This is a genomic window from Sporosarcina sp. 179-K 3D1 HS, from assembly GCF_047228905.1.
GTDB lineage: Bacteria > Bacillota > Bacilli > Bacillales_A > Planococcaceae > Sporosarcina.
This window is the reverse complement of the sequence record NZ_JBFEGI010000014.1, coordinates 1-104,447: the sequence shown is the minus strand read 5'-3', so window position 1 is coordinate 104,447 and position 104,447 is coordinate 1. Positions and strand designations below refer to the sequence as shown.

At 43.7% G+C, this 104,447-nt stretch carries 92 protein-coding genes, 2 tRNA genes, 2 pseudogenes and 3 riboswitches; of the genes and pseudogenes, 30 read left to right on the top strand and 66 right to left on the bottom strand.

Features of this window, described 5'->3' with window-relative positions:
* Window positions 1–273: 273 nt before the first annotated feature.
* The 8 genes from AB1K83_RS15940 to AB1K83_RS15905 form a co-directional block, all read right to left on the bottom strand.
* Window positions 274–1,608, bottom strand: coding sequence for an NCS2 family permease (locus AB1K83_RS15940; protein WP_413059210.1), 1,335 nt, complete (start codon window positions 1,606–1,608; stop codon window positions 274–276).
* A gap of 162 nt (window positions 1,609–1,770) precedes the next feature.
* Entirely contained in the window at window positions 1,771–3,324 is a 1,554-nt protein-coding gene (gene guaA, locus AB1K83_RS15935) for a glutamine-hydrolyzing GMP synthase (RefSeq protein ID WP_413059209.1), read from the bottom strand.
* Window positions 3,325–3,452: 128 nt separating this feature from the next.
* Window positions 3,453–3,553: riboswitch (purine riboswitch) on the bottom strand.
* Between the two features lie 33 nt (window positions 3,554–3,586).
* The gene (locus AB1K83_RS15930; RefSeq protein ID WP_413059208.1) at window positions 3,587–5,794 is read right to left on the bottom strand and encodes a DUF4129 domain-containing transglutaminase family protein; all 2,208 of its coding nucleotides are present in this window, start codon (window positions 5,792–5,794) and stop codon (window positions 3,587–3,589) included.
* Entirely contained in the window at window positions 5,791–6,990 is a 1,200-nt protein-coding gene (locus AB1K83_RS15925) for a DUF58 domain-containing protein (protein ID WP_413059207.1), read from the bottom strand. Before AB1K83_RS15925 ends, AB1K83_RS15930 begins: the two co-directional genes overlap by 4 nt.
* On the bottom strand, window positions 6,987–7,940 hold the full coding sequence (locus tag AB1K83_RS15920; protein WP_413059206.1) for an AAA family ATPase: 954 nt from the start codon (window positions 7,938–7,940) through the stop codon (window positions 6,987–6,989). Before AB1K83_RS15920 ends, AB1K83_RS15925 begins: the two co-directional genes overlap by 4 nt.
* A 193-nt stretch (window positions 7,941–8,133) precedes the next feature.
* Window positions 8,134–8,961: an ammonia-dependent NAD(+) synthetase gene (gene nadE / locus AB1K83_RS15915; protein WP_413059205.1), complete on the bottom strand. Its 828-nt coding sequence runs from the start codon at window positions 8,959–8,961 to the stop codon at window positions 8,134–8,136.
* Between the two features lie 13 nt (window positions 8,962–8,974).
* Window positions 8,975–10,447, bottom strand: coding sequence for a nicotinate phosphoribosyltransferase (locus AB1K83_RS15910; protein ID WP_413059204.1), 1,473 nt, complete (start codon window positions 10,445–10,447; stop codon window positions 8,975–8,977).
* 202 nt (window positions 10,448–10,649) lie between these two features.
* Window positions 10,650–11,504 carry an aldo/keto reductase gene (locus AB1K83_RS15905; protein WP_413059203.1) on the bottom strand — a complete coding sequence of 285 codons (855 nt, stop codon included), beginning with the start codon at window positions 11,502–11,504 and terminating at the stop codon, window positions 10,650–10,652.
* Between the two features lie 153 nt (window positions 11,505–11,657).
* A riboswitch (SAM riboswitch) is annotated at window positions 11,658–11,761 on the top strand.
* A gap of 80 nt (window positions 11,762–11,841) precedes the next feature.
* Here AB1K83_RS15905 and AB1K83_RS15900 point away from each other — a divergent pair.
* The 4 genes from AB1K83_RS15900 (at window position 11,842) to AB1K83_RS15885 (ending at window position 16,550) form a co-directional block, all read left to right on the top strand.
* Entirely contained in the window at window positions 11,842–12,963 is a 1,122-nt protein-coding gene (locus tag AB1K83_RS15900) for a methionine biosynthesis PLP-dependent protein (RefSeq protein WP_413059213.1), read from the top strand.
* On the top strand, window positions 12,960–14,141 hold the full coding sequence (gene metC, locus AB1K83_RS15895) for a cystathionine beta-lyase (RefSeq protein WP_413059202.1): 1,182 nt from the start codon (window positions 12,960–12,962) through the stop codon (window positions 14,139–14,141). Before AB1K83_RS15900 ends, metC begins: the two co-directional genes overlap by 4 nt.
* 705 nt (window positions 14,142–14,846) lie before the next feature.
* Window positions 14,847–15,944, top strand: a complete 1,098-nt coding sequence (gene serC, locus AB1K83_RS15890; RefSeq protein WP_413059201.1) for a 3-phosphoserine/phosphohydroxythreonine transaminase — start codon at window positions 14,847–14,849, stop codon at window positions 15,942–15,944.
* A 342-nt stretch (window positions 15,945–16,286) separates the two neighbouring features.
* Window positions 16,287–16,550 carry a hypothetical protein gene (locus AB1K83_RS15885; protein ID WP_413059200.1) on the top strand — a complete coding sequence of 88 codons (264 nt, stop codon included), beginning with the start codon at window positions 16,287–16,289 and terminating at the stop codon, window positions 16,548–16,550.
* Window positions 16,551–16,610: 60 nt separating this feature from the next.
* Here the strand turns inward: AB1K83_RS15885 and AB1K83_RS15880 are convergent, their stop codons facing one another.
* The 8 genes from AB1K83_RS15880 to AB1K83_RS15845 are packed head-to-tail and all read right to left on the bottom strand — an operon-like array spanning window position 16,611 to window position 23,796.
* Entirely contained in the window at window positions 16,611–17,249 is a 639-nt protein-coding gene (locus AB1K83_RS15880) for a hypothetical protein (RefSeq protein WP_413059199.1), read from the bottom strand.
* Between the two features lie 33 nt (window positions 17,250–17,282).
* Complete coding sequence (locus AB1K83_RS15875) at window positions 17,283–20,924, bottom strand: multicopper oxidase domain-containing protein (protein ID WP_413059198.1); 3,642 nt, start codon at window positions 20,922–20,924, stop codon at window positions 17,283–17,285.
* A gap of 17 nt (window positions 20,925–20,941) precedes the next feature.
* The gene (locus AB1K83_RS15870; protein WP_413059197.1) at window positions 20,942–21,232 is read right to left on the bottom strand and encodes a hypothetical protein; all 291 of its coding nucleotides are present in this window, start codon (window positions 21,230–21,232) and stop codon (window positions 20,942–20,944) included.
* A gap of 17 nt (window positions 21,233–21,249) precedes the next feature.
* Window positions 21,250–21,540: a hypothetical protein gene (locus tag AB1K83_RS15865; protein WP_413059196.1), complete on the bottom strand. Its 291-nt coding sequence runs from the start codon at window positions 21,538–21,540 to the stop codon at window positions 21,250–21,252.
* On the bottom strand, window positions 21,541–22,299 hold the full coding sequence (locus AB1K83_RS15860) for a hypothetical protein (protein ID WP_413059195.1): 759 nt from the start codon (window positions 22,297–22,299) through the stop codon (window positions 21,541–21,543). It abuts the gene before it with no gap.
* 19 nt (window positions 22,300–22,318) lie between these two features.
* Entirely contained in the window at window positions 22,319–22,900 is a 582-nt protein-coding gene (locus AB1K83_RS15855) for an SCO family protein (protein ID WP_413059194.1), read from the bottom strand.
* A 14-nt stretch (window positions 22,901–22,914) separates the two neighbouring features.
* Window positions 22,915–23,373, bottom strand: a complete 459-nt coding sequence (locus AB1K83_RS15850; protein WP_413059193.1) for a hypothetical protein — start codon at window positions 23,371–23,373, stop codon at window positions 22,915–22,917.
* A 6-nt stretch (window positions 23,374–23,379) separates the two neighbouring features.
* Window positions 23,380–23,796: a hypothetical protein gene (locus tag AB1K83_RS15845; protein WP_413059192.1), complete on the bottom strand. Its 417-nt coding sequence runs from the start codon at window positions 23,794–23,796 to the stop codon at window positions 23,380–23,382.
* Between the two features lie 207 nt (window positions 23,797–24,003).
* Between AB1K83_RS15845 and AB1K83_RS15840 the strand changes: the two genes are divergently transcribed.
* Both AB1K83_RS15840 and AB1K83_RS15835 read left to right on the top strand, forming a co-directional pair.
* A complete protein-coding gene (locus tag AB1K83_RS15840; protein WP_413059191.1) occupies window positions 24,004–25,803 on the top strand; it encodes a PKD domain-containing protein in 1,800 nt (599 codons plus the stop codon).
* Between the two features lie 40 nt (window positions 25,804–25,843).
* Window positions 25,844–26,605 (top strand): collagen-like protein, encoded by a 762-nt coding sequence (locus AB1K83_RS15835; protein WP_413059190.1) that lies wholly within the window; start codon window positions 25,844–25,846, stop codon window positions 26,603–26,605.
* Between the two features lie 61 nt (window positions 26,606–26,666).
* Here the strand turns inward: AB1K83_RS15835 and AB1K83_RS15830 are convergent, their stop codons facing one another.
* The 7 genes from AB1K83_RS15830 to AB1K83_RS15800 form a co-directional block, all read right to left on the bottom strand.
* Window positions 26,667–27,386: a LutC/YkgG family protein gene (locus AB1K83_RS15830; protein ID WP_413059189.1), complete on the bottom strand. Its 720-nt coding sequence runs from the start codon at window positions 27,384–27,386 to the stop codon at window positions 26,667–26,669.
* Entirely contained in the window at window positions 27,386–28,813 is a 1,428-nt protein-coding gene (locus AB1K83_RS15825) for a LutB/LldF family L-lactate oxidation iron-sulfur protein (protein ID WP_413059188.1), read from the bottom strand. Before AB1K83_RS15825 ends, AB1K83_RS15830 begins: the two co-directional genes overlap by 1 nt.
* Window positions 28,814–28,832: 19 nt before the next feature.
* The gene (locus AB1K83_RS15820) at window positions 28,833–29,549 is read right to left on the bottom strand and encodes a (Fe-S)-binding protein (protein WP_413059187.1); all 717 of its coding nucleotides are present in this window, start codon (window positions 29,547–29,549) and stop codon (window positions 28,833–28,835) included.
* A gap of 375 nt (window positions 29,550–29,924) precedes the next feature.
* Complete coding sequence (locus AB1K83_RS15815) at window positions 29,925–30,116, bottom strand: hypothetical protein (protein ID WP_413059186.1); 192 nt, start codon at window positions 30,114–30,116, stop codon at window positions 29,925–29,927.
* 694 nt (window positions 30,117–30,810) lie between these two features.
* Window positions 30,811–31,875, bottom strand: a complete 1,065-nt coding sequence (locus AB1K83_RS15810) for a hypothetical protein (protein ID WP_413059185.1) — start codon at window positions 31,873–31,875, stop codon at window positions 30,811–30,813.
* Window positions 31,872–32,615 carry an RNA polymerase sigma-I factor gene (gene sigI, locus AB1K83_RS15805; RefSeq protein ID WP_413059184.1) on the bottom strand — a complete coding sequence of 248 codons (744 nt, stop codon included), beginning with the start codon at window positions 32,613–32,615 and terminating at the stop codon, window positions 31,872–31,874. Before sigI ends, AB1K83_RS15810 begins: the two co-directional genes overlap by 4 nt.
* Window positions 32,616–32,709: 94 nt before the next feature.
* Complete coding sequence (locus AB1K83_RS15800; protein WP_413059183.1) at window positions 32,710–33,426, bottom strand: hypothetical protein; 717 nt, start codon at window positions 33,424–33,426, stop codon at window positions 32,710–32,712.
* Window positions 33,427–33,878: 452 nt separating this feature from the next.
* On the opposite strand from AB1K83_RS15800, the gene AB1K83_RS15795 reads away from it, so the two are divergent.
* Entirely contained in the window at window positions 33,879–34,988 is a 1,110-nt protein-coding gene (locus tag AB1K83_RS15795) for a nitric oxide synthase oxygenase (protein WP_413059182.1), read from the top strand.
* A 93-nt stretch (window positions 34,989–35,081) separates the two neighbouring features.
* Here the strand turns inward: AB1K83_RS15795 and AB1K83_RS15790 are convergent, their stop codons facing one another.
* The 4 genes from AB1K83_RS15790 to AB1K83_RS15775 form a co-directional block, all read right to left on the bottom strand.
* A complete protein-coding gene (locus AB1K83_RS15790) occupies window positions 35,082–35,237 on the bottom strand; it encodes a hypothetical protein (protein ID WP_413059181.1) in 156 nt (51 codons plus the stop codon).
* A 91-nt stretch (window positions 35,238–35,328) separates the two neighbouring features.
* A complete protein-coding gene (locus AB1K83_RS15785) occupies window positions 35,329–36,885 on the bottom strand; it encodes an ABC-F family ATP-binding cassette domain-containing protein (protein WP_413059180.1) in 1,557 nt (518 codons plus the stop codon).
* A gap of 193 nt (window positions 36,886–37,078) precedes the next feature.
* Window positions 37,079–39,286, bottom strand: coding sequence for an S-layer homology domain-containing protein (locus AB1K83_RS15780; protein WP_413059179.1), 2,208 nt, complete (start codon window positions 39,284–39,286; stop codon window positions 37,079–37,081).
* A 214-nt stretch (window positions 39,287–39,500) separates the two neighbouring features.
* Window positions 39,501–40,016, bottom strand: a complete 516-nt coding sequence (locus tag AB1K83_RS15775; RefSeq protein ID WP_413059178.1) for a hypothetical protein — start codon at window positions 40,014–40,016, stop codon at window positions 39,501–39,503.
* A 250-nt stretch (window positions 40,017–40,266) separates the two neighbouring features.
* On the opposite strand from AB1K83_RS15775, the gene AB1K83_RS15770 reads away from it, so the two are divergent.
* The gene (locus tag AB1K83_RS15770; RefSeq protein WP_413059177.1) at window positions 40,267–40,854 is read left to right on the top strand and encodes a hypothetical protein; all 588 of its coding nucleotides are present in this window, start codon (window positions 40,267–40,269) and stop codon (window positions 40,852–40,854) included.
* A gap of 260 nt (window positions 40,855–41,114) precedes the next feature.
* Entirely contained in the window at window positions 41,115–41,528 is a 414-nt protein-coding gene (locus AB1K83_RS15765; protein ID WP_413059176.1) for a DUF4395 domain-containing protein, read from the top strand.
* 28 nt (window positions 41,529–41,556) lie between these two features.
* Here AB1K83_RS15765 and AB1K83_RS15760 read toward each other — a convergent pair whose 3' ends face one another.
* From AB1K83_RS15760 to AB1K83_RS15750, 3 genes are all read right to left on the bottom strand, one after another.
* Window positions 41,557–42,762 carry an MFS transporter gene (locus tag AB1K83_RS15760; protein WP_413059175.1) on the bottom strand — a complete coding sequence of 402 codons (1,206 nt, stop codon included), beginning with the start codon at window positions 42,760–42,762 and terminating at the stop codon, window positions 41,557–41,559.
* 4 nt (window positions 42,763–42,766) lie between these two features.
* Complete coding sequence (locus AB1K83_RS15755; RefSeq protein WP_413059174.1) at window positions 42,767–43,195, bottom strand: MarR family winged helix-turn-helix transcriptional regulator; 429 nt, start codon at window positions 43,193–43,195, stop codon at window positions 42,767–42,769.
* A 149-nt stretch (window positions 43,196–43,344) separates the two neighbouring features.
* Entirely contained in the window at window positions 43,345–45,066 is a 1,722-nt protein-coding gene (locus AB1K83_RS15750) for a sulfate adenylyltransferase (protein WP_413059173.1), read from the bottom strand.
* A gap of 671 nt (window positions 45,067–45,737) precedes the next feature.
* Between AB1K83_RS15750 and AB1K83_RS15745 the strand changes: the two genes are divergently transcribed.
* Complete coding sequence (locus AB1K83_RS15745) at window positions 45,738–47,495, top strand: hypothetical protein (protein ID WP_413059172.1); 1,758 nt, start codon at window positions 45,738–45,740, stop codon at window positions 47,493–47,495.
* A 126-nt stretch (window positions 47,496–47,621) separates the two neighbouring features.
* Here the strand turns inward: AB1K83_RS15745 and AB1K83_RS15740 are convergent, their stop codons facing one another.
* Window positions 47,622–48,611: a DMT family transporter gene (locus tag AB1K83_RS15740; RefSeq protein ID WP_413059171.1), complete on the bottom strand. Its 990-nt coding sequence runs from the start codon at window positions 48,609–48,611 to the stop codon at window positions 47,622–47,624.
* Window positions 48,612–48,748: 137 nt separating this feature from the next.
* On the opposite strand from AB1K83_RS15740, the gene AB1K83_RS15735 reads away from it, so the two are divergent.
* From AB1K83_RS15735 to AB1K83_RS15725, 3 genes are all read left to right on the top strand, one after another.
* A complete protein-coding gene (locus AB1K83_RS15735) occupies window positions 48,749–49,591 on the top strand; it encodes a TrmB family transcriptional regulator (protein ID WP_413059170.1) in 843 nt (280 codons plus the stop codon).
* Window positions 49,592–50,060: 469 nt separating this feature from the next.
* The gene (locus AB1K83_RS15730; RefSeq protein WP_413059169.1) at window positions 50,061–50,183 is read left to right on the top strand and encodes a hypothetical protein; all 123 of its coding nucleotides are present in this window, start codon (window positions 50,061–50,063) and stop codon (window positions 50,181–50,183) included.
* Between the two features lie 136 nt (window positions 50,184–50,319).
* On the top strand, window positions 50,320–51,558 hold the full coding sequence (locus AB1K83_RS15725; RefSeq protein ID WP_413059168.1) for a dicarboxylate/amino acid:cation symporter: 1,239 nt from the start codon (window positions 50,320–50,322) through the stop codon (window positions 51,556–51,558).
* A 2-nt stretch (window positions 51,559–51,560) separates the two neighbouring features.
* Here AB1K83_RS15725 and AB1K83_RS15720 read toward each other — a convergent pair whose 3' ends face one another.
* Entirely contained in the window at window positions 51,561–52,862 is a 1,302-nt protein-coding gene (locus tag AB1K83_RS15720; RefSeq protein ID WP_413059167.1) for a purine/pyrimidine permease, read from the bottom strand.
* A gap of 226 nt (window positions 52,863–53,088) precedes the next feature.
* Between AB1K83_RS15720 and AB1K83_RS15715 the strand changes: the two genes are divergently transcribed.
* Window positions 53,089–53,808, top strand: a complete 720-nt coding sequence (locus AB1K83_RS15715) for a DUF2306 domain-containing protein (RefSeq protein WP_413059166.1) — start codon at window positions 53,089–53,091, stop codon at window positions 53,806–53,808.
* Between the two features lie 50 nt (window positions 53,809–53,858).
* Here the strand turns inward: AB1K83_RS15715 and AB1K83_RS15710 are convergent, their stop codons facing one another.
* Window positions 53,859–54,155: a YciI family protein gene (locus AB1K83_RS15710; RefSeq protein ID WP_413059165.1), complete on the bottom strand. Its 297-nt coding sequence runs from the start codon at window positions 54,153–54,155 to the stop codon at window positions 53,859–53,861.
* A 249-nt stretch (window positions 54,156–54,404) separates the two neighbouring features.
* Here AB1K83_RS15710 and AB1K83_RS15705 point away from each other — a divergent pair, with 249 nt between their 5' ends.
* The gene (locus tag AB1K83_RS15705; RefSeq protein ID WP_413059164.1) at window positions 54,405–54,590 is read left to right on the top strand and encodes a hypothetical protein; all 186 of its coding nucleotides are present in this window, start codon (window positions 54,405–54,407) and stop codon (window positions 54,588–54,590) included.
* Between the two features lie 126 nt (window positions 54,591–54,716).
* Here the strand turns inward: AB1K83_RS15705 and AB1K83_RS15700 are convergent, their stop codons facing one another.
* From AB1K83_RS15700 to ahpC, 5 genes are all read right to left on the bottom strand, one after another.
* Window positions 54,717–54,869, bottom strand: a complete 153-nt coding sequence (locus tag AB1K83_RS15700; protein ID WP_413059163.1) for a YjcZ family sporulation protein — start codon at window positions 54,867–54,869, stop codon at window positions 54,717–54,719.
* 157 nt (window positions 54,870–55,026) lie between these two features.
* Window positions 55,027–55,785, bottom strand: coding sequence for an AAA family ATPase (locus AB1K83_RS15695; RefSeq protein ID WP_413059162.1), 759 nt, complete (start codon window positions 55,783–55,785; stop codon window positions 55,027–55,029).
* 16 nt (window positions 55,786–55,801) lie between these two features.
* Window positions 55,802–56,248: an SRPBCC family protein gene (locus AB1K83_RS15690; RefSeq protein ID WP_413059161.1), complete on the bottom strand. Its 447-nt coding sequence runs from the start codon at window positions 56,246–56,248 to the stop codon at window positions 55,802–55,804.
* A gap of 139 nt (window positions 56,249–56,387) precedes the next feature.
* Window positions 56,388–57,917, bottom strand: a complete 1,530-nt coding sequence (ahpF, locus tag AB1K83_RS15685; protein ID WP_413059160.1) for an alkyl hydroperoxide reductase subunit F — start codon at window positions 57,915–57,917, stop codon at window positions 56,388–56,390.
* Between the two features lie 299 nt (window positions 57,918–58,216).
* Entirely contained in the window at window positions 58,217–58,786 is a 570-nt protein-coding gene (gene ahpC / locus AB1K83_RS15680; protein ID WP_413059159.1) for an alkyl hydroperoxide reductase subunit C, read from the bottom strand.
* 427 nt (window positions 58,787–59,213) lie between these two features.
* On the opposite strand from ahpC, the gene AB1K83_RS15675 reads away from it, so the two are divergent.
* Window positions 59,214–59,447 (top strand): AraC family transcriptional regulator, encoded by a 234-nt coding sequence (locus AB1K83_RS15675; protein WP_413059158.1) that lies wholly within the window; start codon window positions 59,214–59,216, stop codon window positions 59,445–59,447.
* Between the two features lie 50 nt (window positions 59,448–59,497).
* Window positions 59,498–59,983, top strand: a complete 486-nt coding sequence (locus AB1K83_RS15670) for a GyrI-like domain-containing protein (RefSeq protein WP_413059157.1) — start codon at window positions 59,498–59,500, stop codon at window positions 59,981–59,983.
* Here AB1K83_RS15670 and pduL read toward each other — a convergent pair.
* From pduL to AB1K83_RS15645, 5 genes are all read right to left on the bottom strand, one after another.
* A complete protein-coding gene (gene pduL, locus AB1K83_RS15665) occupies window positions 59,967–60,674 on the bottom strand; it encodes a phosphate propanoyltransferase (protein WP_413059156.1) in 708 nt (235 codons plus the stop codon). The genes AB1K83_RS15670 and pduL overlap by 17 nt on opposite strands.
* 39 nt (window positions 60,675–60,713) lie before the next feature.
* Entirely contained in the window at window positions 60,714–61,568 is an 855-nt protein-coding gene (gene eutC / locus AB1K83_RS15660; RefSeq protein ID WP_413059155.1) for an ethanolamine ammonia-lyase subunit EutC, read from the bottom strand.
* Between the two features lie 16 nt (window positions 61,569–61,584).
* Window positions 61,585–62,946 carry an ethanolamine ammonia-lyase subunit EutB gene (locus AB1K83_RS15655; protein WP_413059212.1) on the bottom strand — a complete coding sequence of 454 codons (1,362 nt, stop codon included), beginning with the start codon at window positions 62,944–62,946 and terminating at the stop codon, window positions 61,585–61,587.
* Window positions 62,947–63,146: 200 nt separating this feature from the next.
* Complete coding sequence (locus AB1K83_RS15650; protein ID WP_413059154.1) at window positions 63,147–63,812, bottom strand: ferredoxin reductase; 666 nt, start codon at window positions 63,810–63,812, stop codon at window positions 63,147–63,149.
* 30 nt (window positions 63,813–63,842) lie between these two features.
* Entirely contained in the window at window positions 63,843–65,081 is a 1,239-nt protein-coding gene (locus AB1K83_RS15645) for a mechanosensitive ion channel family protein (RefSeq protein ID WP_413059153.1), read from the bottom strand.
* 223 nt (window positions 65,082–65,304) lie between these two features.
* A riboswitch (purine riboswitch) is annotated at window positions 65,305–65,406 on the top strand.
* A gap of 310 nt (window positions 65,407–65,716) precedes the next feature.
* Between AB1K83_RS15645 and AB1K83_RS15640 the strand changes: the two genes are divergently transcribed.
* Together AB1K83_RS15640 and AB1K83_RS15635 are read left to right on the top strand one after the other, a co-directional pair.
* Complete coding sequence (locus AB1K83_RS15640; RefSeq protein ID WP_413059152.1) at window positions 65,717–66,649, top strand: nucleoside hydrolase; 933 nt, start codon at window positions 65,717–65,719, stop codon at window positions 66,647–66,649.
* A 158-nt stretch (window positions 66,650–66,807) separates the two neighbouring features.
* Complete coding sequence (locus AB1K83_RS15635) at window positions 66,808–68,022, top strand: NupC/NupG family nucleoside CNT transporter (protein ID WP_413059151.1); 1,215 nt, start codon at window positions 66,808–66,810, stop codon at window positions 68,020–68,022.
* A gap of 128 nt (window positions 68,023–68,150) precedes the next feature.
* On the opposite strand, the gene AB1K83_RS15630 is transcribed toward AB1K83_RS15635, so the two are convergent.
* Complete coding sequence (locus AB1K83_RS15630; protein ID WP_413059150.1) at window positions 68,151–68,918, bottom strand: class I SAM-dependent methyltransferase; 768 nt, start codon at window positions 68,916–68,918, stop codon at window positions 68,151–68,153.
* Between the two features lie 232 nt (window positions 68,919–69,150).
* Here AB1K83_RS15630 and AB1K83_RS15625 point away from each other — a divergent pair.
* Window positions 69,151–69,222, top strand: a tRNA-Asn gene (locus AB1K83_RS15625).
* 55 nt (window positions 69,223–69,277) lie between these two features.
* A complete protein-coding gene (locus tag AB1K83_RS15620; RefSeq protein WP_413059149.1) occupies window positions 69,278–70,951 on the top strand; it encodes a ribonuclease J in 1,674 nt (557 codons plus the stop codon).
* Between the two features lie 124 nt (window positions 70,952–71,075).
* On the opposite strand, the pseudogene AB1K83_RS15615 reads toward AB1K83_RS15620, so the two are convergent.
* Window positions 71,076–71,243, bottom strand: a pseudogene (locus tag AB1K83_RS15615) (methyltransferase domain-containing protein); the annotation flags it as partial.
* A 325-nt stretch (window positions 71,244–71,568) separates the two neighbouring features.
* Here AB1K83_RS15615 and AB1K83_RS15610 point away from each other — a divergent pair.
* Window positions 71,569–72,414 carry a carbonic anhydrase gene (locus AB1K83_RS15610; protein ID WP_413059211.1) on the top strand — a complete coding sequence of 282 codons (846 nt, stop codon included), beginning with the start codon at window positions 71,569–71,571 and terminating at the stop codon, window positions 72,412–72,414.
* Window positions 72,415–72,734: 320 nt separating this feature from the next.
* Here AB1K83_RS15610 and AB1K83_RS15605 read toward each other — a convergent pair whose 3' ends face one another.
* From AB1K83_RS15605 to AB1K83_RS15560, 10 genes are all read right to left on the bottom strand, one after another.
* Window positions 72,735–74,063, bottom strand: a complete 1,329-nt coding sequence (locus AB1K83_RS15605) for a (Fe-S)-binding protein (RefSeq protein WP_413059148.1) — start codon at window positions 74,061–74,063, stop codon at window positions 72,735–72,737.
* A gap of 1 nt (window position 74,064) precedes the next feature.
* Complete coding sequence (locus AB1K83_RS15600; protein ID WP_413059147.1) at window positions 74,065–75,480, bottom strand: FAD-binding oxidoreductase; 1,416 nt, start codon at window positions 75,478–75,480, stop codon at window positions 74,065–74,067.
* 91 nt (window positions 75,481–75,571) lie between these two features.
* Window positions 75,572–76,537 (bottom strand): biotin-dependent carboxyltransferase family protein, encoded by a 966-nt coding sequence (locus tag AB1K83_RS15595; protein WP_413059146.1) that lies wholly within the window; start codon window positions 76,535–76,537, stop codon window positions 75,572–75,574.
* Window positions 76,525–77,256, bottom strand: a complete 732-nt coding sequence (gene pxpB / locus AB1K83_RS15590) for a 5-oxoprolinase subunit PxpB (RefSeq protein ID WP_413059145.1) — start codon at window positions 77,254–77,256, stop codon at window positions 76,525–76,527. Before pxpB ends, AB1K83_RS15595 begins: the two co-directional genes overlap by 13 nt.
* 352 nt (window positions 77,257–77,608) lie before the next feature.
* Complete coding sequence (locus AB1K83_RS15585; RefSeq protein WP_413059144.1) at window positions 77,609–79,030, bottom strand: NAD-dependent succinate-semialdehyde dehydrogenase; 1,422 nt, start codon at window positions 79,028–79,030, stop codon at window positions 77,609–77,611.
* 44 nt (window positions 79,031–79,074) lie between these two features.
* Window positions 79,075–80,046 carry an ornithine cyclodeaminase family protein gene (locus tag AB1K83_RS15580; RefSeq protein ID WP_413059143.1) on the bottom strand — a complete coding sequence of 324 codons (972 nt, stop codon included), beginning with the start codon at window positions 80,044–80,046 and terminating at the stop codon, window positions 79,075–79,077.
* Window positions 80,047–80,067: 21 nt separating this feature from the next.
* Window positions 80,068–81,339, bottom strand: a complete 1,272-nt coding sequence (locus AB1K83_RS15575) for a TRAP transporter large permease (protein WP_413059142.1) — start codon at window positions 81,337–81,339, stop codon at window positions 80,068–80,070.
* A 16-nt stretch (window positions 81,340–81,355) separates the two neighbouring features.
* The gene (locus AB1K83_RS15570) at window positions 81,356–81,853 is read right to left on the bottom strand and encodes a TRAP transporter small permease (RefSeq protein WP_413059141.1); all 498 of its coding nucleotides are present in this window, start codon (window positions 81,851–81,853) and stop codon (window positions 81,356–81,358) included.
* Between the two features lie 105 nt (window positions 81,854–81,958).
* Window positions 81,959–83,056 carry a TRAP transporter substrate-binding protein gene (locus AB1K83_RS15565; RefSeq protein ID WP_413059140.1) on the bottom strand — a complete coding sequence of 366 codons (1,098 nt, stop codon included), beginning with the start codon at window positions 83,054–83,056 and terminating at the stop codon, window positions 81,959–81,961.
* A 257-nt stretch (window positions 83,057–83,313) separates the two neighbouring features.
* Window positions 83,314–84,498, bottom strand: coding sequence for a sugar diacid recognition domain-containing protein (locus tag AB1K83_RS15560; RefSeq protein ID WP_413059139.1), 1,185 nt, complete (start codon window positions 84,496–84,498; stop codon window positions 83,314–83,316).
* Between the two features lie 448 nt (window positions 84,499–84,946).
* Here AB1K83_RS15560 and AB1K83_RS15555 point away from each other — a divergent pair, with 448 nt between their 5' ends.
* From AB1K83_RS15555 to AB1K83_RS15535, 5 genes are all read left to right on the top strand, one after another.
* Complete coding sequence (locus AB1K83_RS15555) at window positions 84,947–86,113, top strand: NAD(P)/FAD-dependent oxidoreductase (RefSeq protein ID WP_413059138.1); 1,167 nt, start codon at window positions 84,947–84,949, stop codon at window positions 86,111–86,113.
* A gap of 20 nt (window positions 86,114–86,133) precedes the next feature.
* Window positions 86,134–87,771: a thiamine pyrophosphate-dependent enzyme gene (locus AB1K83_RS15550; protein ID WP_413059137.1), complete on the top strand. Its 1,638-nt coding sequence runs from the start codon at window positions 86,134–86,136 to the stop codon at window positions 87,769–87,771.
* Window positions 87,772–87,788: 17 nt separating this feature from the next.
* The gene (locus tag AB1K83_RS15545) at window positions 87,789–89,096 is read left to right on the top strand and encodes an aspartate aminotransferase family protein (RefSeq protein WP_413059136.1); all 1,308 of its coding nucleotides are present in this window, start codon (window positions 87,789–87,791) and stop codon (window positions 89,094–89,096) included.
* Window positions 89,097–89,120: 24 nt separating this feature from the next.
* Window positions 89,121–89,906, top strand: coding sequence for an SDR family NAD(P)-dependent oxidoreductase (locus AB1K83_RS15540; RefSeq protein WP_413059135.1), 786 nt, complete (start codon window positions 89,121–89,123; stop codon window positions 89,904–89,906).
* Between the two features lie 68 nt (window positions 89,907–89,974).
* The gene (locus tag AB1K83_RS15535) at window positions 89,975–90,745 is read left to right on the top strand and encodes a LamB/YcsF family protein (protein WP_413059134.1); all 771 of its coding nucleotides are present in this window, start codon (window positions 89,975–89,977) and stop codon (window positions 90,743–90,745) included.
* A gap of 1,067 nt (window positions 90,746–91,812) precedes the next feature.
* On the opposite strand, the gene AB1K83_RS15530 is transcribed toward AB1K83_RS15535, so the two are convergent.
* Entirely contained in the window at window positions 91,813–93,249 is a 1,437-nt protein-coding gene (locus AB1K83_RS15530; RefSeq protein ID WP_413059133.1) for a PLP-dependent aminotransferase family protein, read from the bottom strand.
* Window positions 93,250–93,484: 235 nt separating this feature from the next.
* Here AB1K83_RS15530 and AB1K83_RS15525 point away from each other — a divergent pair.
* Window positions 93,485–93,655 (top strand): annotated as a pseudogene (locus AB1K83_RS15525) (site-specific integrase); the annotation flags it as partial.
* Window positions 93,656–93,747: 92 nt separating this feature from the next.
* Here AB1K83_RS15525 and groL read toward each other — a convergent pair.
* Window positions 93,748–95,376 carry a chaperonin GroEL gene (gene groL / locus AB1K83_RS15520; RefSeq protein ID WP_413059132.1) on the bottom strand — a complete coding sequence of 543 codons (1,629 nt, stop codon included), beginning with the start codon at window positions 95,374–95,376 and terminating at the stop codon, window positions 93,748–93,750.
* A 61-nt stretch (window positions 95,377–95,437) separates the two neighbouring features.
* Window positions 95,438–95,722, bottom strand: coding sequence for a co-chaperone GroES (gene groES, locus AB1K83_RS15515; RefSeq protein WP_413059131.1), 285 nt, complete (start codon window positions 95,720–95,722; stop codon window positions 95,438–95,440).
* Between the two features lie 174 nt (window positions 95,723–95,896).
* Between groES and AB1K83_RS15510 the strand changes: the two genes are divergently transcribed.
* Window positions 95,897–96,631: a CPBP family intramembrane glutamic endopeptidase gene (locus tag AB1K83_RS15510; protein ID WP_413059130.1), complete on the top strand. Its 735-nt coding sequence runs from the start codon at window positions 95,897–95,899 to the stop codon at window positions 96,629–96,631.
* 401 nt (window positions 96,632–97,032) lie between these two features.
* Here AB1K83_RS15510 and tatC read toward each other — a convergent pair whose 3' ends face one another.
* From tatC to AB1K83_RS15495, 3 genes are all read right to left on the bottom strand, one after another.
* Window positions 97,033–97,857 carry a twin-arginine translocase subunit TatC gene (tatC, locus tag AB1K83_RS15505; protein WP_413059129.1) on the bottom strand — a complete coding sequence of 275 codons (825 nt, stop codon included), beginning with the start codon at window positions 97,855–97,857 and terminating at the stop codon, window positions 97,033–97,035.
* Window positions 97,858–97,874: 17 nt separating this feature from the next.
* Window positions 97,875–98,060 (bottom strand): twin-arginine translocase TatA/TatE family subunit, encoded by a 186-nt coding sequence (gene tatA, locus AB1K83_RS15500; protein WP_413059128.1) that lies wholly within the window; start codon window positions 98,058–98,060, stop codon window positions 97,875–97,877.
* A 67-nt stretch (window positions 98,061–98,127) separates the two neighbouring features.
* Entirely contained in the window at window positions 98,128–98,778 is a 651-nt protein-coding gene (locus AB1K83_RS15495; RefSeq protein ID WP_413059127.1) for a redox-sensing transcriptional repressor Rex, read from the bottom strand.
* Window positions 98,779–98,901: 123 nt separating this feature from the next.
* Between AB1K83_RS15495 and AB1K83_RS15490 the strand changes: the two genes are divergently transcribed.
* Entirely contained in the window at window positions 98,902–100,836 is a 1,935-nt protein-coding gene (locus AB1K83_RS15490; protein ID WP_413059126.1) for an ABC-F family ATP-binding cassette domain-containing protein, read from the top strand.
* A 503-nt stretch (window positions 100,837–101,339) separates the two neighbouring features.
* On the opposite strand, the gene tsaD is transcribed toward AB1K83_RS15490, so the two are convergent.
* The 5 genes from tsaD to AB1K83_RS15465 all read right to left on the bottom strand — a co-directional run bounded on the left by tsaD (window position 101,340) and on the right by AB1K83_RS15465 (window position 104,446).
* The gene (gene tsaD, locus AB1K83_RS15485) at window positions 101,340–102,356 is read right to left on the bottom strand and encodes a tRNA (adenosine(37)-N6)-threonylcarbamoyltransferase complex transferase subunit TsaD (RefSeq protein ID WP_413059125.1); all 1,017 of its coding nucleotides are present in this window, start codon (window positions 102,354–102,356) and stop codon (window positions 101,340–101,342) included.
* Window positions 102,353–102,817, bottom strand: a complete 465-nt coding sequence (gene rimI, locus AB1K83_RS15480) for a ribosomal protein S18-alanine N-acetyltransferase (protein ID WP_413059124.1) — start codon at window positions 102,815–102,817, stop codon at window positions 102,353–102,355. The genes tsaD and rimI overlap by 4 nt, the downstream gene beginning before the upstream one ends.
* The gene (tsaB, locus tag AB1K83_RS15475; RefSeq protein WP_413059123.1) at window positions 102,804–103,508 is read right to left on the bottom strand and encodes a tRNA (adenosine(37)-N6)-threonylcarbamoyltransferase complex dimerization subunit type 1 TsaB; all 705 of its coding nucleotides are present in this window, start codon (window positions 103,506–103,508) and stop codon (window positions 102,804–102,806) included. The genes rimI and tsaB overlap by 14 nt, the downstream gene beginning before the upstream one ends.
* Window positions 103,505–103,957 (bottom strand): tRNA (adenosine(37)-N6)-threonylcarbamoyltransferase complex ATPase subunit type 1 TsaE, encoded by a 453-nt coding sequence (gene tsaE / locus AB1K83_RS15470; RefSeq protein ID WP_413059122.1) that lies wholly within the window; start codon window positions 103,955–103,957, stop codon window positions 103,505–103,507. The genes tsaB and tsaE overlap by 4 nt, the downstream gene beginning before the upstream one ends.
* A gap of 421 nt (window positions 103,958–104,378) precedes the next feature.
* Window positions 104,379–104,446 (bottom strand) — tRNA-Asp (locus tag AB1K83_RS15465).
* Window position 104,447: the final 1 nt, after the last annotated feature.

Genomic DNA, 104,447 nt, shown 5'->3' with positions numbered 1-104,447 from the left:
TGGCCAAGTATATTTGCGTCATAAGGAAGAGCTTGAAAACATTGCAAGGGAATTTACACAAGATTAAGGACTTGACTTAGACAAATCGGTTATAAGCGGTTGTTTTGAAATATGAGCGGTTTTCCGCAGTTATAGGCGCTCGTGACGAATTATGAGCACCAACCTAAAGTTTATGAGCGGTTCTTCAAAAATATAAGCGCCAATCCATTTTTATGAGCGCATTGTCCCCAATAAGAAAAGGACTGCCTATACAGGACAGCCCCTTCTCTTTAATTACTTGATGAAGATGAAGTATAAAATGAAGATGACAAACAATCCATACATGATCGGATGGACTTCTTTCTTTCTGCCACTTAAGAGCATTGTCAGCGGATAAAAGATGAAGCCAATTGCGATTCCAGTTGCGATACTGTATGTCAACGGCATAGTAATAATAGTCAAAAATGCCGGAACCGCAATTTCGAAACTTTTCCATTCTATATTCCCTAGTGTCGAAACCATCAGCACACCTACGATGATCAAGGCCGGTGCCGTCACATGTGAGGTGATGACCATGAGAACAGGCGAGAAAAAGAGAGCTAGAAGGAATAACCCACCTGTTACAATGGAAGCAAAACCTGTTTTTGCGCCAGCGGCAACACCCGCAGAAGATTCAATATACGATGTTGTTGTCGATGTTCCGAAAGTCGCTCCCGTCACCGTTGCAAGGGAATCTGCCAAAAGAGCTTTTCCGGCTCGGGGCAACTTATCGTCTTTCATTAGACCAGCTTGGTTGGCGACAGCTACGAGAGTACCTGCCGTATCAAAAAAGTCGACAAATAAAAACGTAATGACGATAACCAAAAATTGCGCGGTCAACAGTGAGCCCGGGTCATTAAAGATCGTTTGGAAGGCCGCCCCGAAAGTAGGTGCCACGCTTGGCACTTTGTCCACAATCTTTTCAGGGACATCGATAAGATTCACAAGCATCCCTACGATTGTAGTGGCAATCATTCCGTAAAAAATGGCTCCCTTAATTTTCCGCACCATCATGATGACGGTAATCACTAGTCCGAAAATCGCTAGCAGCGTTGGACCGTTTGACAAGTCTCCTAACGTCACAAGTGTGTTTGGCTCGGCTACGATGATGCCTGCATTTTGGAATCCAAGGAATGTAATGAACAAACCGATCCCCGCTCCAACGGCAAATTTCAATTGGGCAGGAATTGCATTGATGATTAATTCACGTAAACCGGAAAGTGACAGAATAATAAAGATAATCCCAGAGAATAAAACGCCTGTTAATGCAGTTTGCCAAGGAATGCCGTATTGCAAAACTACAGTAAAAGCAAAAAACGCATTCAAACCCATGCCCGGCGCCAGTCCGATCGGATATTTCGCGATGATCCCCATAAACAAGCTTCCGACCGCCGCAGCCAAAGCGGTTGCGACGAAAACTGCACCCTTGTCCATACGCATGGAATCCGGCAGGTCTGGGATGACATCCAATGATAACATCAGCGGGTTGACCACCAGTATGTAAGCCATTGCTAAGAACGTTGTCAGTCCACCAATAATTTCGCGACGATACGTCGTGCCCAGCTTGTCAAATTCAAAATACTTTTTCACTATTAATCTTCCTTTGAATTGTATTAGTTGATTGCTCAACGATTTGCCGTGTTCCTGTATGAACATGAAAAGAAGCATACGACACACTTGTCGTATGCTTCTCCCATTACCATTTTAAATAGAAGGTAAACCTCCTATTGGAAAATGAACGACTGACTTTTCTTATTCCCACTCGATTGTTGCAGGTGGCTTCGATGTAATATCATATAGAACCCGGTTGATATGCGGGACTTCGCGTGTAATCCGGGAACTGATTTTCTCCAATACATCCCACGAAATTTTCGCCCAATCAGATGTCATGCCGTCCACGGAATGAACTGCACGGATGCCGATCGCATAATCATATGTTCTTTTTTCATCTCGGACCCCAACACTTCTTATGTCAGGCAAGACGGTGAAGTATTGCCAAATGGAACGGTCCAGTCCCGCTTTTTTGATTTCATCTCGAAGGATCCAGTCGGATTCGCGGACGATTTCCAATTTTTCTTTGGTGATTTCGCCAAGTACTCGAATGCCGAGACCTGGCCCAGGGAATGGTTGGCGGTGAACAATCTCATCTGGAAGACCAAGCGCCGCACCCAATTTCCGGACTTCATCCTTGAAGAGGGCTGTCAATGGTTCGATCAACTCAAACTCCATGTCTTCGGGCAAACCGCCGACATTATGATGCGATTTGATCGTTTGCGTCGTTGCCGTCCCGCTTTCGATAATATCCGCATAGATGGTCCCTTGTGCAAGGAAGTCGATACCGTCCAGCTTAGCCGCTTCGTCATCAAAGACGTAGATAAATTCATTTCCGATCGTTTTCCGTTTTGTTTCCGGGTCGGAGATGCCTTTCAACTTGTTGAGGAAACGCTCACTGGCATCAATTTTGATAAAGTTCATATGGAATTGGTTGCTGAATGTATCGACAACACTTTCCGCTTCACCTTTACGAAGAAGACCATGATCCACGAACATGCAAGTCAATTGATCTCCGATCGCCCGGTGGATCAAAGCTGCGACTACCGAGGAGTCCACACCGCCGCTTAGGGCGCAAAGCACTTTTTTATCGCCGACCGTCGCACGGATTTTCTCCACTTCGATTTCGATGAAGCTCTCCATCGTCCAGTCGCCTTTCGCTTCGCAAATTGCAAAAACAAAATGGCGCAGAAGCTCTTTTCCATGTTCGGACTGGCTGACTTCCGGATGATATTGCACACCGTACACCTTGTTCGTATCGTTACCAATCGCTAAGATCTCTTCGTCAACACCGCTTGCAGTCGCCGTGAATTCTGCCGGCACAGCTCTCAATCTATCTTGGTTGTTTAGCCAAACTTCTTGCTGTACAGCTTGTCCGCTGAATAGCTTGGAGTTCGCATCGACTGTCATAGATTCTTTCCGATCTTCCGCTTTGTCGTTCGGAACGGATTCTCCACCAAAATGCTTCGCGATCAAGTGCATTCCGTAGTTAATTCCAAGAACAGGAATGCCCGCCGAGAAAATCTCCGGATCGATTGTTAAGGCTTCTGCATCTTCCACCGACGTAGGTCCACCGGATAAAATGATTCCAACGGCGTTCATTTTCTCGATGTCCTCCGCCGTCACCGTATGTGCATGAAGTTCACTGTATACACCGAATTCCCGAATCGTCCGGGTGATCAATTGGTTATAGGAACTTCCCAAATCAAGTATTACGATTTTTTCCTGTTCTACTAATAAAGGAGCTGTTGACATTCGACCGACCTCTTCCTTTTTATTTCCGATATTACCCATAGAGTACCCGATTATCAAAAAAAGACACGTTAGAAAGTCTTTCTTTCCACGCGTCTCATTATCTACAAAAAGGCGAAAAGAGCCCCTGACTGAGCTAATTCCGCCTTCATAGTCAAGTCATTTCCGGTGACTTGGTAGAAACATTCGAACCAATTATCGAACATATATGAGGGCATATCGGGTTTTTATTCTTTTTTCATCTTACTTCTAATAAATTCAAAAATCAACCCACTGTCTTTTTGATTAAATCTTCCCATATTTCCTGCAAATGCAACCAATCGTGCTCCTTGGTATCCCCACCATAAAAGCCTTTTTCAAACGCATTGGTCAAGGTCATCATGGAAGTTCCACCGAAATGGAGATCTACTTCCGTTGCATAGTCGGACAATGTCATTCCAGGGTGCCTCTTCAGGCCAACCCGATCCAGCTGTTTCAACAAGCTTCCGTACTGCTTGAGGAACCCATCCCAATTGCCCGCTTCGGACTTTTGCCAACGCGTCAACAAGACAGGCAACCATCTGGCACGCTGCACATAAATCATCGCACCAACTAGCAGGATTGCGAAGCCGATAAACACGGTCTTCACCGTATTTCCTTGAAACCATTCATCCAGTGCTGCAATGAATCCCCCAAAGCCCCCCTCTTTTTTCAATGTAGGCTTCTTTTCATTTTTGTCTTCCTGGGGACGTTGCTGTTCCTTCTTTTCGGGAGTATCTGCATTTCCGACGTCCAATTCAAGATCGTAGTCGATATCCGCTGTGCTCGTAAAGCCGATTGTCGGTTCGAATGGCATCCAACCGACCCCCGGCATATAGGCTTCCACCCAGGAGTGCGCTTCATTGTTCGTAATGCGATACACTTTCTCTCCATCAGTGTTCCTTGCTTCCTCACCAGGGGCAAATCCTTTCACCCAACGGGCGGGAATGCCAATTGAGCGCAACATGACAACCATGGAGGTAGAGAAATTATCACAATAACCTCGCTTTGTTTCGAATAAAAATTGATCCACATAATCTTGGCCAGTTTTTGGAATGGCGATATCCTGCTGGGCATAGACGAAGCCGTTTCTTGCAAAATATCTCTCGATTGCCTTTGCCTTTTCATAAACACTTTCCGATTCCCCCGTTACCTCCAACGCTAGTTCGCCCACCCTGGATGGCAACTGATCGGGCAATTGTAAATAAGGGTTCAGATTTTCCGTCGCATGAGAGAATCCATCCATGGAAGTTGCGCGAAGGGTTTTCAAACTAAATTGGGGCTCATCAAATTCCAGTTCGTAGGACGGGAGTTGGACCGCAGAGAACGAGCCATTATTTGCCCGACCGATCACCGTTGCATATTTTCCTGTGGCATTTGACTTGATCAGCTGTATACCTCTGTCTGCATTCACTTTCTGTAAACCGTACGGATATAAAAGAAATGGAAACGGTTCGGAAAAAGTAAGTCCCGCCTGTTGCAGAGGTTCGTCTGTGGAGCTACCGGAGCTCAACTCCTCCCCTACACCATAGACTGTCTGTTCATTGGATGGAGAGACTTGTTCCCAACCTTTAGAAGTGTACGTATTTTTAGTTTCAATCTTCCAATATTGTCGCTTCGCTACTTTCGCTTCGAAAATTAACGTGTCATCTTGGACGAATGAACCGCCCAGGCGGGAATCATCCTGATCGTAACCACTCTTCATAACTCCAGCCAGATTGCCTGACTCCTCAACGCCTTGCACGACAGAACGGACATACGGGACGGGATCTGGCCACACCGGCTCACCCTTGGGCAAATAATGCGCCAATGCGCCACTCACAGCAACGACCAACAACAATGGAAGCGAGATCAATAGATACGTGCGAAACTGCAGGGGCTTCCGATGCTTTTGGGCAATCCTTGAAATGGTCAACAGACCGAGCAATAAACATCCCGATACCATGATTCGGAATATCGAATGCTCAGCTGAATACGGACTAAATGTATCGATGAATGAAATAAAGACGACTGTCATGATATAGAACAGCAAAATGCTCTTCTTTACCTCTATCCAATAGCGTATTAAATACGCTGTCATCCATAAGAGAGCAAAGAACAAGACCGTTCGGAACGGGCTCGAGATCCCTTCCCATTGCCCATTAAGAAGGATTGCCAAATTCGCCATACCATCTTCCAATAAAAGGGCAAGCGCTCGCTTTGAGAAAAAGAGTTCATGAAAGAAAATATAATGAACAGCCCACAAAATATAGAACATTTTTAAAGGAATTGACAACCACCATTTAATTTCAAAAAAGGCCAATAAGAAAAACAAGGCGACAAATAGTAGAAAAAGGGGTAAACTCCCGGATTGTGTCAACTCCATCACCGGAAGTAGCCATTCCCAAAGCAGGACAAAAGCAAGTATATAGAGCAAGATCAGCATCCATTTGTCAATCTGTCTTTCATTTCTCATCGGGCCACCTCATTGAATATCTCAGAAAACGGTTTTCGGTATAACGGATACACTTTGATCCCTTTCGATCTGGCTAATTGGAAGGTGCCGCTCTCATTGCCATACGCCCCTGATTCCCAACTCACGATAGCAAAGCAAACGATTGAGCGCGACTGTTGAAATTTAGGAAGCACCGATTGAAATAAAACCTCATCCGGATTACCTGTGATGAAGACAGCACTTTCACTATGCGGAACCAGCGTCATGTCTACGAGCGGATGTACTGCATCAGATGGTTTAATTTTGGCCAATTGGACGAATGCTTGATGGAATTGTTCCTCGGAATGAATCGAATGGAACACGTGAGGAGTTTCCCCGAGAATGACGAATGTCAAGGCTGTTTGCTTTCTTGACATTTCCTGTAACAGGGATGCCGCAAGCTCGACCTGATCTTCAAATGTATCGGATTGCCTGCCGTCCAATACAAGGAAAAGCTGCTGCCCCTTACCTTCGTCGAACTCTTTCGTCATCAAGTTTTGTGTCTTAGCAAATGACTTCCAGTGAATCCATGCCATGCGATCCCCTGCCTGGTACTCGCGGACTCCCGTTACCATCGCCAAATCTCTCGGGATATTTCTTACAGCGTCTGTAGAACCTGTTTCCGAAGAATTGTCATGCGGTTGATATGGAAACTCTGTAACCTTCGGATAGACAAGAATTGTTTCCGGCAAGTCGAGCATTGCCGTTTTTTTGATCCAGCCGAAGAAATCCGACAGTTCGATTTCAATTCCTTGCAGCCTATGCTCTCCTCTTGGCATTCGGTCAATCGTATATGTCCACTCGACCTCTTTCGATATTCCAACCAAAAAAATCTGTTTCATCTGGCTGCCCGCCCAGGCATGGACACCTAAACCTTCTCCGATTTCGGTGGCGATCATATATAGCAACGGAAAACGATGTTTTCGTTTCAGCCGGACGACCACAGTCAAACTACCCCCACGGTGCACGCGGGAAGTTACAATCTTTCGCTCCGCCTTTATGGCTGAAATCGGATAAAAAAAGAGTAGGATGGAATAACTAACAAATGGCAATAGAATATAAAAGATAGTCCAGCTAACCATACCGCCTTGGAACATAGCAAATACGAAAGCAACTGCAAGGAGGAATAAAACGAAGAGTAACCGTCCAACTAGGGCGATCCTTTGACGGGTCTTCATCTTGCAAACCTTGATCGATCGACTGGTACTCGAACCTCGCTCAAAATCCGATTGATAATAGCCATCGTGGATACCCCTTGGAACCGCGCTTCCGGCTTTAGAATGATTCGATGGCCAAATACATAGGGCGCCAAATACTGAACATCATCCGGCGTGACATATGTTCTTCCTCTCCCTAGCGCGTACGCTTGGCAACCTTTCATGAGAGCAAGCGATCCCCGTGGACTCACTCCCAGGAAAACATCAGAATCCTCTCGTGTCGCCGACGCACAATCGACGATATAAGACTTGACGGTATCATCGACTGTCACAGCCTTCGCCGCTTGTTGCAGTCTGCGCAATTCGTCTAGGGTAATGACGGCATCCAAATTCTCGACAGCCACTTCCTCCACCGCACGCCGGAGGACTTCCACCTCTTCCACTCTGGATGGGTACCCCATTTTTATTTTGAATAAAAAGCGGTCCAGTTGTGCTTCGGGTAGCGGATAGGTCCCCTCATACTCAATCGGATTCTGCGTGGCCATGACGAAGAAAGGTTGTGGAATTTGGATCGTTTCCCCATCTACAGTCAAAGAGGATTCTTCCATGCTTTCGAGAAGAGCGGATTGCGTTTTGGGCGAGGTACGGTTGATTTCATCAGCCAAAATGATGTTGCCAAGAATCGGACCGGGTCGGAATTCGAACTGCATTTCTCTCGGATTGTAGATCGAAACACCAAGGACATCGGACGGCAGCAAGTCCGGTGTAAACTGGATCCTCTTAAAATCCGCACCAATCGATTTTGCGATCGCTTTCACCAACATCGTCTTCCCCACGCCCGGCACATCTTCCAACAGGACGTGTCCACCCGCCAGGAGTGCAGTCAAACCAAGTTCAGCGATTTCGCGCTTGCCGATCATAACCTTTTCTATATTATGTAATACCTTTTCTATCATCTCTCCACTTGTCATTCACGTTTCCCCCATTGCTTAAGCGATCTGTTGGCCCCTGCCCCATTCTACTTCGGTGAAAAGCTTGCGGTAAAACACTATTTAAATGAAGCTAAATACTTACATCCATCATACAGGAAGAACGTATCTTCTACAATGAATGAAGATAGCTGCAAAAAGGACAGGGCTTCCCGATATGGGATGCCCTGTCCAGTCATTTCCAGAAGTCATCAAAGATATTAATCGGCATATGCCGTTTATGTTGGGAACGAAGATAATGGTTTTCGATCGCTTGGCGTGGCCCATCCGGAATCTGCTTCCCTTCCAGATAATCGTCGATATTGTCATAGGTGACGCCCAAAGCGACTTCGTCCGGGATGGCCGGCTTTTCATCTTCCAAATCCGCGGTCGGCACTTTGTTATACAAATGCTCCGGGCAATTCAATTCCCGTAGCATTTGTTTCCCTTGCCGCTTGTTCAAACGGAAAATCGGCATGAGGTCCGCCCCGCCGTCTCCGAACTTCGTATAGAAACCGGTGATCGCCTCGGCTGCGTGATCGCTGCCCAGCACGACGGCATTATGCATGGCCGCAATCGCATATTGGACTTTCATCCGTTCGCGCGCCTTTTCATTGCCTTTTGCATAATCGGACAACGTAACCCCTGCCTCTTTTAAGGCACGTTCGCTCGCATCAACCGCTTCTTTGATATTGACTGTGTATATTATTGAAGGATCGATAAAGTCCAACGCATCCTGACAATCGTCTTCGTCAAATTGAGTGCCGTACGGAAGACGGACTGCGATGAATTTGTAATTATCATTCCCATCCTCACGATTCAATTCATCGACTGCCATTTGAGCCAGCTTCCCGACGAGCGTGGAATCCTGCCCTCCCGAGATTCCGAGAACATATCCATGCAGGAATGGATTTTTTCGCATATACGCTTTCATGAAATCGATCGATTTGCGGATTTCCTCTTCCGGGTCAATCACGGGCTTCATTTTCAATTCGGCAATGATTTTCTCCTGCAACGTTGTCAATGTTCTTTCCACCTCATTTATTTTCAATATAGTGCTCCACCATCTCCTGGACCTCTTGAATGTTGCGCATTTTATTGTCCCAACATTTTTGGCTCAAGTCTACCGGGTATTCTTCCGGATTTAATGATCGTTTGTACTCATCCCAAAGCAGCCCTAGGTTTCCGTGGGCATATTCCCGCATTTCAGAAAGCGGCGGATTTTCATAGATGATGTTCCCTTGGTCCACGACTTTGACATGCAGATTCTTTGCCTCGAAATTCGTCACAAATTTTGAAATGAACGTATGGACAGGGTGGAACATTTTGATGCGTTTTTCGGAAGCCGGGTCTTCATCATACATCGTGATGTAATCCCCTTCTGCCATACCGTTTTCCCGGTCGATGATCCGGTAGAGTTTCTTCCGTCCAGGGGTTGTCACTTTTTCGGTTGTCGATGAAATTTTGATCGTGTCCTCCATTTCACCCGCTTCGTTTTCAATGGAGACAATTTTATAGACAGCCCCTAGTGCAGGCTGGTCGTAGGCCGTGATCAATTTTGTACCGATTCCCCAAACATCAACACGGGCTCCCTGCGCTTTCAAGTTCAGAATGGTGTACTCGTCCAAGTCATTGGATACGATAATTTTGGCATCCGGGAATCCTGCTTCATCCAGCATTTTGCGGGCCTCTTTTGAGAGGAACGCAATATCGCCGCTATCTAGCCGGATGCCTTGGAAGTTGATTTGATCCCCGAGTTCCTTCGCCACTTGGATGGCAGTCGGCACACCGATTTTCAGCGTATTGTAGGTATCCACTAAGAACACACAATCTTTATGGCGCTTGGCGTAGGAATGAAATGCTTCATACTCGCTTTTATATGCTTGGACCATGGAATGGGCATGCGTCCCTGCCACCGGAATGTCAAACCGCTTCCCCGCCAGGACATTACTCGTCGCTTCGATGCCGCCAATATATGTAGCACGTGCGCCCCAAATCGCCGCGTCCATCTCATGCGCCCGGCGCGTCCCGAATTCCATGACCACTTCATCTTTCACCACTTGCTTGATACGGCTCGCTTTCGTCGCAATCAACGTCTGGTAGTTGACGATATTCAGTATAGCCGTTTCAATCAGCTGCGCCTGGATTAACGGAGCTTCCACCCGCATGATCGGTTCATTTGCAAAAACGAGCTCGCCCTCTACCATTGAATAGATATCACCCGTAAAACGGAGTTCTTTCAAATACGCCAAGAAATCTTCCTGATATCCAACCTCATTTCGAAGATAGGCAAGGTCACTCTCGGTGAAACGAAGTTCCCGCATATAATCAAGAACACGTTCCAAGCCTGCAAAAAGAGCATAGCCATTCCCGAATGGCAATTTCCTGAAAAACAGTTCAAACACGGCTTTCCGATTATGGATTCCGTCTGCCCAATAGGATTCCGCCATATTGATCTGATAAAGATCTGTATGTAATGTCCAGCTATCGTTTGTATAGTTCGAACTCATCGCAATCTCCTTCTTCCACTTCCAAATGTGTATTAGTATACACCAGTATACTACATGTACCCGGAATCTGGCCGGTTCTAACCTATAGGGGAGCCAATATCCATTGTTCCTGGGCGCGCCACAGGAGTTATGAGAGTTTGCGCGGGATTCTGAGCGCTCCATACAAAAAGTGCCGGGCAGCCGCCCGACACTTTTCATTTTCTTATCGTTTCATGATGACCCCTGTAAAATCGAAATTATCCGGATCCGGGCCGACCCTTTTGTTTTCATTCAGCGACCCGATATTTTCCATCTCTTCTGCAGTCAGTTCGAAATCAAAGACTTTTGTATTGTCGATGATCCGGCTTTGCGTCACTGATTTCGGAATCGTCACGACGCCGTTCTGCAAGTCCCAGCGCAGCATGACTTGCGCTGTTGTTTTGCCGTATTTTTCAGCAATTTCAACCAACACCGGATTCTCCAGTAATTGTCCCCGCATGAGAGGAGACCAGGCCTCCAACTGAATGCCGTTTTCTTTGCAGAATGCCAGGAGTTCGACTTGTGTCAAGCATGGATGATATTCGACCTGGTTGACCATCGGATTAATTTCAGCCTCGGCCATCAGGTCCTCCAGATGGTGTATATTGAAGTTGCAGACGCCGATAGCCCGAGCACGTCCGTCTTTGTATAATTTCTCGAGCGCCTTCCAAGTGTCTTTGTACTTTCCAGGTTCCGGCCAATGAATCAAATACAGATCCACGTACTCAAGATCCAATCGTTTCAAGCTGTCATCGAATGCTTCTAATGTAGCCTCATAGCCCTGATCCGAATTCCATACTTTGGTTGTAACGAAGATTTCTTCACGGGGAACACCCGATTCTTTGATTCCTCGTCCGACACCTTCTTCATTACGGTAAATTGCGGCCGTATCAATGCTACGGTACCCTGCTTCCAATGCCCATTTCACCGCATCGACCACTTCTTGCCCTTCCTTGGATTGATAAACCCCCAAGCCCATCCACGGCATTTTCACACCGTTAGCCAAGGTAGCGCAATCCTGCAAATGTTTCGCCACCATTCCTACCCCTCCTACACTATGTAATACGACCATATTATCATAAGGTACCGGTACACCACAGAGGGATGCTTCCAGCGAAAATACCCTTGCAATAAAAACATCCTCGTGATAGAGTTGGATAAATCAATCTTATCAAACAACTTCATATCTGTATTCTTATCCAGAGAGACGGAGGGATTGGCCCTACGATGTCTCGGCAACCAGCCTATTGAGGTATGGTGCTAATTCCAATAGGCGAACTGCCTTGAAGATAAGGAGATTGACTTCATAAATTCTGAGGGTCCTCTTCTTCGAAAAGGGCGCTCTTTTTTATTCCATTAAGAAAAGGATGAATATGATGACGAAGAGAAGCTTGGCAACAACGTTAGTGCAACTGGGGAACCATAGCGACGTGAAAACAGGGGCGATCAACCCGCCGATTTATTTATCCACCGCCTATAAGCATGATGGCATCGGAAAAACGACCGGATACGATTACACGCGGACGAAAAACCCTACCCGAACGATACTGGAAGAAGGTATTGCCAAACTGGAAAGCGGGGATGCGGGATTCGCCTGTAGTTCCGGGATGGCCGCTATCCAATTGGTCCTTTCTCTCTTCCGCTCGGGCGATGAAATCATCTGTCCCGAAGACATTTACGGGGGGACCTATCGCCTTTTAGACTACTATTCTGATGTGTATTCAATTCATACAACATATACTGACTTTTCCAAGATTGAAGAAGTGGAAAAATGTATTACCGAAAACACTCGTGCATTGTTTATCGAAACACCGACAAACCCACTTATGCAGGAAATCGATCTTGAGACGTATGCACAACTCGCGAAGCAACACGGTCTTCTATTAATTGTAGATAATACTTTCTTGACGCCCTATTTCCAGCGTCCTATCGAATATGGAGCAGATATCGTCCTACATAGCGCCACGAAATATATTGGAGGGCATAATGATGTTCTAGCCGGCCTGGTTGTGGCGAAAGGCGAAGAGTTGTGCGAGCAATTAGGGAAAAATCATAACGCAATCGGGGCGGTACTCTCCCCTTCCGATTCATGGCTCGTCATACGCGGCCTGAAAACCCTCCATTTGCGAATGAAACAGCATGACGCAAATGCGAAGGCGATTGTGAAATATTTGGAGAGCGAACCGAAAGTGAGCGAAGTCCTCTACGCGGGGCAAGGTGGAATGCTATCGTTCCGCTTACAAGAGAGCGCATGGGTTGGCCCATTCTTAGAAAACATTCAGCTCATCACATTTGCGGAGAGTCTGGGTGGCGTGGAAAGCTTCATCACGTATCCCACAACGCAAACCCACGCGGACATCCCGGAAGAAGAGCGGATACGGCGCGGCGTCTGCGACCGGCTACTGCGTTTTTCGGTCGGTGTGGAAGAAGCGGAAGATTTGATTGACGACTTGAAGCAAGTATTCGCGAAATTGGAAAGCGAGGTACCCCAACCATGAGCAATCAACGATTGGAAACGAAATTCATCCATGCTTCAACGAGCGGTGACTTTGAACAGAAAACTGGGGCGGTAAATGTTCCGATTTATTTGTCGTCCACATTCCATCAGGAGAATTTTGATTCATTCGGCCCGTATGATTATAGCCGCTCGGGCAATCCGACGAGGGATGCGCTCGAAAAGACAATCGCCGAGTTGGAGGGCGGTGCAAGAGGGCTCGCATTCGCATCAGGGATGGCAGCCATTTCTTCCGCTTTCATGTTGTTGAAATCCGGGGACCATATCGTCGTGACAGAGGATGTGTATGGCGGAACGTTCCGTTTCATTACTCAAGTATTGACGAAGTTTGGCATTGAGCACACCTTTGTCGACCTGGCGGATTTGGAAGCGACCGCACAAGCGATTCAACCGAATACGAAAGTGATTTATATGGAGACGCCATCGAACCCACGCCTCGGCATTACGGATATCGCCGGAATCGTGGAGATCGCGAAAGCGAATGGCTGCCTAACCTTCTTGGACAATACGTTCATGACACCGCTCTACCAACGGCCAATCGAACTTGGTGTCGATATCGTACTGCATAGCGCAACGAAATTCCTGTCCGGCCATAGTGATATCATAGCCGGACTAGCCGTGACGAAAGATGAAGAACTCGGCAACCAGCTCGCCTTCATCCAAAACTCATTTGGTGCGATCTTGGGAGCACAAGACTCGTTCTCCCTAATCCAAGGCATCAAAACACTTGGCGCACGGTTGGCACAGTCGTCCGCTTCCGCGAAGAAAATCGCCGCCTATTTGAATGAACACCCGCTTGTCGAACACGTTTTTTATCCAGGATTGACCGGCCATCCGGGCCATGCCATCCATGCCTCCCAATCTTCTGACGCGGGTGCGGTCCTGTCGTTTCGATTGCCGAACCGAGAAACGGCCAAAGCCTTTGTTGACCAAGTCCAAATTCCGGTATTTGCTGTCAGTCTCGGCGGGGTGGAATCGATCCTATCCTATCCGGCACAGATGTCCCACGCAGCGATGCCAAAAGAGGAGCGGGAAAAACGGGGAATCACCGACGGCCTGCTGCGTTTTTCCGTAGGTTTGGAGCATGTCGATGATTTGATTGCAGATTTTGACCAAGCGCTCCAGGCTGCTGCCAAAGTGAAGCAAGAAGTGTCCATCTGAATACCAATAAGGGTTTGTCATGACGATTGTAATTACAGCCATGGGCCTCCCCATGGTTGTTTTCTTATTTGTTCGGAGTGTGTCCAATTGATTATGAGCGCGCAGCTGGGATTATGGGCGGGCCGCGCGAGATATCAGCGCTCCACACGAGTTATGAGCGGGCCGCGCGAGTTATCAGCGCTTCATGTGAGTTATGAGCGTCACGCGCGAGTTATGAGCTCCGCGCGGGAGTTATCAGCGATTCGCACGACTTATGGGCGCCACGCAGGAGATATCAGCCCTCCACACGAGTTATGAGCGCCCACGCGGAAGTTATCAGCGCTCCACACGAATTATGGGCGCCCCGCGCGAGTTATCAGCGCTTCACACGAGTTATGAGCGCCACGCGGAAGTTATAAGCGCTTCACACGAGTTATGAGCGCCGTGCGCGAGTTATCAGCGATTCGCACGACTTATGGGCGCCACGCGCGAGTTATCAGCGCTTCACACGAGTTATGAGCGCCGCGCGCGAGTTATCAGCGATTCGCACGAGTTATGAGCGCCACGCGCGAGTTATCAGCGCCGCGCGCGATTCATGAGCACTCCGCGCAATGTCCTGATCAAAATTTATAAAATGTGATTAGATATTTTCAACCATTTCTTATTACAAAGGTGTATAATTCCTTATATACATCATCCCAGTTACCACCAGAAGGAGTGTTTAATTTGAGTCAAACTAATCAACGTGCTTACAATTTTAATGCGGGTCCATCTGCGCTGCCGTTGGCGGTACTAGAAAAAGCGCAACAGGAGCTTGTCAATTTCCGCGGCACAGGTATGTCCGTTATGGAATTGAGCCACCGCAGTCCAGCGTTTGAAGAAGTACATAATGCCGCCATCAATCGCTTGAAAGCTCTATTCGCTATTCCGGATAATTACGAAGTCCTCTTTCTGCAAGGCGGAGCGAGTCTTCAATTTTCCATGATTCCGATGAACTTTTTGCCAGAAGGCCAACAAGCGGGCTACGTCATGACTGGTTCTTGGTCCGAAAAAGCCTACCAGGAAGCGGAATTGCTTGGCAAGCCGTACGAAATCGCGAGCACGAAAGACAATAAATATCGCAATATCCCAGCGTTGGATGAACTGCAATTCAACTCCACGGACGCCTATGTCCACGTCACTTCCAACAACACGATTTACGGAACACAATGGAGCGAATTCCCGGACACGGGCGATGTTCCGTTAATCGCCGATATGTCGAGCGATATTATGTCAAGACCTGTTGACGTCAGCAAATTCGGTATGATTTATGCGGGCGCGCAAAAAAATCTAGGACCATCTGGCGTAACAGTCGTCATTATCCATAAAGACCTTCTGGAAAAGGCGAAAAGCGAACTTCCAACTATGTTGAAATACAGCACACACTCCAAGAACAATTCACTTTATAACACGCCTCCGACATTCGGCATTTATATGCTCGGTGAAGTGTTGAACTGGATTGAAGAAAAGGGCGGGCTGGAAGCCGTCGCTAAGCACAATGAAGAAAAAGCAAAACTGATTTACGATGCAATCGATGACAGCAATGGCTTTTACAACGGACATGCCACTCCGGACAGCCGTTCCCTTATGAACATCACGTTCACATTGGCGAATGAAGAGCTAGAGAAAAAATTCTTGGCAGAAGCGAAAGAAGCTGGATTTGTCGGCTTAAACGGTCACCGTTCAATCGGCGGATGCCGTGCTTCCACATACAATGCAGTACCAATCGAAGCGTGCCAAGCGCTCCGTGACTTCATGCTTGATTTTCAACAAAAAAATAGTTAATCCGCTTTACCAGACCTCTAGTCATAACCCTATGACTAGAGGTCTTTTTTCATTTTCCATCGGCTCCTCACCTATAGGTTGACCAACCAAGAATCCACCAAATTTCAACATATAGTAAGGATGAAGCCGAAGGGAGGTTATAAAATGGGATCACATCATTGTTGCTGTTCGCATAGACGACATGAGGATCATGATTGCATGAGCAGGCGTTCATCATGCCACTCCGATTGTGGCGGGCACTCTCACCACCATTGTGGCTGTTGTCGGTGCAGTGGATGCCGCCACTTCAGTATCCGATTGGCTGGATTGCAAAACGGGTTTCATTTCAGGCTCCAACGTTTGTTGTGGAGTGAAGCGCAGTTCAAGCTGGAGGATGGCACCGAAGTAAAAGGGACGATCGTTTCGGTCGGGTCAAATTTTGTCGAAGTTCTCATGGATGACGCCAGTTCCCGGGAAAATGAGACAACCCTTGATTTGGATCACGAAGTAAATGAAGTGGAAACCGAAAAGAGGGAACATCCAATCGGACGGACTTGGATTTTTTCAATCGATAAAATTTCGCACATGGAGGTTTCCGGTGAGAAGCCGCACTATCCTGGTCATTAACGGTCCAATAAGAAAGAAGTCAGCTAACATGTAAAACAAGCTGACTTCTTTCATTTATTGTTACATATACATAAGACACACCCGACTCAATGGAATTTCCACTTCTTTCTCTCCCACGGATAGACAGATCGTCCCCCTGTTTACCTGCTTCAAAATCCCGTGGAATGTTGAATCTTCCGTCAAGACTTGAAGTGTCCGTGCTTCCAGCGTCAGTAAGAAGACTTCCAGTCGCATTCTAAAAAACAAATGGATCAATTCCGGCGTGGACGCTACCAGCTCCCCGAAACGAAAAGTCAGCGCCTTCTGACAATCCTTGGAGGCATCCTTCAGTCGGGGATCGGGAAAAGTTTCGGCAAATCGACCGGCAGGCAGAATTTTTTCAATTTGCGAGTATGGCACAATGAAAGCCCCCTCCTCCACTTGAAGTACCACAAAATCGAAACCCGCGAGTGTGACCTTTCCCCGAACTGGCTTCCCGGATCGAGTCATAACTTCAACTGATAGACCCATTAATCCATCAAACACTTTTTGATAGGTTTCATTAGCCGATCGACCATCCGACAGAGCCAAATCCAGCAATAAGTCATTGGCATCCTGGATTGCCTCGAGTAGTTCAGGAGGCAGGTTATCCGTTGGAGAGGGGAGTTGAGGGTTCGAGAGGGAGTCCGGACATTTCTTCCCATTATCTTCATTCTTCATTTTGCATACCTCCTTTCCAGGTGAAAACTCTCCCTATTGCTCCAACGGTGGCAGTTTCGCAATTAACTTATCGTGAACTCGCATAATGCCCCACATGCCTTGTTCGATATCCCAGCGAATATTCCCAGATCGGTACATATAGTCTCCCGGGAAATTCCCATAAGCCCCTGCGCCTCCAAGCAATTCCAAGTTCTTCACTGCTCCTGCAACATGAAATCCGACAAAGGATTCTGTTCGGGATTTAATGTCTATCGTATCAAACCGCCAACGATGTCCATGCAGATGGAAAGTATGCGCTCTTCTTCTTTCAGTCGGTGTCACTAAGCGGATGGTCACAGGATCTCCCGCATAAGACTCAAAAACAGGAGTTACTGGATCTCCAAAGACTTTTGAACTAAACAACTCATGCAGCCTCGGATGTTTCCGATACCGATTGATAAGCCGTTCGCTCCGATAATTAATTCCCCGGGAACCTTGATCGTACGTGTCCAGTAAATCTTCATCAATTTCCGGTGGTGGTACTAAAATTCCATCAACCGGATCGAAGATGACATGCCCTTGCCTATCGTACAACCTTAGTCCATCGTGCATGATGATGACAAACTCACGAATATCAGGTAAGAGTGGATTCCGCAACACGACGTTCGCTCCCGATTTCACAGGTTTCAATGTATACGGATCGACATACTTCGTTCCTCTCGGCTCCGCGATGAATGCGCCAAATGCCCCCTGTGATTTATGGTTGCGGATATCCGCCATATCCCATAGCCCGCACACGCCTACTTGGGAATCCACCACCCAACGATACGTCCGTTTCTCCCCCGGTCCCACCGTTTGGTCGCCATTGAATCCGACCGTTTCCCCTGCTGACGTTTTGACGTCGTATTGGATTAATTGAGGATGCAAGGATATGCGTAAAGAAGGTGGATAAAATGCTTGTTCTTTCACAATGGGATACGGGTAGATCCCATTGTGAAACGGAAACTTATCCATTTCCAGCTCGCTCGTCAACGTCACTTCTACGGTATCCCCTACATTGGCCCGGATAATCAATGGTTCCGGCTGTTTGGTTCCATTTAAAATGGCCTCCTGGTCTTCTCGCAAGGCGAATATGATGCTGTGCGGGTCATGATCGCCGAAATCGTTATAAATTATCGGAGTTTGGAAAGAGACGACGTCAAAATAGCGGACCGGCCCCTCCACGGGAAGGACAGTTGGATCTTCCGCTTGCGGTGGTTTTTCACCCGTATACTCCGGTAGCGGTTTGGACCGCTTTAACGGCTCTGGTCGGTCCGTTAAGGAAATCAAATCTGGCACTTTCTCATCATACGCCCTGATCAACCCCCATAGCCCGTTCCATAAATCTTCCTCCGTTTCAAACGCCCATAAATAGTCGCCCGCCCTTTCGATATACGTTTCCATCGTAAAGGATTCCGAGATTCCGATATGCTGCTGTTCTTTTAAAGAGGAGTTCAGACTGCCCCGCTCTTTATGCCACCTCAGTCCATGCACATTGAAGCTATGGGATTCCTCTTGCGAGCCTTGCAAGAGCCGGATGCGGATCGAATCCCCTTCATACGCCCTCAAAATTGGCGTGATGGGATCCCCATTTTGATAGGAGCTGAACGTATAAGCCGGATCGCAATCTTTCCCTAACCGGAATTGCAACGGTTCGTTCTTATAATTCACTCCGAATAAACCCGGATCGTCATCGGAACTTGGATATTTTGGTGGCTGCAGCGGCTTTCCGTTTTTATCAAACAACAAAGTGAAATCCTGTACAAATAATGCAAAATCCCGATAGTCCGGGATCAATGGATTCTTGGCGGTAATTTGTGTTCCATGCACCACGGACTCCCCTGTTCGTGAGTCGAGGAATTCCGTGAAGCGTGGATGAACTACGCCAGAGCCGAATACACCATGCTGTTCATGAGCGTTCGGAAATAGGTGATCATGGAAAAACCACGCTTTTAATTCGACCTCCGCATAATAGGAATACTGGATGGTTTCGCCCGGCAATACGGAGGAGTCATAGTTCCAGCCTACATTTGCCCCATCGTTCACTAACACATCGAATTTGACGAAATGGATATGAAAACCGGTTTCATATGTTCGGGTGACAAGTTGAAAGGCGTCCCCGTCCAAAATATGCGGCAGGCGATTCGTATAATTGATTTGAAAAGTCGTATGGGCAGGTGTGTGAATGACGAGCGGCTCCGGTTCTTTTCTTCCCGCACAAATATCCTCCAAATCTTCATCCAACACATATATTCTTCCCTTAGGATCATGCCATCCTTGCTTATTGTACGTAATGGGCAGCTCGATCAACGAGATATTAAATTCCCGAACCGGAGCACCTTCAGGACAAGGGTCCGTAAAGACCGCTCCCGGCCTCGGATTGTCGATGGCCGCATGCCGTTCCAACTCCGTCAACCCGCGTCCCCCTACGATGCCAAGCGGCGGACGGGGCGCTTTATAGCCCACCTTTCCGGGAATGAAATTCGGAAACCCTGGTCTTTCGGCTGTCGGCTCGGGCGGTGCTTCCCGGTCGGGCAATGGGTGCAACGGCTTGATCGGAACGCCATTCGGATAACGTTGACTTCCATCTTGCAGGGTATTAAAAACACGATTCAGCCCCCACATGCCTGCTGCAAAATGCGGGTACAAGTGACAATGAATAATCGAATCACCGAAAGAACCTTGTAAGCTACCTAATCCGTAAACCGGCTCCACGGTATAATGGGATTGAGGACTGATCGATTGGGCATCAATAATTTCAGATTCCAGATCATTCGGATCACTTAACCATTGGTGGACGTGGTAATGAAAAACATGCGTTTCCTTTACCCCCCCGTGAACTACCCGGACTTTCGCAGGATCCCCGACATAGCCACGTAAAATAGGAGTCGAAGGATCTCCATAGACCCATGAATCGTGGTGGACTTCTTCCCCTTCACAATTGGGACAGACGACCCCTTCGGCAATCAACTGCTGCCGTCGATTAATTGGCTCGAAACGATAATTGGCGCCGTGGAACGAACTTTCCTCTTGGTTCGTCAAATGATTGATCGGCCGATTTCCCGTCAAATCATCCACTTCCATTTCATCATGGAACACCCACGCATACTCACGGAAAGATGGCAGAATTGGATGGTGGATATCGGCATACACCCCGCTGTTCATCGGCTTCCCTGTCTCCGGATCTGTCCACCACGAGAACCGGCGTTGAACAAATAGTGCTCCGAATAATCCATTTCCATTCGAGCCGTTCTCGCTGCTGGAAGGGTGGCCCAGATCCGAGAAGAAATAAATGCCTTCCTTAACAACGTGGACCCGGTACAGATAGGACTCGCTAGGTGGAACTGTACTGTCTTCATTCAGCCCGACGTTGGCGCCGTCCGCGGTTCGGACATCGTACTCCGCTTGCTGGAAATGAAGCCCTACGTGAAACGGCAGTTTATTCTCCAGCAAGATTTCCACTGTGTCCCCTTCATTCGCCCGAATAATGAGGGGCTGTACGAGATCTACCGGCATGAACGGATTTTCCTTAACCAACTGCTTCACTTTCTCTTCATTTTCTTTCAAAACATACATCATTCCGTTTGGATTATGGTCGCCGAACGCGTTCAAAACCATCCGAATCGGAATAGCTACTACATGATAATGTCTGAGCATTTACAACTCCCTCTTTTCTAGCTGTCTTTCAGATGAGGGATTTTGGCACCAATCCCTGTTTCAATATAAAAGACTTCAATGGAATGAATATGCAGCATCCATTCCTTTTTCTCCAATGCAGGAACGGAAGTCGTCTCCACATCCAAAACCACCATGTCTTCAACAATTGACTTGATTTTCCCAATGAACATAAAAGGAAAGGCTTCGGTTAATATAAAAACTCTGCGCCCGATATTCTTTCGAAAATAATGGACGATCGCTTCTTCTTTTATATCATTGGATGATTTGGATCCCTGTTTCCGCGCCAATTGCGGCCCCTCCTCGCTTATGTTAGTGGGAATGTCGTATCACTCGGCACTTCAGTCGAAAACGAAACAATCTGTTCCAAAGGAATACTTAATGGAAAAGGACATCGATAAAACGGTGCATTCACCATTTTGATGATAACGGGTGATAAAGTCAGATGACCCCGATGCACCTCCGAAACCGTCCCAGCAAAAACAGGCCGGAATACTTGACCCAGTAAATTCAATTGTGTCGCTTTCGTGATGACGAGCAGCTCTTCCCCCTTTAACTTTTCTAACTTCCCATGCAGGTTTTCATCTTTTTGTTCCATTCACCATGCCCTCCATCGTTTTATTGTTCGACTAAATGCAGTTGTGACTTGTTTCCCAAACCGTTTCCACTGAGAAAATAACCCGATGGTTGTCATATATCGTATTTCGCCTATTGGGATGCGGTGTTCCTTACGGAAGCGCTTTAGAACGCATTCCGTTTTGGAAGCGCCTTTTAATTTACCGAAGAACGAGGATTCCGCCGTGTCGACTTCCACCCAGATACCCTTCCAAGTCGAAAGATTGGTATGGAGAGTTTCCTCGAAAAATTGCCGGATCAAGGAATCCTTTGCAGCTACGGTCGCCCCAAAACGCAACACTAGCTTTTGCTGAAGTTGATTGTCATAGATATGGTGTTGATGCGGGGTTGAATAGGTAGGGAAACCAAAGGGGATGGTGGCGGAGTCGATGGCTTCGTACGGAATCCAAATCCGCTTTTTCAAGTCCGTCAACATGACAAAATTACGTCCGACTGTGGCGACCTTCCCCTCGGTCGTGATTTGTGCTTGCAGCTTGCCAGCTGAAATAATGACAACTTGCTGATGCCGTTTCATTTTAAAAAATTGTTTTAATAGAAGAGTTTTTCGTCGGGATTCGTCCCGACTGATTACGTGAAATAGATTTTTCTGCTGGATATATTCTGTGAGAATTCGGGTTTCCTCTGCTGAAACCGCGCTCGTCGGCGATGAATACGGTGGAAAACTAGGTGTTTTCACTTCCGGTTGACGGTCTGCTGCCAACTCGCTGAACTCTTCAGACATGCCGCTGGGCCCCCTTCCTTCATTTAATGAACTGCTCCAAATGATCGGCGATTTCCTCGATATTCACTCGTCTCGTACCAACCGCCATGTCATGATGCGATCGAATACGGTCCTGCGGATCAACGATATACATGGAAGTGGAATGGGTGACAAACCCGTCTGCACTTTTGGCATAGGTGAAGTGAAAGTATTGTGCAAATTGCTTTGTCTCCTCTTCCGTACCTCTCAAAAACAACCAATTTGGGCTTGATATCCCCATGTTGTCCACGTATTGACGTATTCTATCTCCCGTATCATATTCAGGATCCAGCGTGACAGCTAGGATGATGTACTCATCGTCAGCAATTCCTTTTTCTTGCATCACCACCTGGAGTTCTTGTAATTCAAAAAAGGTCATCGGACAAACATCCGGGCAACTAGTAAAGAAAAAGGTCACCAGCTTCGGCTTGTCTTGATGCGACACCTCTTTGCCATTCACCTCAGTGAATGGCCATTCTGTCACAGTTCCCATTTGCGGGAGCTCAAGCGATCGGGGCCAAAACAAGTAGAATGCGACCACTCCTAGAGTAAGAACAACGATACTCCCTACGATTCTCAGCAACTTCATCCCTTCCTTCATTTTGTTAGCGAATAACGTATGAAATGGTGAACAAGTGTATGAAGCGCGGCACAAAAAATGATGAGTCTCACCAAATTGGAGTTGATGAGCGCTTCCGTTTCTATCGGGATGTTGCAAAGCGCCGGATTTTGAAGTACCGCCCCGAACATCATGCCCATGATCCCCCCAAGAATGCCGTTATACATGCCGTTCAAAGAAGCAGGAGCTTTCATGAACGAACCGAACTGCCAGCCGACCCAAACTCCCGCAAAGAGAGGCAAAAAATACGTAACGAGATGAACCGGGAGGAGTAAATTCAAATAAAGAGCGAGGATGAATGAAGAGATCGTGGACATCGCCATGCACATTGCCTTCGTGTATCGATCTTCGAAAAGGAAATGTTTCTTACGAAATACGCCGTAAATATAAACCATCTCACCGACATTCCACATAAGTAAAACCAAGATGAGCAGCAAATCCCCTCACGACCTTTTAATGGAACTCAATATCACAACCAAACTGATCGCGAATAAAATGTGGAGACTCCAAACGAATATGCCTGGCATCTCGATAACGGTACCGATCATCGGTGCCATTAATCCCACGATAGCCCCATTGGTCAAACCCGTCACAAATGTCTGGTAATCAAACAGAAGGCCGAATATGGCCCCTGTACCCATTCCGATCAGAGAAGAAAGCATCGTAATATACGTAAAATGGAAAGGAAATTGAAGAATGAGCAAAACACCTGACAACATTGCCATCATTCCGCCCATGACCATGCTCATGTTCATCCCCAATTGAAAACCGATCCGCTTTTTGATGTTCCGCACATAAAGATAAAAGCCGAAAACCAAACAACTATCCAGATAGATGAAAAGCCAGATGGGTATATCCAAGGATTCACCTCTACCTACGCTATGGCAGATAGTTTCCAAATGAAACTAGTCCTAAGGAATTCACTAACCCACCCGCTGGATTCAGATAAAAGAGGACAAACCGATTCAATTGTCCTCCCTCCGCGCAAGACTTGTTCATATATTATATTCAGGGGTATTACCGTATTGTTTACCCCTAGTCATCATCATTTTATGAGGAGGGATGTTATGAGAGTTGGCCCCATCAATCCGTTCGATGGATTTCCAATTTGGTATAAGGATGAAAATGGCTTACGCCTTCAATTGAATGTCGACCCGACGGATCCATTCTCCGGCATTACATCTGCTGATTTACCCGACCCTACACAACCTGTTTCGTTTCCCGACAACTATCCGGAAGAAGCTTTTTATCTACAAGCAGAAGCGGAAATGACAACAGGTACGGGTGAAAGGGCGAGGCTCGTGTTGGCGCTAGAGGCTGCATTTGTGAATGATGTGCCTAGAATCAATGAACAAATAGTGTTTGGAAGAGTTCGCGTGCGCGTCTCCGGTTTACAAGCAAATGCACAATACACCGTCACTCATCCATACGGCATTGAAACATTTATTGTGGAACCGGATCCTCGTAACCCCACTGTCGGAGAGATCAATTTCACGGAAGACATGGGAGGAATGAACGGAGGAGACTTTGACTTTGTGTTAAATAGCCGTGTCCAACCTTTTTTACAATGGGATCCGGCTGTAGCGCCAGCCGCTCCTGTAGGATACATCGGTGATCCGGCTGTGCTTCACCCCATTACCGGAAGTCAATTCATTGACCAGTTCGGGCAAGCACAAAACTATTTCCGTATTGAAGGTCCCGGCATCGGAATCGGCTCGCCAGATCGTTCCACCACGCCGGGGTTAGATCCCGATCACTGTATTGAGACGAGAAACTTTAGTGTCATAGGTAAAATCTCCACAATTTCCGGAGTCGATGTCCCAAGGGCTACGTACACCCAAACTGCTGATGATCTAGGTGTAATCGATGTTTTTGCTACATCCGACGACATTGATCAATCGATACAAGTGACGGGCACAGGAATTGACCCTACCGTATTACCAGGAAGCATTGGGCAGTATTTTGCCAGAGTCCAATTTTCCGGAAGCCGTCCACCTAGTTCAATTACTGTTACCAATTTGAGTGATGAGCCGGACAGCCATAAAGAAGTAGTCCCCAGTGACTTCATTACAGCTTCTGCCAACTATGATGTTGACTCGCAGACCCTTACGATTGAAGCTGTTTCCAGTGATGCAATCGGTTTGCCCATTCTATCCGCAGAAGACTTTGGACTTGGTGAGCTCGTCATTTCATCGACCGGAATTCTTTCTATGAACCTTCCATTCGCCCCCGCCACTGTGACAATTCGCTCTACCGCTGGTGGAAGTCGAACTATCCCGGTAACCGTAAATGGTACTCCATCTCCACCAGCGCCAATAGGAGCAAACGCCGGTGATGACGCGACTGTACTTTTCGGCGCAACGGTGACACTGAACGGTTCCGGATCGACCGGAACGATAATTTCATTTAATTGGACGCAACTGGCAGGTACGCCTGTCACATTACTAGACGAAAATACGTTAACCCCTTCCTTCACAGCGCCTAACACTACAGAAACTCTTGTCTTTCAATTAACCGTCACGGGGGAAGAAAGTACTTCTACCGATCAAGTAAGCATTCATGTGATCGAGTCCGCCCCAGCACCTACAGGTACGATAACAGTCACACGGGCAGAATTTCGGACACGGGATGCAGAATGGAGAATTAGCGGGATCTCGGATGTGTTGGGCAGTGGTGCTGTCATTTCAATCTTCATCGGTAATGAGGCAGCAGGTGTCCTTTTAGCTCAAGTGCCGGTCGATACACTTGGTGAATGGGAATATCGCGTCGAGGGATCTGACAGACAACCCGATGAAACAAGGGCAATCTCCATTCAATCCAGCTCGGGCGACACACTTTTATCTGCACCGATTACAATCCGCAGATGAATGCCCAATCAGAAACACAACTGGGAAAGGAGGAAATATAATGGAGCGGTGTCCAAAATGCAATGAAGATATATTCTGCCATTGCAGTACTGAAAAAAGAGGAAGGAGAGGCCCGCGTGGCTATCAAGGACCACAAGGGGAACGAGGATGTCCCGGCCCGAAAGGGGAACAAGGTCCACCCGGGCCAAAAGGAGACCGGGGAGAACGGGGACCTCGAGGATATCCGGGACTGGAAGGAGAGCCGGGCCAGAAAGGGGATCGGGGTGAAATAGGGGAACGAGGGGAAAGGGGGCCTCGCGGACCTCAAGGTGAGCAAGGACCCATGGGGCCACAAGGAGAACGCGGCGAACGGGGACCCCGGGGACATCAAGGTGAAGAAGGACCAGTCGGACCGCAAGGGGAACGAGGACCTGCCGGTACGTTTGATACGACATATGGATATGCCTATACAACAACAAGAAGCTCGGAATCAGGTACTGTCCATTTCCGGATTGCAGGACCGTTGCAAGACATCAAAGTCGTTCGCGATGGATTACAAGTCTTGAAGGACGGCATTTTCCAAATTAGCTATTCCGTTGTTCTGGAATCGAAAATTATAAGCTGCATCCCCTCAAAATTTCAGGTGCAAATTAATGATCACGTCCATATCCATTCATCCGTAACGGAATCTTTACATTCAACGACATTGACAACCACTCAGCTAGTATCCTTGCAAGAAGGAGATATCGTCAAACTGATCGCAGAATTACAGGAACATTGCAGCTATAAAATGGCCAGTTTACAACTAATGCGAATTGGATAGCGGATAGCGGACAGAGGTAAAAACATCCTGCCAGGTTCAAACTGACAGGATGTTTTTTACTTCATAAATCTTCTATTACAATATACGTTGCATTCACCGGGCCATGGACGCCGACGACGAGAATCATCTCGATATCGGCGGAATTGCTCGGACCGGTGATAAAATTAATGCACGATGCCATTTGGTCACCGTTCTTCGTTCGTTCCCGGATTATACGGGCCGCTTGGGTCATCCGTGGCACGAGTGTGCTTTTGGGAATGAGGATGACGGACTTCATTGGTAAAAAGCTGACGGTACGCCCCTTATTCGGCTCGCTGAATAAAACTGCGGTACCTGATTCAGCCAACGTTATATCACTGATTGTAATGCCGACATTGGCCTGCTCCGCGAACGGGATATTCGCTTCACCTTGTTCGGGGTTCCACACATGTAGGTCGATGTTTTCAGCAGGCCACGTTTTATTGAATAACGGATTTAAGCCGAACTTCTCGAATCTCTCGTCTTTCCACGTAACGACAGGACCGCCGCCATAATCCGTAACGACTTGATGAAGCCTCCCGGGCAACTCTGCCAATGCGGTCGTCACCAAATCGGTATGGATGACGAGACATTGGGTTTTCAACACTTCCAGCAATTCATCTTTCGTTGCGTCTTGTAAAATAGCGTCCTGTGGGCGGTAGCTCCATTGAGGGAGCTCCACATGGGTCACCACCGAATCCCGTCCAAGGCGGTTGGCCAGCTTGCCGAGGAATTTGTCCCGATTCTGGATTGTTCCGGTCATTATTCGTCATCTCCTTTCGGGCGGTTTTTGAACCAGTCGCGGAACCGCTCTTTATTCGGAGCTGGGAACTCCCGGATTTCCGTCCATGCTTTCAAAGGACCAACCCCTTTGGATATTTTATCTCCCGCTGTGAAAGGGTTCATTGCCGTAGGCGCAAATTTGGAACCCATTTTATAGAGCGCAGGAGAAGCCGCTCCTAAACCGAATGCCTTCATTGCGAGTTTTTCCGAGATCGGCGCCCTTCCTTCCTTCTCAACAATGACTTGCCGATGTTGGTGCAGCAAGTCGTGGAGCGGGATTTTCACCGGGCAGACTTCCGTGCACGCCCCGCATAATGTAGAAGCGTACGGCAATTCTTTATAATCGTCATAGCCGCCAAGTAGCGGAGATAGTACAGCGCCAATCGGACCTGAGTAGATAGATCCGTACGAATGGCCGCCGACATGCCGGTAAACCGGACAAATATTGGCACATGCCCCACAACGGATACATTGGAGAATCGACTGGAATTCGCTTCCTAATATATCCGATCGGCCGTTGTCGACAATGACCAGGTGAAATTCTTCCGGACCATCTACGTCGCCTTCGCCTTTCGGACCAGTCAGCACGGTCACATAACTCGGCAACTTTTGTCCGACCGCACTTCTGGATAATAAACCGACGAGCACTTCCAACTCTTCAAACGTCGGGACAAGCCGCTCCATCCCCATGACCGTAATTTGCGTTTTTGGCAAAGCTGTCGATAAGTCCGCATTCCCTTCATTCGTCACCAAACAAATGGAACCCGTTTCGGCGACCGCGAAATTACAGCCCGTAATACCGATATCCGCTGTCAAATAATCTTCCCGCAACATTTTACGAGCATGCAGCGTCAGTTCTTCTACTTTCTCTGTTCCTTGATAGTCCAATTTTTCAGTAAAAACATCGCGTACTTGTTCTTTATTTTTATGAATGGCCGGGGCCACAATATGGGATGGGGAGTCATGGTCATCGACTTGCAAAATATACTCGCCCAAATCGGTTTCGATGACTTCGCATCCTGCCCTCTCCAAGTTCGCATTCAAATCGATCTCTTCCGTCACCATCGATTTCGATTTGACGATTTTTTTAGCCTGCTTCTTTTGGGCAACTTCTACAATATATCGATTGGCTTCCTCAGCCGTTTCCGCAAAAAAGACATGGCCGCCTCGTTTCGCCACATTCTCGCTCAACTCGTGCAAATAATAATCGAGATTCTCCAACACATGCTGGCGGATTTCCTCACCCAAGGAACGCCAGTCTTCCCAATTCCCGAGCTCCTCTGCCGCGGCAAGCCGCCTATTTTCCAGACGATCTTGCGCTGCGGCAACCGCTCCTCGCATGAAATCATCCTGAATTCCCGAATCAACTCTCTCTTTAAAGCCGTCCGTTCCAATTTTCATTGGCATTATCAACACACCTCCTGTTTCATCGGCTATTCAACACTTCAGCAATATGCAGGACTTTCAATGGAGCGCCGACCCGTTCCATCCGTCCGCCGATATTCATCAAGCAACCCGCATCAGCCCCGATTAAATAATCCGCTTCTGTCTCTTCGGCATGTTGCACTTTTTCATCTACCATCTGCTCCGAAATCTGTGCCATCTTCACCGAAAACGTTCCGCCGAAGCCGCAGCATTGATGCTTGTTCGGCAGTTCAGTAAATTCCAACCCTTTGACATGTTGCAATAATTTGATCGGTGCTTCTCTCACTCCAAGCAACCTCGTCATATGACAGGACGTATGGTACGTCGCCTTCCCATTTAAACGGGCTCCAACATCTTCCGTTTTTAGGACATCGACAATAAATTCCGTCAATTCATACGTTTTGTCTGCCAACTTTTTCGCCTTCGGTTCCCATACCGGGTCCCCTTTGAAAATATGTTGATACTCATGAAACATATAGGCACAGGATCCAGAAGGACAGACAATCACTTCCGCATCTCGGAACGTATCAATCATTTTCTTCATCGCTTCTTTGGAATCTTTCACATAACCTGAATTATACGCAGGTTGTCCGCAGCACACTTGCGACTCCGGAAACTCAACCATACAGCCAAGGCGTTCCAACAACTCCACAGTCGCCTTGCCCACATTCGTCTGAAACATATCTACTAAACATGTGGCAAAAAGGGTCACCTTCATTTGAGACATCTCCCTTCTACTTGATAACGCTTCGGCATTATCACGACCTCCCGAATTCCGAGTGTCTTAGTTTAATAGTAACACCGCGAATAGCAGTGCTCAATAGGAGATGGGGGTAGGGAATGTTGAGAGGTGGGAATGATACGTTTGAATTTGGACGGTACCGTTGTAAAGTTGGAGATAAGCGTTTAGAGGTTTATTGTGGCCGTTGGGAAGTGGAACGGAAACGTTTCGAGGGCGGAAGAAAACGTTGTGAAGCGAGAAGGGGGTCAGGGAATTGTTATAAAAAAAACTTCCCACAAGTGAAAACCACTCATGAGAAGCCTTGATTGCCTTTTATTCCACGGTGATATTTAAAAGTGCCGCTCGATTTAATTATTTAGCCGCATTGCGGAATGTGCGCTTTTTGGCTTGTCGGCCTTTCGAGAAAAGGGACAAGATGATTCTTAATATAGATTGTCTTGACGCTTGGTTCTTGAATGATTGTTGGCGCTCTGCCTGATAACCCCGAATTTCTGCTATCATATCCTGTTGGTGCTGTTTCACCACTTCTATATCTTGTAACATTGGTTTCTCCTTTTCGGGAATCCAATGGGCGTTTAGAGGAAAAGCTCGCTCCTTCGCCTCTTTCGCTTCACCGGAAACTCTTTTTGTAATGGGTGAATCCGTTGAACTTCTGGTTGATGAACAATCGGTGTGGTCATTTGAATTCCTCCTAACGGTTATTTGATGGGCTCCATCACGGGAGTCATCCCGTGGCTTTGGGATACAATGTTCTGACGGGGAGACCGCCTCCCCTTCGCGCTATCCATCTTCTTTCGATTCTTTTTTTAAGATTTTTCGTTGCTGTCTCGTCACCATTCTCAGCACTCCTTTTCCTTTTGTTATTTATGCCACACGCAAACGCGTGTAAACACCCGATTCTTCCACTTAATGAAGACACAAAAAGCACACGCTCTTCATGATAAGCGTGTGCTTAATAAAAAAGAACGGCAAACATGCCATTCCCGGTAGATTCTTTTATTACATGTTGCTGGATTGGCACGGAACAATATAAAGTTTTGATGTAACTGTCATTGTGAACATCATTTTCCGTACCTCCACTCTAAATTTGAATTTTCTTCCTTTCAAACATACCATTATTAATTTCCAATAGTCAATACCTTTCTCAAAATTTTAAATTACATGGCAATTGGAGTTGGCAAGTAGGATATTATGCGAAATGGAAAAGACCGAAGGAGTGACTCTCCTTCGGTCTCTGTCAGTTGCCGTTGTTTCCCTGACTCTTGCTTGTTTCCGGTTTATCTGCTTTTTCTTTTGGATGGTTGGAAAAGCTTTTGCTATCCTGATCCTTGTCGGACGCCGGGTTTTGCCTCTTCCCGTTCTCGCTTTTTTTCTCTGATCCGGGAGTTTCAGGTTTTTCTTTCGGTGCCGGGGTTTGCTTTTCTTTTTTTCCCTGCCCTGAATTTCCAGGATGTTTTGGTGCCGTTACAGCTTTTTCTGATTTATTTTCTATCCGTTCATTGGGCTTCTGTTGTGTTTCTTTGCCGTGGTGTTTTCCGTTTATCGGAATAGTTGAGCCCGTTTTCGATTTAGGTGACTCTGTTTGCTGTTGACTTGGCACCGATTCTGATTTCTGAGGAGGCCCCATTTCTGAGGATGGTTTCTTTTCCTTCCGAGAAGGAGCTTGTTCGTTTTTGTTGAACTTTTGGATGGACATTCCTTTTTGATTGGCAAGCTCTCTTTCTTCCACAGTGCTTTCCCCAACTTTCCACTTCAAGTCTTTGTGGGTCGTCTGCATGTCGTGGAGAGCACTTCCAATCACTTTTTTCGCTTGATGTCCACTTTCCTGATTTACGATAATGGTAGTGGCAATAATTTGTTTTTCACCGAGGCTCGACGTACTCTTCGCAACCTGATCCAACACGTCACGGATAGGGACGGATTTCTTTCCCCACTCATCCGTAGCATCCGATGTATCATCCAAATATCGCAAGGATATGACCTCGCCCTCTTCATTCACACCGAGCTCCATTGCATTGTCGGTTTCCAATTGGACATACGCCATCACTTCATCATCAGGGGAAATCAAAGAGGCTACGATGAACAAGAAGAACAAAGCAGCGACGAGAGCGGCCCCAACGAATCGCAACTTTCCTTTCCTCAAGGGAGAAGTCGCTGTAGAAATTAGGTGAAACTCGGATTCCTCACCAATCTTTGGCGTAGTTCCAATGGGGATGCCTCGTAAAAAGTCACCTTGATTCGTCAGGAACACGGTATATTTACTTTTCTTTTCGCAAACAATGCCTCTGTGTATGCGCCTCATAGGAGTTCCCCTTTGATATATTCTTTTATGTAAACGAATTGGCTTTGGAGCAATAGCGTTACAGCGATAATATATTTTCTATGTCGCTCGATCGTTTTCCTGGATACTTCAACGATCTCTTCCAATTCTTTAATGGGCAGCTTTTTATTTTCGGTTACATATTGATAGAAATCAGGAGTTTCCGCAATGATTTGGGCAATCTGAAATGCTACCTTCCTGGATTTTGCATGCTTCGGGGCACAGTTTGTCAATTCATCGAATGACAAGTCATATTCCGTCAGCAACTTCGCGTATTCCAGCAGTTCTTCACGCCGCTCCCTATCTTGTTGCTCTTTGGAAAATGAGTCAATAGAAGTTTGTTCGAAAACGTATTGTTGTTGATTGGAATCTTCCTCTTTCAATAACTGGACCGATTCGTTCCGGGCCGCCTCTTTTCGAATATGGTCGACCAGGCGCCTCTGCATTATCAAATGTGAAAATGTTGTTAACGACGCATCACGATTCGGATCAAACGCTACGACGGCTTCATGGAACCCGCTCATCGCAATACTGAACTCGTCATCATGCTCGTCAATGAACCGTTTGCACACGAAAGAAGCGGTTTTCTTCATGAACGGAGTAAATGCGATGAGAAGGTCGTCCATCACCTTCCCATCGCCACTTTTTGCCTTCAATACAAGCTCATTCAATGCTGTATCGGACTTCTTATTGAATATTCCTCGTATGATAGACAAAAGCATAGGTATCCTCCGTTCCCACCAGATCCGACTGCTTATGATTGTAATGGGAGCAATGGGTAATGAAAAGCTTAGTGTCTCAGTTTGACACTATCTATTACTGTTTGTTCTCTTTTTTCTCTTGTTTCTGTTTTTCTTTTTCAGCTTTGCGTTCCGCTTTCAACGCTTCGCGCTCCGCTTTTTGAGCTGCTTTCAATTCTTCTTTTTCTTCTTTATGTTTTGCATTCAATTCCGCTTGTGGGGATTTAGCTGGTTTTGCTTTTACTGGTTTTTCTTCCTTCACCGGCTCTTTCACAACTGGCTGTTCAGGAGTTTCCTTTTTAGGTTGTTCTTTTTCTTCCGATTCAGGTTGCTCTGGAGTTTCTGTCACCGGCTGCTTGCTTTCCCATTTCGCGATGGAACGCTCCATATTTCGTTTAATGGATTCTTTGGCTGTTGGGTTTTGTACATTTTCATATGCTTTGGCAAGGGCAGCCAGATTGCCGGCTGTATAGCCTTCAGGAATTTCCGGCAGATCACTTTCGTTTTCTGTGACCTCATCCTCTTTGCTAACTTCATCTTTATCCGTGCCTTCCTCACCATTTGTATCTTCTTCATCGGTTACAATTTCTTCATCCAATACAACTTCTTCTTTATCGGATGTTCCTACTGTAACGGGTGGCATTTCTATTACAACTGCCTCTGGATCAGCGTTAAGTTGATCTAGATCAATTGGTTCTTCCGCTTTTTCAGTCGCTAACGCATAGCCTGTCCCTGTTACAGTAAGTCCTGCGATCAAAATCGCTGCACCTGTTTTTCTCCACTTCTTTTGCATGATTCCATCACCTCATTGTTATTCTGGTCCTATGTGGACAACCAGTTATTCGTGAGGTCTTTTCATTTTGAGGGGGTCGGTGAGAAAAATTCTATATTATTTCTTCAAGGATAGCAGAGTTCAAGTTGCTGGGGCGTGGGAACTTCGTGTATTAGAGGGGGATTCTAGAAGAATTGGGATACCAAAAAAACACCGGAGGAGGTTTCCCTCTCCGGCGTATTTTTAATTTATTAGCCTGTTTTTTTCACTTCATTTGCAGCTTCTTTTTTGATTTCCTCTACTCGTTGTTCCGCTTTTCGAGCGGCATCATTCGCCATACCCGCCGCATTCCATGGTTCTCATTCAGACCTTCTACCAAGGACAGGCATTCATAAAAGTTCAACAAATCGGCTAATTTACTTAATTTATTCACGAGATAACAATGTTACACTCAACCTATGGAGGGGTCATTTATGGTGCTATCTATTAAAAATAACGTCTTACTACAGGAAGCCATCCAATTTATACATACTTGTTACGAAGAAATTGGCTTATCCAAAGAAATACAACTGAAACGAGTTGAAGAAATATCAGAGGAAATTCTGATAACCGGGTCTTATACCCACAAACGTTTTGAAATAGAGCATGGGGCCAAAATGGCTTGGCGCAACAGCAACCGCTGCATTGGTCGTCTCCTATGGGATACGTTGCACGTGTTTGACGAACGGGATGTGGAAACGGCTGAAGATGCTTTTGAAAAACTGGTGAATCATATACAGTTTGCAACAAACGATGGTGATATTCGCTCGACCATAACGGTTTTCGCTCCAAGAAAAGAGGGAATTGATCCGATTCGGATTTGGAACCATCAATTAATCCGGTATGCCGGATATGAAGATGGGAATTCGATAATTGGCGATTCGACATCCATCCAACTGACAAAAATGTGTGAGCAACTTGGATGGCAAGGTGAAAAAACACCATACGATATTCTTCCTTTAGTGATTCAAGAGCATGGAAAGACACCTAAACTATTTGAACTACCAAAAGAAATCGTCAAAGAAGTACCGATTATTCATCCAGAACTAGAGGAGGTGGGTCATCTCGATGTGAAATGGTATGCGGTTCCTATCATTTCAAATATGCGCCTGGACATCGGTGGCATTGAGTATCCTATGGCTCCATTTAATGGATGGTATATGGGGACCGAAATCGGGGCGAGAAACTTAGCGGATCCGGATCGTTACAACCTACTGCCAAAAATTGCGGAGCTAATGGGATTGGATACGAGGTCCAATCGTTCGCTGTGGAGAGATAAGGTGTTGGTTGAATTAAATATTGCTGTTCTGCATTCCTATCAAGAAGCGGGGGTTACGCTTGTCGACCACCATACCGCCGCGAAACAATTTAAGAGTTTTGAAAAAAGAGAACGAGAATGCGGTAGGGCTGTAACAGGGAATTGGACATGGCTCATTCCGCCACTTTCCCCTGCCACTACTCATATATTTCATAAACCTTATAACAATGATATCCTCACGCCTAATTATTTTTATCAAAAGGATCCTGATGAAATTAATATCTGAATAGGTGCCAATTGTGTAAGCTGTAGTGCAAAAAGCCATACAAACTAAAACCGGAGACCCCCCAATTCACTGGGGTTCCTCCGGTTTTTTCATTTATTGACCTTGTTGTTTTTTCACTTCATTTGCAGCTTCTCTTTTGATTTCCTCTACTCGCTGTTCAGCTTTTCGAGCGGCATCATTCGCCATGCCCGCCGCATCTTGAGGATTTTTATTGAATCCATCTTTGTCGCCTGCATAACTTTTGCTCATGGTTCAGCACTCCTCCTGTTCCTTTACTCGTATTATTCCCATTTATTTCGAATCAAAACAGGAACAAGTTGACTGAAGAAGGAGTGCTTGGTTAAAAGACCTTGGTCGTCCACGTTTCTCCGTTCCACACATCTGAGACAAGCCCTTCATAAAAATTAGGCTCATGGGAAATGAGCAGGACGCTTCCTTTGTATTCTGTTAACGCTCTTTTTAATTCATTTTTCGCATCTTGGTCCAAATGGTTCGTCGGTTCGTCAAGGACAAGCAAATTCGTTTCCCGATTGATCAACTTACAGAGGCGCACTTTTGCCCGCTCGCCGCCACTTAACACTTTTACCTTGCTTTCGATATGTTTAGTCGTCAAGCCGCAGCGAGCCAATGCAGCACGCACTTCGTATTGCGTGAAATGAGGGAACTCTTCCCAAATCTCTTCGAGGCAAGTGCGGTTATTTTCCGTCTTGCTCTCCTGCTCGAAATACCCGATTTCCAAATGCTCCCCAAGTTCGACGGAGCCGGCGAGTGATGGGATTTCGCCTAGAATGCTTCGCAACAACGTCGTCTTTCCAATACCGTTCGCACCTGACAACGCAATCTTCTGGCCCCGTTCCATCGTCAGATTCAATTCTTTCGATAATGGTTCGTTATATCCGATCACTAAACCATCCGTTTGGAACAGGAATCGTCCCGGCGTCCGAGCCAGTTTGAAATCGAAATGCGGCTTCGGCTTTTCCGCATCTAATTCAATGACATCCATTTTATCGAGCTTCTTTTGCCGGGACATCGCCATCCGGCTCGTGGCCGCATTCGCTTTATTGCGGGCGACGAAATCTTTCAAATGGGCAATTTCCTTCTGCTGTTTCTTATAAGCGGCCTCCAACTGCTGCTTCTTCATCTCATAGACTCTCAGGAACTCGTCATAATCACCAGGGTAACGCGTGATTTGCTGATTTTCCATATGATAAATCAATTGGACGACACTATTCAGGAACGGGATGTCGTGGGAAATTAAGATGAACGCATTGTCGTAGTTCTGTAAATAGTTCCGCAGCCACTCGATATGCTCCACATCCAAATAGTTCGTCGGCTCATCGAGAAGGAGGATATCCGGTTTCTCCAGCAATAACTTACCGAGCAACACTTTCGTCCGCTGCCCTCCACTCAAATCATGGACGTCCCGGTCGAGGCCGAATTCATCCAGCCCGAGTCCGTTGGCCACTTCATCCACTTTGGAGTCGATAATATAAAAATCTCGGTTTGTCAATTCATCCTGCATCTGGCCAGTCTCTTCCAAGAGGGCCTCTAGTTCATCCGCCTCGACTTCCGCCATTTTGGCGAATAGCGTATTCATTTCTGCCTCTAGATCGTATAAATATTGAAAGGCAGTCCGCAAGACGTCCCGGATGCTCATCCCTTGTTTCAACACGACATGCTGATCTAGGTAGCCGACCCGCACCCGTTTCGCCCAAGTGACCGTTCCCGCATCCGGCTCCAACTTGCGGATGATGATGTTCATGAACGTGGATTTTCCTTCTCCATTCGCCCCAATCAATCCAATCCGTTCCCCTTGCAATAAACGAAAAGACACATCCTCGAAAATCGCACGATCCCCGAAGCCATGGCTTAAATTTTTAACAGTTAATAATCCCATATGTTGTACACCTTTTCCTTCACTCAGATTGCTCCTATTATATCCGGATTATCTGCCCAAGGACAGATAAAAAACCAAGGAGATCCAAATAGGGGCCTGGCACGAAAACAAACGTGAAAGTTTAAACTTTCACGTTTGTTTGAACATACACGATTATTTGGGTGACTGGCACTATTAATTGTTTATGTTACTGTCACCAAGCATACCTTTTTTCAGACATTTCATGGGCAAGTCGAATGACGGTAACCGCCAATTCGGCATAGGATACCTCCTGATCCGGCTTAAAGTATCCCTTTTCAGCCCGGAGCAAGCCCAAGGAGTGTGCCAATGCGACATAGCCTTCGTATCCTGCGCCAACCTGGTCGGCATCCGCAATGTCGAGTTTGTAGATGTTACTATGTTTTGCTGCTTGTTCAAGTCCTAACACGCGAATATACCAGACTGCCAGTTCTTCCCGTGTGACAGGCTTATCCACGTCAAAACGCTTCTGGTCTGATTGGATGAGGCCCATTCTTACAGCGTGTTCAACCACTTGATACATTGGATGTTCGGGTGTGATATTTTCAAACGTTTGATTTTGATTTTCCGGACTCCCGTATCTGTCCGCGTAGAAATACGTCAGGGAATTGACAATTACCTTTAAGGCTTCGCCTTTAGTAGCGGAAGCATCTCCATTAAAATTCTTCTCATCTTTTACTTGTAAAATTTTCGCATTCAGCAAGTAATTCAGTTCCTCTTCCGCCCAAGGGTGTTTAACCACAATTGAATTTGCACTACCCGGCAAGCTATTCCACTTTCCAGTATTGGCATTCAAAGAACTGAACGGTTGGTCTTGGAAGACAGGAGCATACACAAGGTCATAATGCTGTGTCTCTTCTTTTTTCGTATAATTCAATTTGACATCCAGTGCATCTTTAAAGATTGCCAATGCCTCTTTTTCCGAGATGACTTGATCGACGGATGGCCAATTCTCTTCCTCTGTATAATTCACGGACAGGCTGTTTAATGTGCCTTTAGGACCGATGGTTACGCTAATTTGATCTCCCATGACAGCGATCCCATTTACAATACGCGGGAAAGAGAAATAATATACACCCGATCTCTCGTCAAAATTGGCTTCTTCCAAAGGATAAGCATAATTATGCAAATAGGAAGGAGTCCATTCTTTCAAATAATCAATTGCGGAAGTAAGCGCTTCTTCATGGGAGATCGGCTTTCCTTTATCTGGTTCCTCTCCAACCTCCTCCAACATTTGATCCGACATATTATGGTGTTGTGTAATTTCTCCTGTCTGTTTATTGATTTCTAAATTGGATCCATACCCGCCGTTTTTATACATATACATATAGTGGATACTATACACTTCTTGGCCATTATAATTTTTCATGTCTTCGATCGATTGTATAGTTAGCTTTACTTTATCGGATTGACTTGCCAGAATTTGTTCCGCGAGTTTTCGCGCTTCTTCTTTAGTCATTCCCTCTTGTCTTGGAGGTAGCGGCTCGTTCACAATTTTTTTAATTTCTGTTTTCTTAGGAAGCTCTGTCGAATAGCCGTTTGCCGTTTGCCACTTGCCTGATAGGGCATGAATATTCCTTGTTCTTGGTTGGTAGACGAGATCAACATTGCGTTCCCCTGTTTGGTAATCCATATTGATGAAATAATACAAATCAACTGAGAGGTTGTCTTTGATTTTTTGTAACACGTTCTTTTCATTCATAGCTTGTGTCATATCGTCAAACGTAACCGGTCCTTTTCTAATTTGATTCCTATAAAATTCGACGACCTCGCCATTCCCCAGGACGGTTACCATCAATTGTTGATCGGCAATGGCTACTTGATCTTTCGTACGGGCAAAAGTAAACGAGTACCGGATAGGCTCCGTCAGGATTCTGTGAGGATAATAATGATACGCATCTGTTTCGAATCTATACTCTTCTTCTGATGGAATGCTCTTCATGAAATCAATCGCTATTTTCTTTGCCTCGTCTTTAGATACTTTTGCAGGAAATAAAGCGTCCGCTACATTCGGAGGTTGATAAGAAAAATACTCCACCTCTAAAGCTTCTCCAACAAACCCGACACTGCCATGCACTTGCTTGCCGTTGATCGCCTTTGAAAAATGAAGGGAATAACGGACTGTGTCATCATCAGGATACATATGACCCCCGCTCATTTGGAAGTCGCGGTCCGACAAGAAAGTAAACTGATTGGGAAACAGGGCCCGAAACTTTTGAATCAAATCATTCTTGCTAAACTCCAAATCCTTAGCAGCAATTTGAATATGCACTTTTTGAGAGTGCTCGTCCACTGGAGTCGAGGCATTTGCCGTCGATGCCAACATTACAAAAGATAGAGTAGAACACGTGAGCAACGTACTGATTTTCTTTAATTTTTCCAAATCCATCCCCCTAAGTTCGTAGTCTATTAAGTATACTTTATTTTCGGCAAATTGTTAATAATAGTATTTCTCTCCATCATCAACTAGTTGCACTACAAATTGTATGAATTCAGCCGCGAAAACATGTCCACTTTGTTACTCAAAAAAACATTATTGTATAAACAATCATGATTGTTTGAGTGCCTGGCACCTATATTTGCACCTATATTTGCACCTATATTTCCAATAGTACATCCACTGTTTTTAGCACGTGATCGAGAAAGTCCGCAATCTCACCCATATGCTCTTCATTAATTTTAAGTTTGAATTTCACTTCGATGGTGTTTACGTAACTCGACGTTTTCTGTGGATACACGTGGCTCAGTGTTTGCGTAACTTGGATTTCATTTTCCCAAATAGCGTAGAGCGCTTGCTCGATTTCCTCGCACTGGATAGCTACATCATGGACTTGCTTGGTAAAGCCTAAGGACAAAGAGCACCCTATATTTCCCTCGGAGACCTCTAATATTTCCCCAGCTAAGTCTTGCAAGGAAGCCTGTAAGCCAATTTCAGCTACCACCTCTTGTGAATCGACAAGTGTAAATTGAATGGCAAACTCCCGGGTGAGAATGGCAAAGTCCATTCGATCCATCCGGTTTGTGATCGTTATTTTACGTTCAATAGTGTCTAAATCATACACATGATTTTCAAACGCAACTTTTAAATTATCGAATATAGTTGGATCATACATGTCGATTCCTCCGATATAGATAAGGTTAATGTACCTCTACTCAATTACTCACCATAATTTACACCACAATGCCACTTTACCAATTAATTCAATTATTCACCATCCCTATATGCCATTTATACAATCTTCACCCAACGCCGGCTCCTTATAAAGATTAGCCGAAGCGGGGGTGACAAAACTTAGAAGGTTCCATCCTCCTTTCAAAGGGTAATTTAGTAGGTAAGGCTTGAATCCAGGAAGGAGATTTAAAATGTTTGGACTTTCAGATTTATTTGCATTGATTATTTCAGCATTTATCATCCTGCCTGTTGTCATCTTTTTGAGGGAGGCCGGTTATTTGATCATTAGTGGAATTTTTGGGGTGAGGAACCCGCGCCTGACCATCGGATCAGGTCCTCGGCTTCTTAAAATAGGAATGTTCGATCTCCGCAAATATTATCATGTGTATAGTTGGTTTTCCTACGACTCATTGAAGAGAGAAAGTAGGTTTGCTTATATTTCGATTTATGCAGGGCCTATTTTGATCAACCTCACTCTTGCTGTAACCCTTAATGCGCTAATAGCCAATGGGATGCTTCAGGAGTATAAGACGTTTTGGGAGCGTTTAATTTTTTATGCGTTCTATTACGTTCTCTTTGATACGATTCCCATGATCACATTGAATGGCAAGCCGAATAATGGCATGATCATTTATGAAATGCTGCGCTACGGGAAGCGGGTCGATTACAATACCGAGCCAATCATTCCCGCAACAAGTGACGTAGAAGAACAGTATCATGAAGAAATGAAAGAAATTGAAAAGGTGATGGAAGAGAACAGAAAAGAAACGGAGGAGTGACGGAACTTAATAAAAATCCTGGCGCTTTATGTAAGCCGCCAGGCATGAATGCGAGCAAATGAATTCCCTGGCCCTTACGCGAACAAATCCCGTGCCAGTAGATGATAGACATTTAAGCGTTTCTCTCGCTCATCTAAATCAGATCTAGAGTATGCTTATCTACAAAATAAACCTTAATACCTCACATACTTCCCGATTTACTTTTTGCTTGATAATACATATAATGAAATAAAATCTAATTAGAATAGTAGGTTTTAAACATGAAAACAATTCCTAAGCCGCTTGTAATGGTGAATCAGTGGACCATTGTCATTGCCGCTCTGCTTGCATTGCTCACCCAATCCGCTTGGATCCTTCTCATTCCACTCGTCGCGAATCTAACTAGTTTGTTAACCGGATTCCATCCGATCTTAGCTTTCACCAAACGATTTCTGACAAAGCCACTCCCACTATATAAACAAGAAGACTATGATCAGCTGCGATTTAACCAATGGCTGGCGGTTGGTTTCCTATTACTTGCAACTGGAAGTTTTGTACTCGGTTGGCCTATCGGATTCAACGTGGCCACCGTCATGGTTGGCCTGGCTGCATTCATTGCCATCCTTGGCTTTTGTGTCGGTTGCTTTTTCCGGTTCCAATACCAACAGTGGCGCTATCGTCAAAATAAAGCGTAAAAACCAGTTTCTCTTGGAAAACTGGTTTTTATTTTTGTACAGCTTGAGCGGATTGATCCAATTGATAAATCTCCTTATCTCTTCGACCATGAAGCATATGATACACCAAGATGCCTACAACGATAACACCGACGAGGGAACCGTACAATCCACTGTAGCCAAATGCGGGGACCAAGTATCCTAATAGAAAAGGGCCTAATCCCAAGCCTAAATCAAGACAAATAAAATAAGTGGAGTTGGCCAAGCCCATCCGATGAGGCGGCGTGACTTTAATGGCAAGCGCTTGTGAACATGACTGGAAATTCCCGTAGCCCAATCCAATTACCGCTGCAGCGACAAGAAACGCAAAAGTGGAATCGGCTTGACTTAACACCCACATGCCTAGCGCAAATAAAGCGAGTGCCGGGTATGCCACGCTGTTGCCCCCCTTGGCATCCATCAACTTTCCAGTAAACGGGCGGGACAGGGAAATCATAATGGCATAAACCAAAAAGTAAAAACTTCCCGCTTTCACTAAGTTAAGTTCCTGTGCATATGCCGTGACAAATGACAATATCCCCGAGTACGCAAGACCGATGACCAGCATGACAATCGAGATGGGCAAAGCTGCAGGTTCGAAGAAGTTCGCCCAAGCAAAACCTTTCTTTTCTGCTTGTTGCTTATATCTGATTTGAGGCGCCCGAACAGGAAGGGAAATGAGGAGACTAACAGCACCCATCGCTAGTGAAAAGATGAAGATACTCGTATAACCGGCCAAATCAATGAGCAGTAAACCGATCAACGGACCAACGGCGGTCGATAAGACAGCACTTAAACTGAAATAGCCAATACCTTCTCCACTTCTACTGGGCGGAATCACTTGGGCTATCATGGTACCTGTAGCGGTGGTCGCCACCCCAACGCCGACGCCATGTAAAAAGCGGATGGCAATAAGAAAATAGATATTCCCAGGTATGAAGTAAAAAACTGTAATCAACACAAAAAAAGCGATACCGAAAATTAACATCTTCTTGCTTCCCAATTTTACAATCTGACTGCCTCCATACAACCGACCGACCATGGCACCGAGAATGAAAATGCTCGCAACTAGACCTGCGGTGCTGGCACTAGCCCCATATCGTTCCGTTGCGTAGGTCGCCATCGTTACCAATAGAAGATACATCGAAAGCATTAACACAAAATTCACGATCGAGATTATAATAAAATCCTTCGTCCATAACTTCTCTTTCTCCATAATCTCATCCTTTATCTATGGTAATTTTCCTTGAAATTTCTCGTAGCACTCGAGCGACCAGAAGCTGCTCCTCTTCGGAAACGCCTTCCAGCAACTTCTCCTGGTAACGGCTTAACTTCTCCTCTACTTGCCGGCTCACTTCCCTTCCCTGTTCCGTCAAATGGATATTCCTCATCCGCCGATCACTTCCCGAGCGCGCCTCCACCAATTGAAGCTCCTCCAAACGTTGAACCATCTTTGTTGTCGTCGGCTTCTCTACATTCCGCTTCTCTGAAAGCTGGCTTATGGTATGGTCCCCTTCATGATAAAGAACCCTCATTATAAGCCAATGCGGCACAGATAAATGGAACAATGCCAACTGCGCATTTAATTGATTCATATAGGGACGATGCAACATTGCATATTCATAAAATAATTGCTTATGTGGTTTCAAATCAATACACTCCATCACTTATTGTTAGTTCGTGAAACTAAATAATAGTATAATACATATGAAAATTTAGGGCAACCTTGCACTACACTCTCCGTTAAACAACAAAAAACATCCATCAGCAATCCGCTTGATGGATGTTTTTCTTTCAGTTATTCAGTTGGCTCATCACTACCGCGGTAACGGCGATAAGGCAAGACGTTCCACGTCCGGTATTTAATATCATCCGACCGGAGATCTTTTGGAATATCCTCAAGAATCTGTTTGGCGACTTCCAATTCGCGCTTTGCTTCTTCTTTGTCTTGATACATGAATTCGTCGGATGCGGTTGTTGGAGCTTGCCCCACTTTTTCCTCCAAGTCAGAAATGACCATTTGCTGTTGCTTACGCAAGGATTCACGGGCGTCTGAAATCCAATCTGGCTGCAGGTTGCGGTTCGTGTCGCCGACATTACTGTATTCTTCAAAGATATCCTGGTACACCCGATCGGCATTAGCTCGGACGTCCAAGTTGACCATTTCCAAATCCAGATTCGTCAGGTCTTCGATGGTCAACGGCTTCTTCCGCATCGCTCCACCCAATCTCGTTCTCTCCAAGTAGAACGGGAACATGCTCTTGATTGTTTTACCGACCGGTGAGATAGCGCTTTCATTTTCATCCAATCCTTTTGGCTGAATTCCTTGGATGGCAATCCGCGCCGATTCCGGACGGACGATTTCTTTTGGAGGCATGATGCCATGCCGAAGCATTTCCCGGATTCCCGTGCCAGATATATTAATGCGATATCTATCATCATGCGGGCACGATTGAGTCGTTGCCGGCGCATCACAACGGGTGCAATAAAAGACCTCGTGAAATAGCCGTACGTCGATGCCGAGCTCTTCCGGTTTGAAATCATCAAAAATACTGTGGCTAGCATACTTATCATAATAATCGCCTATTCCCGCATGATCTCGGCCAATAAGCGCATGGGTGCAACCATAGTTTTTCATAATCAAGGCATGCAGCACCGTTTCGCGGGGACCTGCGAAAATATAAGTGACACGTAGTGGCGCCAAAATAGATCGGCCTTTTGGGTAATACGTGTCCAGCACACTGCGGTACGACAGCATTCGGAACTCGTGGCGCGTATACTCACGCTTTGCCATCTCCACCAAAGGCTGAAGAAGCAAGCCATCAATTTCTTCCAACGCATTTTTATGGATATATTCATGCCCTCGGTGCAAAGGATTAGCTCCTGTAATAAACCCAGCGGCTGAACGGAATTTCTTTTCTTCATAAAATGTATGCCATGTATCTTTCGGTTCCAAACGAAGCTTTTCAAACGGTCCCCAATCGATTCGGCGCAATAAGCGAATCGGTCCGCCTAAAGCGACATCTCCCATCCGCCGATAAATCGCATCAACGCCGGGGTGGTTCCGATCGGTCGTCCCAAATAGGTTGGAAGCACGAAATTCTTTATCATATTTAAAGATATCCTCGATTTGGAGAATCGCAACCGGCTCATTGTTTTCATCTGCCAGGGCTACTTCCTCGCCGACGGACAGCTTCTGAATGATCTCCTTATTGCGATTCCCAATCGGTGCAAAACTAAGTGGAGCAGGCCAAATCACACCATTCACCAAACGGCCGGTTGTCAGAACAGATTTGTAATCTGCTTCATTCATAAACCCTTCGTTCGGTGATAATACGCCTGTCGCAATCATTTCTAGCGTAATGATCGCTTCCATATCCACCATGATGGTCGGCAACTCTCTGGCGCGGATCATCTCCGCCTCCCGCTCTTCACCTATCACAACTTTGTTGATTAATTTGCCTCCATGTGGCTGCTGTGGGTAATCGGAAAATCTACTCTTCTCTGAAACATTTAACATCTCGTTTCCCCCTCAATCAAAAATGGTTGTTCAGCATATCTACAAATGGAAAAACAAACTGCATAATTTGAATGTACCCTTCCAAATAACAAAAGTCAAACACTTCCGAAAAATTAAATTTATGTATATATAGAGTGTTTCTAATAGCTATTGAGCAATAGTAATAAAGAGAAAAGCAGGAAACGTATTTTCCATTCCGCTATTTATATATCAAGAATTTCTACCATATTTGTTTTGTTACAAAAAGATAAACTGAAGCATGCAAATATGTCATTCTATTTGAATAACTTTCGGACACCCGATTCAATTTTCGGAACTTTCCTACCTCTGCCCAGGAAATTAAATTGCAAATGCTAATGGAAAAGCCCCTGGATATAATCATTTATTCCCTTTTCTAACTGTTAATGGTTTGTAACTGAAGGTTAATATTTCCAATCAACTTGTTAACAGATTGTCACCCACTTGTTATTTTCTTTTGCTATTGTTGTGTTCAGGCAGAGGGGTCACTGCTCTCAACACGATGGACACCCTACGGCAAAGGAACAGACCCGAATATTGGATGGCAAAGGGGGAAATCGTAAACTAAATAAAAAACGATCGAATGTTTGGTTATGTCTATCTTGTCTATCGGATGAAAAAGTTCTTTAAAAATGAAGGGAGTAGGATGATTCTTGGTTAATAACACAAATCAAAACAATAACAATAACAAAAACAAAAAGCTTTTACCGTTTGTCATGTCGACCTCAATGCTTACAGCTGCTATATTCGGAGCAAGTGGTGCAGCTTTTGCGGATGAAAATATAGATGAGACATCATTTAAAAATCACGGTGAAAAAGTTTCATATTATGCAACAAGCATCCCAGGTTCCCCTGAAAAAGGACAATTTATGCGCACGATTGCTAATAAAAACTTGCAAGAAGTGACTCCGGATGAAGACGATGTAGATGATACGGAAGAGCCTTCCGATACTCCGGTTAACGAAGATGAAGTTGTGGACGAGCCTGTAGTTGGTGAGGATCCAGCAGATGAAACTGCTACGGGAGACGATGATGCAGATGAAGATGATACGGACGTGGATAGAGAACCTGCGGATGAGTCTGATGAGGACGACGCTACAGATGTAGTGGAAGACGAGACTGCGGATGAAACACCTGCTGATGGTGAAGAGACTGAAGAACCTGCAGCGGAAGAAGATCCTGCTGACGAAACACCTGTAGATGATGAAGTAACTGAAGAGCCAGCAGCGGAAGAAGACCCTGCTGATGAAACACCTGCTGATGGTGAAGAGACTGAAGAACCTGCAGCAGAAGAAGACCCTGCTGATGAAACACCTGCTGATGATGACGTAACTGAAGAGCCAGCAGCGGAAGATGAGACTGCGGATGAAACAACTACTGAAGATGAAGTAACTGAAGAACCTGCAGCAGAAGATGAGACTGCGGATGAAACAACTACTGAAGATGAAGTAACTGAAGAACCTGCAGCGGAAGATGAGACTGCGGATGAAACAACTACTGAAGATGAAGTAACTGAAGAACCTGTAGCAGAAGATGAGACTGCGGATGAAACGACTACTGAAGATGAAGCAGCTGAAGAACCAGCAGCAGATGAAGAACAAACTGATGATGCTGCAGTAGAAGAAGAAGAGCCAGCTGACGAAAGTATCAACGAAGATACTGAGTCAACTGACCCAAATACCGATAACAATATCATAACAGAAACGTTTGAGAATGAATACAGATTTATTTTACAAAGCTATAGCAGCTTAATTGAATACTATAAAGTTCTTTTAGAGGATCAGCTAGGACTGGTTTTACCAGGTGACGATGAGACTACCGAAGAGCCTGCACTTGATGAAGATGCAGAAGAACCAGCTACTGATGATGAGGCAGCTGAAGAGCCTGCATCTGATGAAAATGCAGAAGAACCAGCTACTGATGATGAGACAGCTGAAGAGCCTGCACTTGATGAAAATGCAGAAGAACCAGCTACTGATGATGAGACAGCTGAAGAGCCTGCATCTGATGAAAATGCAGAAGAACCAGCTACTGATGATGAGACAACTGAAGAGCCTGCACTTGATGAAAATGCCGAAGAATCTGCACAAGATGACGCGGCTGAAGAAGCGGCTACTGATGATGAAAACGCTGAAGAGCCTGCACAAGATGAAAATGCAGAAGAACCGGCTACTGATGATGAAAATGCCGAAGAACCTGCACAAGATGTCGCGGCTGAAGAACCGGTAGATGGTGACGTTCCAGTCGATAATTCTGATGAAGAAGAGGCTACTGAAGAACCAGCTGACGAAGAAGTTGCTGATGATACAGCACAAGAGACTGTTCAAGTCACAGCATGGGATAAAGTCGTTGGCTATTACCAACAAGTAGTGTCTGCTTATAGTTCCCTATTCAGCTTCTTAAAAAAATAAAATAGCTCTACTTCAACCAGATCGTTGGAGCTAGAAATACCGGGAACCGATTGGCTGTTCAAGCCTTTCGGTTCCTGTTGTTTAATGAGGTTAAAGAGAACGGTTCATTTTTTGCATTCCTTCCATTTACGAAGCTCCTGTTTCCCTCAAACTTTCCCTCTGGGCACGGGTACGCGCTCTACTCCGGCTCCATGCCAATCCTTTCTTCGTCTCTTTCACGCTTAACACGACGCCCAAAATAACTAGCGCCCCGCCTATGAGTTGACCACTACGGATGACCTCTCCAAGGAACAGGACGGAAAATAGCACCCCAAATACCGGTACGAGATTCATCAATGCCACAGCCGTGCTGGATGACAGTTCCCGCAACGCGTAATTATAAAGGAAAAAAGCGACGACCGAGCAGAAAATCCCCAAATAGACGACGATCAAAAACGATTCTGTGGTCGGCATCCGCCATCTTGATGCTTCAGTGAATGCCAAGGGAATGAAAGCAACCGCTCCAACCAAGGTTTGATAATACAATACGGTAATCATGGAATAGGTAGCGACCACTTTCCGTGTGGTGAACGTGTAAAAGGCAAACACGACTCCTGCCGATACTAAAATGAGGTCCCCTAGCAATTGGTGTTCTCCCACGGGGCTCTGTCCCCCGCTGTAAGAAAGCAAATGATAGACGCCGGCAATAGCAAGCACAATGCCAATTCCCTTGAGACCGGCAATCCGTATCCGAAAAATGAATAACTCCAAGAGAGCCGTGATTGCAGGATAGGAAGCGATAATCAGCGCTGCATTCGAAGCGGTGGTCATTTCCAGTCCAACGTTTTCCAAGGCGAAGTAGATGGTCGTCCCTAATAACCCGCTTACTCCGATTAATCCTAAATCTTTTTTCGTCGGTTTGACTTTATCTTTTTTCATCATCATCTTAATGAGCCCCAATACGATTGCCGCAATGCAGAATCGTACCGCTCCGAGTGTCAGGGGTGCAAAGGAAGCATAGGCGACCTTCGTCGCGACAAAAGAGGTGCTCCATAATAAAACCGCGATGATTGCTCCACAAACAAAAATATTGATGCCACCAAATGGTTTTCGACCTGTTCCTTGATTTACATTCAATTGAGCCCCTCCCCTTCCCTACTTCATAAGGTGCTACTCAGGTAGTCACTACTATAAAGTTATCGGGTTCGAAACTTTCTGTCAAGGAGATGTTATACTGAATTCAATCGTTAGGTCGCAATGAGGAGGATCCATTAATGAGTACGGAAACGATACATGTGTTGAAGGATTTGAATTTTACGGAGTATGAGGCAAAAGCCTATTTGGCCTTACTGGAAAAATCCCCACTATCGGGATATGCGATTTCGTTAAGCTCCGGTGTGCCGCGTTCCAAAATTTACGAGGTGCTGGCCGGCTTGGTCGATCGGGGCGAAGTGATGATGAGCCATGAAAATCCTGTCCTCTATTCCCCGCTTCCGCCAAATGAATTGATTGCATTACGGAAACGGAAAGCGGAAGTCTCGTTTGACGTGGCCGAAAAAGCACTGGAGCATTACTCTTTTGTATCTTTGAACCGCGGTAACATTTGGAACATTTCAGGAAATGAAGCCGTTGTCAGCCGCGCAAAAGAAGTGATCAAACATGCAAAAGAACGAATTTTGTTAGAAATATGGAAAGAGGATGCCGAAGAAATCAAAGAAGAATTGCGCGAAGCTCATGATCGGGGAGTTGAAATATTGATTGTCTCGTACGGGGAAATTGATTTTGATTTCGGACAGATGTATCCGCATGATGCGAGCGAAGAGATCACGAAGGAATATGGCGGCCGCTGGATTATTTTAAGCGCCGATGATCGGGAAGTGTTGGCAGGCATCGTCTCCCTTGGCGAAAACAGCCGCGCTGCTTGGACGACGCATCCAAGTTTGGTCATGCCTATTACCGAGGTGATCATCCATGATTTATATATCCATGAAATGTTGAAAGAGCACCGGGAAATTTTGGAACAAAGCTTCGGCCCACACCTGATCGACCTTCGTAAGCGGTTCAATGTCGGCCCCTCCGGCTACAGCATCGCAGCCAAATTAGGTCTTACTACATGATGTCAACGTCTACCCTTTATTAGGGTGGACGCTTTTTTGTCTTTTGGGGGAAGGTAATATGAGCAATTCTCCGGACTTATTAGCGCGGAAACGAAGTTATGAGCGCGACGGGAGTCTTATGAGCGGTTCTCCGGAGTTATGGGCGCGGAAACCGAGTTATGGGCGTGAAGCGAGAATTATAAGCGGGTCTCCAGACTTATGAGCGTGGAAACGAAGTTATAAGCGCTTGTCTGGAAATATGAGCAAACGGCCGTCCCGGAGGGCGATCCCTCCCCGAATATGATTGCTTTTCACAATTCGTTCAATGAAAGCGTTTCGAATATGTATATCTTGTGAATTGATTCACAAAACAGTTTCCTTTTGGATACAATGCGGTATGATAAGAATCAGATAAGGCATTTTCATCCGTCCGCATCTCAGTTTCAAGATTTATTGTAAGGCAAAAAACTATTGGATAGGGGAAATTACAATGTGGGTAATCACCGTATTTGAACAAAAAGATGTCCGGATTTTTGAATACACGAACAGAGATGAAGCGAAACAAGCTTTGCAACGTTTCCATAAAAACGCTGTGTTATCGTATACTAACTAACTCATTCTCACCCCATGCCCGAAGTGGCCATGGGGTGTTTTTCTTTAGCGCATATTTTGACAACACTTCCGTGTATCATTCTCGCAATAGGGTAAAGATAGTATCAGGACGGCTCGTCGGTAAAGGAGGCGTTACAATGAAAAAAATCTGGAGTTCCTACCTTCACACTTCCTTGATTGTCAAAATCACCATAGCCCTGATTCTCGGGGTCTTGGCGGGGTTCGCTTTGGGAGAACAGGCTGCGGTGCTGGCACCGTTTGGCGATTTACTGATCCGCTTGTTGACGTTCCTGATAATTCCTCTCATCTTGTTCACCTTGATTGTCGGGGTTAACCAAACGAATATCGGAAACTTGGGACGGATGGGCGGCAAGGTGTTCATTTATTACACGTTGAGTTCGGCGCTTGCCATTGTCGTTGGCCTTTTGATCGCAAGCCTATTTCATCCAGGCACCGGGATGCAGCTGGAAGGGAATGAAACGATGAACGTGCCGGACAATCCGGGCGTGGTCAGCGTGTTGCTGAATATCGTTCCTCCTAATATTGTCACCGCTTTTACGGAACTCAATCTACTCGGCATCATTTTCACTGCTTTGGCTTTTGGAATTGCCATTTCGGCTATGCGATCTTCCACGCAATATGGCGAGCTGGGGGAAAGTCTTTTTCAGACAGTCACCGCATTAAATGAAGCATCGCTTCTCATTTTACGGGCGGCTCTTCAATACGTTCCAATTGGAATCTTTGCCATCATGGCGAAAACGGTCGGAAGCCAAGGGCTGGATACATTGGCATCCCTGGGCAGCATGATTGGTGTATTTTATCTTGCCCTGCTCGCCCATATCATGTTGTACCTCCTGCTCTTGCTCCTTTTTGGCGTCAAGCCGGGGCGATTTATCAAACATGCGCGCACTCCGATCATCACTGCGTTTGTGACACAAAGCAGTGCGGGGACTTTGCCGCTGACTTTAACAGCTGCCAAAAACATGGGGCTATCCAGAAGTTTGTATAGCTTTAGCATACCGCTCGGCGCAACCGTCAATATGGACGGAGCTGCAATCCGAATTGCCGTTTCCGCGGTGTTTGCCGCCAATATTGCGGGCAACCCACTCAGCTTGACGGATATGATCATGGTGGTCCTCGTCGGGACACTTGCTTCTATTGGAACGGCCGGAGTTCCCGGCGCTGGTATTGTCATGATTGCTACGGTGTTTGCGCAACTCGGCCTACCAATGGAAGCCGTTGCCTTGCTGACCGCGATTGACGCTCTGATCGGCATGGGCGCCACCGCATTGAATGTAACAGGTGACCTAGTAGGAACAAGCTTGATCGACCAACAGGAAAAGAGACGGAACTTAAAAAACGCAAGCACACTTTGACCTCAAGGTGTACTTGCGTTTTTTCCACTTGCTCTTCGAATCATTACTTGCTCAATAAGAATGGCAACAACCGTCCCGATGACTAATCCGTTCGCAAGGGTTGCGGCAAGGACTACCGGAAGATCGGAGAAGCTTTCCGGCGGGACAAACATGATGCCGACACCGACCATCAGTCCAAATGCAACAGCTTTCCGCGCTCTTTCTTTTTCCGGCTCGGCGTCCAGTTCTTCAAATGCCATGGACACCATTTTCGTGAAAATCGCAAATGTCACCGCGTATGCCACTGGTGCTGGTAATGCAGCAAAACCTGACATGATATGCGGAAAAAATGTGATCAGAATAACGAGTGCACTCCCGATCATAAACGGGAGCCGGGATACCATCCGTGTCGTGCCGACAAAGCCCGCCGCCCCCGAAATGGGAACCGGACCGATTGCCGAAAATAAACCGGCGAGGAGATGGTTGATTCCCGAAATAAAGGAACCTTGCCGTACCCGATCAGGCGGGTGCAGGGAAAATGAATGCTTTAACAGTTGTTCCATCACACGCACCGAAGCCAGTAAATTGGCAATCAACAGGAGCGTAATGAAAACGGCGGTGACGAACACGCCGCCATCCCAAACAGGCGGGCCGAAAACAAACAGGCCAGGAAGTTGCATGAACGGCTTCGATTCCTGGACAAGGGAAGGAGCCTTGCCAATCAGAAGAAAAATCCCCCATCCGATCAAGATGGATAATAGGACCGCGTATTTGGAAACCCAACGCCGTTGATTCCCCATCGTCAGGAACGTGATGAGCAGAACGGCTAAGCTTCCTGCTACAGTCACCAAATCGAAGCGGTCCTGCCCGGTTTCAATCCCAAGCATCCCTTTCAGAAAGGTCCCGCTTAATTGCAAAATTAGCAGCATCAGATAGGTAAAGGTGATGGCAGGCGTGAAAAGCTGCTTCATTTTTTCAACGAGCCCCGTCGCTGCGCATAGGATGAACAGGACACCGCTATATAGCATCCCACTTTGCAAAGCTTGCAGTGCTTCCACAGATGTAGGATAGAAGACACCGACCATTCCCGCATAGACTACAAAGATGCCCCACCATAATCCCGCGGGCCCTTCATTGATCGGTAAGCGATGTCCGACCAACACCTGAAGGAGACCCGCAATTCCAAGGATCAAGATGGTTCTTTGCAGAAAGAGCGAAGTATCATTCGGATCCATGCCGAAAATATGAGCAATGGCAATCGGGGCTGCAATGGACGATGCAATCAGGAAGATGGCCCATTGTAGACCGCCAGCTAATTGTTTCATGGATTCAATCCTCCGAGAGACCACTTTCAAATTTTTGTTGACTTCCAGTATACCACGCGTACCGGCTTCCAGATGGCAGCAGGGCTTAACCCCGATTGGAGGAATGGCTACCAACTATTGCATGAAATTGGTTGAATTATCTTTAGGGAGGAAGAAGGATAATTTATGACGAATTATATCCTTGTACTTACCAACTAATACGCTCGACAGGGGTTAGGTAACATAATTGGAAGAGGTTGTGATTCAATTGGAGTGGCTTTTTAACGGAATGCGTTGGACGCATATTATAAGCGGATTTTTAGCCCTCTGTGTTTTTTGGCTACCGATCATTACAAAAAAAGGTGGGAAACTGCACACTCGCATTGGTTGGGTCTATGTGTGGGCGATGGCGAGTGTATCGGTGACCGCCTTAGGTATGGGCATCTATCGCCTGACTTGGGATGCCGGACCGGATGCGGATGCGATTCCGTTTTCGTGGTTCCTGATTTTCATTGCCATCCTGAGTTCCGCGACCGCTTGGTATGGTGTGCGCGTCCTCCGGCATAAGCGGCGACAGGAAATCCACCGGGATTTCATTGATCTGTTATTCCCTTCGCTATTATTAGGGTCTGGCGTGGGGATATCCATATACGGCTGGGTCATCGGTTTCCCATTGCTGCAATACTTTCCACTTCTCGGTATCTTTTTGGGCGGCTCCCAGTTGATCTACTGGCTAAAAGCTCCTAAAACGAAATCTCATTGGATGGTGGAGCATATCGTCGGCATGTTGTCTTGCTGCATCGCCACCGTGACGGCGTTCACCGTCTTTGGAGCGCCACGTTTATTGCAGGTCGAGGCCGTCAGCTTGATCGTCTGGTTTCTCCCGACCCTCGTCCTCGTCCCGCTCATCATCGGCTTTTCCAATAAGTATAAGAGGCTGATGGATGGGCAGAGGAAAATGGCGTAATGCAAAAGTCGATGGGGAGATTTCTTACATAAGAAATCTCCCCATCGACTTTATTTCATAAAGATAGGGGGCACTTGACAAGGTTTGATTTCAATCTTCTGCCACACCTCTCCCACGACATACGGCTCCACTTTCAGCCAGTTGTCCAACTCTTCTCTCGATGGATAATCAACTACCATTATGGAGCCGATCATCTTTCCTTGATCATTAAGTATGGCGGCTCCATACAAATGCTCGCCGGCTGCCACCCTTTTTTCGACCACTTGCAAATGCTCTTCCCGCGCTCGTAATCTGCGATCGATCGCTTCCTCATCTGTTCCGTCATATCCCATTACGATGAATTGCATAAAATCCTATCTCCTTTTGAGTGAGTTAGTAGTGTTATATCATATTTGAAAGATAGTTTCTATTTCTTGTATCCAGCGAGGTAACCATTCCGTCAGCAGACGAATATTTTCTTGTTGCATCCTGTGTTGAAACCCACCATACAGCGCTTGTATAGAAGGATGATGTACACCCTGAAATTCCATTCGGATTATTCGCGGGTTATTGGGGTATCGTATAGCTTAGAAGCAGAATGGAAGGAGTACTATGGAATGACTGGAAAATTTCAAACGGAACCGAACGACTCCGAAAAACGGGAAGATCGGTTTACGGGCATGCCGGGAGCAAAGGAGTTTCCGGATTTGGAGCCGATGCAAAGTGCTGAAAAGCAAATGGAACAACATGAGAACACAATTGGAAAGATGGAGAGGAATGTCAGAGGCGTAGAGGAAACATAATGGAAACACCAACTACGAGTGCCGTAGTTGGTGTTTTGTTTGTTTTATGGTTGAGTCATTGGAAAGAAAAAAGAGCAGGTCAAAATCACTTGAGCCTGCCCTCGCTGTTTGCTAATGAATTACCTATTAATATCCACCACCATCTACCCAACAAGCTCCGACAATGATTAGCAGGATGAATAGAACAACAATTAAATAGAAATCTGCACCTTGACCATATCCACGGCCCCCTGCACCTAAGCCTGCCCCCATAGTCCACACCTCCATCCAATTGAGCATAGTACAGTATATGACACACCTTGCAATCGGCTTAGGTATACATATATTTTTTTGACCGACTATTTCCTATCAGCATGAGTATGGGAAGAATCATTATGTAAAAAAACAAGTCGGACTCTTATCTGTCGAGGAGGAGGTGGAGTAAGAAAGAAACCAATTACCCATTAAACAAGTGATGCAGCAACCGGTCCTTATCTTCGAAAAACTGCTTCATCATTCGGTAATGACCTGTTTCTTCCAGTGATGTTTCTCTTGCTCCGTCCTCTGTAAACTCAATAATTTTGGCGTCTGGATAAGCCATAATTATCGGTGAATGCGTGGCAATGATAAACTGGGAATTCCGTTGAACCAGTTCATGGATGCGAGACAACATTGACAATTGTCGTAGCGGGGATAACGCAGCCTCGGGTTCATCCATCAAGTAGATTCCATTACCTTGAAAACGATTCATAAACGTTGCCCAAAAGGATTCGCCATGCGACTGCTCATGAAGGGAGACCCCTCCGTAAGAATCAATAATACGTGGACCAAACGCTGGTTCATTATCCAACTCTTCAATGTTGGAAGCTACATTATAAAACGTTTCAGCACGAAGGAAATACCCGTCTTTTGGTCGGTTGATCCCTTTAACTAATGTAATATAGTCATTTAATTTGGAATGGGAATCATACGTTGAGAAATTAAAATGAAAAGAGCCGCCTTCCGGATTAAAGCCAGCCGCCACCGCTATCCCTTCCAATAAGGTGGACTTCCCCATTCCGTTTTCCCCAACAAAAAACGTCACGTTTGGATGAAGTGAAAGTTCCTCCAGCGTGGTGATGCTCGGTAAATGAAAAGGATACGTATGAAAAGAAGGAATTCGATCTCTTTGGAGTTTCACACTTCTTACATATTGGTTATTTATTGGAAAATCCACTAAAATCCCTCCGAAATCACTGTTTCTCAGCTTCCTTTTTCACACGTTCTAAAAATTCAACGACCACCTTATCCGTGGCAAACCATAAAAATATTTTGACGAACCATTTTAACGGGCGATTCGTTACGGTGTAAGTAAAAGAGGTCTGATGATCGTGTATTTTAGTCATTTCATAAAGGGCTTTAATTTCAAATAGGTTTGCCAGTGTAAAACCGACTTTCAGCTTTTTATAAGTGGGTTCATCCACATATTCCAATGTTTCCACGTTGTACTCTTCGATGCGTTTCCCTTCCTTATATGTCTGACGATAGACGCTTCCCACCTTATTCTCCGTGATGTGAATCGGCTTTTGTTCCACGACTTGCGGCATAATTTGCTGCATCTTGTCTAGCGAACCATCAAAAAAACTCCACACGTGTTCAATCGGTGCCTGTATTTCAATATTCTTGGTCCATGTTTTCATAAATTATCACTCCCCTACTTTTTCCAGTCTGACTTACTTCTATCATATCCTATTTTTCCTCTTATCCTAAAAAATTCTTACAGGAAACACAAAAAAGGAACAGGTCTATTTTCCGACCTATTCCTTTTCATATAACTATTTAATTTCTAACGAGATAATCGAACGCGCTTAGTGAAGCTGTCGCCCCAGATCCCATTGAAATAATAATCTGTTTATACGGGCTATCCGAACAGTCCCCAGCAGCAAATACGCCTGGGACGTTCGTGGCGCCGCGCTTATCGACAACAATTTCGCCAAATTTATTACGTTCTACGGAGTCACCGAGCCAATCCGTGTTCGGCACAAGACCAATTTGAACGAATACGCCGGCTAGCTCGATATGGTGTTCGTCTTCTGTGTCACGATCAATATAAGTAATCCCGTTTACGCTATCTGTACCGGTAATTTCCTTCGTTTGAGCATTTGTCACGACCGTAACATTCGGTAAGCTGTAAAGACGATCTTGGAGGACAGAATCAGCTTTCAGCTCGGGTGCAAATTCAAGGACGGTCACGTGGTTGACGATTCCGGCAAGGTCAATGGCCGCTTCGATACCGGAGTTCCCACCGCCAACGACCGCAACGTCTTTGCCTTCAAACAATGGTCCGTCACAGTGCGGACAGTACGCAACGCCTTTATTCCTGAATTCCGCTTCTCCAGGAACGCCGATATTTCTCCAGCGTGCACCTGTTGAAAGGATGACGGATTTACTTTTCAGAACAGCACCGTTTTCCAATTCAATTTCAATCAAGTCTTTCTTCTCCAAACGCTTCGCACGCACCAAATTCATAACATCGATGTTATAGTCTTTCACATGCTCTTCAAGGCTAGCAGCTAGTTTAGGACCTTCCGTGCGAGTCACACTAATGAAGTTCTCGATTGCAGCCGTATCCAAGATTTGACCACCGAAGCGTTCAGCCACAATTCCAGTGCGGATCCCTTTACGTGCCGCGTAAATCGCTGCACTTGCACCCGCCGGACCGCCGCCGACAACGAGTACGTCAAATGGATCTTTATCCGCAAATTCTGAGGCGTCCGGGCCACTTCCGAGTTCAGCAAGGATTTCTTCGATCGTCTTACGTCCGTTCGTGAACGGTTCCCCATTCAAGTATACTGTCGGGACAGCGAGAATGTTTTTGCTTTCCACTTCTTCTTTAAACGCCGCACCGTCAATCATCGTATGTGTAATGTTCGGGTTTAATACACTCATGAGGTTGAGTGCCTGTACCACTTCTGGACAGTTTTGACAGCTCAAGCTAATATAGGACTCAAAGTGAAGCTCGTCCTCGATTTTCTTCACTTGCTCAATCACGTTTTTATCCACTTTCGGAGGTCTGCCGCTCACTTGCAATAAAGCAAGGACAAGCGAAGTGAATTCGTGTCCAAGCGGAATACCGGCAAAAACAACCCCAGTATCCTCGCCGATACGATTGACACTAAAGCTAGGTGTTCTTTCCAACTCTGCATGCTCCACTTTAATGCGTGATGACATAGTGGCTAGTTCATCCACAAGTGACAGCATATCACGAGAAACCTTATCTTCTCCCGCGCTGACTTTAAGTAGCACATCGCCTTCCATCATTTTAAGATATTGGGCTAATTGTTGTTTTATATCTGCGTCCAAAATCATGTAATCTACTCCTTAATTTGTACTTTACCTAAACATGACTCGGCGTAATTGCCTTAGATTTTGAATTGAGGCCTGTACGATACTGGTCATGCAATCGTTGCGAATCGAACAGTGATGGTTTCGATTTGCCGTATTTCTGCGTTCTTTGCAGAAATCAAGGCACTTTCAGGACATCGCGCACTTAGATTGCGTTCCTAAGTTCAAATCAAAATCTAAGACAACCGCCGAAAATTTTCAAAAATAAAGGGAGCCCCTATCCCAAGAGGGAGGGGCAGTCCCCGTTATCCTGCTATCAGAATTTAAATTTTACCTACAAGGTCAAGGCTCGGTTTAAGGGTTTCTTCGCCCTCTTTCCATTTCGCCGGGCAAACTTCACCTGGGTTGTTACGTACATATTGAGCAGCTTTAATTTTGTCGACTAGGATGCTCGCGTCACGACCGATTCCGCCTGCATTGATTTCAACTGCTTGTACAACGCCATCCGGATCGATGATGAACGTACCACGGTCTGCAAGACCAGACTCTTCGTCAAGTACATCGAAGTTGCGTGAAATTGTTTGGGATGGGTCACCGATCATAATATATTCAAGCTTGCTGATCGTGTCAGAGTGATCATGCCAAGCTTTATGTGTAAAATGAGTGTCCGTTGAAACGGAATAAACTTCAGCACCAAGCTCTTTTAGTGTTGCGTATTGATCTTGAAGGTCGCCAAGTTCAGTCGGGCAAACGAATGTGAAATCTGCCGGATAGAAGCAAACAACACTCCATTTCCCTTTTAGGCTCTCATCAGTTACATCGATGAACTCGCCTGTACCTGCGTGGTAAGCTGACGCTTTGAATGGTAGTATTTCTTTTCCGATTAAAGACATAAAAAAATTCCTCCTAATGTGTTATTTATAGTTAGTTTAGGTTTTATCATCTAAACCTAAACCCGCAGTAATGATTGTAAACTAATCACCGCTGCTTAACTATAATAATTCTAATTACATATTAATTATTGTATATATCTTTATTTTTGTCAACAAATACACTCATGTTTGTCGTTCATTCTAACTTTATGTATAAATAGTGACACGAAGTACTAAAGAACGCAGTTTATTCATGATGATAGTAAATTTCATTGTCACATTTTCATTCTCAACTATGATATAAAATTCTCGATTAAGAAAGATATAATAATTCAGGGGTGTGTACTTAAAAGTAATTTCACGTACAAAAGCCTGCCGTAAGAGAGCAAAGAATAGCAGGAATGCCACAAATTTTGTTGGTAGACTACTTATAGAAAGGAGAGATTACATGGAGGGGCTTCAAAGAATGCTGGATAGCATCGAATATATAGAAAGTAATTTGGCCAATGATCTTTATATGGAAGACATTGCTGCAACCGCCTGTATGTCTAAATTTCATTTTCAACGGATGTTCCATACGCTCACTGGCTATACCGCGAGTGAATATTATCTTTTACAAAAGCATTCCGGAGAATCCATGGGGTCAATCCTTCAGAAGCTAAGAAACATAGTCAGTCCTTGAAAGCTTATTCAAAGCTCTCTTTTCAAATTCAGGTAAAAGGTGATGTGGAAATGGATTACAGGATTATTGAAAAAGACACGTTTACGGTTGTAGGGAAAAGTATTCGGACCACCACAATCGGCGGGGAGAACCACCGGAAGATAGCCGCCTTTTGGGTGGAATCGAATCGGAATGGATTTGCAGAAGAACTTGCAAGAAGTTGTGGTTCCCTTGGATTACTCGGAATTTGTATAGATTTTGACAAAGAACAAGACCATCTAACCTACCTGATCGGCGCCGAAAAAAATAGCAACCAAATCCCGGACGATTGGGAAGAAAAACAAATCCAAGCTGCAACCTGGGCAACGTTTCCGGTACACGGCGCCATGCCCGATGCAATGCCAAAGGTATGGGAGAGAATCTTCTCCGAATGGTTTCCAGCAACAGGCTACGAGCATGCCGGAGGTCCGGAAATGGAAGTATATTCAAGTGATGGAGACCCGTCTTCAGAGGATTACTATTGTGAGATCTGGATACCGATTACGATGGTCCGGTAACTTCCAATTTGCACAAATTCTCTTTCAACAATAGCTTGTTACTTTCGGTTACAATACGGCCCGGGGCGCCGGATCTAATAAATCCTGCATTTGCTTCATCCGTATCAATGTGCATCTCAAGGCGGTAACAATCAGATACACGGATAAGAACTTTGTCAATTGTCAGCGGCCGTTCGCCGCTGACTTCTACTGTTACAAATTCTCCATTGGCCACGCCAAAGTTATGTGCATCTCTAGGTGACATATGGATATGTGCTTGGGCAATGATCAACCCTTCTGATAGAGACAGGCTTCCTTTAGGTCCAATGAGAGTGAGTGGTGCTGATCCTTTTATATTCCCCGACTCACGCAGTGGCGGACGAAGGCCAATTTGCATTGCATCGGTCGAGCTGATTTCAGCCTGTGTCAGCTTTCGTGAAGGGCCTAGAACACGTACGTGCTCCAGACTCCCTTTCGGCCCGGCAAGTACAACGGTTTCATTTGATGCAAACTGTCCAGGCTGGGATAAATCCCTGCGTTTTGTCAGTTCATATCCCTTTCCGAAAAGTTCCTCTACGTGCTCCGAAGACAGGTGGATATGACGGGCTGAAACAGCAACCGGAATCGTACCAATCTGTGGCGCAGGGACATCGGTCTGCCTAAGTTGCTTTATCACATCATCGACGATTTGTTCCATCGACTGCCTATCCATTTCGTTCACACCTTTCTTGATCAAACTCTTAGTTTTACATTATTTGAAACTGCTTTTCCGAGCAAAAGAAACCCCTGTACACTCAGCCAAAAGCATTTGCTCAATTAACTCAGATAAATGAGCACCGGCTTCGACCGGAGCAAGCCCGCCTTTATGAATATTAGAAATGACCGTACGATCGGCTTCAACCGATGTTTCAGTCGGCCGGTAAATCATGTAGGCACTCAAGCTTTCATCTGTATGTAAGCCCGGCCGTTCACCAATTAAGGAAATGACAAGTTTACAATCAACGATGGACGCTACTTCGTCCTGCACCCAGACACGGCTCCGTTTAATAAAAAACGGCTTGGCGACGCTGATATTTTTCAATTGCAACCCTTGCATTAATGCAGGAAGCAAGTCCTCTATATTGGCTTCCACAGCTGAGGAACTTAATCCGTCACAGACAATAATTTGGACGTCTTGACCTTTGTCACCGTTTTCCTTCAACCAGGCAACAGATTCATCTGACAACTTTCTTCCCGCATCCAAATCCATTAAGTAGGACTTCATATCATTAGCTTTCGTTTCCAGTTTGTTCAAATCCATTTTTCGAAGAAATTCATCACTTACATCTCGTAAAACTGCATCCTTTGCAGCTGCATGATCAATTAAGAATTGTAAATAGCTGGTTGTCTTCATACGGGTTCCAGATCGGCCAATTCCAATTCGGGCAGGTGTAATACCTTGCGCCCTTTCAATAGCCGAAGCGTTATGCGGATCATCCACCCCATTTATCCGTTCCTCTGGAAAGTTTATAATTTGTTCTGTCGCTTTTGCAGTGTTGCCTATTGGGAACGCCTTTTCTTTCGACAGCTCTTCCACTACTTTTCGAACAATTTCTTGAATATCCATTGTACCCCTCCCCCCTTTAGTCGAAGATTGATAAATCTCCTGCACGTTTCGTCAGTTTCCCATTCTCCATCAAACCCATATTTTCCATCCATTTTTCAAACTCGCGAAGCGGGCGGAGCCCAAGGAGTTCGCGCAAGCTGGCATCGTCGTGATAGCTTGTATCTTGATAGTTCAGCATGACATCATCTCCACCTGGCACCCCCATATAAAAATTCGCTCCGGCCAGTGCTGTTAGCATACCGGCAACTTCCTGATCATTTTGATCGGCATCCATATGATTTGTATAAGTTGGTGCAATGCCCATCGGCAAGCCATGCAGTTTCCCCATAAATAGATCTTCAAGGTCTGCTCTAATTAGCTGGCGCCCGTCATAAAGTGTCTCCGGTCCAATAAAACCGGAAACATTATTCACCATGAAAGGCTTCCAGTGGCGCGCAAAGCCGTAAGTTCTTGATTCCAGCGTCTGCATATCTACACCATGGTCTACATTTAACGATACTTCCGAGCCTTGCCCCGTTTCAAAATACATGAAGTTCGGTCCTGCGGATGTGCCATATCGAGCCATCATCTCATAACCTTCATCAACCATTTCTTTAGAAATGCCAAATGCTTCATTGCCCTTTTGCGTGCCAGCTAAACTTTGAAACATGAGTGCAATAGGTGCGCCCTGTCTCAAAGCTTCCATTTGTGTCGTGATATGTGCCAGTACACAGTTTTGCGTTGGAATGTTCCATTTCTCCATAAATTCATGTGACAATGTCAAAAGTCTTTTGACTGACTCGACCGTGTCGACATTCGGATTAATTCCTAGAACTGCATCACCCGCTCCGTAAGACAGACCTTCTTTTATGGAGTATAAGATTCCTTCCGGCACATCGTTTGGATGATTTGGCTGGCAGCGGAATGCTAGGCGGCCCGGCTCCCCGATGGTCGTATTGCAATGAGCTTGATATCTCATTTTCTGCGAAGCCAGTACAAGGTCAATACTCGACATGAGTTTGGCAACAGCCGCAATCATTTCACTTGTCAATCCTCTTGAAAGCTTTACGAGTTGATCCGTACCTGTTTCAAATGAAAGAATATAATTTCTCAGTTCTCCCACTGTCCAGCTTTGAATCTCTTTGTAAATCGTTTCACTTATATCATCGTAAATCAGACGTGTCACTTCATCGTTCTCATACGGGATGACCGGATTCTCATAAATATCTTTCAGCTGCATCTCGCTGAGCACAACTTTTGCTGCCATGCGCTCAAGCGATGACTCTGCTGCCACTCCCGCCATTACATCACCTGATTTCGCCTCACTTGCTTTGGCCAGTACGTCTTTCACCGAAGCAAAAGAGTAACTCGTCCCTTTTATCACACAGGATAATTTCACCATACGACACCCCTTATATTTGATATCGCTTACAATAAAAACTGAAAAAAGGCGCTTTCACATAGCCCTGAGAACTTTCTTCAGGGTGTGAAAGGCGCCTTTGCCTCATCTTATCATTTTGTAAATCCATCTTACACCACTAGGGTTGGTTTTGCAAAAGCGTTTTTATTTTTCAAAAAAATAAAACATCAAGGAGAGACTCAAGAGAAGTGAATACTTTTTCCAGGATAACCTAACGCTGTTGCGGCTTTTGAAAATTCATTCATCATTTCATCGGATCCGCAGAGATAAACATGGGTGCCGGTTGATTGGTTTTTCAGAAGTTCTGTTGTCATTTTATTTCCTGCTTCTGAGAAATAGAAGTTCACATGCTCCGGGTAATTTGTTTTTAGAAATTGATAAAAGGCACACATCTCCTTTGATTTGGCGGCATAGTGCAGCTCAAAGGTTTCTTTAGTGCGATCAATGTCCTCTATCATGGATAAAAAAGGGGTGATTCCGATACCTGTCGCAACAAACACATGATGCTGTGCTTGAAAGCTCAGGAGAAAATAATTACCTGGATAACTAATTTTTAAACAGTCTCCCGGCTTCACATGATTATGCCAGTAATACGCCCCTCCCTTTGAATTATCATGTAGCTGAATAGCAATTTGATAGTATCCTGTCTTGTTGGAATTGTTGATAAGTGAATAAGTGCGTACTATAGTTTCTTGATTCGGAGGATTCATATATGTCGTAATGTGTGAACCTCCACTAAACATGGGTAACTCATACCCATCTATAGAAAATAACTTAAAAGACTTCACATTAGGTGATTCTTCAATAATATCTTTTACGATAACGCTGATCTCGCCCTGTGTCATAAGGAACCCTCCTTTAACCAGCTTTATTACCTAATCGTTTAACCGTATGATTGATTGAAAATCACTTCCCGTTGGATTTTGGAACACGCGGAGTCCGAATTCAGGTGCAATGGCAAATAGATGATCAAAAATGTCAGCTTGGACGGTTTCATAGACGGTCCAAGTCGTATCATTTACAAATGCGTAAATTTCGATCGGCAGTCCATTCTCAACCGGCGCCAACTGCCGAACCATCAACGTCATTTCTTGATGGATGCGTGGATGAGATTGCAAATATTGGAGGATGTATGCTCTGAAAACACCGATATTCGTTAGCGCTCTCCCATTTACAACATTATTGCGGTTGATCTGATTATTTATATTATACTCTTCGATTTCACGTTCCCGATCCGTAATATAATCCGTAAGGTAATGGATATTTTTATAGTCCTCAATCATTTCATTCGTGCAAAATGTAATGCTTGACATATCAATATACAATGCACGCTTAATGCGTCTACCGCCAGATTCCTGCATACCTCGCCAATTGATGAACGAATCCGAAATGAGCGCATAACTCGGAATCATCGTCACCGTCTTATCGAAGTTCCGCACCATTACCGTGTTCAAAGAAATATCAATAATATCCCCATTCGCACCATATTTCGACATTTCAATCCAGTCACCCACCCGGACCATTTCATTGGCTGATAACTGAATTCCTGCCACAAGTCCCAATAAGGAATCCCGGAAAACTAACATAAACACTGCGGATAACGCACCTATCCCACTGAGCAGGATCAGGGGGCTTTCTCCCATCAAATTGGCTATTACCAAAATGACGCCGAGGATAATGATAATTATTTTGGAAACTTGTATATATCCTTTGATTGGCTTCGTTTTTGCTATTTCATAGGTCTGATATATATCATTCACGACATTTAACACACTATTGATTACACTTAATGCAACAAAAATAATATAAGTAAGCGCTGCCGTTTCAATTAGCTTCTGATGGGCCGGAAAGGTGGAAGCAAAGTTATAAATAATAATAGCCGGCACAAAATGGGATGATTTTTGGAATACTTGTTGTTCCAATAAAACATCATTCCATTTAAATTTGTTCTTGCTCACGATATGTGTAATAAATCGGATAACCACTTTTTTTGTAATGAAATTTGCAATGATACAAAGGAGCGCAATAAAAGCAATCATAATTGCAACGGAAAGGTAATCAACCCAAGTTGTATCCACACCGTAATCTAAAAGCCGATTACGAATAAAGTCCATTTGTTTTCCCTCCGTTCGATTTTCGTCTCGTGGCAACTCATATAGACATTTGTGGAGTATGTATTACCATCATTATACCAGAAATGAAAAACCAGCTCTTTTATCTAGGCGCTCCTCTCCACTAATGCTAAAATATCCGAACATTCAGTTGTCATAATATAAAAACTTTCGTATTTCCATTGACCGCCTTAAAACTTTCATGTTATAAATTTAAAGTAAAAAAATCAAATAGAAACGTATTAAATGTATATGCTTAGGAATAAGGCTTAAGCGTCTCTACCTGGTAACCGTAAACTACCGGACTACATGAATGAATGACTGGAAATTCGTATTTTCACTAAATATGTTCCACTATTTCTAAATGTAAATCCGGAACCTGGGTAGGTATATATCCGGGTTTTTTCATTTCACTCGAACTTTTTGGCATTTATACGAACACCTGGATTTTGTTGATCACCTTTGAGAGATAGATAATTCGAATATCTATCCAAGTAATCGGAGACGATGTTAGAGAGCTCCTTTGGAAAGGGGACACTTCACGATTATTGATTGGCTTTCAAAAATCAAAAACATGCTGTGAACCAGTCCTTTAATAATCTATATTCAAATAAACAATGATAAGGATGGGAATTGAAATGACGAATAAACATATTTATTTTAATCATGACGGCGGGGTCGATGATCTGGTTTCATTATTTTTATTACTTAAAATGGATAATGTCGAATTGACAGGCGTATCGGTTATTCCAGCTGATTGTTATTTAGAACCAGCGGTATTTGCAAGCCGAAAAATTATCGATCGCTTTGGAAACGGCAATCTCGATGTAGCTGAATCAAATTCACGCGGAAAAAACCCTTTTCCAAAAGATTGGCGAATGCACGCTTTTTATGTAGATGCACTACCCATTTTAAACGAATCCGGAAAAATAATCACACCGGTAGCAGAAAAGCCGGCACATCTTCATATGATCGATGCTATTCGAAATACCCCTGAAAAAACAACTTTATTATTCACAGGACCTCTTACTGACCTCGCCCGCGCGTTGGATGAAGCTCCAGATATTGAAGCGAAAATCGAAAGACTCGTTTGGATGGGCGGTACTTTTCGAGAGGCTGGGAATGTTCACGAACCTGAACATGATGGAACGGCCGAATGGAATGTGTTTTGGGATCCGGAAGCCGCTGCTCGAGTATGGGAAACTAACATAGAAATTGATTTAGTCGCGCTTGAAAGCACAAATCAAGTACCTTTAACTTTGGATGTGCGTGAACGCTGGGCAAAAGAGCGTAAATATATTGGAGTTGATTTCCTCGGCCAATGTTATGCTATGGTGCCACCCCTTGTTCATTTTTCAACAAACTCTACCTACTATTTATGGGATGTGTTAACGACTGCGTTTATTGGCAAAAAGGATCTGGTTAAGGTTCAAACGGTCTATAGTGAAGTCATTACAGACGGGCCAAGTCAAGGACGTACCGTTAAAACGCCTGACGGCAGACCAGTGAATGTAGTTTATGACGTGGATCGCAATGCTTTCTTCGATTACATGACTGAATTAGCCAAGTAAGAACCGATAGCCTTCTCAATGAGGTACCATACAATTGGTGCTACACATCCAGGAAGCGATTGACAGTGATGCTTTTCGACGTATAGCGTTCAATACAATAAACCGGCTATTAACATACTATTTCCATGCAATTTATTTATCATGACAGGAGAGGAACTATGCAATACATCTGGGGCATCATAGGAATCATCGGCATTTTAGTAATTGCACTCTCATTATCGACAGCACGTAAATCCATTAATCCAAGAACCGTTATTGGCGCTTTGGCCATCCAACTTATTTTTGCTTTTATTGTGTTGGAATGGGAATTCGGGAGAAAGATTTTGCAATTCCTTTCAGGGATTGTCCAAAAAGTAATTGACTCATCCAATGCCGGCATCCAGTTCTTGTTTGGAGGAATGCTAAACATAGAAGGCGCAGGCTTTACCTTTGCATTCCAAGTACTACCTATTATCATTTTCTTTGCTTCATTAATTTCTGTTCTCTACTATATTGGGGTTATGCAGTTTGCAACTAAGATCATCGGTGGACTTTTGGAAAAAATACTTAAAACAAGTGAAACCGAATCGATGTCAGCTGCCGCCAATATTTTTCTAGGCCCAACTGAAGCTCCATTGGTCGTCAAACCTTATATTGAAAAAATGACTAAATCAGAATTGTTTGCCGTCATGGTAGGGGGAATGGCGTGCGTGTCAGGGGCCGTTTTAGGCGGATACGCAATGCTGGGTGTTCCGTTAGATTATTTGCTGGCTGCAGCTTTTATGGGCGCTCCGGCGGGATTGTTATTAGCAAAAATAATCGTTCCCCAAACAGAAGGACTAAATAGGGAAGAACGAATTCTATTGGTTAAAGACGAGGAATCGAGAAATATTGTCGATGCAGCATCTCGCGGGGCTATGGACGGCTTAAAAATAGCAGCAGGTGTTGGTGCATTATTACTTGCTTTTATCTCTCTGATCTTCTTAATGAATACGATCATTGGAGCTATTGGTGGAATTTTTGGATACGACTCTCTAACGTTGGAACAAATACTGGGTTATCTATTCTTTCCACTTGCCATCCTTATTGGAGTTCCATTCGATGAAGCATTACAAGCAGCCTCTTTTATTGGACAGAAGTTCGTACTGAACGAGTTTGTTGCCTTTACTTCATTCGCTCCTGAAATCGCTAACCTATCACCTAAAAGTGTAGCCATGATTAGTTTTGCGCTTTGCGGATTTGCAAATCTTGCATCAATGGCCATGCTAATCGGAGGCTTAGGCGGAATGGCGCCGTCAAGAAGACAAGATATTGCCGAGCTGGGATTCCGAGCGATTATAGCTGCAACTTTGGCTAACCTGTTAAGTGCTGCGATTGCTGGTATGTTGATTTAAGTGAAAAGAAGTTCCACTAAATGGCCCGATAAATAAAGTGCCCATCTAACTCATTGCCGTGAGTTAATGGGCTTTTTTTGTGCACAAACCTCTCGTTACCCACTTGAAAAGGGGAATTGATGGATCCATCAATTCCCCGAGTTCCGGATATTACACTTTTTCATTCCGTAGAACACATAACTGTATTCTCTAGAATTATTTTGATAAAGGCTTATTTCTTGTTTGATCATGTTCACTACATTTAAAGCCACTGGGGTAGCATAATACTTGTGTTCCATCTCTCTCAGATTGCGGCCAAGTGGATTGTAGTATTCGTCTATCCAATCTTCCTTTGGTAAAACAAATGAAAAGTCATAAGAATATTCCTGACCGATGATTTGATTCACTTTATTGGAAATGGAATCAATCTCCGGATACCCTTGCTCCCAAAATTCTTTACTTTCTCTGGAAGGATCTGCATGCAGCCAAGAAATCTCACTACATACTAGATAACCACCTTGTTTTAAAAAGGGTTTCCACTGTTTGAGTCCTTCTTGAAACCCTGCAATATAAATTGAACCTTCTGCCCAGATAAGGTCAAACGTTTCTGGAGAGAAGTCCATTTCCAACATGGAAGTATTTAAGACTGTTACTCTGGCTTCTAATCCTTTTTTATGAAGTTGTTCGATCAATGTATCCAAATACTGTTGATTATTATCAATGGCTGTGATGTGAGCGTTTGGAAAAACTTCAGCCAAAATCAATGTATGAATTCCATTTCCGCATCCTATATCTAATATATTTAAATTGGTATCCTTCCCTACACTTACCAACGACGCCGCTTTCTTCGTTGATGGTTCGCTGCCAGGGGCTAAACGTGCTAGCCCTTCAAAAGCTTCATAAAAATACTTTTCCATTAGTAGGCACTCTCCTTACATTCTTGTTTTATTAAAAGAAGGTACCTACCAGCTCTAAACATAAGGTAGACAAACAAAAACCTCCAAATGATGATGCCCTCATCTTTATATACTCTAATAAATTTGTCAAGACTGAACTCGTTAGAGTGAAGCTGTGCCTTTATCTTGCACAAGTATCTTGCGTATGGTATATCTTTGGCTTTTCCGGGCATTATACGGAGGATCATTTCATTCCGAAATAGCTCAGTGGTAGAGCATTCGGCTGTTAACCGATCGGTCGTAGGTTCGAGTCCTACTTTCGGAGTCTAAAAGGCCTCTTCTTTGAAGGGGCTTTCTGCAATGGAAGACTGGAGGGTTTTATGTTGAATACAGCTAACACATTATCTGTTTTCGCGTTAGGCGGTATTAATGAGATTGGAAAGAATATGTACGTGCTCGAATATGGAGACGACCTTTTGATCATCGATTGTGGTTCCAAATTTCCGGACGAAAGCCTATTAGGCGTGGATTTGATCATCCAAGATATTTCCTATTTACAGCAACATCAGGATAAAATCCGGGCGTTGCTTGTCACACATGGCCATGAAGATCATATCGGCGGGATCCCCTATTTATTGAAACAATTGAACATCCCTGTATATGCCACTAGGTTGACGCTCGGTTTGATTGACCTGAAGTTAAGGGAGCATGGATTGCTGAGGGATACGCAACGGATAGTGATCAATAGCGATTCCACCTTCCAATTCGGTGACATTAACGTCTCTTTCTTCAAAACAAGTCATAGCATCCCCGATTGCTTGGGGATTGTCTTCCAAACTCCGCAAGGAACGATCGTGCATACGGGCGATTTCAAGTTTGACCTGACTCCGGTCGGCGGAGATTATGCAGACCTTCACAAAATGGCCGAAATCGGCAAGAATGGCGTCTTATTACTTTTATCGGAAAGCACAAATGCCGAGCGTCCTGGTTTTTCGCTATCCGAACGGGTTGTCGGGGAGCATATTGAGGAAGCTTTCCGCAAAGCCGATCAAAAGATTTTCATCTCGACATTCGCTTCAAACGTTCACCGGATCCAGCAAATTATCGACGCTGCAATCAAAACGAACCGGAAGATCGGTTTGTTGGGCAGAAGTATGGTGAACGTCGTCTCTGTCGCTGAAGAATTGGGGTATTTGACGATACCTGAAGGGATCCTGATCGAAACGGATCAAATCAATGGGTTGGATCCTGAACGTGTCGTCGTCATCTGCACGGGGAGCCAAGGCGAGCCGATGGCGGCACTCTCCCGATTATCGACGGGAAACTTCCGGCAAGTTTCTGTCCTGCCCGGTGATACGGTCATCCTCGCATCTAGTCCGATCCCTGGGAATGAAAAAAGCGTTTCGCGCATCGTTGATAATCTTTTTCTGTTAGGGGCCAAAGTAATTTACGGTTCCGGAAGCACATCAGGCATGCACGTGTCCGGACATGGTTTCCAGGAAGAATTGAAATTGATGCTCACCTTGATGAAGCCGAAATATTTTATTCCTATCCACGGCGAATATCGAATGCTGCAACAACATCGGGCATTGGCTGAGTCTATCGGGGTTGAAGGGGATCATATTTTCATCCTCAACAATGGAGACGTCGTCGATATCGAGCAGTCCACAGCGCGCCAAACGAGAAGCGTGCAAGCCGGCCATGTCTTTGTCGATGGGCTCGGTGTCGGAGACGTCGGTAAAATGATATTACGCGATCGCAAACTGTTGGCGGAAGAGGGAATGCTGCTCATTATCCTGACGATGAGCAAAACAGACGGAAAGCTGCTGACAAGCCCCGACACGATTTCACGCGGATTTGTTTACGAGCGCGGGGCAGAGGAGCTTTATAAAGAACTGGATGAATTGGTCGTTACAATCGTTAAAAATTCAGCCCGACCGAACCGAAATCGAAGGAATGATCTCAAGCATTCAATCCGGAAATCCGTTGAAAAACTGCTATACGCCCGAACCAAAAAACGGCCGATGATTGTGCCGTTCATTATTGAAATATGAAAGGGAGCCACGAGAATTCGTGGTTTTTTATGTTCACTACCTTCAAAGCAACAGGGGGATCAGAATACATATGTTCTATTTTCTATTTCTTTCAGATTGCGGACAAGTGGATTGTAGTATTCGTCTAACCAATCTTTTTATCCAATAACGTATCCAAATACCGTTGATTATTATCAACTGCTTTAATGTGAGCATTTGGAACTATTTCAGCCAGAATCAAGGTATGAATTCCAGTTCCGCATCCTATATCTAATATATTTAGATTTCTACCTTTGCTTACATTTACCAACCATGCTGCTGCGCCAGTAAATCACTTTCCTTAAAAAGGCCTTTCATCAATTCACTGAATTGTTAAGAGGCCTTTTTCTAGTCCAAGATATTCGCTGTGGGAAATGTTGGACTAGAGCAACAACTAATTTCAAAAATAGTCGTAATGTACCAAGTGATAACTCGTATGTTTCTTCGTTTTTATTTGCAATTTTGTAGTATGTATTAACTGTATTACGTAATTTGTGCTGTTTTGGAAAATATTGTTTTGTATTTATTAATATTTTTAGTATTGTATTTCATGGGCAAAAGAATGATAAAAAATTAAGGAGGAAGTGTATTTGCCAAATATGAAAAAGAATCTTATGTATCCATTTTTAATTTTATTATTAAGTTTTGTACTGGGAGCTTGCTCAGAACAGACAAAGGAAGCCACTATATCACAAAATGAAGAAGGAACTGACACGGTAGAAGAAGTAGAAGAAGCAACAGAGTCAAATGTTACCCCCACTCCCCAATGGTCTTATGAAGAAGAAACAGGACCTGAACATTGGGGTGAATTGGATCCCTCCTATTCAGTCTGCATTAAAGGAAATGAGCAATCACCGATTAATATCGAAACCTCTCAGGTGAAAACAAGCGAGAAACTAGAAAGCCTTGACATTCAATATGAGCCGACAGACTTTTCAATAGTCCATAACGGTCATGCCATACAGGCTAACCCTGCGATACAAAACAATAGCATTGTGGTGGAAGGAAAAGAATACAAACTTGCTCAATTCCATTTCCATACACCAAGCGAGCATCAATTCAATGGCGAAAATTTGGATATGGAGCTGCATTTGGTACACCAAGATGGAAACGGTGAGCTTGCCGTCCTTGGCATAATGATCCAAGAAGGAGAAGAAAACGAAGCATTGGCATCCATTTGGGGTGCGTTACCAAAGAGTGAAACAGAAGAAGAGGTTACCATAGAAGAACCTGTGGATTTACAAGCTTTACTCCCTGCAGATCAAACATCTTACTTTTATGAAGGCTCATTAACGACACCACCTTGTTCAGAAGAAGTACAATGGATTGTTTTCGAAAATCCAATTGAAATGTCAAAAGAACAAATTCAAGCATATCGGCAAATTTTCCCTGGTAACCAGCGTCCTGTTCAGGGTTTAAATGAACGGGAAATTATTAAGGAATAAGTTAAGATAGACTGTGTAGATTAAGGCATCGAGCACATAAATAAAAGATGGCCCTTCATCTCTGAAATTGGTTAAAGGCCATTTTTATCCTCAATCGGTTCTTCTCTTAAAAAAGAGTTGAAAGATGAAATACGGAACATTGAGGTTCCACCCGTTTGTGCCTATGAAAGAGTTTCTGCAAAAAGTCGGGTCCCCCCATGTCATTTGGAAGATTTTTAGACTGTCCTCATACTGGATATAAAAAACGACAACTCCACAAAAAGAGTTGTCGTTTTTATCTAACGGTTGAATTACATCATGCTCCCCTTTCTACTGCTGTATCACTTAATTCCACACGCCTCTGCTAACACTTCTATTAAATGAAGTCCCTGCATTTTATTCTTAACTCCGCTACGTTCAATTCCTAAACGCATCTGTAATAAACATCCCGGATTGGTCGTAACAAGTGTACTTGCTTCAGTGTTTAATACATGTACCATTTTCTCATCTAAAATTTCCATCGACTCTTCAAAATGCAGTAAGTTATATATCCCACCAGAGGCACAACATAAATGACTGTTTTTCATCTCTATAAACATTGCACCCGGAATTGAATTTAATAATTTTCTAGGAGGATCAACAACTCCTTGAACATTCCTTAAATGGCATGAATCCTGATAAGTGATAACACCTTGCCATTCTTTTTCGAATGGAATGTTATCAATTTCAACTAATACTTCAGTAATATCTCTTGATCTATCAACGAATTGGTCCGCACGATGTTTCCAGTCAGGTTCATCGGCAAGTAATTTATCATATTCATGCAACATGGCTCCACAGCCGCCTGCATTGTTAATCAAATAAGTGACGCCAAGTTCCTCAAATGCTTCAATATTCTGTTTCGCCATTTTTTTTGTGGCCTCTATTTCACCTTTATGGCTATGGAGGGCACCGCAGCATGTGATGTTTTGGGGTATGACGACTTCTATTCCGCACTTTTGCAGCAGTTCAATCGATTGACGATTGATTTTCGACATAACTGCATCCATTATACATCCTGGAAAAAAAGCGACCGTCATCTTTTTTTCTCCAACCGCTTTATATAACTCACCAAATTTATAACGTTTATACGGTGCTTCTACTTTAGGCAGAGCCCTTTCAAATTCCCCCATGGGTTTTGAGACCATATCTATTATTTTAGTTTTTTCTGCTATTTTGCTCAACCCTGTTGATTGATATAACCACACAAAGCTCCCTACTGTTCGTAAGCGATTTTTTTTAGGGAATAAGTTTTTGAGCATAGTTTGTAACAATTTATCTGACACAGTGGATGATGACTTTGTGGCTTTTTTCTTTTCAGCAATTACATTCAATGCGGATTCATAAATTTCACCATACGGAACATTAACTGGACAAGCAACTTCACATGCACGGCAGCCTAGACAAAGATCAATTGGTTGTTTTAAGTCTTCGAGTATATCTATCTTGCCTTCAGCTGCCATCTTCACTAAATTAATACGTCCTCTTGGGGACTGCGCTTCATTGCCCATCGTTAGATAAGTAGGACATACTGGTAAGCAATAACCACATTGGACACACATATTTGCAGCGTCATAAGATAATTCATACAACTTTTCCTCGTATTTCTTATCATTCCCATCGATTTTCAAGTTATATTAATACCACCTTTGTTTGTCCCTCCTGGGGGAAGATTTTCCCCGGATTTAAAATGTTATTTGGATCCCAAGCTTCTTTTATTTTCCTCATCATCATCAAACCGTCTTCTCCTAACTCTGAAGCCATATACGGTGCTTTTAATAGACCAATCCCGTGTTCTCCTGACAATGTTCCGCCTAACTCAATTGCCGCTTCAAATATTTCACTGACTGCATCCTCTACACGTTTCATTTCCTCTATATTACGTTTGTCTGTTAAAATATTCGGATGCAGATTCCCATCACCTGCATGTCCGAATACAACTAAATTCAATTTATACTTATCTCTGATTTCATTCAGCTTTTCCATCATTTCAGGAATTTTGCTTCTGGGGACAGTGGCATCCTCAGATATTTTCGTTGGCCCTAATTGTGTTATTGCAGGAGAAACCATTCGTCTGCTTTTCCAAATCTGCTCTCGTTCTATTTCGTTTTGAGCCACCTTTACATTTATGGCATTAAATTGTTTGCATACTTCGGCACATTTATTAATTTCCTTCTGTATTGCAGAACTATGGCCATCTACTTCAATAATTATGATTGCCTCTGCTTCAGTCGGCAAACCGCTTGGTATATAATTTTCCACTGCTACTATACACGCATTGTCCATTAATTCCATGGCGCTTGGTAATATTCCTGAAGCCAGGATACTCGTAATTGCTTTTCCGGAATTAATTAAGGAATCGAAAGATGCCAAAAGAGTTTTTCGATCTTCCGGCTTAGGTATAAGCCGAATTATTGCTTCAGTTACAACACCTAAAGTCCCTTCAGAACCAACTATGAGGCGGGTCAAGTCATAACCCGTTACATTTTTAACTGTTTTCCCTCCAGTGCGAATGATTTCTCCAGTAGGGGTGACGACTTCCAATCCGATTACATATTCTTTGGTTGTTCCATATTTCAAACCTTTTGGTCCGCTCGAGTTTTCGGATATATTACCTCCAATCGTCGATACATGTGAGCTGCTTGGATCTGGTGGATAAAAAAGTCCGACACTTTCAGCTGCTTCATGAATTTCGCTCGTAATAACACTTGGTGATACAATAGCTAGTAAATTCTCTTGATCAATAACAAGTTTTTTTTCGAATTGCGACATATCTAGCATCACACCGCCATTTACCGCCAAAGAACCTCCACTTAAAGATGTAGCAGTACCACGCGGATATACCGGGAATCGATGTTCATTTGCCAATTTTATAATAAAAGAAACTTCCTCCTTGGTAGTTGTTTGTACGACAAGGTCAGGCAAGTATTCTCCAAATGACGCATCATAGCTATATGAATAACGTTCAGACAAGCTTTCCAATATTCTTTTCCGGGGTATTTCTTTTTCTATTAGACCTATTAATTCAGTTGCAGATAACTGGTTCATCAGACCACTCCTTGCAGAACATATATTTTGTTTTATTTATTCTATTAAAAAATAAACGATTGGATGTAATCTCAATTCCAATCGTTTTCTATTAATTTTTTAGCAACCATTTATTATTCAGCTTAATATCATGTATTAATGTCTCGATTTTTTGGAGTTCACTTTGCGCTTCTTGAATATTACAAATTTTAAAATCAATCGTATCTCCGGGTTTTTTCTGTGCAACATAAGGAATATCACTAGTTATGACGACACCGATTTTTGTATAGCCGCCGGAAGTGCCACAATCCGCCATGTGAATGATCGGAAAACCATTACCTGGCACTTGAATTGTCCCTGGTGATATAAAGTCGGAAATTATATCAGCGCCGTCTTTATGAATCAACTGTGTACCCTCTAAGCGGTATCCCATTCTATCTGAAGCATTCGATAAACTGTATGTACTGTTTGTAAAAAGTTCAATGGACTTATCCTCAAATCGATCTACATGCGGACCCGCTATAAATCTGATCCTGCGTTCTTTACCAAACTCCGGAATGTCGTCAGTCCGCAATCTTCTGCCTTGTAATCTGTCAATATTAAAATCTGGTTTATTCAAAGTCAATTTATCATCTCTCTTCAGGGCTCTTCCCATATATCCGCCATAGTTTCCCCGTGTAAACGTTGCGCGGCTTCCCATAACTTCTGGAACATTGATTCCACCTGCAAAAGAGATATACGTTCTGCAGCCGGAGATTTGTTTGCCAAAACTTAGTTCATCCCCTGCTTCGGCAAAAATAACTTTCCACATATCGATGCTATCGCCGTTCAACTTGGGAGATAAATCACCGCCGGTAATTGAGAATACAGTCTCCGATTCAAACTTAATGACAGGCCCTATCATTGTGATTTCAATTGCAGCTTCGTTTTCATTATTTCCTACCAAAATATTGCCTAAGCGAAAAGAAAGTGGGTCCATTGCACCTGATACTGAAACACCGTAAATTCGATAATCTCGTCTTCCAAGGTCTTGGACTGTCGTTAATAACCCGGGTTTTAAAATAGTTACATGTTCCACTCGCGATTCCACTCCTTCTGCCTCTCTTCGTTCCAGGATTGCACAAATTCTGCGCTGACAGGTTCTAATTTAACGTAATCCCCTGCATTTAATAATCCGGGAGGTAAATGATGAGGATTGAAAACTTCTAGAGGAGTCCAGCCAACTATATGCCATCCAGACGGTGCATCCATGGTGCAGATCCCTACTTGTTTATCGGCAATTTGAATGGTGCCTTTTTTTACATTCATCCGAGGATTGGCGCGCCGTTTGAAACGCAATTTTTCATCAATATTTCCGCAGTAAGGATATCCCGCTATAAACCCTATCATATACACATAATAGCTTTTGCTATGTATCATTTGAATGACTTCCGTCGTTGTCAAATCTGCTCTTTCAGCAATCTCATCAATATCTAAACCGTATTCGCCGTCAAAAGCTACTGGAATATGAACGGTCTTACTTTTTGTTTCTTCATTTTCAGATATGTCTTTCTCAAACTTTTTTAATTCTGCAAGAAGTTCATCGTACTGTATAATGACCGGATTATATACAATTGTTAAATTGTTATAGGCCGGCAACAGTTCGGTAACTCCTTTAATATCACTCTTTTTTATGACTTGTAAAAATGACTGTATTTTTCTACTTACCTCTATGCTGATAATATTTTCGAATTGCGCTACCATAGCACTATCACCCATAGGATAGTAAATGGGACATTGCTTTTTTTCGATGCTCATATTTCCACCTCGAAGGTTCAGTTGTAGTAGGTTATCGACTAATGTCCATATTCAATTTCTTATTCAATTAACCCAAATAAATTTTCCATTTCGTGCACTGAATTTTTATTTGTAATTCTTTGTATTTTTAGACGATTCATTAATACTTAGTATAAACTACTTTTTTAGTTGATATCTATGGACAATTTATATGAAAATACCTGGAATTTAGAATTTAAAACCGTGTACTATTCACAAAAACATTTTACATGGAGTCTGAAACCTAAATGGAACTCACGATTCAATGCTTTATAAAGTTGTATGAGAAGATAAAAAGAGACCAGCCCAATATCCTGCACGGCCGGCCTCCAGTTTATGCGTTATATTTTATAGCGACTAGCTTTTCTACCAGATATGCCTCCAATCCTTGATGTCCTCCTTCTTTGCCTATCCCGCTTTCCTTGAAACCGCCAAATGGACTTTGCACTACAAATGGAAGCGGGTCGTTTACGCCTACCATTCCATAGTCTAACGCTTCGGATACGCGAATGACCCGAGACATATTATCAGTATATAAATATGATGCTAAGCCGTATTTCTCATGATTAACCATTTTCATAAGTTCTTCTTCAGTCTGGAAGGTGATAATTGGAGCAACAGGACCAAATGATTCTTCAGTATATATGTTCATTTCAGGGCTAACATTTGTTAAAATAGTTGGATTGACAAAGTTTCCTTGCGCTTCCTCTTCGGAAAGTTCACTTTCATTTTCGATTTTCAGAGCACCTTTACTTACTGCATCTTCAATTTGTTCCTTAACCTTGGCGACTGCATTTTGATCAATTAAAGGACCAACATTTGTTTCCTCATCCAGACCGTTACCCACTTTTAAATCTCTAACTTTATTTACAAGTAACTCTGTGAAATTGGCCGCGATTGTATCTTGGACGTAAATACGATTTGTTGATGTGCACATTTGACCAGAACATCTGAATTTAGTTGATAATAAATCCCGGGCAGCCTGTTCGATATTGGCATCTTCGAATACAATAAATGGAGCGTGACCGCCTAATTCCATTGAAATATGTTTTACTGTTTTCGCTGATTTTTCCATAAGTAATTTCCCGACATTTGTAGATCCAGTAAAAGTAATCTTTTTCACCTTACTGCTATCCATTAATACTTCAGTAACCTCTGATGAATTTGCCATGACGACATTAAATACTCCTTTAGGCAAGCCGACTTCTTCAAATATCTTGGCAAGTTCAATTGTGGATTGGGGTGATTTACTCGATGGTTTGATGACAAGTGTACATCCTGCCGCGAGCGCTGGTCCTGCCTTGCGGGCAACCATGGATAATGGAAAGTTCCATGGAGTGATTGCTCCTACCACACCAATTGGCTGCTTAATAACTAGAATTCTTTTATCGTACGAATTTGAAGGTACCGTTTCCCCATATACACGCCTAGCTTCTTCGGCAAACCATCTGAAATATTCAATAGAGGATTGAACTTCGCCTCTCGCATCAATTATAGGTTTCCCCATTTCTTTAGTTATAACTTCAGCTAAAAATTCCTTCTTTTCTTCCATTTTTCTATAGACATCAATCAAATAATTCGCCCGATCTATTGCAGGCGTTTTTGACCAAGTCTTAAAAGCCTCATCAGCTGCATCAATCGCTTTCTGGACATGTTCTCCTGTTCCATTACTCACCTCATACGTACATTCTCCAGTTGCCGGACTGTAAACACGTAATTTATTATCAGTTTGAATCCATTCTCCATTAATATACATTTTATTAAGCTCCTTCTTCTATTCCCTAGTTCATTTTCAAATTATTAGTGTCTCTTTATAAAAAAACTTTCATATATAGATGCTGCACATACGGTGTCTAAAAAACCAACACCGACTGAATCCATTAAAGTAATTTCTTCATCGGTTTCCCGTCCGGCTTTCTCACCTACAACAATATCTGCAAGCTCACTATAGATATTTTCGAAGGACCATTCCCCTTTTTCGTCCGGGATAACAAGCCCGCCTGCTTCTCCTTTAGCCCCTTCTAACGTATCGACGACAACTTTGCTTGCTTTTTTTAGAGTTTCAACGTCATATTCTTGTTTGATCGGCTCACATGAACCTATTGCATTAATATGGGTTCCTGCTTTTATATATTTGCCTGAAAAAACCGGTGTATTTGCCGATGTACTTGAAACTAATATATCTGCTTTACTCACAGCTTCATTGACATCATCAACAATTTGGATGTCACCGCTCCAATCAGGATAATGATTCATTACTTTTTCTTTTAAGTCTAATGCTTTGTTTTTTGTCCGGTTATAAAGATATATTTTTTCAAGCTCTCTCACTTCCATAATGGCAAGTATTTGACCGTATGATTGAACCCCGCAACCGATAACGGATAGCGTTTTTGCATCTTCTCTTGCCATATGTTTCGTTGCAACCCCGCTAATGGCACCCGTTCTCAGCATCGTTAATGCAGATGCAGCTATATTGGCTACATGCTGGCCCGTTTTAGATTCTGAAAGGACAATCGTACTTTGAATTCTCGGAATGTAATATTTTTCATTTCCAGGAAATATGCTCGCAATTTTCACGGCAGAATAGTTAATCTCGGGAACATATGAAGGCATATATAGCGTATGGGCGCCGTCATCACCCTGATGTAAAATCGTTCTAAATGGGACGACAATTTCAGATCTCTTCGAAAGCATGAAAGCCCTTTCAACATCTTCTATACATTGCTTCATACTATAATTTTTCAGGACTTCTTCTTCACTAATAATTTTCATGAATCTCCCACCTTTAAAAATCTATTTTACTAAAACAGTGCTGAACCAAGGAACATAGACAAGTACGATTGTAGCTATAACTAAAGCGATTAAATACGGAACCGATCCTCTTGCTACTGTAATGACTTTTTCTTTAAAGTGCCCGCTTAGTACAAATAAGCTAATTCCAACTGGTGGTGTTACTTGTGAAATCATCATACAAGCAACTGTAATAACACCAAAATGTACTGGGTCATAACCTAATGCAACAACTGTAGGGAAAACAATCGGAATCGTAATATATAGTATTGGAAGAGCATCCAAAAACATCCCAAATACAATATACAATCCTAAAATACTTAATAAAATAATCCAACCTGGAACGCTTAACTCAGATACAAATTTAGTGATTTTAGCCGGCACTTGTATATACATTAATGCAGACGAGAACAATACGGCGCCACATAGCAGCAGATAAATCACCGTAGTAGTTTTAATTGAACTCACAAAACTGTTTATAATATTCTTCTTTTTAAAATCTTTGCGATTAAAAATGAAACTAATCAAAAGTACATAGACAACTGCAACGGCTGCAGCTTCGGTCGGTGTAAATATCCCTTTATAAATCCCGCCCAGTATGATGATCGGCATTAATAATGAAGGCAAACCATAGAAAAATGAACTAATAATTTCTTTCGTATTACTTCTTACTTGAATTTGCGGTCTATCTTTGTATGTAAGAATAACTGCAGTAACAATTAAGACAAAGGCAATAAACAGACCGGGTATGATTCCTGCCATGAACATCGTTCCGACATCTTGCTGTGTCATTGAAGCATACACAATCATATAGACGCTAGGCGGAATCATTTGTCCTAAAGTTCCTGAAGTCGCGACAATCCCCATACTTTGTTCTTTTGAATAACCAAGTTTCAGCATCTGCGGGATCACCATTGCACCAACCGCGACAACTGTCGCAGCAGATGACCCTGACAGTGCTCCAAAGATTACGCAAGACAATACGGCAGCAGCAGGCATCCCGCCGGGCAAATGACCCACTAAGTTTGTGATGAATTTCAACATTCTTTGAGCCATTCCCAAATCTGTCATTAAATTACCAGCCAATAAAAAGTACGGAATTGCCAACAAGATCCAGCTATCTGTAGCAATTAAATATTGTGATACAACAGTTTCGATTGGCAAACCCAAAAAGCCAAATAATATTGTTCCCCCACTTAAACTTAAACTGAGCCAAATCGGGGCTCCTATGATTAAAAAAGCTAAAAATATAACTAAACCTATTAATATAATCATGTGCAACACCTACCTTCTATCCATTACTAATCAATTTTATATTTCTCGTTATTTCTAATAGTGAATAAATTAATGCGATGATCATTCCAATGATAATCGCTAACGCGGGAATAAATAATAACATACCACCGGATAAAGTTTTCACTTTCATATCTAGTAAAGAAGATGACCATTTATATCCACCATAGATTAGAAAGGCAAATGTTAGAGCAAGGATTACGTTTATTAGTAAATCAATATATAACAAGACTTTCCCTTTCAGTATTTCGTGTAATGCGCTCATTTTGATATGCTCATTTTGTCTAATTAGGGGACCCATATAAAAAAACACTCCATATACAATCGTGTAAATCGAAATTTCCGTTAAAATTTCATATGAAATCCCTAACACATAACGTAATATAACACTTACAAAAGCTAGTAAAACACTGCATCCTATCATAGCAATAGCGAAGTATTCCAATAATTTGTCTAAAGTATTAATTGTTTTTTCAAACCCGCTAACCTTTTCCATATTTTTAACTCCTCTTAGGAAATACAACCCTTGTATTATTTCCAAATAAGATATAGAAAGAGTATACCGGGAAGCCCGATGTACTCTTCTAGTCAAACTGTCTATTTATTTCATTTCTTCTTTAATTCTATCTGCTTCCTCTATTAATTCTGCAGCACGCGGTTCATCTTTTAGGTATTTATCGTACATCCCTTTTGTTGCTTCTTTCCAAGCTTCAATTTCTTCATCAGTTGGATAGTATGTTTCTACACCTTGCTCTGCTTTAAGCTTTTCGAAAACGTCTGCCCCTTTTTCTCTTACTAATTGATCTGCAAATTCTTCTAGATCCCTGCCAGTTTCAACTAAAATTTCTTGCAGGTCTTCAGGCAATGAATTGAACTTGTCCATTGAAATCATTACTGGCATAACATAGCTAATTAGCGGATAAAGCGATTGCGTTTTGATCGGTAATTTATTGTCATATACATATATCGGCACAATAACCATGCCATCTACAACACCTTGCTGTAGTGCTGTTGGTAATTCAGGTCCTGGAATTGATGTACCACTTGCGCCAACCATTTTTAAAGTCTCAGAAGCAATCGGTCCGCCTGGAACTCTAATTTTCAAACCTTTAGCGCTTCCCGGATCCGTGATTAGATTCTTTTCAGCTCCAGTCCAAACAGTACCGTACATATCGGTCGAGCTCATGGATAGTACTTTAACACCCTTCTCTTCCATAAGTTTAGCGACTTTTCTTCCGCCATTTTCACTTTCAATAAATGCTTTTTTGTTGTCTAAATATACATCATTATCATTCGGGTCGTAGTTAAATAGAAACGGTAAATCAAAGAAGTGCCAAATTGGATCAAAACTGCCGGCAATTGCTGAGCTCGAATGAACCATGTCTACTTGACCTTGTAGCATCGCAGGAATTTCTTGGTCACTAGGCATTAACTGTCCATCTGAATAAGCTTCAATTTTCAATCGACCATTACTGCGCTCTTGAATCTCAGCATCAAACCATTCGACATATTGATGGTGCAAAGAAGCCTGCGGGTGTGAATGGACTAATCTTAAAACGTACTCCTCGCCAGATTTTCCACTGGCCGTTCCACCATTACCAGAGGTTGCAGTCACTTCTTCTTTCTGCCCGCCATCACCGCATGCCGTTAACACCAATAACAAAATTGCCATGAACAATACACTTAAACTCTTCCTCAAAACAATCCCCCCATAAATTTCTGATTGAAAGCGTTTACCTAAAAATTTTAACTATTTGGTTATTTCTAAGTTTAGTCTAATTCTTTTCAAGTCAGAATTCCATTCGCAAAACACACAAAATTTCGTTCCTTATAACACGTAAAGTTGTACGTTTTATACAATTGATCAATTCTATAATGGCTTCCTTACAAAGAAATAACGGATAAAAATGATTGGTACTTCAAGCAAACGCTCCACATTACCGATTTTGGTATCATTCAACTGTCACTATTAATAAGTTGCTTTTTTATATAAATGTACAAAACAATACAATGGTTAAAGTTGTTTATATCAATATTCGTTAGTTCCTTAATTTGGTTCATTCTGTAAATCAACGTATTTCGATGTAGATGTAAACTGCGTGCTGCATCACTTAGGTTAAACTTGCTTTCACAATAAATAATAAAAGTCTGCGACAAAACTTTGAAATTATTGTGATTCAAAAATGAATTAAAAGCCGAAGCAATAGGCTTATTTTTTTGTTGCGGAAGTGAATTGATGATGATATTCAGCTTATTTGAAAAATCGTTGTAATTATATAGGAATTGATCTGGATATAATTTTTCATTAGACTTCAAAGCTATAAGTGCGTTGTTATATGATTTTTGTATCCCTTCAATTCCGCTGCCGGTATTTCCTATAGCAATTTTCGCTGTCACATTATATTTCTTCAGCAAAATTTGATTTAGCTTTTCTGCATCTCGTTCGATATCATGAAATATTCTCTCCGCATTTTGATCTGCAGCTTTGAGTATACAAAATTGTTCAAATGTAAGCCGTCCAGTAATATCATGGGGACTTACATTTAACACTTCATTAATCGTTTCATAAAATTGATCATGAATTTGCAGGGAGGCATTCCTTTTATCATTGTCTTCCGGGCTAATTTGAATAATAATACATATTCTCTCCTTATCAACATTAAACCCCATCATATTTCCATAGCGTGTAATCTGTTCTGCATTATACTGAGATTCTTCGAAATTTAATATATAGTGAATGAGTGTATCCACAGCATTTGATTGTAATGATTTCATTTCTTTCATTAACGTCTCATGACAAATCATTTCAATATGGTTTTTAACGAGACGAATATAGTTTGATGTTTCACTATCTTGTCCGGTTTTTCCGAGTATTCCAACCGCTCCTAGAACTTGTCCATTTACAATAATGGGACTTGCAACACCCGGAAAAATATCCGGGTAATTTTTAACCGCGTTTTCATCAAAGAATGTTAATCTCCTCGTTTTAATTACCTCTGCTAATAGATAGTCGTAAATTCCAATACGACTCTTGTCATTAACGCCGATTAAATAGCCGTTTTCATCGGAAATACTTACTGGGAATCCAATTATTTTAGTCGTGTCTTCTGATATTTTTTGTGCAATTTGTTTTAGTACCATCCTATTTCTCCTGTCTATTGCCATATATAGTAACTTTGTTACAAGCATTGTTCCCTATGTAATAAGTAAACTTCTATTAATCAAAGAGTTAATAATTTAATATTTATGGAAGTATATCAGTTTAAGATAAATAATTAGCCTGCATAAAAGGGAGCCGTTTACTTTTACGTATACAGCACTCTTAAATTTCCGGCATTCCACTGGAATGCTTGGGTTCAAGTATATATGACAAAACAATTTAAATAAATACTTCTTTCGCACTTTTTGTATATGTTGCACTATAAACTAAAAATAAGAGACTGAATCTTCGTTCAATATGGTAATAGATTTTATCTAATTAGTTGAAATATACTTTAGATATGGACCTCTATAAGGGAGAACTTCATAACTTATAGGGTTTACGTAACTAAATAATGAAAGTGACTCTAAATATTGAGGAGAGATAAAAATGACAAACAACTATGATCTAATCATTGTCGGAGGGGGGATTATGGCAACGAGCTTAGCTTACAATTTGTATAAAGACGGCTATACCGGTAAAATTGCTCTTTTTGAAAAAGATAGCAAATATGAATATTCATCTACGCCTAGAAGTGAGGGTGGAATTCGTCAAACATTTAGTACGGAAGTTAACATACGGATGAGTCAATATAGTTACCAAGTATACAAACAATTTGAAGAAGAGATGGCAGTTGATGGTGAAAAGGCACATATAGATTTTCATGAAAACGGTTACCTTTACCTACTTGACAAAAAATCCAAACCCATTTTTGATGATATTTTAAAAGTACAATCCTCACTAGGTGTTAAGACTAAACTTATGGACCAAATGGAAACTCAATCTTTTTTTCCTGAGTTAAATGTTGAAGACCTAGAGGGGTCAGTGTTTGATCCGGAAGCGGGTAATGCCGATCCTTACTCCGTATTACAGGCCTATATCAGAAAAACTAAAATACTCGGCGCAACGTTTCACTACGAAGAGATTACTTCCATTTTGACGGAACGCGGTAAAGTAACCGGTGTTCAAACTATCAATGGTGATAAGTATCTTGCACCGGTTGTTGTAAATGCTGCAGGGCCATGGTCTGGTGAGCTAAGTGCAAAAATAGGAATAGAAATCCCCGTAAAACCATTAAAGCGCCAATTGTTTTCAATTGACACCCAGCAGAAATTCCAAAACGAGATTCCATTTACATTCGATCCGACAGGCCTCCATTTCAGAGGCGAACGATCAAAAATAGTCGTCGGCTGGGCCAATGAAGTTCCATATGGCTACGACTTTAAACTTGACAAGCAGTTTTTTGAAGAAGAGATATGGCCTATATTAGCCGGACGTTCCTCTCACTTTGAACAACTGAAGTTAGAAAGCGGCTGGACCGGTTTATATGATTATAACTATGCCGACCATAATGCGATCATAAGCGGGCACCCCGAAATGGGCGGATATTATATTATAACGGGCTTTAGCGGTCATGGATTCCAACATGCACCTGCTGCTGGAAAAGCGTTATCTGAATTAATCCGCTTAGGAAGATTTGAAACAATAGATATATCTCCCCTTTCAGTAGAACGATTTAAAACAAATAATTTAGTGGTTGAAACGGCAGTCTATTAAAAATACAAAGGGTGAATAAAATGGAGAAAACAGGCGGACAATTAGTAGTTGATGTATTGGAAAAAGAAGGGGTAACCAAAATTTTCGGCGTGCCGGGGGAAAGTTATTTAAATGTTCTTGATGCAATTTATGAACATCCCCAAATTGAGTATATTTCCGCCCGTCAAGAGGGCGGTGCTTCTTTTATGGCTGAAGGTTACGCAAAGGCTTCCGGCCAAGTTGGAGTATGTATGGCCACAAGAGGGCCGGGTGCAACGAATTTGTCAATTGGCATTCATACAGCCCATCAAGATTCAACCCCTCTTGTAGCATTAATTGGACAAGTAGAACGGGAGTTCAGAGACCGTGAAGCATTTCAAGAGGTTGATTTTGTAGGATTTTTCAGCCATTTATGTAAATGGACAGTAGAAATCAACCATGCCGACCGGGTTCCAGAATTATTACACCGCGCTTTCCATATTGCCCGTTCTGGACGTCCTGGCCCAGTCCTTGTGTCGCTGCCCGAAGATATGCTTGACGATGTTGTTACTAAAATAACGCATCAGCCATTTAGGGCTAGCAAAATATCTCCAGAACAAGAGGCCGTGATGGAGGCCGCGAAATTAATTCAAGAAGCGGAACGCCCTATCATGATTGTCGGCGGCGGCGTCATATTATCGGACTCAACAAAGCAGCTGATTGCGCTATCAGAATTAACTCAAATCCCAGTTGCAACCGCATTCAGACGTTTCCATGCCTTCCCAAATTCCCATGATAATTATGTGGGTTCCTTAGGAATTGGCGCGCGTCCGGACTTAGTACAATATATCCAGAATAGCGACTTAGTAATTGCGTTAGGAACCAGATTTTCTCAAATGACGACATCTGATTATACATTGATTAATGAAAACTCTAAACTCATTCATGTTGATGTTAGTGAAGAAACGTTGGGGAAAGTTTATACGCCGACCTTGCCGATCGTATCAGATATAAAAAGCTTTCTAGAAGAAATTGTGAAAGAACCTATAGAAAATAATGATGAGACAAGAAGAGAGAATACAGAAAGACTACGTAAGCATTATGTAGAATTTTCGACGCCGGAATTAATTAAAAAAGATGATTACGTTGATATGAATAGCGTAATTTATCACATATCCAAACAATTACCGAAAGATGCGATCATTACAAGCGATGCAGGCAACTTCTTCTCATGGTTGTCCCGTTATTACCGTTATGACGAAGGCGGTAAATATTATGGCCCGACTTCAGGAGCTATGGGTTATGGAATGCCAGCTGCAATTGGCGCCAAACTTGCACACCCCGATAAAATTGTCGTTTCGTTTTCGGGGGATGGTGGTTATATGATGACAATGCAGGATTTTGAAACGGCTGTCAGATATAACATTCCGATCATTTCCATTGTAGTAAACAACAATATTTACGGAACCATTCGTACACATCAAGAGCGTAAATTTCCTGATCGAATGGTCGGTACTCAATTGTCTAATCCCAACTATAAAGAAATTGCAGAATCATTTGGTGGTTTCGGTGAAAGAGTTACGAATACAAATGAATTTATCCCGGCACTTAAAAGAGCTTTAGAATCTAATAAGCCCGCTTTAATCGAAGTGTTGACAGATCCGCGTATTTTATCTGCAAACCATGAACAAACGATTTAATGGGAAAGGTGATTACAATGAAATCTATTAACATAAGAACAGCAATACCTGGCCCTAAGTCGAAGGAACTGGCAAAAGAAAAAGAGCAAGCTGTAGCTAGGGGAATTTCAACCGCTTACCCTATCGTTACAGTAAAAGGTGAAGGAGCCGTTCTGACTGATATTGATGGGAATTCATATCTTGACCTAGCGTCAGGCATCTCTAGCCTCAATGTCGGGCACTCTCCAAAGCCTGTTGTTGATGCATTAAAGATTCAGCTGGATTCATTCATAAATCCCATTTTTAACGTCGCATTGCATAAACCATATATCGATTTGGCGAAAAAGCTGAATCAAATTATACCGGGCAGTTTTCAAAAAAAGTCTGTTTTCTTTAATAGCGGAGCAGAAGCAATTGAAAACGCAGTGAAAATTGCCCGTCGGTATACGGGGCGGAAAGGAATCATTTCATTTGATCGTTCCTTTCATGGCCGTACAATGTTAGCCATGACTTTAACAGGAAGAGTCAATTCTATCAAAAGGGGGTTTGGTCCGCTCGCCTCAGATATCCATCATGCCCCTTACCCGTATTACTATAAAGATGAACGTACGGATGAGCAGTTACTTGCTGAACTTAGACGGTTATTTCAAGTATCAGTTCCTCCGGAAGAAGTAGCCGCGATTGTGTTAGAGCCTGTCCAAGGTGACGGTGGCATCATAATCCCTTCCAAGAGATTCATCCAGGAAATACGGGCCATTTGTGATGAATTCGGCATCGTATTCATTGCGGATGAAATACAAACAGGATTCGGCCGTACGGGTAGAATGTTTGCTATGGAACATTTTGATTGCGCGGCTGATCTGACAGTGATGTCAAAATCCATTGCGGCGGGTCTCCCTTTAAGTGCCATTACAGGTAGAGAAGAAATTATTAATTTTCCCGACGTAAAAGAACTTGGTGGTACCCTTAGTGGAAATACGTTAGCATGCGTTGCAGCATTGGAAGTTATTCAAATGATAGAAAATGAGAACTTACTAAAACGTGCAAACGAAATAGGACATTTTATTAAAGAAAAGTTATCTTTCGATTCTAAGCATATTGGCGAGATTCGTCAGATTGGTGCCATGATTGGAATTGAAATTGTATTAGACAAACAGTCAAAAGCCTCTCATCGAAGTTTTGTAAATGACGTGGTAACTAAATGCTTTGAAAAGGGCGTCTTATTTATGAGAGCAGCAGATGGTGATGTGATCCGACTGTTACCGCCACTCGTTATTACAGATGAACAATTACATGAAGCGATGTCTGTTATCGCAGATACCATTAAAGAACTTGAACGTATATAAATACCAATGGATGAGGTGAAGGCAATGCGATTGAAAAATAAAGTTTCGATAATCACTGGCGGCAGCCGTGGAATTGGTGAAGCAATAGCTACAATGTTTGGTAAGGAAGGGTCAAAAATTGTTATCGCTGACGTTAACGAAGAAACAGGAAATGCAGCAATTGAAGGTTTGAAAACAAATGGAATCGACGCAGTTTTTATTAAAACAGATGTTTCAAGTGAAGATAGTGTTATTAATCTAATACATGAAACCGTAAATGTATTTGGAGGTCTAGACGTATTAGTGAATAATGCTGCCGTGTCAATTAGGAAGTCTGCGGAAGACACATCTTTTGAAGAGTGGCAAAAGGTTCTTGGCGTTAATTTAACCGGTGCATTTTTGTGTTCAAAGTATGCCGTTCCTGAAATGAGAAAAAGGGAAAGCGGGGCAATTGTGAATGTTGCCTCATGGCATGCGGATAAAACGATTACCCGATTTGCAGCCTACGCAGCTTCAAAAGGCGGCATGACGGCTTTAACCCGTCAAATGGCACTTGATTGTGGCAAAGATAATATTCGTGTAAATGCAGTATTGCCAAGTACAGTGGATACGCCTATGTTATATGAGACTATGCAAAATTTACCGGACCCGGAAAGCGCTTGGAAGCAAACGCTTGAATATCAGCCCTTGGGGAGGATAGCAACGGCCGATGATATTGCCCATGCCTGTTTGTTTTTGGCAAGTGATGAAGCCGCTTATGTGAGTGGCCATTCTTTAAATGTGGATGGTGGAACTTATGTGAAGGTAGCAAGACCATTAATGTTTGATTAAACCCTTTTCCATTCAAAGACCGGATCGTCATGATAGGCTTTTAAAAATTGACGGAAAGGAAGTTAAAGATGAAGTACATTGATTTAAACTGTGATATGGGCGAAAGTTTCGGGGCTTATAAATTAGGGAATGACGAAGAAGTTATTGAACTTATTTCATCTGCTAATATTGCCTGCGGTTTTCACGCAGGCGATCCGAATGTCATGGATCATACAGTTAAAATGGCCAAAGAACGAGGGGTAGGTATTGGCGTTCATATGGGCTATCCTGATTTACTAGGATTTGGGCGACGTGACATGGACATCGCTAAAGATGATCTGGTCAATTACATTATTTATCAAATTGGGGCATTGCAAGCGTTTTGTAAAAAGCATGGAGTGGAAATCCAGCATATTAAATCCCACGGCAGCATGGGTAACATGTCGTATGTAAACCATACAGTAGCAGATGCTGTCACGGATGCCATCTTACACGTATTACCGGATACAAAATTATTTGTAATTGCCAATACGGTTGTTCATAAACTCGCTGTTGAAAAAGGGATTTCAGTTGTTCGCGAAGTATTTGCGGACCGCACGTATACAAATGAGGGTACGCTTGTTTCCCGCAAACAAGAAGGGGCAGTCATAAAAGACCCGGAAAAAGCTGCTGATCAAGTCCTACAAATGGTTTTAAAAGGTACCGTTACAACAATTGATGGCACTGTCATTGAAATGGCTGCCGACAGTATATGTGTCCATGGCGATACACAAGGTGCACTTGAAATCGTTAGACGCGTAAAATCCAAACTTGAAGAAAATAACGTTACCATAGCTCCAGTGGGCAAATGGCTTACATAGTAGTCTGTAACGTTCATTAGATTCCGGCTAACTCCATGTCGTCTTTAAATTATAAGACTGCTATCCATATAATTAAAATGACATTCCCTGAGTTAAACGGGAATGTCATTTTTATTTCCAGCTCATATTTTCCATGATAACCAACGTCCGGCTCATGGTCCTTGAGATATCGAACGTCTAAATAAAAAATGGCCTCTCATCGATTCTTTGAATTGATGGGAGGCTATTTTTAAAGTATCCGAATTGAACAGGCTAATTACATCATGCCGCGGAGTCCACTACAATGTGATGTTCCGCCTATTAACAATTAAACATTCCGAGGAATTACGTCAAGAAGCCATAATCAACAACCTTCTTCTTAATAGGGATGACTTGTAGATCCTCTCCAATATAACTTCAACTAATACTTTTTAACATTCATTTATTAAATTAAGTAAACCCTTTAAAAGTATTAGAAAATAAAAAAATTACACAGATTATTTTCTGTGTCATGAATGATTATTTAATCTCTTTTACATTTTTAGTTGTGTGAGTGACTGTCACTCGACGACAAGATACTCGCTAAATAAAAAGTGGTTGGTTTAAATAACCCCTAATTGGATGGTCCTCGAAAATGCTTTATATTATAGAATTATAACATATAGAACGATGAAATTTATTTCTAAAAAGGAGGAAGGCATGCAGGTAGCCCTTATTGTATCAATAATTCTCGTGGTCATTATTTTAGCTATCGGACTAATTTTGACCATATCCGTTGCTAATTCTGGGAATAAAAATTACAGTAGTGAAAATAGCTTTTCCAAGTTGGGGTGGATTTATGTTTTATCAATTCCACTTATTGTTATATTAACTCTTATAGCAATATTTATATTTTATTAACAACGGAGGACGGTTTGGGACCAATGAAAAAGCACATGTTTTTTTCGGGTCTCAGGAACCGTCTAAGCCCACTGAAAAAGTTCGTATTTCAATGATACATTCTTTAGATTCTCCCTGTAGACTCTTTGACCGAGGGGTGGATTATTTACAATCGTCCCCTAAAAAACACCACCCGAGAATAAAATACATTATACCCCATAACTTCTCAGCGCGTAGACAAACCTTGAAATGCCTTCTTGTATTGAGGCTCCGTTACCTTTTCCATAAGTAAATCGAACGTATCCATTTGTTGAGCCCATTATTCTTCCAGGTACAAATGAAACGCCTTTTTTCATAGATTCTTCAAGTAACTTATATTCATCAATTTCGTGATTTATTTTACACCATAAATGAATTCCGCCTTGTGGCACTAAATATGTAACCTCATTTTTAGTTAAACTGTCCAATGCTAAAATTAACGCATTCCTACGCTCCCTCAGTTGAATCCTTAAATTTGAAACATGTTTGTCAAATTGAGGAGAATCTAGAAATTGATTCGCTAACCATTGAGGAAAAACACTATGACCAAAGTCAATCTGCTGTTTGCCATCTGATAAACGCTTAATCACTTTTTCTGGTCCAATAATCCAACCAATGCGTAATCCTGATGCAACAACTTTTGATAAAGAACTAATGTATACAACATTTTCATTATCGTCCATTGACTTTAACGTGGGTCCAATGCGCCCATCGAATGACGTCAAATTATAAGGATCATCCTCTATTATGGGAATACCGTACTTTGATGATAATTCCAATATTCTCTTTCGACGTTCCAGAGACATTTTTGTGCCAGTAGGATTTTGATAATCAGGATTTAAAAAAAGCATACGAATTCGATGTTTTCTTTGTAAAGCTACAATATCATCAGGATTTAAGCCATATTGATCAACTGGGAGTAATAGCGTTCTAATACCAAACGATTGAAAGATCGGTAAAGAGAATGCGTAGGATGGATCTTCAATAGCTACTGTATCGCCTGGTTTTAACAGGCATTGAACGATTAGGTGGATTGCTTGCTGAGCGCCCGATGTAATCAATATGGAGTTTGGATCAACAACCATATTTTTATAGGTTTTTACATGTTTACAAATTGTCTCCCGTAATCCCGCATCGCCTAAAGGATGATCGTAACCTAAATGCTCATCAAACGCATGATCCTTAAGAATCCTAGCGAATTGGTCGTTAGGTAGTAAATCTGCTGCAAGTTCCCCACTTGATAGGTTAATCATTCCTTCTTGCTCAGTTTCATTACGAAGTTTCTGTACCAACGGAAGATTCGGAAGAAATGAGCCATCCTCTACATATCTACCCCAATTGGGGACTCTTTTATGAGTTAGTCCCCATATATCTGTATTTATATAAGTGCCGCTTCCTTTTTTTCTGACAATTAATCCAATCGCCTCTAACTCATCATAAGCAGTCACAACTGTACTCCGATTTATCTGTAACTTTTTTGCTAACTCACGTTCAGATGGCAATGGCTGGTCCTGAGATAAATCTCCCGATATAATTCCATTCTCTATTTGTTCTGCAAGTTGCCTATACATAGGTTTTTTTATTGAACGGTCTAGCATAAATTGCATTAAACTCCACCCTTTATTAATTTTTCAATATAACATATTTCGTATTATGCTCATAGTGAAATATTAAATGTTATTATCTCATCTCCTGATATCAGTATCCCTATAGAAGTGTTAAAGATGACCTCGGCCATTACGTTAACGAAGTCATTTTTCGTTTCAATTATATCATTTTACTTTTACAGCTTTTCGCGCTCAAAATTTAAGCACATCACGCCAACACTCATTCCAGCATACACACGCTTCGTTGTTAATTGAAGCAAATGTTGTTAATATGAAAGTTATCTCCCATAGGCTCGGGCATTCTTCAGTAGCGACGACGGACGAAATTTACGGACATCTAACAAGAGGATTAGAAAAAGAGGCCTCTCAAAAATTCAGTGAATTAATGAGAGACCTCCATATTTAGAGTGATTTTATCGGCGCTTATGACCAATAAAATGACCTCAGTTTGTTAAAGATTGCTCTAACCTTTGGCATATCAGGGGTTTAGAGTTAACCTTACATCATGCCGCCCATTCCGCCCATATCCGGCATCATTGGTGCTGCGTTTTTCTCAGGTAGGTCAGCAACGACTGCCTCTGTTGTGAGGAGCATTGCCGCAACGGATGCTGCGTTTTGTAGCGCGGAACGCGTTACTTTTGTTGGATCCACGATACCCGCTTGCATCATATTGACCCACTGGCCGTCTGCTGCATTGAAGCCGATGCCGACTTCTTCGCGTTTCAGGCGGTCGACCACGATGGATCCTTCTAGGCCAGCGTTGTTTGCGATTTGACGAACAGGCTCTTCTAGAGCACGTAGGACGATGCGTACCCCTGTCGCTACGTCACCTTCTGTAGACTCGAGCAATGTTTCCACTTTGCTGTAGACGTTCACAAGTGCTGTTCCTCCACCGGAGACGATTCCTTCTTCCACCGCTGCACGTGTGGAGTTCAATGCGTCTTCAATGCGAAGTTTGCGCTCTTTCAATTCTGTTTCAGTTGCCGCTCCGACTTTGATGACCGCTACGCCGCCAGCCAATTTCGCCAAGCGCTCTTGTAGTTTTTCTTTATCGAATTCGGAAGTTGACTCTTCCAATTGTGTGCGGATTTGATTCACACGGCTTGCGATTTGGTCGGAGTCTCCGTTACCTTCGACGATTGTCGTGTGATCTTTTGTAACAACGACTTTCACCGCATGGCCAAGTTGGGAAATGTCAGTGGATTTCAAGTCGAGGCCAAGATCTTCTGTGATGACCTGTCCGCCAGTCAATACGGCGATGTCTTCGAGCATTGCTTTACGACGATCTCCGAAGCCAGGAGCTTTGACAGCTACTGCATTGAATGTACCGCGAAGCTTGTTCACAACTAGTGTTGCCAGAGCTTCACCTTCCACGTCTTCTGCAATCATCAACAATGGTTTCCCTTGTTGAACAACTTGCTCTAGAACTGGAAGGATTTCTTGGATGCTCGTAATTTTCTTGTCTGTGATCAAGATATATGGATTGTCTAGAACCGCTTCCATTTTATCTGTATCTGTTGCCATGTAAGCAGATGCGTATCCACGGTCAAACTGCATACCTTCTACAACATCCAACTCCGTTGTGAACCCTTTTGACTCTTCGATTGTGATGACGCCGTCGTTTCCAACGCGCTCCATCGCTTCAGCAATCAATTCGCCGACTTCTTCGTCGCCGGAAGAGATCGCTGCAACTTGTGCGATTTCTTGTTTGCTTTCGATTTCATCAGAGATGCCTTTCAGCTCTTCAACCGCTTTCAGTACAGCTTGCTCAATCCCTTTACGGATGCCGACCGGGTTTGCTCCAGCTGTTACGTTTTTCAGACCTTCGCGGATCATCGCTTGCGCAAGAACTGTTGCAGTTGTTGTTCCGTCCCCTGCGATTTCGTTTGTTTTGGAAGCAACTTCTGCAACGAGTTTCGCTCCCATGTTTTCAAACGCATCTTCCAATTCAATTTCTTTTGCAATTGTTACACCGTCATTTGTGATGAGCGGAGAACCGAATTTTTTCTCAAGAACAACGTTGCGTCCTTTTGGTCCAAGCGTCACTTTAACAGCGTCCGCTAATGTATCTACACCACGCAGCATTGCGCTACGCGCGTCTTCATTAAACTTGATTTCTTTAGCCATTTTGTAAGTCCCTCCTGAATTTTCATCTATTCATTTGATAGGTCATACATTTCGTTTTCAATTATCCGATAATTGCAAGGATGTCGCTTTCACGAAGGATCAAATAGTCATTGCCTTCGTATTTCACTTCAGTTCCTGCATATTTGGAAAAGAGGATCTGGTCGCCTTCTTTCACTTCCAGCTCGATACGTTGGCCGTTCTCCAGCACACGTCCGGTACCTGTCGCAATGACTTTCCCTTCTTGCGGTTTCTCTTTGGCGGAATCCGGAAGCACGATACCGCTTGACGTTTTTTCTTCTGCTTCGATCAGTTCGATTACGATACGGTCACCTAATGGTTTCAACAAGTGAAACAACCTCCTCAAATATTTTCCTTTTTAGCACTCATCATACCAGAGTGCTAACACAATTATTATCATAATGAAGTTCAAAATAAAATGCAAGCGAAAACATTTCCTCTTTGCTTATCTTGCAGGAAACCGATAAAATTGACGTCAGCCAGGTATGAAAGGGTGGACGAATTGAAAAACTGGAAAATCTCGCTTAACCTGCTCTTGATTTACATAGCCATGCAAGTTGGCAGCCTCTACTTAGGAAAAATATTGATCGGCTATTTTGAAAGCCGGCCCGGCATGTCCGATAAAGAAGCTGCTTATAATGGGGTCGCTTGGTCCTTATTCACTGTCAATTTAATGGCGTCGCTCCTCTTTCTTTTCTTCATTGTACGGAATAAGAAATACCTCCAGGTGTTTACTGGAAAAAAAGCATCCATCGGCAATGCCATTCTATGGGGCTTTCTAGGCTTCTTCCTCGCAATGGGCGGCCAAATGCTCGCCGCGACGATTGAAACGGCCATGGGTGTGGAACTAGGCTCTGAAAATACAGCCATTCTCTCAGACATTGCACGAATCTCTCCCATCATGCTCATTCCGATGGTCTTATTTGCCCCGTTTTTAGAAGAAATGGTGTTTCGCCGCGTACTTTTCGGAAGCATCTTTCAAAAAACGAATTTTTGGATCGCCGCCATCATCAGCGGATTGATCTTCGCCGTGGTGCATAATGAACTGGAACATACGCTCATGTATCTCATGCCTGCACTCGTCTTTTCCTACTTGTACTACCGGACCAAACGATTGCTGGCCCCGATGATTGCCCACTTCCTGATGAATGGCTTCGTCGCAGTTGTCCAATTAAACATTGATAAACTTCAACAATTACAAGATATGAAACAAGCCATCATAATATTTCTCCAATAGAACAAATGGAGTGATAAGGGACATTCCAAATTATGTATTTCCAAGAACAAAAGCGCAGGGCGCCTGCCTAGTTAGGGTTCGCAGCCTAAGCGACGTCCTGTCGCAACGGCTGCATGACCGGCATCCTGCCGGCCTCAGGCATAAGAAAAAGATGCGGCGTGGTGTCTTTTGCCAATCGAACAGCGAAGGGTTCGATTTGCCGTATTTTTGCGTAATTTGCAGAAATTAAGGCACGTTTCTTGAGCAGCTTTGACTTATGACCCCGAGCCTCTGGCGCCCGGAGCCTAGACGGAACCATTCTGGCTTAGTAGATTATCCACAGGCTAAGATTTTATAGTTTCCTAAGTAACAAAAAAGTCTTCCTCCCGGCGCATGTCCGGTTGGAAGACTTTTTCCAATTATTATTTAGAATTAAATTCCTCAATCTGCCGTTGCTGTTCCGCTTTCGCTTCGGCGAATAACCGCTCCCGCTCCGCCTCTTCTTCTTCCCGCTGTCGTTCCTCTTCTGCTTTCAAATATTTCCGGTATCCAAATCTTGAAATGAAAATACTGATTTCATAAAGAATAAACAACGGGACTGTAACGAACAAATGGGATAATAAATCCGGCGGCGTGATGAAGGCCGCAATGACAAACAACGTGAAGTACGCATATTTTCGAACTTTCACGAGCAATTGCGGATTCAATATGCCAAGCCTCGTCAGAAATAATAGGACGACCGGCAATTGGAAGATCAATCCGAATGGAATGACCAGTTGGAACAGAAACGAAAAGTATTCATTGATCCCGATCGTTTGCACGATATCGAGCTCTTTCGATATATTCATTGTAAACTTCAACACATACGGCAGCAAAATCAAATAAGAAAATGCAACCCCGCCCAAGAAAAGAAAGAAGGTATACGGGATATAGCTGAGCGTTGCCCGCCTTTCCTTGTCGTGTAGCCCAGGTGAAATGAAAGCCCACAGTTGATACATGACCACAGGAGAAATGACAACGAATGCGATGATCACGACCATCTTCACGTAAATCATGAGGGGATCCAAAACATTGAACGCATTCAGTGTAATACTTTCAGCTTCCCCATCATGTTGCAGAAAGTGGATAAGCGGTTTGGCGATGAAAAAACTGCCCGCCACCGCAATAAGAAAGAAAACGACGATTACCATCAGCCGTTTTCTAATTTCATCTATATGTTCAATGATGGTTAAGTTTTTTTCTTTCATCGGACAAACATCCTAACTTACTTAACTTCTTCTTTCTTATCTTCGACTTTCTTCACATCGTCATCTTCTACGAGGCCTTTTGTCGCGTTTTTAAATTCACGCAACGAAGAGCCGAACGCCTTTCCGATTTCAGGCAACTTCTTCGGACCGAATACGAGTAATGCAATGATTGCAATAATGATCAAACTCATTGGACCTGGCATTCCGGACACCTCCTTCATAATACATCCATTCTACACGAAAAACGTCGAAATTTCTATCTGCGGTCGTTTAGATTTGTGAATCTTTTACGTCATTTTTAATGAAATAAATAAGCGATTGCAATTCCACTGACAAATCGATTGTTAAGACACGAAGCCAGTCAGGCACAGCCAGGCGCACCGGCGTGAAATTCAGGATACCTTTCAAACCGATCGCCACAAGCCGGTCTGTAATCTCCTGGGCGACCCGGGAAGGCACGGTCAGAATGACAACCTCAACTCCGAGTTCCTTTATCTTCTCTTCAATCTTATCGGGATGATATACCGGGATTCCGCTGATCGACTTTCCATCCAGCGGCGCTTTCGGGTCGAATGCGACGACAATCCTAGTGTTGTGATTTTTTTGAAAATTGTACTTTAAAAACGCATTACCCAAACTCCCGACTCCAATCAAGGCGACGTCCGTCTCCTCGTCCTGGTCCAAAGTCTGTCGAAAAAAGTCGACCAAATACTGGACATCATATCCATATCCTTTGCGACCCAATGCCCCGAAATGAGAAAAGTCCCGGCGGATTGTGGCGGCATCAATTTTCATCGCTTCACTTAATTCGCTGGATGAAACTCGCTTCTTCCCTGCATTCGCAAAATTCTGTAAAAATCTATAATAAAGGGGCAATCGTTTGGACGTTGCTTGTGGAATTTTTGACGTTTCCTCCGACATAATAACCCTCCTGCACGTTCTATGAGCCTATTCTATCGTACAGCAGTTATGGAACGATGTAAAGCCGACCATTGCACGGTTTGCGCCGTTCCATTAAACTTAAGAAGAATCGAGGTGCGAATCATGATTGTGTTACAAGTAAACGGACTATCAAAATCCTTTTCAGGAACTGATATATTGCAAAATGTGAAACTGGAAGTGCAACATCGCGATCGTGTTGCGTTGGTTGGACGGAATGGCGCGGGTAAGTCCACCCTCCTTAAATTGATCGCAGGTGAAATGACTCCCGATTCGGGGGACCTCATTATACCCAAAGACGTCCTAGTCGGGTATTTGGAACAACATAGCGGCCTGGATTCTCCGTTGACCGTCTGGCAGGAGATGATGACCGTCTTTGAATCGCTTCAAGTGATGGAAAAGCGGCTTCGCTCGCTTGAATTGCAAATGGCCGATCCGGCGGTCTATGAAAAGCCTTCCGAGTATGAAAGGGTGATGAAAGAGTATGATGCCCTGCAAATCGAATTCAAGGACTCTGGCGGCTACCAATTCGAGTCGGATATCCGTTCCGTGTTGCACGGCATGCGCTTTTATCCGGAGGATTTCGACAAACATGTGAATTTATTATCCGGTGGCCAAAAAACCCGGTTGGCGCTTGCGAAAATGTTGTTGAGCAAACCGGACCTCCTTATTCTGGACGAGCCGACGAACCATTTGGATATCGAAACGCTTGCCTGGCTTGAGAAATATCTAGTGTCTTACGAGGGTGCAATCTTAATCGTTTCCCATGACCGGTATTTTCTTGACCAAATTGTTACAATCGTCTACGAAGTATCGAGGAAAAAAGTGACGAAGTACACGGGCAATTATAGTGCTTATATAGATGAAAAAGCGAAAAACTTTGAGCGCGATCAGAAGCTTTATGAGAAAGGGCTAAGTGAGAGGGCGAAGTTGGAGGACTTTATTCAACGGAATATCGCACGGGCATCGACTTCCAAAATGGCGAAGAGCCGGCGGAAACAGTTGGAACGGACGGAATGGATGGATTCTCCCGAAGGCGATGAAAAATCGGCTAGTTTTACGTTCGCCATCGACCGGCCTAGCGGGAATGACGTGCTGGCCCTCGAAAAATTGGCCATCGGATATGATCAGGTCGCCGTCTCCACCGGAATTGATATGCGTGTGTATAAACAGGAGCGGATCGCCATCATCGGACCAAATGGCGTCGGTAAATCTACATTATTGAAGACGATCGTGAAGAAACAAGCCCCGCTTGCCGGCGAAATCCGATACGGAACGAATGTGCAATTCGGCTATTACGATCAAGAACAGGCGACTCTTGTCGGATCGGGGACAGTTTTGCAGGAATTATGGGATGAATGGCCGATGATGAACGAAAAAGATGTTCGCACTGTTCTCGGGCGCTTTTTATTCTCCGGGGAAGATGTGGAGAAGTCCGTTACGACGTTATCCGGCGGGGAAAAAGCCCGGTTGTCGCTTGCAAAACTGATGCTGTTGCGCTCGAACACGCTGGTGCTGGATGAGCCGACGAACCACTTGGACCTTGATAGCAAAGAAGTGCTGGAAAACGCGCTGGATGATTTTCCGGGGACAATCGTCTTTGTATCGCATGACCGGTATTTCATTAACCGGATTGCGACGAAAGTGATGGAAATCAGCGATTCAGGTGCACTGGAATACCTCGGCGATTATGATTATTATGTAGAGAAGAAGATGGAGCAGGAAGAATTGCAAGCTGAATTACAACCTGTATCCAAAAGCGTTCGTACGCTGCCAGATGAAAAATCGAACGATATGAAAGAGTGGAAGAGACAAGAAAGAAGACTGACGAGACGCATCAATGAATTAGAAACTCAACTGGCCGATTTGGATCAGCAAATTGCAACACTACAAGAAGAGTTGGCTATCCCTGAATACGCAAATGATCATGTAAAGCTAATGGAATTACAATCCCAAATTGATGGGCTTCAAGCAGAACATGACGAAAAATCGGAGGAATGGCTCCTGACACAAGAAGAGTTGGAATCTTATTTAACTTAATTCAGCCGGGATTTTTCAACTCCATCAGTATTGGTCTGATTGCAGATTTGATTCAATTCAAAGGAGACTCAAACCTGGGCTGAATAGCGGAACTCAAACTTAGACCGCCGCGTTTCAAAAGTGCCTTAATTTCTGCAAAGAGCCTAGAAATACGGCAAATCGAATCCTTCGCTGTTTAAAATTAGTGCCTCCCACTAGTCGTTGCGGGGGGTTTTTTGTAGAGTTTTGTCGAAATGAGTCAAATCTTTCTCCACAAAATTGTCCACATTAAGAGGGTTATTAATTCAGCACTCCAGCCTGTTTTTCCACATTATCCACAGGATTAAGCTGAGTTGTTCACAAAGTTATCCTTTTATCAACCCGATTAAATTAAGTGCATTTATTGTTATGCACAACTTATCCACAAAGTGTGCATAAGTGCAAACGTTCCCTATTGACAAATAGAAAAGATTCGTTCAAAAAAACACGGAATTTGACTAGGACTGTCAAATTCCGTGTTTTTATTATTTCCAAGATTCGAGCGGCATGCCAGGTCTTCCATTCATTGATAGATTAGCACGAATTCCGTCCACATACATGGCGGATCCTGCGGCCGCAATCATTGCGGCATTATCGGTACACAGGGAAATCGGCGGAACGTAAAATGGAATACCTTCTTCTTGGAAGGCTGTCTCCAGAGAGGCACGCAACCCTTTATTGGCAGCGACCCCGCCTGCTGCAATCACTTGCTTGACCGCAAATTCCTTTGCCGCCTTCCGGGTTTTCGTTGTGAGAACGTCGATGACGCTCGCTTGGAAACCGGCCGCTAGCTGGGTAGGATCCACCGATTCCCCTTTTTGTTCCAGGTTATGTTTAAAATTAATCACTGCGGATTTCAAACCGCTAAAACTGAAGTCATACGAATCGGGCTCCAACCAAGCGCGCGGAAATTCGATTTGCGTTTCGCTCTCTCCCGCCAATCGATCAATATGCGGACCTCCGGGATATGGAAGCCCCAAGACACGGGCCACTTTATCATACGCTTCCCCGGCTGCATCATCGCGAGTTTCTCCGATCAATTGGAATGATCCATGATCCTCCATCAGGACCAATTCCGTGTGTCCGCCTGAGACAATCAACGCCAGTAACGGAAACTCCATCGACTGAATTAATTGATTCGCATAAATATGGCCTGCAATATGATGAACACCGACCAACGGTAATTGATGGGCAAATGCAAAAGCCTTTGCTGCATGAATGCCGATTAATAATGCACCGACAAGGCCAGGTCCTTCCGTGACTGCAACAGCATCCAAGTCCTTCGGCTGAAGTCCTGCAACCTCCAACGCTTCTTCAATAACAAGCGTAATTTGTTCTACATGATGCCGGGACGCAATTTCGGGTACTACACCCCCAAAACGTTTTTGGCTTTGGATTTGAGATGCAACAATATTGGAGATGATTTCCGAACCATTTTTCACAATCGAAGCCGCCGTCTCATCACAACTCGTTTCAATTCCTAATACATAAATGTCTTTCATTCGAATTCCACCCACATGACGAGCGCATCTTCATGGTCGTCCGTATAATAGTTTTTCCGTATGCCGCCTTCTTGGAAACCGAGTTTTCTGTAAAGATTCTGGGCCGTATGATTCGACACCCGCACTTCCAATGTCATCAATCGGACTTCCTTCTCTTGGCAATACGCAATGGCTTGTCTCATCAGCCCTTCGCCGATGTGATTTCCTCTCATATGCTGACGGACCGCCACATTGGTAATATGGCATTCATCCAGGACAATCCACATGCCGCAATGGCCGATGACTTCCCCCTCATGGACTGCGACGATATAATGGGCATAGTTATTGCCTACCATTTCGTGCTCAAACACCTCTGCGGACCATGGCGTTGCAAACGCCTCTTCTTCAATAGCCACAACAGCGGGTATATCTTCGCGTGTCATTTTCCGATACTCGATCTGTTGAATTTTACTTGTTTCCATGTTGCTGCTCCTTCAACCAATTCACTTCTGCCTCTGCAAGACGGCGGTATTCCGGAACAAACGTATGCACTTCTGCAGATTGTTCTTCCTGCATCGCTAGATCAATGAGAGCTGAGGCACGTGGAACATGTAACGAGAGAGGAGCAAATGAAGCCTGCTCACCTAGCCGTTCTTCGATCAACGCACGATGGAGGGCCGTGTCCTTGCCGACAAATAGCACTGGGGCCAACTGTTCCTTCAAAAAGGACAACATCTCGTCTAATGAATAATGTCCATCATCTTTGAGGGCTGTAATTACCCCTTGGTCAAATCGGAAAACACCCGAATAGACGTTATTCCTTCGCGCATCTACAATCGGACAAATTAAGTGCGGATACAGCTGAGCATTGGCTGCAAGCGCTTTTAAGCTGGATATCCCTACTAACGGTTTATTGAGTGTCCAGGCAAGGGTCTTCGCAATGGTTACACCAATCCGGACGCCCGTGTAAGATCCCGGCCCTTCGGATACCGCAATGCGATCAATGGTACCCGGCTCCAATTTGGCTTTTGCAAACAGTTCCTCGATGACAGGCATTGCCCTTAAGGAATGCGTCACTGGCAACGTAGCACTTTCTTCAATCAGCACTTCCCCGTCTTTAACAAGTGCAATGGATAAGGGAGTATTCGAAGTATCGATACCTAGCCAAATCATAACGCCAACTCCTCACAAATCGTTTCGTACCGGGCACCAGTAGGCTCCAATGTAATAGTTCGTGATTCTTCCCCTTGATGCGCAATACGGATTTCCAATCGTTCGGGTGGTAAATCATCTTTAATGAGATGCGCCCACTCCACAACCGAAATGGCATCTCCGTAAAACAATTCATCCCAACCGAGATCTTCCTCGCTATCCGCTAACCGATATACGTCCAGATGATTGAGCGGATACCGCCCTTCATACTGTTTCAGAATCGTGAAAGTGGGGCTATTGACCGTTCGGGTGATACCCAGCGCTTTGGCAAGAGCCTTAGTAAACGTAGTCTTCCCGGCGCCCAGATCACCTTCCAATAAAATTACATCCGGAGGGGCGAGTAGAGAAGCCAAACGTTCGGCAATTGCTTCGGTCTCCTGGACGGAATGTACTTTAATTTCCTTGATCATGTCGTAATTCCTTTCACATGCTTTGTTCTAGTTTACCCAATATCAATCGTATCGGAAAGTAAACGGTTCTACATTTGAATTAATGACAGGGTGCTCGTTGAATAGCGTATCCGGTTTCCAACCATAGTCCAGCTTCCGGATACATGGTCTTCCAAACAAACGCAATTTGGAAGGGAGATTCGCTTATATTATCTCTCAAGCGCTACTAGTTTTGAAAGACCGCTCATTTCTCCTCGCGGGCGATCATAACTATAGAAGACCGATTATAAACTCCTCGCGAGCGATTATATTTCCGGAGAACCGATCATAACTCCTCACAAGCGATCATATAGCCTGAAATCCGCTCATATAAAATAAAAAGGAATGCAAAAAACCGATTCCGGGGGAAATCCGCGGAATCGGTTATGTTAGGTAAAATAAATGGCGGTCCCGACCGGGATCGAACCGGCGATCTCCTGCGTGACAGGCAGGCATGTTAACCGCTACACCA

Excerpts from the sequence above, each read along its gene's own strand:
- AB1K83_RS15530 (WP_413059133.1), bottom strand. The coding sequence starts at position 93,249 with ATGCAATTTATGCTAGACCGTTCAATAAAAAAACCTATGTATAGGCAA.
- groL (WP_413059132.1), bottom strand. The coding sequence starts at position 95,376 with ATGGCTAAAGAAATCAAGTTTAATGAAGACGCGCGTAGCGCAATGCTG.
- AB1K83_RS15760 (WP_413059175.1), bottom strand. The coding sequence starts at position 42,762 with ATGGAGAAAGAGAAGTTATGGACGAAGGATTTTATTATAATCTCGATC.
- AB1K83_RS15710 (WP_413059165.1), bottom strand. The coding sequence starts at position 54,155 with ATGCAATTCATCGTAATGGGATATGACGGAACAGATGAGGAAGCGATC.
- AB1K83_RS15705 (WP_413059164.1), top strand. The coding sequence starts at position 54,405 with ATGACTGGAAAATTTCAAACGGAACCGAACGACTCCGAAAAACGGGAA.
- AB1K83_RS15860 (WP_413059195.1), bottom strand. The coding sequence starts at position 22,299 with ATGTCTGAAGAGTTCAGCGAGTTGGCAGCAGACCGTCAACCGGAAGTG.
- AB1K83_RS15880 (WP_413059199.1), bottom strand. The coding sequence starts at position 17,249 with ATGAAGAATGAAGATAATGGGAAGAAATGTCCGGACTCCCTCTCGAAC.
- AB1K83_RS15720 (WP_413059167.1), bottom strand. The coding sequence starts at position 52,862 with ATGAAACAATTAGCTGGCGGTCTACAATGGGCCATCTTCCTGATTGCA.
- AB1K83_RS15775 (WP_413059178.1), bottom strand. The coding sequence starts at position 40,016 with ATGTATGATCCAACTATATTCGATAATTTAAAAGTTGCGTTTGAAAAT.
- AB1K83_RS15640 (WP_413059152.1), top strand. The coding sequence starts at position 65,717 with ATGACGAATAAACATATTTATTTTAATCATGACGGCGGGGTCGATGAT.
- tsaE (WP_413059122.1), bottom strand. The coding sequence starts at position 103,957 with ATGATCAAGGAAATTAAAGTACATTCCGTCCAGGAGACCGAAGCAATT.
- AB1K83_RS15580 (WP_413059143.1), bottom strand. The coding sequence starts at position 80,046 with ATGAAAATTATTAGTGAAGAAGAAGTCCTGAAAAATTATAGTATGAAG.
- AB1K83_RS15815 (WP_413059186.1), bottom strand. The coding sequence starts at position 30,116 with ATGTTACAAGATATAGAAGTGGTGAAACAGCACCAACAGGATATGATA.
- AB1K83_RS15920 (WP_413059206.1), bottom strand. The coding sequence starts at position 7,940 with ATGACAAGTGGAGAGATGATAGAAAAGGTATTACATAATATAGAAAAG.
- AB1K83_RS15690 (WP_413059161.1), bottom strand. The coding sequence starts at position 56,248 with ATGAAAACATGGACCAAGAATATTGAAATACAGGCACCGATTGAACAC.
- AB1K83_RS15795 (WP_413059182.1), top strand. The coding sequence starts at position 33,879 with ATGGTGCTATCTATTAAAAATAACGTCTTACTACAGGAAGCCATCCAA.
- AB1K83_RS15575 (WP_413059142.1), bottom strand. The coding sequence starts at position 81,339 with ATGATTATATTAATAGGTTTAGTTATATTTTTAGCTTTTTTAATCATA.
- AB1K83_RS15555 (WP_413059138.1), top strand. The coding sequence starts at position 84,947 with ATGACAAACAACTATGATCTAATCATTGTCGGAGGGGGGATTATGGCA.
- ahpF (WP_413059160.1), bottom strand. The coding sequence starts at position 57,917 with ATGATTTTGGACGCAGATATAAAACAACAATTAGCCCAATATCTTAAA.
- AB1K83_RS15925 (WP_413059207.1), bottom strand. The coding sequence starts at position 6,990 with ATGAAGACCCGTCAAAGGATCGCCCTAGTTGGACGGTTACTCTTCGTT.
- rimI (WP_413059124.1), bottom strand. The coding sequence starts at position 102,817 with ATGGAAACAAGTAAAATTCAACAGATCGAGTATCGGAAAATGACACGC.
- tsaB (WP_413059123.1), bottom strand. The coding sequence starts at position 103,508 with ATGATTTGGCTAGGTATCGATACTTCGAATACTCCCTTATCCATTGCA.
- AB1K83_RS15730 (WP_413059169.1), top strand. The coding sequence starts at position 50,061 with ATGTGGGTAATCACCGTATTTGAACAAAAAGATGTCCGGATTTTTGAA.
- AB1K83_RS15700 (WP_413059163.1), bottom strand. The coding sequence starts at position 54,869 with ATGCTCAATTGGATGGAGGTGTGGACTATGGGGGCAGGCTTAGGTGCA.
- AB1K83_RS15810 (WP_413059185.1), bottom strand. The coding sequence starts at position 31,875 with ATGAGGCGCATACACAGAGGCATTGTTTGCGAAAAGAAAAGTAAATAT.
- AB1K83_RS15835 (WP_413059190.1), top strand. The coding sequence starts at position 25,844 with ATGGAGCGGTGTCCAAAATGCAATGAAGATATATTCTGCCATTGCAGT.
- eutC (WP_413059155.1), bottom strand. The coding sequence starts at position 61,568 with ATGGATATTCAAGAAATTGTTCGAAAAGTAGTGGAAGAGCTGTCGAAA.
- AB1K83_RS15820 (WP_413059187.1), bottom strand. The coding sequence starts at position 29,549 with ATGAAGGTGACCCTTTTTGCCACATGTTTAGTAGATATGTTTCAGACG.
- AB1K83_RS15930 (WP_413059208.1), bottom strand. The coding sequence starts at position 5,794 with ATGAGAAATGAAAGACAGATTGACAAATGGATGCTGATCTTGCTCTAT.
- AB1K83_RS15585 (WP_413059144.1), bottom strand. The coding sequence starts at position 79,030 with ATGTATATTAATGGAGAATGGATTCAAACTGATAATAAATTACGTGTT.
- AB1K83_RS15675 (WP_413059158.1), top strand. The coding sequence starts at position 59,214 with ATGGAGGGGCTTCAAAGAATGCTGGATAGCATCGAATATATAGAAAGT.
- AB1K83_RS15905 (WP_413059203.1), bottom strand. The coding sequence starts at position 11,504 with ATGGTGGCGAAACATTTGCAGGATTGCGCTACCTTGGCTAACGGTGTG.
- AB1K83_RS15750 (WP_413059173.1), bottom strand. The coding sequence starts at position 45,066 with ATGTTAAATGTTTCAGAGAAGAGTAGATTTTCCGATTACCCACAGCAG.
- AB1K83_RS15865 (WP_413059196.1), bottom strand. The coding sequence starts at position 21,540 with ATGGAACAAAAAGATGAAAACCTGCATGGGAAGTTAGAAAAGTTAAAG.
- AB1K83_RS15550 (WP_413059137.1), top strand. The coding sequence starts at position 86,134 with ATGGAGAAAACAGGCGGACAATTAGTAGTTGATGTATTGGAAAAAGAA.
- AB1K83_RS15535 (WP_413059134.1), top strand. The coding sequence starts at position 89,975 with ATGAAGTACATTGATTTAAACTGTGATATGGGCGAAAGTTTCGGGGCT.
- AB1K83_RS15670 (WP_413059157.1), top strand. The coding sequence starts at position 59,498 with ATGGATTACAGGATTATTGAAAAAGACACGTTTACGGTTGTAGGGAAA.
- AB1K83_RS15540 (WP_413059135.1), top strand. The coding sequence starts at position 89,121 with ATGCGATTGAAAAATAAAGTTTCGATAATCACTGGCGGCAGCCGTGGA.
- tatC (WP_413059129.1), bottom strand. The coding sequence starts at position 97,857 with ATGAAAGAAAAAAACTTAACCATCATTGAACATATAGATGAAATTAGA.
- AB1K83_RS15570 (WP_413059141.1), bottom strand. The coding sequence starts at position 81,853 with ATGGAAAAGGTTAGCGGGTTTGAAAAAACAATTAATACTTTAGACAAA.
- AB1K83_RS15600 (WP_413059147.1), bottom strand. The coding sequence starts at position 75,480 with ATGAACCAGTTATCTGCAACTGAATTAATAGGTCTAATAGAAAAAGAA.
- guaA (WP_413059209.1), bottom strand. The coding sequence starts at position 3,324 with ATGTCAACAGCTCCTTTATTAGTAGAACAGGAAAAAATCGTAATACTT.
- pxpB (WP_413059145.1), bottom strand. The coding sequence starts at position 77,256 with ATGAGCATCGAAAAAAAGCAATGTCCCATTTACTATCCTATGGGTGAT.
- AB1K83_RS15875 (WP_413059198.1), bottom strand. The coding sequence starts at position 20,924 with ATGCTCAGACATTATCATGTAGTAGCTATTCCGATTCGGATGGTTTTG.
- AB1K83_RS15840 (WP_413059191.1), top strand. The coding sequence starts at position 24,004 with ATGAGAGTTGGCCCCATCAATCCGTTCGATGGATTTCCAATTTGGTAT.
- AB1K83_RS15800 (WP_413059183.1), bottom strand. The coding sequence starts at position 33,426 with ATGCAAAAGAAGTGGAGAAAAACAGGTGCAGCGATTTTGATCGCAGGA.
- AB1K83_RS15650 (WP_413059154.1), bottom strand. The coding sequence starts at position 63,812 with ATGACACAGGGCGAGATCAGCGTTATCGTAAAAGATATTATTGAAGAA.
- AB1K83_RS15560 (WP_413059139.1), bottom strand. The coding sequence starts at position 84,498 with ATGGTACTAAAACAAATTGCACAAAAAATATCAGAAGACACGACTAAA.
- AB1K83_RS15645 (WP_413059153.1), bottom strand. The coding sequence starts at position 65,081 with ATGGACTTTATTCGTAATCGGCTTTTAGATTACGGTGTGGATACAACT.
- tatA (WP_413059128.1), bottom strand. The coding sequence starts at position 98,060 with ATGCCAGGTCCAATGAGTTTGATCATTATTGCAATCATTGCATTACTC.
- AB1K83_RS15545 (WP_413059136.1), top strand. The coding sequence starts at position 87,789 with ATGAAATCTATTAACATAAGAACAGCAATACCTGGCCCTAAGTCGAAG.
- tsaD (WP_413059125.1), bottom strand. The coding sequence starts at position 102,356 with ATGAAAGACATTTATGTATTAGGAATTGAAACGAGTTGTGATGAGACG.
- AB1K83_RS15830 (WP_413059189.1), bottom strand. The coding sequence starts at position 27,386 with ATGACCGGAACAATCCAGAATCGGGACAAATTCCTCGGCAAGCTGGCC.
- AB1K83_RS15635 (WP_413059151.1), top strand. The coding sequence starts at position 66,808 with ATGCAATACATCTGGGGCATCATAGGAATCATCGGCATTTTAGTAATT.
- AB1K83_RS15785 (WP_413059180.1), bottom strand. The coding sequence starts at position 36,885 with ATGGGATTATTAACTGTTAAAAATTTAAGCCATGGCTTCGGGGATCGT.
- AB1K83_RS15620 (WP_413059149.1), top strand. The coding sequence starts at position 69,278 with ATGTTGAATACAGCTAACACATTATCTGTTTTCGCGTTAGGCGGTATT.
- AB1K83_RS15765 (WP_413059176.1), top strand. The coding sequence starts at position 41,115 with ATGAAAACAATTCCTAAGCCGCTTGTAATGGTGAATCAGTGGACCATT.
- ahpC (WP_413059159.1), bottom strand. The coding sequence starts at position 58,786 with ATGTCTTTAATCGGAAAAGAAATACTACCATTCAAAGCGTCAGCTTAC.
- AB1K83_RS15490 (WP_413059126.1), top strand. The coding sequence starts at position 98,902 with ATGATTGTGTTACAAGTAAACGGACTATCAAAATCCTTTTCAGGAACT.
- AB1K83_RS15910 (WP_413059204.1), bottom strand. The coding sequence starts at position 10,447 with ATGAGTTCGAACTATACAAACGATAGCTGGACATTACATACAGATCTT.
- AB1K83_RS15610 (WP_413059211.1), top strand. The coding sequence starts at position 71,569 with ATGAAAAAGAATCTTATGTATCCATTTTTAATTTTATTATTAAGTTTT.
- AB1K83_RS15900 (WP_413059213.1), top strand. The coding sequence starts at position 11,842 with ATGACGAAGAGAAGCTTGGCAACAACGTTAGTGCAACTGGGGAACCAT.
- pduL (WP_413059156.1), bottom strand. The coding sequence starts at position 60,674 with ATGGATAGGCAGTCGATGGAACAAATCGTCGATGATGTGATAAAGCAA.
- AB1K83_RS15725 (WP_413059168.1), top strand. The coding sequence starts at position 50,320 with ATGAAAAAAATCTGGAGTTCCTACCTTCACACTTCCTTGATTGTCAAA.
- AB1K83_RS15630 (WP_413059150.1), bottom strand. The coding sequence starts at position 68,918 with ATGGAAAAGTATTTTTATGAAGCTTTTGAAGGGCTAGCACGTTTAGCC.
- AB1K83_RS15825 (WP_413059188.1), bottom strand. The coding sequence starts at position 28,813 with ATGCCAATGAAAATTGGAACGGACGGCTTTAAAGAGAGAGTTGATTCG.
- AB1K83_RS15770 (WP_413059177.1), top strand. The coding sequence starts at position 40,267 with ATGTTTGGACTTTCAGATTTATTTGCATTGATTATTTCAGCATTTATC.
- metC (WP_413059202.1), top strand. The coding sequence starts at position 12,960 with ATGAGCAATCAACGATTGGAAACGAAATTCATCCATGCTTCAACGAGC.
- sigI (WP_413059184.1), bottom strand. The coding sequence starts at position 32,615 with ATGCTTTTGTCTATCATACGAGGAATATTCAATAAGAAGTCCGATACA.
- AB1K83_RS15735 (WP_413059170.1), top strand. The coding sequence starts at position 48,749 with ATGAGTACGGAAACGATACATGTGTTGAAGGATTTGAATTTTACGGAG.
- AB1K83_RS15790 (WP_413059181.1), bottom strand. The coding sequence starts at position 35,237 with ATGAGCAAAAGTTATGCAGGCGACAAAGATGGATTCAATAAAAATCCT.
- AB1K83_RS15495 (WP_413059127.1), bottom strand. The coding sequence starts at position 98,778 with ATGTCGGAGGAAACGTCAAAAATTCCACAAGCAACGTCCAAACGATTG.